Annotated in this window: 112 protein-coding genes, 4 tRNA genes and 1 pseudogene (2 of these 117 cut by a window edge); 72 read left to right on the top strand and 45 right to left on the bottom strand. The window is 66.9% G+C overall.

Annotated features, from left to right (window positions below; genetic code table 11):
• From putA to rocF, 3 genes and pseudogenes are all read right to left on the bottom strand, one after another.
• A pseudogene (gene putA, locus AAFM92_08180) lies at window positions 1–2,339 on the bottom strand (bifunctional proline dehydrogenase/L-glutamate gamma-semialdehyde dehydrogenase PutA) (it extends 954 nt beyond the left edge of the window).
• 35 nt (window positions 2,340–2,374) lie between these two features.
• The gene (locus tag AAFM92_08175) at window positions 2,375–3,421 is read right to left on the bottom strand and encodes an ornithine cyclodeaminase (GenBank protein MEL7300344.1); all 1,047 of its coding nucleotides are present in this window, start codon (window positions 3,419–3,421) and stop codon (window positions 2,375–2,377) included.
• Window positions 3,422–3,536: 115 nt separating this feature from the next.
• Window positions 3,537–4,460, bottom strand: a complete 924-nt coding sequence (rocF, locus tag AAFM92_08170) for an arginase (GenBank protein ID MEL7300343.1) — start codon at window positions 4,458–4,460, stop codon at window positions 3,537–3,539.
• A gap of 110 nt (window positions 4,461–4,570) precedes the next feature.
• Between rocF and AAFM92_08165 the strand changes: the two genes are divergently transcribed.
• The 6 genes from AAFM92_08165 to AAFM92_08140 all read left to right on the top strand — a co-directional run bounded on the left by AAFM92_08165 (window position 4,571) and on the right by AAFM92_08140 (window position 10,181).
• Entirely contained in the window at window positions 4,571–4,990 is a 420-nt protein-coding gene (locus AAFM92_08165) for an Lrp/AsnC family transcriptional regulator (GenBank protein MEL7300342.1), read from the top strand.
• Between the two features lie 164 nt (window positions 4,991–5,154).
• Window positions 5,155–6,135 carry a tripartite tricarboxylate transporter substrate-binding protein gene (locus AAFM92_08160; protein MEL7300341.1) on the top strand — a complete coding sequence of 327 codons (981 nt, stop codon included), beginning with the start codon at window positions 5,155–5,157 and terminating at the stop codon, window positions 6,133–6,135.
• Between the two features lie 79 nt (window positions 6,136–6,214).
• On the top strand, window positions 6,215–6,709 hold the full coding sequence (locus tag AAFM92_08155; protein MEL7300340.1) for a tripartite tricarboxylate transporter TctB family protein: 495 nt from the start codon (window positions 6,215–6,217) through the stop codon (window positions 6,707–6,709).
• 3 nt (window positions 6,710–6,712) lie between these two features.
• Window positions 6,713–8,230 (top strand): tripartite tricarboxylate transporter permease, encoded by a 1,518-nt coding sequence (locus AAFM92_08150; protein ID MEL7300339.1) that lies wholly within the window; start codon window positions 6,713–6,715, stop codon window positions 8,228–8,230.
• Window positions 8,230–9,429 carry a CoA transferase gene (locus tag AAFM92_08145; protein MEL7300338.1) on the top strand — a complete coding sequence of 400 codons (1,200 nt, stop codon included), beginning with the start codon at window positions 8,230–8,232 and terminating at the stop codon, window positions 9,427–9,429. Before AAFM92_08150 ends, AAFM92_08145 begins: the two co-directional genes overlap by 1 nt.
• Complete coding sequence (locus AAFM92_08140; GenBank protein ID MEL7300337.1) at window positions 9,426–10,181, top strand: citryl-CoA lyase; 756 nt, start codon at window positions 9,426–9,428, stop codon at window positions 10,179–10,181. The genes AAFM92_08145 and AAFM92_08140 overlap by 4 nt, the downstream gene beginning before the upstream one ends.
• A gap of 3 nt (window positions 10,182–10,184) precedes the next feature.
• Here the strand turns inward: AAFM92_08140 and AAFM92_08135 are convergent, their stop codons facing one another.
• Window positions 10,185–10,334: a hypothetical protein gene (locus AAFM92_08135; GenBank protein ID MEL7300336.1), complete on the bottom strand. Its 150-nt coding sequence runs from the start codon at window positions 10,332–10,334 to the stop codon at window positions 10,185–10,187.
• 97 nt (window positions 10,335–10,431) lie between these two features.
• A complete protein-coding gene (locus AAFM92_08130) occupies window positions 10,432–10,647 on the bottom strand; it encodes a hypothetical protein (GenBank protein ID MEL7300335.1) in 216 nt (71 codons plus the stop codon).
• A gap of 72 nt (window positions 10,648–10,719) precedes the next feature.
• Between AAFM92_08130 and AAFM92_08125 the strand changes: the two genes are divergently transcribed.
• Window positions 10,720–11,412, top strand: a complete 693-nt coding sequence (locus AAFM92_08125; GenBank protein ID MEL7300334.1) for an alpha/beta hydrolase — start codon at window positions 10,720–10,722, stop codon at window positions 11,410–11,412.
• A 19-nt stretch (window positions 11,413–11,431) separates the two neighbouring features.
• On the opposite strand, the gene AAFM92_08120 is transcribed toward AAFM92_08125, so the two are convergent.
• From AAFM92_08120 to AAFM92_08110, 3 genes are all read right to left on the bottom strand, one after another.
• Entirely contained in the window at window positions 11,432–11,932 is a 501-nt protein-coding gene (locus tag AAFM92_08120) for a ClbS/DfsB family four-helix bundle protein (GenBank protein MEL7300333.1), read from the bottom strand.
• A 216-nt stretch (window positions 11,933–12,148) separates the two neighbouring features.
• Entirely contained in the window at window positions 12,149–14,560 is a 2,412-nt protein-coding gene (locus tag AAFM92_08115) for an FAD-dependent oxidoreductase (protein ID MEL7300332.1), read from the bottom strand.
• A 121-nt stretch (window positions 14,561–14,681) separates the two neighbouring features.
• On the bottom strand, window positions 14,682–15,629 hold the full coding sequence (locus AAFM92_08110) for a formylglycine-generating enzyme family protein (GenBank protein ID MEL7300331.1): 948 nt from the start codon (window positions 15,627–15,629) through the stop codon (window positions 14,682–14,684).
• A gap of 135 nt (window positions 15,630–15,764) precedes the next feature.
• Between AAFM92_08110 and glmM the strand changes: the two genes are divergently transcribed.
• The 6 genes from glmM (at window position 15,765) to AAFM92_08080 (ending at window position 22,864) form a co-directional block, all read left to right on the top strand.
• Window positions 15,765–17,105 carry a phosphoglucosamine mutase gene (gene glmM / locus AAFM92_08105; GenBank protein ID MEL7300330.1) on the top strand — a complete coding sequence of 447 codons (1,341 nt, stop codon included), beginning with the start codon at window positions 15,765–15,767 and terminating at the stop codon, window positions 17,103–17,105.
• A gap of 207 nt (window positions 17,106–17,312) precedes the next feature.
• On the top strand, window positions 17,313–18,203 hold the full coding sequence (locus AAFM92_08100) for a sugar nucleotide-binding protein (GenBank protein ID MEL7300329.1): 891 nt from the start codon (window positions 17,313–17,315) through the stop codon (window positions 18,201–18,203).
• Window positions 18,204–18,207: 4 nt separating this feature from the next.
• Window positions 18,208–19,134, top strand: coding sequence for a hypothetical protein (locus AAFM92_08095; GenBank protein MEL7300328.1), 927 nt, complete (start codon window positions 18,208–18,210; stop codon window positions 19,132–19,134).
• Window positions 19,135–19,181: 47 nt separating this feature from the next.
• Window positions 19,182–20,864 carry a thiamine pyrophosphate-dependent enzyme gene (locus AAFM92_08090; protein ID MEL7300327.1) on the top strand — a complete coding sequence of 561 codons (1,683 nt, stop codon included), beginning with the start codon at window positions 19,182–19,184 and terminating at the stop codon, window positions 20,862–20,864.
• A gap of 75 nt (window positions 20,865–20,939) precedes the next feature.
• Window positions 20,940–21,605 carry an ATP-binding cassette domain-containing protein gene (locus tag AAFM92_08085; GenBank protein ID MEL7300326.1) on the top strand — a complete coding sequence of 222 codons (666 nt, stop codon included), beginning with the start codon at window positions 20,940–20,942 and terminating at the stop codon, window positions 21,603–21,605.
• Complete coding sequence (locus AAFM92_08080; protein ID MEL7300325.1) at window positions 21,602–22,864, top strand: ABC transporter permease; 1,263 nt, start codon at window positions 21,602–21,604, stop codon at window positions 22,862–22,864. The genes AAFM92_08085 and AAFM92_08080 overlap by 4 nt, the downstream gene beginning before the upstream one ends.
• Here AAFM92_08080 and xylA read toward each other — a convergent pair.
• The gene (gene xylA / locus AAFM92_08075) at window positions 22,861–24,150 is read right to left on the bottom strand and encodes a xylose isomerase (protein ID MEL7300324.1); all 1,290 of its coding nucleotides are present in this window, start codon (window positions 24,148–24,150) and stop codon (window positions 22,861–22,863) included. The genes AAFM92_08080 and xylA overlap by 4 nt on opposite strands.
• A gap of 77 nt (window positions 24,151–24,227) precedes the next feature.
• Window positions 24,228–24,301 (bottom strand) — tRNA-Cys (locus AAFM92_08070).
• A gap of 324 nt (window positions 24,302–24,625) precedes the next feature.
• Here AAFM92_08070 and AAFM92_08065 point away from each other — a divergent pair.
• Together AAFM92_08065 and AAFM92_08060 are read left to right on the top strand one after the other, a co-directional pair.
• The gene (locus tag AAFM92_08065; protein ID MEL7300323.1) at window positions 24,626–25,951 is read left to right on the top strand and encodes a TolC family outer membrane protein; all 1,326 of its coding nucleotides are present in this window, start codon (window positions 24,626–24,628) and stop codon (window positions 25,949–25,951) included.
• A gap of 71 nt (window positions 25,952–26,022) precedes the next feature.
• Entirely contained in the window at window positions 26,023–27,195 is a 1,173-nt protein-coding gene (locus AAFM92_08060; GenBank protein MEL7300322.1) for a hypothetical protein, read from the top strand.
• On the opposite strand, the gene AAFM92_08055 is transcribed toward AAFM92_08060, so the two are convergent.
• Complete coding sequence (locus tag AAFM92_08055) at window positions 27,192–28,634, bottom strand: cobyric acid synthase (protein MEL7300321.1); 1,443 nt, start codon at window positions 28,632–28,634, stop codon at window positions 27,192–27,194. The two genes, AAFM92_08060 and AAFM92_08055, sit on opposite strands and share 4 nt — an antisense overlap.
• On the opposite strand from AAFM92_08055, the gene AAFM92_08050 reads away from it, so the two are divergent.
• Window positions 28,633–29,232, top strand: a complete 600-nt coding sequence (locus AAFM92_08050) for a cobalamin biosynthesis protein CobQ (GenBank protein MEL7300320.1) — start codon at window positions 28,633–28,635, stop codon at window positions 29,230–29,232. The two genes, AAFM92_08055 and AAFM92_08050, sit on opposite strands and share 2 nt — an antisense overlap.
• 61 nt (window positions 29,233–29,293) lie before the next feature.
• Here the strand turns inward: AAFM92_08050 and AAFM92_08045 are convergent, their stop codons facing one another.
• The gene (locus tag AAFM92_08045; protein ID MEL7300319.1) at window positions 29,294–29,611 is read right to left on the bottom strand and encodes a DUF6280 family protein; all 318 of its coding nucleotides are present in this window, start codon (window positions 29,609–29,611) and stop codon (window positions 29,294–29,296) included.
• Window positions 29,612–29,824: 213 nt separating this feature from the next.
• Between AAFM92_08045 and efp the strand changes: the two genes are divergently transcribed.
• Complete coding sequence (gene efp, locus AAFM92_08040) at window positions 29,825–30,388, top strand: elongation factor P (protein MEL7300318.1); 564 nt, start codon at window positions 29,825–29,827, stop codon at window positions 30,386–30,388.
• Window positions 30,389–30,486: 98 nt separating this feature from the next.
• Here the strand turns inward: efp and AAFM92_08035 are convergent, their stop codons facing one another.
• From AAFM92_08035 to AAFM92_08025, 3 genes are read right to left on the bottom strand one after another with little or no spacing between them, the layout of a single operon-like run.
• Window positions 30,487–31,212: a folate-binding protein gene (locus AAFM92_08035; GenBank protein MEL7300317.1), complete on the bottom strand. Its 726-nt coding sequence runs from the start codon at window positions 31,210–31,212 to the stop codon at window positions 30,487–30,489.
• Entirely contained in the window at window positions 31,209–32,939 is a 1,731-nt protein-coding gene (locus AAFM92_08030; protein MEL7300316.1) for an ABC transporter ATP-binding protein, read from the bottom strand. Before AAFM92_08030 ends, AAFM92_08035 begins: the two co-directional genes overlap by 4 nt.
• 1 nt (window position 32,940) lies before the next feature.
• Window positions 32,941–33,666, bottom strand: coding sequence for a sulfur transferase domain-containing protein (locus AAFM92_08025; GenBank protein ID MEL7300315.1), 726 nt, complete (start codon window positions 33,664–33,666; stop codon window positions 32,941–32,943).
• A gap of 66 nt (window positions 33,667–33,732) precedes the next feature.
• On the opposite strand from AAFM92_08025, the gene AAFM92_08020 reads away from it, so the two are divergent.
• Entirely contained in the window at window positions 33,733–35,001 is a 1,269-nt protein-coding gene (locus AAFM92_08020; GenBank protein MEL7300314.1) for an aminotransferase class V-fold PLP-dependent enzyme, read from the top strand.
• Here the strand turns inward: AAFM92_08020 and AAFM92_08015 are convergent.
• The 3 genes from AAFM92_08015 to AAFM92_08005 form a co-directional block, all read right to left on the bottom strand.
• On the bottom strand, window positions 34,948–35,133 hold the full coding sequence (locus tag AAFM92_08015) for a hypothetical protein (GenBank protein MEL7300313.1): 186 nt from the start codon (window positions 35,131–35,133) through the stop codon (window positions 34,948–34,950). The two genes, AAFM92_08020 and AAFM92_08015, sit on opposite strands and share 54 nt — an antisense overlap.
• Before the next feature lie 102 nt (window positions 35,134–35,235).
• Entirely contained in the window at window positions 35,236–36,342 is a 1,107-nt protein-coding gene (locus AAFM92_08010) for a pyridoxal phosphate-dependent aminotransferase (GenBank protein ID MEL7300312.1), read from the bottom strand.
• A 3-nt stretch (window positions 36,343–36,345) separates the two neighbouring features.
• Window positions 36,346–39,474, bottom strand: a complete 3,129-nt coding sequence (locus tag AAFM92_08005) for a valine--tRNA ligase (protein MEL7300311.1) — start codon at window positions 39,472–39,474, stop codon at window positions 36,346–36,348.
• 172 nt (window positions 39,475–39,646) lie between these two features.
• On the opposite strand from AAFM92_08005, the gene AAFM92_08000 reads away from it, so the two are divergent.
• Window positions 39,647–40,705 carry a DUF2235 domain-containing protein gene (locus AAFM92_08000; GenBank protein ID MEL7300310.1) on the top strand — a complete coding sequence of 353 codons (1,059 nt, stop codon included), beginning with the start codon at window positions 39,647–39,649 and terminating at the stop codon, window positions 40,703–40,705.
• Here AAFM92_08000 and AAFM92_07995 read toward each other — a convergent pair whose 3' ends face one another.
• Window positions 40,706–41,188: a PaaI family thioesterase gene (locus AAFM92_07995; GenBank protein MEL7300309.1), complete on the bottom strand. Its 483-nt coding sequence runs from the start codon at window positions 41,186–41,188 to the stop codon at window positions 40,706–40,708.
• A 38-nt stretch (window positions 41,189–41,226) separates the two neighbouring features.
• Window positions 41,227–42,084 (bottom strand): methylenetetrahydrofolate reductase, encoded by an 858-nt coding sequence (locus tag AAFM92_07990; protein ID MEL7300308.1) that lies wholly within the window; start codon window positions 42,082–42,084, stop codon window positions 41,227–41,229.
• Window positions 42,085–42,168: 84 nt separating this feature from the next.
• On the opposite strand from AAFM92_07990, the gene AAFM92_07985 reads away from it, so the two are divergent.
• The 3 genes from AAFM92_07985 (at window position 42,169) to AAFM92_07975 (ending at window position 44,737) form a co-directional block, all read left to right on the top strand.
• Complete coding sequence (locus AAFM92_07985) at window positions 42,169–43,074, top strand: LysR family transcriptional regulator (protein ID MEL7300307.1); 906 nt, start codon at window positions 42,169–42,171, stop codon at window positions 43,072–43,074.
• A 64-nt stretch (window positions 43,075–43,138) separates the two neighbouring features.
• On the top strand, window positions 43,139–43,885 hold the full coding sequence (locus tag AAFM92_07980; protein ID MEL7300306.1) for a hypothetical protein: 747 nt from the start codon (window positions 43,139–43,141) through the stop codon (window positions 43,883–43,885).
• A 66-nt stretch (window positions 43,886–43,951) separates the two neighbouring features.
• On the top strand, window positions 43,952–44,737 hold the full coding sequence (locus tag AAFM92_07975) for an inositol monophosphatase family protein (GenBank protein MEL7300305.1): 786 nt from the start codon (window positions 43,952–43,954) through the stop codon (window positions 44,735–44,737).
• Between the two features lie 115 nt (window positions 44,738–44,852).
• Here the strand turns inward: AAFM92_07975 and AAFM92_07970 are convergent, their stop codons facing one another.
• Window positions 44,853–45,644 (bottom strand): rhomboid family intramembrane serine protease, encoded by a 792-nt coding sequence (locus tag AAFM92_07970; GenBank protein MEL7300304.1) that lies wholly within the window; start codon window positions 45,642–45,644, stop codon window positions 44,853–44,855.
• 80 nt (window positions 45,645–45,724) lie between these two features.
• Between AAFM92_07970 and AAFM92_07965 the strand changes: the two genes are divergently transcribed.
• From AAFM92_07965 to AAFM92_07950, 4 genes are all read left to right on the top strand, one after another.
• Entirely contained in the window at window positions 45,725–46,267 is a 543-nt protein-coding gene (locus AAFM92_07965) for a tetratricopeptide repeat protein (protein ID MEL7300303.1), read from the top strand.
• 12 nt (window positions 46,268–46,279) lie between these two features.
• A tRNA-Leu gene (locus tag AAFM92_07960) sits at window positions 46,280–46,363 on the top strand.
• Between the two features lie 258 nt (window positions 46,364–46,621).
• Window positions 46,622–47,806, top strand: coding sequence for a response regulator (locus tag AAFM92_07955; GenBank protein MEL7300302.1), 1,185 nt, complete (start codon window positions 46,622–46,624; stop codon window positions 47,804–47,806).
• Window positions 47,807–48,037: 231 nt separating this feature from the next.
• Window positions 48,038–49,207, top strand: a complete 1,170-nt coding sequence (locus AAFM92_07950; GenBank protein ID MEL7300301.1) for a CaiB/BaiF CoA-transferase family protein — start codon at window positions 48,038–48,040, stop codon at window positions 49,205–49,207.
• Window positions 49,208–49,276: 69 nt separating this feature from the next.
• Here AAFM92_07950 and AAFM92_07945 read toward each other — a convergent pair whose 3' ends face one another.
• The 5 genes from AAFM92_07945 to AAFM92_07925 form a co-directional block, all read right to left on the bottom strand.
• A complete protein-coding gene (locus tag AAFM92_07945; GenBank protein MEL7300300.1) occupies window positions 49,277–50,086 on the bottom strand; it encodes a lytic murein transglycosylase in 810 nt (269 codons plus the stop codon).
• Window positions 50,087–50,208: 122 nt separating this feature from the next.
• Window positions 50,209–51,909 carry a methionine--tRNA ligase gene (metG, locus tag AAFM92_07940; protein ID MEL7300299.1) on the bottom strand — a complete coding sequence of 567 codons (1,701 nt, stop codon included), beginning with the start codon at window positions 51,907–51,909 and terminating at the stop codon, window positions 50,209–50,211.
• 38 nt (window positions 51,910–51,947) lie between these two features.
• Window positions 51,948–53,177, bottom strand: coding sequence for an MFS transporter (locus AAFM92_07935; protein ID MEL7300298.1), 1,230 nt, complete (start codon window positions 53,175–53,177; stop codon window positions 51,948–51,950).
• Window positions 53,178–53,232: 55 nt separating this feature from the next.
• On the bottom strand, window positions 53,233–53,814 hold the full coding sequence (locus AAFM92_07930; protein ID MEL7300297.1) for a YceI family protein: 582 nt from the start codon (window positions 53,812–53,814) through the stop codon (window positions 53,233–53,235).
• A 56-nt stretch (window positions 53,815–53,870) separates the two neighbouring features.
• The gene (locus tag AAFM92_07925; GenBank protein MEL7300296.1) at window positions 53,871–54,485 is read right to left on the bottom strand and encodes a hypothetical protein; all 615 of its coding nucleotides are present in this window, start codon (window positions 54,483–54,485) and stop codon (window positions 53,871–53,873) included.
• 134 nt (window positions 54,486–54,619) lie between these two features.
• Between AAFM92_07925 and AAFM92_07920 the strand changes: the two genes are divergently transcribed.
• The 6 genes from AAFM92_07920 to AAFM92_07895 all read left to right on the top strand — a co-directional run bounded on the left by AAFM92_07920 (window position 54,620) and on the right by AAFM92_07895 (window position 59,820).
• Window positions 54,620–55,666 (top strand): aldo/keto reductase, encoded by a 1,047-nt coding sequence (locus AAFM92_07920; protein ID MEL7300295.1) that lies wholly within the window; start codon window positions 54,620–54,622, stop codon window positions 55,664–55,666.
• Between the two features lie 7 nt (window positions 55,667–55,673).
• Window positions 55,674–56,360, top strand: a complete 687-nt coding sequence (locus tag AAFM92_07915; protein MEL7300294.1) for a hypothetical protein — start codon at window positions 55,674–55,676, stop codon at window positions 56,358–56,360.
• A 46-nt stretch (window positions 56,361–56,406) separates the two neighbouring features.
• Window positions 56,407–57,318 (top strand): 3-keto-5-aminohexanoate cleavage protein, encoded by a 912-nt coding sequence (locus AAFM92_07910; GenBank protein MEL7300293.1) that lies wholly within the window; start codon window positions 56,407–56,409, stop codon window positions 57,316–57,318.
• A 34-nt stretch (window positions 57,319–57,352) separates the two neighbouring features.
• Window positions 57,353–57,478: a hypothetical protein gene (locus tag AAFM92_07905; protein MEL7300292.1), complete on the top strand. Its 126-nt coding sequence runs from the start codon at window positions 57,353–57,355 to the stop codon at window positions 57,476–57,478.
• A gap of 147 nt (window positions 57,479–57,625) precedes the next feature.
• Complete coding sequence (locus tag AAFM92_07900) at window positions 57,626–59,077, top strand: carnitine 3-dehydrogenase (protein MEL7300291.1); 1,452 nt, start codon at window positions 57,626–57,628, stop codon at window positions 59,075–59,077.
• Entirely contained in the window at window positions 59,074–59,820 is a 747-nt protein-coding gene (locus tag AAFM92_07895) for an SDR family oxidoreductase (GenBank protein MEL7300290.1), read from the top strand. Before AAFM92_07900 ends, AAFM92_07895 begins: the two co-directional genes overlap by 4 nt.
• Here AAFM92_07895 and AAFM92_07890 read toward each other — a convergent pair.
• Window positions 59,817–60,674 (bottom strand): helix-turn-helix transcriptional regulator, encoded by an 858-nt coding sequence (locus AAFM92_07890; protein MEL7300289.1) that lies wholly within the window; start codon window positions 60,672–60,674, stop codon window positions 59,817–59,819. The genes AAFM92_07895 and AAFM92_07890 overlap by 4 nt on opposite strands.
• A gap of 83 nt (window positions 60,675–60,757) precedes the next feature.
• Between AAFM92_07890 and AAFM92_07885 the strand changes: the two genes are divergently transcribed.
• The 3 genes from AAFM92_07885 to AAFM92_07875 are packed head-to-tail and all read left to right on the top strand — an operon-like array spanning window position 60,758 to window position 62,738.
• A complete protein-coding gene (locus AAFM92_07885; protein MEL7300288.1) occupies window positions 60,758–60,958 on the top strand; it encodes a DUF2061 domain-containing protein in 201 nt (66 codons plus the stop codon).
• Complete coding sequence (locus AAFM92_07880) at window positions 60,955–61,818, top strand: fatty acid desaturase (GenBank protein ID MEL7300287.1); 864 nt, start codon at window positions 60,955–60,957, stop codon at window positions 61,816–61,818. Before AAFM92_07885 ends, AAFM92_07880 begins: the two co-directional genes overlap by 4 nt.
• 23 nt (window positions 61,819–61,841) lie before the next feature.
• Complete coding sequence (locus AAFM92_07875) at window positions 61,842–62,738, top strand: EamA/RhaT family transporter (GenBank protein MEL7300286.1); 897 nt, start codon at window positions 61,842–61,844, stop codon at window positions 62,736–62,738.
• Here AAFM92_07875 and AAFM92_07870 read toward each other — a convergent pair.
• Both AAFM92_07870 and AAFM92_07865 read right to left on the bottom strand, forming a co-directional pair.
• Entirely contained in the window at window positions 62,735–63,358 is a 624-nt protein-coding gene (locus AAFM92_07870; protein ID MEL7300285.1) for an NUDIX hydrolase, read from the bottom strand. The genes AAFM92_07875 and AAFM92_07870 overlap by 4 nt on opposite strands.
• 21 nt (window positions 63,359–63,379) lie before the next feature.
• Window positions 63,380–63,775 (bottom strand): DUF983 domain-containing protein, encoded by a 396-nt coding sequence (locus AAFM92_07865; GenBank protein MEL7300284.1) that lies wholly within the window; start codon window positions 63,773–63,775, stop codon window positions 63,380–63,382.
• 153 nt (window positions 63,776–63,928) lie between these two features.
• On the opposite strand from AAFM92_07865, the gene AAFM92_07860 reads away from it, so the two are divergent.
• From AAFM92_07860 to AAFM92_07845, 4 genes are all read left to right on the top strand, one after another.
• Entirely contained in the window at window positions 63,929–64,414 is a 486-nt protein-coding gene (locus AAFM92_07860) for an EF-hand domain-containing protein (GenBank protein ID MEL7300283.1), read from the top strand.
• A 63-nt stretch (window positions 64,415–64,477) separates the two neighbouring features.
• Window positions 64,478–65,053, top strand: a complete 576-nt coding sequence (locus tag AAFM92_07855) for an RNA polymerase sigma factor (GenBank protein ID MEL7300282.1) — start codon at window positions 64,478–64,480, stop codon at window positions 65,051–65,053.
• Window positions 65,050–65,403, top strand: a complete 354-nt coding sequence (locus AAFM92_07850; protein MEL7300281.1) for a hypothetical protein — start codon at window positions 65,050–65,052, stop codon at window positions 65,401–65,403. The genes AAFM92_07855 and AAFM92_07850 overlap by 4 nt, the downstream gene beginning before the upstream one ends.
• Window positions 65,396–65,905, top strand: coding sequence for a periplasmic heavy metal sensor (locus AAFM92_07845; GenBank protein ID MEL7300280.1), 510 nt, complete (start codon window positions 65,396–65,398; stop codon window positions 65,903–65,905). The genes AAFM92_07850 and AAFM92_07845 overlap by 8 nt, the downstream gene beginning before the upstream one ends.
• A gap of 4 nt (window positions 65,906–65,909) precedes the next feature.
• On the opposite strand, the gene AAFM92_07840 is transcribed toward AAFM92_07845, so the two are convergent.
• A complete protein-coding gene (locus AAFM92_07840; protein ID MEL7300279.1) occupies window positions 65,910–67,298 on the bottom strand; it encodes a diguanylate cyclase in 1,389 nt (462 codons plus the stop codon).
• A 126-nt stretch (window positions 67,299–67,424) separates the two neighbouring features.
• On the opposite strand from AAFM92_07840, the gene AAFM92_07835 reads away from it, so the two are divergent.
• The 5 genes from AAFM92_07835 (at window position 67,425) to AAFM92_07815 (ending at window position 71,733) form a co-directional block, all read left to right on the top strand.
• Window positions 67,425–67,703: a DUF3572 domain-containing protein gene (locus tag AAFM92_07835; GenBank protein ID MEL7300278.1), complete on the top strand. Its 279-nt coding sequence runs from the start codon at window positions 67,425–67,427 to the stop codon at window positions 67,701–67,703.
• On the top strand, window positions 67,700–68,392 hold the full coding sequence (locus AAFM92_07830) for an HAD family hydrolase (protein ID MEL7300277.1): 693 nt from the start codon (window positions 67,700–67,702) through the stop codon (window positions 68,390–68,392). The genes AAFM92_07835 and AAFM92_07830 overlap by 4 nt, the downstream gene beginning before the upstream one ends.
• A 108-nt stretch (window positions 68,393–68,500) precedes the next feature.
• The gene (locus AAFM92_07825; protein ID MEL7300276.1) at window positions 68,501–70,060 is read left to right on the top strand and encodes a trimethylamine methyltransferase family protein; all 1,560 of its coding nucleotides are present in this window, start codon (window positions 68,501–68,503) and stop codon (window positions 70,058–70,060) included.
• Between the two features lie 103 nt (window positions 70,061–70,163).
• Window positions 70,164–70,751 (top strand): heme NO-binding domain-containing protein, encoded by a 588-nt coding sequence (locus tag AAFM92_07820; protein MEL7300275.1) that lies wholly within the window; start codon window positions 70,164–70,166, stop codon window positions 70,749–70,751.
• Window position 70,752: 1 nt separating this feature from the next.
• Entirely contained in the window at window positions 70,753–71,733 is a 981-nt protein-coding gene (locus tag AAFM92_07815; GenBank protein ID MEL7300274.1) for a diguanylate cyclase, read from the top strand.
• A 132-nt stretch (window positions 71,734–71,865) separates the two neighbouring features.
• Here AAFM92_07815 and AAFM92_07810 read toward each other — a convergent pair.
• The 5 genes from AAFM92_07810 to AAFM92_07790 all read right to left on the bottom strand — a co-directional run bounded on the left by AAFM92_07810 (window position 71,866) and on the right by AAFM92_07790 (window position 76,488).
• Window positions 71,866–71,940 (bottom strand) — tRNA-Glu (locus AAFM92_07810).
• 90 nt (window positions 71,941–72,030) lie between these two features.
• Window positions 72,031–73,782: a single-stranded-DNA-specific exonuclease RecJ gene (gene recJ / locus AAFM92_07805; protein MEL7300273.1), complete on the bottom strand. Its 1,752-nt coding sequence runs from the start codon at window positions 73,780–73,782 to the stop codon at window positions 72,031–72,033.
• Between the two features lie 91 nt (window positions 73,783–73,873).
• A complete protein-coding gene (gene glpX, locus AAFM92_07800) occupies window positions 73,874–74,836 on the bottom strand; it encodes a class II fructose-bisphosphatase (GenBank protein ID MEL7300272.1) in 963 nt (320 codons plus the stop codon).
• A gap of 23 nt (window positions 74,837–74,859) precedes the next feature.
• Window positions 74,860–76,146 carry a homoserine dehydrogenase gene (locus tag AAFM92_07795; protein ID MEL7300271.1) on the bottom strand — a complete coding sequence of 429 codons (1,287 nt, stop codon included), beginning with the start codon at window positions 76,144–76,146 and terminating at the stop codon, window positions 74,860–74,862.
• Window positions 76,147–76,206: 60 nt separating this feature from the next.
• The gene (locus tag AAFM92_07790; GenBank protein MEL7300270.1) at window positions 76,207–76,488 is read right to left on the bottom strand and encodes a hypothetical protein; all 282 of its coding nucleotides are present in this window, start codon (window positions 76,486–76,488) and stop codon (window positions 76,207–76,209) included.
• A 78-nt stretch (window positions 76,489–76,566) separates the two neighbouring features.
• Here AAFM92_07790 and AAFM92_07785 point away from each other — a divergent pair, with 78 nt between their 5' ends.
• From AAFM92_07785 to AAFM92_07775, 3 genes are all read left to right on the top strand, one after another.
• Complete coding sequence (locus tag AAFM92_07785; protein ID MEL7300269.1) at window positions 76,567–77,166, top strand: TetR/AcrR family transcriptional regulator; 600 nt, start codon at window positions 76,567–76,569, stop codon at window positions 77,164–77,166.
• 75 nt (window positions 77,167–77,241) lie between these two features.
• Entirely contained in the window at window positions 77,242–78,195 is a 954-nt protein-coding gene (locus AAFM92_07780) for an NAD(P)-dependent oxidoreductase (GenBank protein ID MEL7300268.1), read from the top strand.
• On the top strand, window positions 78,192–78,665 hold the full coding sequence (locus tag AAFM92_07775; GenBank protein MEL7300267.1) for a hypothetical protein: 474 nt from the start codon (window positions 78,192–78,194) through the stop codon (window positions 78,663–78,665). The genes AAFM92_07780 and AAFM92_07775 overlap by 4 nt, the downstream gene beginning before the upstream one ends.
• Before the next feature lie 6 nt (window positions 78,666–78,671).
• Here the strand turns inward: AAFM92_07775 and AAFM92_07770 are convergent, their stop codons facing one another.
• The 3 genes from AAFM92_07770 to AAFM92_07760 are packed head-to-tail and all read right to left on the bottom strand — an operon-like array spanning window position 78,672 to window position 81,538.
• Window positions 78,672–79,280 (bottom strand): hypothetical protein, encoded by a 609-nt coding sequence (locus AAFM92_07770; GenBank protein ID MEL7300266.1) that lies wholly within the window; start codon window positions 79,278–79,280, stop codon window positions 78,672–78,674.
• 3 nt (window positions 79,281–79,283) lie between these two features.
• The gene (locus AAFM92_07765; GenBank protein MEL7300265.1) at window positions 79,284–79,811 is read right to left on the bottom strand and encodes a TadE/TadG family type IV pilus assembly protein; all 528 of its coding nucleotides are present in this window, start codon (window positions 79,809–79,811) and stop codon (window positions 79,284–79,286) included.
• On the bottom strand, window positions 79,811–81,538 hold the full coding sequence (locus AAFM92_07760; GenBank protein MEL7300264.1) for a pilus assembly protein: 1,728 nt from the start codon (window positions 81,536–81,538) through the stop codon (window positions 79,811–79,813). The genes AAFM92_07765 and AAFM92_07760 overlap by 1 nt, the downstream gene beginning before the upstream one ends.
• 276 nt (window positions 81,539–81,814) lie before the next feature.
• Between AAFM92_07760 and AAFM92_07755 the strand changes: the two genes are divergently transcribed.
• The 9 genes from AAFM92_07755 (at window position 81,815) to AAFM92_07715 (ending at window position 93,326) form a co-directional block, all read left to right on the top strand.
• Window positions 81,815–83,245: a Glu/Leu/Phe/Val dehydrogenase gene (locus AAFM92_07755; protein MEL7300263.1), complete on the top strand. Its 1,431-nt coding sequence runs from the start codon at window positions 81,815–81,817 to the stop codon at window positions 83,243–83,245.
• 118 nt (window positions 83,246–83,363) lie between these two features.
• Entirely contained in the window at window positions 83,364–83,807 is a 444-nt protein-coding gene (locus AAFM92_07750; GenBank protein MEL7300262.1) for a hypothetical protein, read from the top strand.
• Window positions 83,808–83,940: 133 nt separating this feature from the next.
• Entirely contained in the window at window positions 83,941–85,194 is a 1,254-nt protein-coding gene (locus AAFM92_07745) for a sarcosine oxidase subunit beta family protein (GenBank protein MEL7300261.1), read from the top strand.
• 54 nt (window positions 85,195–85,248) lie between these two features.
• Entirely contained in the window at window positions 85,249–85,518 is a 270-nt protein-coding gene (locus AAFM92_07740) for a sarcosine oxidase subunit delta (protein ID MEL7300260.1), read from the top strand.
• A complete protein-coding gene (locus tag AAFM92_07735) occupies window positions 85,508–88,432 on the top strand; it encodes a sarcosine oxidase subunit alpha family protein (GenBank protein ID MEL7300259.1) in 2,925 nt (974 codons plus the stop codon). The genes AAFM92_07740 and AAFM92_07735 overlap by 11 nt, the downstream gene beginning before the upstream one ends.
• On the top strand, window positions 88,425–88,958 hold the full coding sequence (locus AAFM92_07730; protein MEL7300258.1) for a sarcosine oxidase subunit gamma: 534 nt from the start codon (window positions 88,425–88,427) through the stop codon (window positions 88,956–88,958). Before AAFM92_07735 ends, AAFM92_07730 begins: the two co-directional genes overlap by 8 nt.
• Window positions 88,959–88,988: 30 nt before the next feature.
• On the top strand, window positions 88,989–90,929 hold the full coding sequence (dnaG, locus tag AAFM92_07725; GenBank protein ID MEL7300257.1) for a DNA primase: 1,941 nt from the start codon (window positions 88,989–88,991) through the stop codon (window positions 90,927–90,929).
• Between the two features lie 103 nt (window positions 90,930–91,032).
• Window positions 91,033–93,015, top strand: a complete 1,983-nt coding sequence (gene rpoD, locus AAFM92_07720; protein ID MEL7300256.1) for an RNA polymerase sigma factor RpoD — start codon at window positions 91,033–91,035, stop codon at window positions 93,013–93,015.
• Between the two features lie 50 nt (window positions 93,016–93,065).
• Window positions 93,066–93,326 (top strand): HlyU family transcriptional regulator, encoded by a 261-nt coding sequence (locus tag AAFM92_07715; GenBank protein MEL7300255.1) that lies wholly within the window; start codon window positions 93,066–93,068, stop codon window positions 93,324–93,326.
• On the opposite strand, the gene AAFM92_07710 is transcribed toward AAFM92_07715, so the two are convergent.
• Together AAFM92_07710 and AAFM92_07705 are read right to left on the bottom strand one after the other, a co-directional pair.
• On the bottom strand, window positions 93,323–93,505 hold the full coding sequence (locus AAFM92_07710; GenBank protein MEL7300254.1) for a hypothetical protein: 183 nt from the start codon (window positions 93,503–93,505) through the stop codon (window positions 93,323–93,325). The genes AAFM92_07715 and AAFM92_07710 overlap by 4 nt on opposite strands.
• A 71-nt stretch (window positions 93,506–93,576) precedes the next feature.
• Window positions 93,577–94,248, bottom strand: a complete 672-nt coding sequence (locus AAFM92_07705) for an SDR family oxidoreductase (GenBank protein MEL7300253.1) — start codon at window positions 94,246–94,248, stop codon at window positions 93,577–93,579.
• A 197-nt stretch (window positions 94,249–94,445) separates the two neighbouring features.
• On the opposite strand from AAFM92_07705, the gene AAFM92_07700 reads away from it, so the two are divergent.
• The 4 genes from AAFM92_07700 (at window position 94,446) to ribD (ending at window position 96,805) form a co-directional block, all read left to right on the top strand.
• A complete protein-coding gene (locus AAFM92_07700; protein ID MEL7300252.1) occupies window positions 94,446–94,709 on the top strand; it encodes a hypothetical protein in 264 nt (87 codons plus the stop codon).
• A 7-nt stretch (window positions 94,710–94,716) separates the two neighbouring features.
• Window positions 94,717–95,139: a secondary thiamine-phosphate synthase enzyme YjbQ gene (locus tag AAFM92_07695; protein ID MEL7300251.1), complete on the top strand. Its 423-nt coding sequence runs from the start codon at window positions 94,717–94,719 to the stop codon at window positions 95,137–95,139.
• Between the two features lie 110 nt (window positions 95,140–95,249).
• Window positions 95,250–95,717: a transcriptional regulator NrdR gene (gene nrdR, locus AAFM92_07690; protein MEL7300250.1), complete on the top strand. Its 468-nt coding sequence runs from the start codon at window positions 95,250–95,252 to the stop codon at window positions 95,715–95,717.
• 14 nt (window positions 95,718–95,731) lie between these two features.
• Complete coding sequence (ribD, locus tag AAFM92_07685; protein MEL7300249.1) at window positions 95,732–96,805, top strand: bifunctional diaminohydroxyphosphoribosylaminopyrimidine deaminase/5-amino-6-(5-phosphoribosylamino)uracil reductase RibD; 1,074 nt, start codon at window positions 95,732–95,734, stop codon at window positions 96,803–96,805.
• On the opposite strand, the gene AAFM92_07680 is transcribed toward ribD, so the two are convergent.
• From AAFM92_07680 to AAFM92_07670, 3 genes are all read right to left on the bottom strand, one after another.
• A complete protein-coding gene (locus AAFM92_07680) occupies window positions 96,794–98,764 on the bottom strand; it encodes a capsular polysaccharide biosynthesis protein (protein MEL7300248.1) in 1,971 nt (656 codons plus the stop codon). The genes ribD and AAFM92_07680 overlap by 12 nt on opposite strands.
• Before the next feature lie 8 nt (window positions 98,765–98,772).
• Entirely contained in the window at window positions 98,773–99,855 is a 1,083-nt protein-coding gene (locus AAFM92_07675; GenBank protein MEL7300247.1) for a polysaccharide biosynthesis/export family protein, read from the bottom strand.
• 152 nt (window positions 99,856–100,007) lie between these two features.
• Window positions 100,008–101,306 carry a capsule biosynthesis protein CapA gene (locus tag AAFM92_07670; GenBank protein MEL7300246.1) on the bottom strand — a complete coding sequence of 433 codons (1,299 nt, stop codon included), beginning with the start codon at window positions 101,304–101,306 and terminating at the stop codon, window positions 100,008–100,010.
• A 153-nt stretch (window positions 101,307–101,459) separates the two neighbouring features.
• Here AAFM92_07670 and AAFM92_07665 point away from each other — a divergent pair, with 153 nt between their 5' ends.
• The 8 genes from AAFM92_07665 (at window position 101,460) to AAFM92_07630 (ending at window position 106,990) form a co-directional block, all read left to right on the top strand.
• Complete coding sequence (locus AAFM92_07665) at window positions 101,460–102,056, top strand: riboflavin synthase (protein ID MEL7300245.1); 597 nt, start codon at window positions 101,460–101,462, stop codon at window positions 102,054–102,056.
• Window positions 102,053–102,631 carry a hypothetical protein gene (locus AAFM92_07660; protein ID MEL7300244.1) on the top strand — a complete coding sequence of 193 codons (579 nt, stop codon included), beginning with the start codon at window positions 102,053–102,055 and terminating at the stop codon, window positions 102,629–102,631. Before AAFM92_07665 ends, AAFM92_07660 begins: the two co-directional genes overlap by 4 nt.
• Window positions 102,628–103,767 (top strand): 3,4-dihydroxy-2-butanone-4-phosphate synthase, encoded by a 1,140-nt coding sequence (ribB, locus tag AAFM92_07655; GenBank protein MEL7300243.1) that lies wholly within the window; start codon window positions 102,628–102,630, stop codon window positions 103,765–103,767. Before AAFM92_07660 ends, ribB begins: the two co-directional genes overlap by 4 nt.
• Complete coding sequence (locus tag AAFM92_07650) at window positions 103,767–104,285, top strand: 6,7-dimethyl-8-ribityllumazine synthase (protein MEL7300242.1); 519 nt, start codon at window positions 103,767–103,769, stop codon at window positions 104,283–104,285. The genes ribB and AAFM92_07650 overlap by 1 nt, the downstream gene beginning before the upstream one ends.
• The gene (gene nusB / locus AAFM92_07645; GenBank protein ID MEL7300241.1) at window positions 104,282–104,752 is read left to right on the top strand and encodes a transcription antitermination factor NusB; all 471 of its coding nucleotides are present in this window, start codon (window positions 104,282–104,284) and stop codon (window positions 104,750–104,752) included. The genes AAFM92_07650 and nusB overlap by 4 nt, the downstream gene beginning before the upstream one ends.
• Entirely contained in the window at window positions 104,749–105,570 is an 822-nt protein-coding gene (locus AAFM92_07640) for an alpha/beta hydrolase fold domain-containing protein (protein MEL7300240.1), read from the top strand. Before nusB ends, AAFM92_07640 begins: the two co-directional genes overlap by 4 nt.
• Before the next feature lie 435 nt (window positions 105,571–106,005).
• Window positions 106,006–106,476, top strand: a complete 471-nt coding sequence (locus AAFM92_07635) for an autoinducer binding domain-containing protein (GenBank protein MEL7300239.1) — start codon at window positions 106,006–106,008, stop codon at window positions 106,474–106,476.
• A gap of 49 nt (window positions 106,477–106,525) precedes the next feature.
• Window positions 106,526–106,990 (top strand): MmcB family DNA repair protein, encoded by a 465-nt coding sequence (locus tag AAFM92_07630; protein MEL7300238.1) that lies wholly within the window; start codon window positions 106,526–106,528, stop codon window positions 106,988–106,990.
• A gap of 3 nt (window positions 106,991–106,993) precedes the next feature.
• Here AAFM92_07630 and AAFM92_07625 read toward each other — a convergent pair whose 3' ends face one another.
• On the bottom strand, window positions 106,994–107,182 hold the full coding sequence (locus tag AAFM92_07625; protein ID MEL7300237.1) for a DUF6324 family protein: 189 nt from the start codon (window positions 107,180–107,182) through the stop codon (window positions 106,994–106,996).
• 78 nt (window positions 107,183–107,260) lie between these two features.
• Here AAFM92_07625 and AAFM92_07620 point away from each other — a divergent pair, with 78 nt between their 5' ends.
• A complete protein-coding gene (locus AAFM92_07620; protein MEL7300236.1) occupies window positions 107,261–107,743 on the top strand; it encodes a GNAT family N-acetyltransferase in 483 nt (160 codons plus the stop codon).
• A gap of 61 nt (window positions 107,744–107,804) precedes the next feature.
• Window positions 107,805–107,881, top strand: a tRNA-His gene (locus AAFM92_07615).
• Window positions 107,882–107,892: 11 nt separating this feature from the next.
• On the opposite strand, the gene AAFM92_07610 is transcribed toward AAFM92_07615, so the two are convergent.
• The gene (locus AAFM92_07610) at window positions 107,893–108,228 is read right to left on the bottom strand and encodes a DUF6476 family protein (GenBank protein MEL7300235.1); all 336 of its coding nucleotides are present in this window, start codon (window positions 108,226–108,228) and stop codon (window positions 107,893–107,895) included.
• Here AAFM92_07610 and AAFM92_07605 point away from each other — a divergent pair.
• Window positions 108,227–109,267, top strand: a complete 1,041-nt coding sequence (locus tag AAFM92_07605; protein ID MEL7300234.1) for an RluA family pseudouridine synthase — start codon at window positions 108,227–108,229, stop codon at window positions 109,265–109,267. The two genes, AAFM92_07610 and AAFM92_07605, sit on opposite strands and share 2 nt — an antisense overlap.
• A 145-nt stretch (window positions 109,268–109,412) precedes the next feature.
• On the top strand, window positions 109,413–110,073 hold the 5' portion of the coding sequence (gene rpoH / locus AAFM92_07600) for an RNA polymerase sigma factor RpoH (protein MEL7300233.1). 233 nt of this gene lie beyond the right edge of the window; the window shows 661 of its 894 coding nt (coding positions 1–661); it begins with the start codon at window positions 109,413–109,415; the stop codon falls past the right edge of the window.

Here is a 110,073-nt window from a genome sequence, read left to right as displayed (position 1 = left end):
CGAAGTGCAGAGCAGCGCTGCCCGGCGGACTGGAAGGCCGAGGCGACGATATCGGCGACGGCCTGCTCCGGGAGCGCGGTGGAATCCACGATCATCGCGTTGATCCCGCCCGTTTCGGCAATGAGCGGTACCCCGCGGGGGGCCACGCAGCGATTGATGGCCTGCGCCGTGGCGGTGGAGCCCGTGAAGCAGACCCCGTTCACCGAGGGCAGCTTTGTCAGGGCGGGGCCCACCTCGGACCCGTATCCCGGCACGAGTGCGAGGGAGCGCGCGGGGATCCCTGCCTCATGCAGGAGAGAGACCGCGCGCGCGGCAATGAGAGAGGTCGTCTCCGCCGGTTTCGCGATGACGCCGTTGCCCGTGGCAAGCGCGGCGGCGATCTGGCCGGTGAAGATCGCGAGCGGGAAGTTCCAGGGTGAGATGCAGAGCATCGTGCCCAGCGGCTCTTCCTTCATCGGCTCTGCTGCGTCCGCGTAGTAGCGCAGGAAATCAACGGCTTCGCGCACCTCGCCGATGCAATCAAGGAGCGTCTTGCCCGCCTCGTCCTGCAGGAGCCCGTAAAGCTCCGGGGCATGGTCTTCGAAGAGATCGGCCGCCTTGCGCAGAGCCGCTCCGCGTTCTGCGCTGTCGGACCCCCAGGGCGCGACCTGCCCGCCGATCTCTGCGGCCTGCGCGGCGCTCAACATCTCGATATGGCCGACGGTTGCGCCCGTTGCCGGGTTCAGCACCGCTTCGCCTGCGCCGGAGGAGCGTTGAGGACGGGACGCCTCGATCCGGGCGACGAGTTCGCCCATCTCCACCGGGTCGCCGAGGAAATGCCCGCGGGAATTGATACGTGCACCGAAAAGATCGGACGGGGGGACGACCGAGGCATTGCCGCCCATGAGCTGGCTGAACGGATCCTTGGCGACGATCTCGGCGGGCACGTCTTCATCGACGATCTGGTTGACGAAGGACGAGTTCGCACCGTTTTCGAGGAGCCTCCGGACAAGGTAGGCCAGCAAGTCCTTGTGTGCGCCTACCGGCGCGTAGATCCGGCAGCGCGTGCCGTGCTCGGCCATGACATTTGCATGCAGGCTCTCGCCCATCCCGTGGAGCCGCTGGAATTCGTAGGCCACGCCCTCCGGCGCCATCTCGAGGATCGCGGCCACGGTGTGGGCGTTGTGGGTCGCGAATTGCGGATAGATGCGGTCGCCCATCCCCAGAAGCTTCCGCGCGCAGGCGATGTAGCTCACATCGGTGGCGGCCTTCTGTGTGAAGACCGGAAAGCCGGGCCAGGCCTCCACCTGCGCGAGCTTGATCTCGCTGTCCCAGTAGGCGCCCTTCACGAGGCGGACCATGACGCGGCGCCCTAGCGCCTCGGCGCGCGCGTAGAGCCAGTCGATGACCGCCGGCGCGCGCTTGGAATAGGCCTGGATCACCACTCCGAACCCGTCCCAGCCCTTGAGCGCGGGGTCCGATAGCACCCGGTCGATGATCTCGAGCGACAGGTCGAGGCGCTCGGCCTCCTCGGCGTCGATGTTGAGCCCGATCCCGGCGGAGCGGGCGAGGGAGGCGAGCGAGAGAACCCGCGGCGCAAGCTCCTCGAGCACGCGGTCGCGCTGGAGCGGCTCGTAGCGGGGGTGCAAGGCGGAGAGCTTGATCGAGATGCCGGGATTGTCCCGGATGTCACCCGCCGTCGCCGCCTCCGCGATCTCGGCGATCGCGTCGGCATAGGCCATGTGGTAGCGCCGCGCATCGGCCTCCGTGCGCGCGGCCTCGCCCAGCATGTCGTAGGAATAGGTGAAGCCCTTCGCCTCCATCTTCGCGGCGCGGGTCATGGCAGCCTCGATGGTCTCGCCCAGCACGAACTGGTTGCCCATCTCGCGCATGGCGCGGCCCACGGCGGTGCGGATGACAGGCTCGCCCAACCGCTTCACCGCGCCTCGCAGGACGGCGGAGACGCCTTTGCCGCTGTCATCGAGCACGCGGCCCGTGAGCATGAGCGCCCAAGTGGAGGCGTTGATGAGCGGGGAGTGCGAATGGCCCAGATGCTGCCCCCAGGCGGAGGGCACGATCTTGTCCTCGATGAGGTCGTCGATGGTGGGAGCGTCGGGCACGCGGAGCAGTGCCTCGGCCAGGCACATGAGCGCGATGCCCTCATCAGTGGAGAGGCCATATTCTTCGAGGAAGAGCTCCATGAGCGAGGGGTCTGAGCCGTCGCGGATCTCGCGGACGAGGTCCGCGCCCCGTGCGGCGATGCGGGCGCGGTCTATCTCGGAGAGGGCGGCCATCTCGGTGAGGCGGCTCAAGACCTCGGTCTCGTCGGCGAAGGTGGCGGCGCGAATGGCGTCTCTCATCGTCGTCTCTCCCTTGTCGTCGTCTCCGCCTCGGATCAGGCCCTGGCGCGCATGACCATGCCGAACAAATCGCGCGGGTCGTCCGGATCGGCGATCATGTCGAGCTCGGCGTAGTGTCCGGTATCCTGCAAACGCGCATGGACGTAGCGGAGTGCCGAGAAATCTTCGGTGGCAAAGCCAACGGAGTCAAAGAGGGTGATCTGGCGCCCATCTTTGCGCCCCTGTGCCTGCCCGGTGATCACTTGCCAAAGCTCGGTCACCGGGTGGTCAGGGTCGAGTTGCTGGATCTCGCCCTCGATGCGGGTCTGGGGCGGGTATTCGACGAAGATCGACGAGCGCAGGAGGATGTCGCGGTGCAGCTCCGTCTTGCCCGGGCAATCCCCGCCGATGGCGTTTATGTGGACGCCCGCACCCACCATGTTGTCAGTGAGGATGGTGGCGTATTGCTTGTCGGCGGTGCAGGTGGTGATGATCTCGGCGCCTTCGACGGCCTCTTGCGCTGATGCGCATTTGACGATGGTCAGGCCTGATCCGGCGAGGTTTTTCGCTGCTTTGTCAGTGGCTTGTCCGTCGATGTCGAAGAGGCGCACGGTCTCGATCCCAAGGCAGCGCTGGAAGCCCAGCGCCTGGAACTCGCACTGCGCGCCGTTGCCGATGATGGCGAGGGTGCGGGCCTCTTTCGGCGCCAGGTGGCGCGCGGCGACGACGGACATGGCCGCCGTGCGGAGCGCGGTGAGCACGGTCATTTCGCTCAAGAGGATCGGGTAGCCCGTATCCACCCGCGCGAGGAGCCCGAAGGCCGTCACCGTCTGGTAACCGCGGGCCATGTTGGCCGGGTGGCCGTTGACGTATTTGAAGCCGTAGGTGACGCCGTCGGAGGTGGGCATGAGCTCGATCACACCTTCCTCGGAATGGCTGGGGATGCGGGGCGTCTTGTCGAAATCGGGCCAGCGTTTGTAGTCGGCTTCGATCTCCGCGGCGATGCCGTCGATCATCTCGGCCACGCCGATCGTGTTCACGAGCGCCATCATGTCGGCCACGGAGACGAAGGGGACCATGGCGAGGGGGGAGGGCTTGAGCATCGAGGTCTCCTTTTGGTGCATCACGCCCCGGGCCTGACCCGGGGCCTCGTGGTTTGAGGGCGGAGGCCCCAGGTCAGGCCCGGGGCGTGGCGTGCTTTGTGCGGACGCCCGGCCATCAGGCGGCCGTCGGGCGGTCGAGGATGGTGCGGCCGAGGGCAGAGGCGGCGAGGTCCACCATGAGGCGGGCGGTCTTGCCGCGCTCGTCGAGGAAGGGATTGAGTTCCACGAGATCCATGGAGGTGACGAGCCCGCTGTCGTGGAGCATCTCCATCACGAGATGCGCCTCGCGGAAGGTAGCGCCGCCGGGCACCGTGGTGCCCACGGCGGGCGCGATGCCAGGGTCGAGGAAGTCGACATCGAAGCTCACATGGAGCCGCCCGCGGGATGCGGCGACGCGGTCGAGAAAGCGCATGAGCGGCGCGCGGATGCCGTGCTCGTCGATGGCGCGCATGTCGTGGCTGTCGAGGCCGCGGTCGCGGATGAGGGTGCGCTCGGCGGGATCGACGGAGCGCAGGCCCAGCGCGCAAAACTGAGCGTGGGGCACAGGGTGCTGCAGGGGCGGATAGTGGCCCTCGAAGCCGTCCTCTCCGAGAAAGTAGGCCACGGGCGTGCCGTGCAGGTTGCCGCTCGTGGTCGTGTGGAGGCGGTGGAGGTCGGGATGCGCGTCAAGCCAGAGGACGAAGAGCGGCTGCGCCATATCGGCGGCATGGGTCGCAAGCGCGGGGACAGTGCCGGCGGAGAGGGAATGATCCCCGCCGAGGATGACTGGCATGTCAGAGCTGCGGGCCGCGGCGAGAGTCGCGCCGTGGATCGCCTGCGTCCATGCCGCGACCTCGCCCAGCCTCGTGATCGCGCTGTTCTCATGGTTGCGGGGGTGGATCTCCGGCGTGGCGATATTGCCCATGTCGGTCACGATGTGGCCGAGAGCACGAAACGCGTCCGGGAGGCCCGCGCAGCGATAGGCATCCGGGCCCATGAGGCAGCCCTTGGCATGGGTGCCTGCCTGCACAGGCGCGCCGATGAGCGTGATGTGGGTCATGTCGTCCTCCTGGGATCAAAACTAGGCGCAGCGCGGGGATGGGAGGAGTGACCAAAGTGGTCGTTTCGTGATACATGCTTTGCAAAATACTAATTATGGAGTCAAAACGCATGGATCGCACGGATCGCGCACTCCTCACACTCTTGCGCCAGGATGCCCGCGCATCCGTCACGGAGCTGGCCGCACGCGCCGGCCTTTCGCGCGTGACAGTGGCCGCGCGGCTCAAGGCCCTGAAGGAAAGCGGCACCATCCGACGCTTCACGGTCGAGCTGTCGGAGCCCATGGAGGAGGACACGGTCCGCGCCACCTCGCTCCTCGCGCTCGACCTCTCGAAGACCGATCGTGTCCACCGCGCGCTGCGCCGCATGCCGGAGATCACCGGGCTTTTCACGACCAACGGGACCTGGGCGCTCGTTGCCGTGCACGAGACGCGCAGCCTCGAGGCTTTCGACGCGCTCCTCAATGCCATGGGCAAGCTCGACGGGGTCACCAACGTGGAGACCTGCCTGCATCTCACCCGGCTGGTGTGAGCGACGTAGCAAGCGGTGCGGCAAGCTCGGGGCGGTGATCCCGTGCAAATCGAAGCTTGTGCGAATGCGGTGTGCCGGGTTCAATGGAGCGCGGGCCGCACATGCCGCCCGAAGACACGCGCACGGGCGGCGAAGATCGCTCGGCACCATGGGAGGAAAACCGAATGACTTTCGAGATGGGCCGTCGCGCCCTGATGGCTGCCGTGGCAGCCTTCGCTTTCACCGGACCGGCCGCCGCGGGCGGGCACCAGGTGGTCGATGAAATCCACTTTCTCATTCCCGGCGGCGCCGGCGGCGGCTGGGACGGCACCGCGCGGGGCACGGGCGAGGCTCTGACGAATGCCGGCCTCGTGGGCTCGGCCTCCTACGAGAACATGTCGGGCGGCGGCGGTGGCGTGGCCATCGCGCACCTGATCGAGAATGCCGAAAGCATGGACAACACCTTGATGGTGAACTCCACGCCCATCGTCATTCGCTCGCTGACGGGGGTTTTCCCGCAAAGCTTCCGCGATCTCACGCTCGTGGCGGGCACCATCGGGGACTACGCCGCGATCGTGGTGAACGCCGACAGCGACATCGGCTCCATGGACGAGCTTCTCGCGGCCTACCGCGCGGACGGCAACCGTTTTGCCATCGGCGGTGGCTCCGTGCCCGGCGGTATGGACCACCTCGTGGCCGCCATGGCGATGCAGGCGGCGGGCGAGGATCCCACCGCGTTCAACTACATTCCCTATGATGCGGGCGGCGAGGCCATGGCGGGGCTTCTCTCCGGCGAGATCCAGGCGCTCTCCACCGGCTTCTCCGAGGCCGTGGCGCTCGCTGAGCAAGGCGAGGTGCGCATCCTCGGCGTGACCGCCGAGGAGCGGGTCCCGGCCTTCGCCGACGCGCCCACCATGATGGAGCAGGGCCTCGACACGACGTTCGTGAACTGGCGCGGCTTCTTCGCGGCGCCGGGCCTGCCGGAGGAGACGCTGGCGGCCTACCAGGACGCGATCACGAAGATGTACGAGACACCCGAATGGGAAGAAGTCCGGGCCCGGAACGGTTGGGTCAACATCCACAACAACGGTGACGAGTTCCGCGTCTTCCTTGAAGACCAGGAGCAGGTGATCGGCGATCTCATGCGGACGCTGGGCTTCCTGTGATCTGACACCGGCGGTGCGCGGTGCACAGTCTACGGTTCTCCGTGGGCCGCGCCGCGCACCCCTGTTTCGGGAGATATCCATGGCCCTTGACCGCTGGATCGCGCTTCTTTTCGTGGCGTTCTGCTGCGTCTACGGCTACGCGGCGTTCTTCACGATGGACGGCCTCTTGCCGCCCTTCATGCAGCGCAACCCCGTCTGGCCCTCCACCTTTCCCAAGATGCTGGCCGTGGCGGGCTGCCTCATCGGTCTCATCGTGCTGCTCGGGCTGGAGAAGCCGACGGAGGAAAAGACACCGGGCGCCACCGACATCAACATTGCCCGGCTCGGGGAATACAAGGTGGGGCAGGCGGTGCTGCTCCTGTCTCTCATGGTGGCTTATGCGCTCTTTCTCCGTCCGGCCGGGTTCCTGCTCGCCACGACCTCTTTCCTTGTCGCGGGGAGCTTCGTGCTCGGCGAGCGCAAATTCCACGTGATGATCCCCGTGGCGCTGCTCGCGACGGTCGGGGTCTGGTATCTGGTCCAGGAGGTGCTTGGCATCTTCCTGCGGCCCTTTCCGTTCTTCCTGGGGAACTGAGCCATGCTTGAAGGCATCCTGATCGGCCTCGAAGCGGCCTTTTCCATCCAGAATCTCCTGATGGTCATCGCGGGCTGCCTCATCGGCACGTTCATCGGCATGCTGCCGGGGCTTGGGCCGATGTCGATCATCGCGATCATGATCCCTGTGGCCATCGGTATCGGCGATCCCGCGGCGGCGCTGATCCTGCTTGCAGGCGTGTATTACGGCGCCATCTTCGGTGGCTCGACCTCCTCGATCCTGCTCAATGCGCCCGGTGTGGCCGGCACGGTGGCGACCTCCTTTGATGGCTATCCCATGGCGCGCAATGGCCAGGCCGGGAAGGCGCTCACGATTGCCGCGGTGGCGTCCTTCGCCGGCGGCACCATCGGCGCGATTCTCCTGATGATCTTTGCACCGGCCCTGTCGTCCGTGGCGCTGCTCTTCCACTCCGCCGAGTATTTCGCGCTGATGGTCGTGGGGCTTTCGGCGATCGCGGCCTTTGCGGGCACCGGGCAGGTGGCCAAGGCGCTGATGATGACGATCCTCGGGCTCATCCTCGCCACCGTGGGCGAAGGCGCCCTCTTCAACATGCCGCGCTTCACGATGGGGCTCATGGACCTGCAATCGGGCATCTCCTTCATCACGCTGGCGATGGCCATGTTCGCGCTGCCCGAGGCGCTTTTCCTCGTCCTCAATCCCGCGCGGGGCGCCGGGCAGGGCGACAGCGGCAAGATCGAGAACCTGCGCTTCTCTCGCGCGGAGGGAAAGGCGATGGTGCCCGTGATCGGGCGGCAATCGCTGCAGGGCTTCTTCATCGGCGTCCTGCCCGGCGCAGGCGCGACGATCGCGTCCTTTCTCGGCTACGCGGTGGAGCGCAATATCGCGAAGGGCGAAGAGCAGGCGGAATTCGGAAAAGGCTCCGTGAAGGGGCTGGCGGCCCCGGAGACGGCGAACAACGCGGCCTGCACGGGCTCCTTCGTGCCGCTTCTGACGTTGGGCATCCCCGGCTCGGGGACGACGGCGATCCTGCTGGGCGCGCTCATCGCATTGAACGTGACGCCGGGCCCGCGGCTGATGGTGGATACGCCGGAAATCTTCTGGGCGGTGATCATCTCCATGTTCATCGGCAATCTCGTGCTGCTCATCCTGAACCTGCCGCTCATCCCTTACATCGCGAAAATTCTCGCGATCCCGCGGAATTACCTCATTCCCTTCATCCTCTTTTTCACCCTGATGGGCGCCTATATCGGGCAGAACAACGCGACGGAGCTTCTTATCCTCGTCGGGCTCGGGGTGATGGCCACGGTCTTCCGCTTCGCGGACTATCCTCTCGCGCCGCTTCTGATCGGCTTCATCCTCGGCACCATGCTCGAGGACAACTTCGCACGCTCCATGCAGCTCTACCGTGGGCTCGGCTTCGTTCTCGAGCGCCCCATGACGCTGGCGCTTCTCGTGCTGGCGGCGATCCTCGTGCTTTTGCCCAGCTACCGCGCGCGACGGGCGCGGCTCCGGGCGCAGGGCGTGGCGGACGGGGATTGATGCGCGCCGAGCACCCCTTGGCGGGCGTCCGGGTGCTCGATCTGACGAACGTGCTCGCGGGCCCCTTCGCGTGCCACCAGCTCGCGCATCTGGGCGCGGAGGTCATCAAGATCGAAGCGGTGGAGCGCGGTGATCTCGCGCGCGGGTTAGGGGCGTCGGCTGACCTCTCCGCCCGTGGCATGGGGATCAGCTTTCTCGCGCAGAACGCCGGAAAGAAATCGGTGACCCTCAATCTCAAGACGGATGCGGGCAAGGACATCCTGAAGGCCCTCGTGCGCGAGGCCGATGTCCTCGTGGAGAATTTCCGGCCGGGCGTCATGGCCCGGCTGGGACTGAGCCCGGACGCATTGCGCGCCGAGAACCCACGCCTCGTCTATTGCGCGATATCCGGCTTCGGGCAAACCGGCCCCTGGGCCGCACGCCCGGCCTATGACCAGATCATCCAGGGCGCCGCGGGCGTGATGGAGGCCACGGGTGCGCCGGATGGCGACCCCACGCGGGTGGGCTATCCCCTGGCCGACACGGTGGGTGGGCTCACGGCGGCCATGGCGATCAGCGCCGCGCTCAATGCCCGCCCGCGCGGTTGCGTCATCGACGTGGCCATGCTCGATGCCGTGCTCGCCACCATGGGCTGGGTCGTCTCCAACCATCTCATCGGCGGCGCGCATCCGGCACGGCACGGCAACGAAAACCCGACCTCGGCGCCCTCCGGCGCCTTTCAGTGCGCCGACGGGCTTCTCAACATCGCCGCCAACAAGGACGAGCAGTGGAGGCTTCTCGCGCAGCATCTCGGGCGGGAAGATCTGCTCTCCCATCCCGACTTCGCGACGCGGGAAGACAGGAAGGCCCATCGTCTCCGGCTCCGGGCCGAGCTGGAAACCGTCCTGACCACGCGCCCGGCCGCCGCATGGGAGGCCGAGCTCAATGCGCTCGGCGTTCCCGCCGGCGCGGTCCTCGACGTGGCGACGGTGCTCTCGCATCCCCAGATCCGGAACCGCGATTTTCTCGCGCGCTTTGCGGACGTGCCGGGCATCGAGGACGAGATCGAGCTCGTCCGGATCGGCGCGATGATCGACGGGGCGCGCCCGTCGGTCGACGCGCCGCCGCCGGTCCTCGGGCAGGATACCGACGCCGTCCTCGGCGACATTGGCTACGACGCCATCGCCCGGGCCGCGCTGCGCGAGGGCGGGGTGATATGACAAGCGATGTCTCGGACTGGTGGTCCACCGCCATCATCGACATGGAGCCCGGGCGCATCGCTTTGCGCGGAGAACGGATCGAGGGGCTCATCGGGGCCATGGGCTTTGCCGAGATGATCTGGTTTCTCGTGCGCGGTGACAGGCCGTCGGCCCCGCAGCTCAGCCTCTTCGAGGCCGCGCTCGTGGCCGCGGTGGACCACGGCCCCCAGGCCCCTTCCATTGCCGCCGCGCGCATGGCCGTGACCTGCGGCTTGCCGCTGAACAATGCCATGGCGAGCGCCGTCAACATGCTGGGCGATGTCCATGGCGGGGCCGGGGAGCAGGCGGTGGAGCTTTTCCACCATCTGCACGCCGATGGTACCCTCGACGCCTGGATCGAGGCGCACGGCGAGATCATCCCGGGCTATGGGCACCGGTTTCACAAACCCGTCGACCCCCGCGCGCCGCGGCTCATGGCCTTGGTAGACGAGGCGGTACGGGCTGGGGGATGCACCGGACGGTTCGCCGAGATCGCGCAGGCCTTGGAGGCCGAGCTTTCGGCGAGAAAGGGCGTGGCCCTGCCGATGAACATCGATGGGGCCACGGCCGTCATTTACGCTGAGCTTGGATTTGCGCCGCCGCTCGCGCGTGGCCTCTTTTGCCTGTCGCGCTCCGTGGGGATCCTGGCCCATGCCTGGGAGCAAGTGGAGCAGGGGGGCCGTAACAAGGGACCGACCCCACCCGACTACCGATGGACCTACACCGGGCCCTGAGACCTACCTGCGCTTCCGCGCCTCCGTGCGCCGCTCATTCTCGGCTTCGAGCGTTGCGAGGTGCCGACGCTCCTGCCTCAGGAGGAGCGCGACGACGAGCGCCGTGCCCAGAAGGATGTTCGCGAGAAAAAGGACGAAGATGGCTGTTTGCATGATGTGGCTCTCGTCGGCTTGGGGAGGCCACAGCATGTAGGGCGACACGTCAAAATGTCGCACATTCGTCGAAAATCAGCGTCCGAAGCAGGCACTCTCAGGCAGGATGGAGCCGCTGCCAGGCGTCACGGACAAAGAGCGCCCCGGCGACCGGGAAGGCCACGATGAGCGCATCCACGCCCAGCGGCGCCACGGACGTGGACCAAAGGCTGATGACGGCGGAGGTGGTGAAAGCCGTCCACAGGACGGCGAGAAACATGCGGAGCATCGGGCGGTTCCAAACGCGGGTGGTTAACACGGTATACCGTTGCATGTGTTGTGCAGTCGAGAAAGACGGTGATACGTCGCCCGGACAAAATGTCCGGTATTTGAGTGGAGGTGACGCATGACCGCGACGGACGCGCCGCGAATCTATCTCCACGGGGCAGGCCTGAGCGCCGCGAGCTGGGGTGATGTACCGGGCCGGGCGCTTGATCTGCCGGGCCATGGCGGGCGCGAGCGCGCCCCGCGCGCGACGGCGGAGGCCTTTGCCGCCGAGATCGCGGGCGACGTGCCCGAGGGGGCGGTGCTGATCGGCTATTCGCTTGGCGGTATGGTGGGCATGGCCTTCGCGGCGGCGTTTCCCGATCGCCTCCGCGCCCTCGTGCTCGTGGATACACCCATTCGGGCGCCCTTGAAGGTCATCAGTTGGTACACGCCCTTCGTGGCACCCGTCGTAACCCGCGTGCCTGGCCTCAGGGCCATCGGCAAGGCCGTGGGCTCCCGCATCGAGAACCCGGATGGGCAGGCGCGGTTTCGCGCGCATATTGAGGCGGCGTCACCCTCGGGCATGGCTGACGCGCTCTGCGTGGCCGGCAGCTATGACGGAGAGCGGGACCTGCCCGCGCTCACGCTGCCCATGCTCGTCCTGTGCGGGAAACGCTCTCTCCTGACAGGAGAGGCCTACCGGAGGCTCGTGGCTGAAAAGGCGCCCCATGCCAAGATCGTGGAGATGGATACCGGTCACCACATCCCCTTTGATGACCCCGTCGGCACGGAGGCTGAAATCTTCAAGTTTCTCTACGACCTCGGCGCGTGAGCGTTTCGCGTTTCCGGCCTCATCCGGCGCTACGCAACGCCTTTCGAATGTAGGTATTTGCCGATCGGAAATGCGATGGCCCCGATGCTTCCGCGAAGCGGCCAAGCGTCCACTTGCCGGTCCACGCGTGCGCGCCGCCGGTGTAGAGCGATTGCTCGTCTTCTGCTGCGATAAAGCGGCGTAACTTGTCGCAAGCCGCCTCAAAGTCTGAAAGCAAATCTGCCCAAGGCGTCTTGTTGCCTTTCTCATAGAGCGAGGCGTTGTAGTCTTTCAGTTGGTTCCATTTGTAGCCCTTGGCGGGGACATGAACCTCGCGGCCCGCAACACCATCGTCGTACCAACCGTGAAACATGCCCATCCAGTGAGTGCGGTGCGCGATCACGCCCTTGATCGTGGCGGTGTCATCGGGGGGCGATAAGGAGGCCTTTGTGTCGTCGATGCCCTCCAGCGTCTTGCGGAGTTTGGCCAGGTCTCTATCGAAAACGGCGAGGAGCTCGGTTTTGTTGGTTGCTGCAGGCATGCCAGAACCTTCGCAGCTGAGCAGCTTAAATCATTGATTGGGATCAAGATCGTAGCACCGTCTCGCAAAAGATGCGGGTTTTTGGGAGGACGACCAAGAAAGCGATTTGTCCGCGCTCTAGCCTCGGCGAATGCTTCGCGCGCGAAACAATTTACGAAGCTTGGCAGAGGGTTAAGGGCCCCGCGTTATGCGGAGCCCTGTTTTTCCTGGTCGAAGTCAGGCCCGCATCGCCGCGCCGTTCGGGTCATAGGGCGAGGGCGTGAGGACCTTGGCCGCGCGTTCGACGCCCACGACGTGAACGGAGAGCTCGGTCCCGGGCTCGGCATAGGCGCTGTCGACCATGGCCATTGCGATGGAGGTCCCCAGCGTGTGGCCGTAGGCGCCCGAGGTCGTGAAGCCCACGCGCGTGCCGTTCGACCAGACGGGCTCGTAGCCCGAGCAGTCCGCCTCGGGGCTCTCGAGACCGAGCGTCACAAGGCGTTGTGCGGGGCCGGTGCTGCGCTCTTTCTCGGCGGCGTCCTTGCCGATGAAGGCCGGTTTCGACCAGTCGATCCAGCGGTCCATCCCCGTCATCGCTGGGGTGCGGTCCTGCGTGAATTCCGCCGACCAGATGCCGAAGCTCTTTTCGATCCGCGTGGAGAGCAGCGCGTTGAAGCCCACCTCGCGCAGGCCGTGGCCTTCGCCCGCCGCGAGCAGCATCGTGCGGAGCGCGATGTGTTCGTTGGCGTGGCAATGGATTTCGTAGCCCAACTCCCCCGTCACGGAGAGCCGCGCCACGTCGCAGCGCAGCAGCCCGAGGTCGAAGGTCCCGCAGCCCATAAATTTCAGGTCGACATCGGGATTGATCGTGTGGAGGATCTTTTTCGAGTTCGGGCCGCTGAGCGAGAAGCCGCAGATATCGTCAGAAATGTCCGAGACGTTGACCTCTGCCCCCTCACCGCGCCCTTTCAGGTGGTCCTTGAACCAGCGCAGGTGCCATGCGCGCAGGTAGTAGGATCCCATGATCCAGTATTCGCCATTGCCCCAGTTGAAGAGGGTCAGGTCACCCTTGAGGCGCCCTTCCTCCGAGAGCATGACGGCCAGCCGCGCGCGCCCTGGCGCGGGCAGTTTCGTGGCAAAAAGCTGATCGAGCCACGCCTCCGCCCCCGGTCCCGTCACCTCGAAGCGGGAGAAGCCGGTGATGTCGAGAAGGCCCGCGGCCTCCCGGATTGCCTTGTGCTCGGCTTCCACGAAGGGGGTGGCGTCGGTCCGGTCGAGGCTCGGTGTTTCCTCGAAGTCCTTCGGGGCGAAGTAAAGCGGGGTCTCGAGGCCCCAAGAGCAGCCCCAGCGCGCGCCGGCCTCGGTCATGTCGCTATAGGCCGGCGCCATGCGCAGCGGGCGACCGGCGGGAAGCTGTTCGTTGGGATAGCTCATCACGAAGCGGCGGGAGTAGAATTGGCCCGTGGTCTGCTTGATGTATTCCTTGTTGGAATGCTGGGGCCCGTAGCGCGCGATATCCATGGACCACGCATCGGTCTCCGGCTCGCCGTGGATCATCCATTCCGCCAGCGTCTTGCCCACGCCGCCGCCCTGAAGGAAGCCCGCCATCACGCCGCATGCGAGCCAGTAGTTCGGCACGCTCGACACAGGGCCCACGAGCGGGTTGCCATCGGGCGAGAAGGTGAAGGCGCCGTTGACCCAGCTCTGGATGCCCACGTCATTGAGGCAAGGGTAGCGTTCGAAGGCGAGCATCAGCTCCTTTTCAATCCGGTCGGGGTCTTCCTGCAGAAGCTCGATGCCGTAGTTCCACGGCGCGCCGTCCATCATCCAGTGCTGGTGGTCGACCTCGTAGATGCCCACGAGGATGCCCTTCTTGTCCTGGCGCATGTAGGTGAAGCCCTCGAGGTCCACGGTCATGGGCATCTCGAAATCGAGCATCTCGAGCTCGGGGATGGTCTCTGTCAGGAAGTAGTGGTGGGCGAGAGGGGATACCGGCAGGTCGAGCCCCACCATGCGCCCGCATTGCTTGGCCCAGAGCCCACCCGCATTCACGACGTGCTCGGCGCGGATCTTGCCCTTTTCAGTGACGACCTCCCAGTGGTCGCCCTTCCAGTTCAGTTCCTCGACCTTGTTGTGCTCGATGATGTCCGCGCCCCGGTTCTTGGCGGCGCGGGCATAGGCGTGGACGGTGCCGGTGGTGTCCACGTATCCCTCCCGATCCGCCCAGAGGCCGCCGATGACGCCCTCGGTGGACATGATCGGGCAGCGCTCCTTGATCTCCTCGGGGGTCATCAGGTGACAATCCTCGATCCCGATGGTCTGGAAGGTGCGGTAGGCCGATTGCAGCCACTGCCAGCGCTCCGGCGCGCAGGCGACGGTGACGCCGCCCGTGACATGGAAGCCGATATTGATGCCGCTCTCCTCCTCGATCTCGGAGAGCAGGTCGATCGTGTAGGCTTGCAGCGCGGCCATGTTGGGATCGGCATTGAGCGCGTGGACGCCGCCTGCCGCGTGCCAGGACGAGCCCGCGGTAAGCACGTTGCGCTCGACGATGGCGATGTCGGTCCAGCCGTACTTCGTGAGGTGATAGGCGACCGAGGCGCCCACGACGCCGCCGCCGATGACGACCACCCTGTATTGATCTTTCATGACGCTCTCCCTGCGGATCTGCCCGAAGCTTACGGGAGCGCCGCGCCCTCACAAGCCGGGAGGGCCGGGTTCTGGCCTGTTTGCGACACGAGGCCGCTTCCTGCATCCCGAGCGCGGGCGGTCAGCGATCATAAACGATGCGGAAACCCTGGTGCGTCGTCGTGGCGTCAGGCCCGTTCCCGATCCGCGCGGCGATGCGGTATCTGAAGCAGTACGAGGCGTGGCAAAGAAAACTGCCGCCCTTCAGCGTCTTGTATCCCCGCATCTCCCGCTCCCGCGCCTTGGCGGCGCGTTTCAGCGACCGGAGGCGGAAGGGATCGGCCGTCCACTCCCAAACGTTCCCGACCATGTTGTGGAGGCCGTAGCCGTTTGGAGGAAAGCTGTGGGACGGCGCGGTGGCCGCGTGGCCGTCAGCGGCGGTGTTTCGGCCCGGGAACCGGCCTTGCCAGATATTGCAGGGGTAGCGTTCCATCTCGTCCTCCGGGGCAGCCTCGCCCCAGGGGAAGGTCACCGCGCCAAGCCCGCCCCGCGCCGCGTGCTCCCATTCGGCCTCCGTGGGCAGCCGCCCGCCGGCCCACGCGGCGTAGGCCCGTGCATCGGACCAGGCGACTTGGGTGACTGGGTGGTCTGGCTGGCGGGCAGCCTCGGTGCCCGGACCGTTGGGCGCCAGCCACGTGGCACCGGACACGCGCCGCCACCATTCAGCGCCCACGACGCCCTGCGTGGGCGGGTGATCTTCGGGCAGATGCCCTGCGAAGACGAAGGACCAGCCCAGCGTCTCCGCCAGCGTGACGTGGCCTGTTGCGGCGATGAAGGCCGCGAATTGCGCGTTGGTGACCGTCCCGCGCTCCATGGCGAACGGCCTGATCCTGGTCTTTCGCAAGGGGGCTTCGCCATCCTGCGGGAGGATCGGGGCCTTCGTCCCGAGGAGGCCCTCGCCGCCGGGTATCTCCACCGCGTCTTTTGGGGGCGCGCCCGGAGCATATCGGATCGGGGCATATCGTATATCAGCCGGGGCCGATTGCCCCGCGCGGCTCGGTGCGCAGCAAGTCCCGGATCCGTCATCCATGGCGGCGATGTGGCCCGTCGGACCGTGGCCACGCAAGCCCTTCTTCGCTCAAAGCGCCTGCGTGCCCATCGCTTTGCTTGCAACGCAGGAGCCCGCGCGCGATGAAGCCCGCAAGGAAGAAAAGGGCGTGGGACGATGGGCAAATCACTCTTTGGCACCGACGGCATCCGAGGCGAGGCAAACACTTACCCCATGACGCCAGAGGCCGTGCTGCGCCTCGGCGCAGCGGCGGGCCATTATTTCCGCCGGGACGAGCGGGTGCATCAGGTCGTGATCGGCAAGGACACGCGCCGCTCCGGCTACATGCTGGAGACGGCGCTGGCGGCGGGGTTCACCTCTGCGGGCCTCGACGTGATCTTCGTCGGCCCCGTTCCGACGCCGGCCGTGGGGATGTTGACGGTGTCCATGCGGGCCGATGTCGGCGTCATGATCTCGGCCTCGCACAACCCGCACCAAGACAACGGGATCAAGTTCTTCGGACCCGACGGGTTCAAGCTCTCCGACGACGCACAAGCAGAAATCGAGGCGCTCTTCCACGCTGGCGTCCCGCTCTGCCAGCCGGCGAAGATCGGGCGCGCGAACCGGGTCGAAAGCGCCACGGGCCGCTACGTGGAGGTCGTGAAATCCACGCTGCCCCGGGGGCAGCGGCTCGGCGGGCTCAAGATCGTCGTCGATTGCGCAAATGGCGCAGCCTACAAGACCGCGCCGCAGGTGCTCTGGGAACTCGGGGCTGACGTGGTGACGCTCGGCGCGAGCCCCGATGGCTACAACATCAACAAGGGCTGCGGCTCCACGGCACCGCAAGCGCTCGCGGACCGCGTGGTCATCGAAGGGGCGCATATCGGCATCGCGCTCGACGGGGACGCAGACCGCATCATCGTCGTCGATGAGACCGGTGCCATCGTCGATGGGGATCAGCTGATGGCACTCATCGCCGGGCGCTGGGCCAAGGAAGGCAGGCTCAAGCACAACACGCTGGCCGCCACGGTGATGTCCAATCTCGGGCTTGAGCAATGGCTCGCGGGGCAGGGGCTCACGCTGCACCGGACCGCCGTGGGCGACCGCTACGTCGTGGAGGCCATGCGCGAGCACGGCTTCAACCTCGGCGGAGAACAATCCGGTCACATCGTGATGTCCGACTACGCCACGACAGGCGACGGTCTTCTGGCCGGGCTCCAGATCCTGAGCGCGATGGTGGAAACGGGCGATGCGGCGAGCGCACTGACACGGGTCTTCGAGCGCTGCCCGCAAAAGCTTGAAAACGTCCGTTATGCCGCGGGGCGCGAGCCCCTTGAAGCAGACCACGTCAAGGCAACCATCCGTGAGGCCGAAGCCGCGCTCGATGGCAAGGGCAGGCTTCTCATCAGGAAATCCGGCACCGAGCCCCTGATCCGTGTGATGGCCGAGGCCAGCGACGAGGCCCTCCTCGCGCAGGTCGTGCGGGCCGTGGCGGATGCGGTCTCCGAAGCCGCCTGAATTTTTGGCCCGGGCTTAACCCGCGATTCATCCGCCAGGGCATACGGTTCTCGAAATATCGAGGGACGGAGGTCATGCAGGTGGATTTTCGGGGTCGGGAGCGAGCTCCCGGGGTGTTTTCAGATCGGCTTAACCCGTGACGTGCGTTGCGAAAATCGCTCCGGTGCGTCCCGGCGCACGCGCCCGGGCAGGTCGAGGCGGTGTTGAATGACCGCTCCGCACGGCAGATTCCTCGTCTTCGGGGCGACCAGCCAGATCGGGCGCGCCTTGTCCGGGCAGCCGGGGGTCACGGTACTGTCGCGTCAGCAGGCTGATCTCACCGATGCGCGCCGCTGCGTGCAGCGCATGGAGGAGCACGCCCCGACCGCGGTCATCAACGCGGCCTGCCACGGCGACATCGACGGGGCCGAGACATCGCGCGGGCGTGCCTTTCTCGTCAACGGGCGGGCGCCCGGTGTCCTCGCCCGCCATTGCGCATCGCGCGGGATCCCGTTCATCCACATGTCGAGCGAGTTCGTCTTTTCCGGGGACGGGTCCGCGCCATGGACGCCGGAGAGCCCGACGGCACCGTGCCAGGCCTTCGGCAGATCTCGCCTGCGCGGAGAGCAGCAGGTGCGCGCCGCCGCCGGCGTGCATGCCATTCTGCGCACGTCTTGGCTTTTCAGCGCGCAAGGTCGCAACGTGCTGCGGTCCCTTTTGCGCGCCGCCGGTGCGAGAGACCGGCTGGCGGTGCGCGGCGACCTCGTCGCCCAGCCGACACCGGCGGTCGCTGCAGCCGCGGCGGCCGTGCAGATCGCCAAGACACTTGCTGAAAGGCCGGACCTTTCCGGCACCTATCACTTCGCCGGGGACGCGCCCGCTTCGCTCGCCGATGTCGCGCGCGAGGCCGTGGCCGCCGCGGGGCTCGATGTGAAGATCACCTCGCAGCACCATGCGTCGGCGGTCCCTTGGCTTGCACCGCGCCCTTTGAACGGGCGGCTCGACACTCGGAGAACGTCGGAGGTTTTCGGGATCGCCGCGCCAGATTGGCGCGCGGATCTGGCGCGCACCGCGCGACGCTTCCAGGACGCGCGTCGTGCCGCGGGCAAGGCGGCCTAGAGACATGAAAAGAGCGCCCACATTCCAGAGATACATCGCCCGTCGAGGCCTTCTGTGGCTGCCCTCGGAGAAGATGGACCCCCTGCAGCAGGTCCAGAAGCAGAGCCTTCTCGACTACGGGCTCGCCCTGCTGATTTCACTCGGGGCAGAAGATGTATCGGTCGCGGTGCCAGAGGCGCGGCACGCCGCCGTCACGGCCGCCATACGCATGGGGCGGGATCTCGGGATCAATGTGCGTTTGATCGGCTCCGAGCCCGGATTGCCCGAAGCCTTACGCGCTGGAAGACAGGAGCTCCTCGGCAGCCCTCTCATGGCCGCGCCGCTCGGCCTTTTCCTGAGCGCCAAGAACCCGCTGGAGCTCGCATTGCAGGACACGCGGCAACGCGGCGCGACCGTCTTCGTCGCGCCGGCAACCGGGGGAGGGCGCGGGATCCACGTCACCGCGGACGCGCTCGGGCTCGTGAACGATATCTCGCCCTGTGCCGACATGGGCGCCATGTCGCGCGGTGCGGCGGCGCTGGGCCTGACATTCCTAGATCCCCGCGCCCTCGATTTTGCCTCCTGGCTGTCCGTGGCCTCCACCTCGGAGGAGGGGCAGGCCGCGCTGCTGCGCCTTTACGCGAGCGAGCGCGGGCTGCGCGCGGGCACGCTGCCCGCGGTGGCGGCCTGGCACCAGCTACGGCCAGATACCGGTGTGACCGAGGCGCATCGCTTCGTCGTGCGCCAGCGCAAGGCCGGCAGCGGCCTCTTCGGCCTGCCGGAAGTGGCCGCCTTCGAGCGCGGCCTCATCGGCGTGCCCGAGCTTCAGGACGCCGCCATCCATCACGCGGGCTCACGGCTGGGCGAGGCTCTGGAGAGACGGCTCAACGAGGGCGTTCCGGATATCTTCGACCCGCGCATCATCCCGCTGCGGGCGATCTCTTCGGGCTAGGCGCGTGGCGGTGGCGCTTCCCTCGGCTTTGAGCATAGGGTGCGGCCATGGCGCGAGATCAGACACAGAGCGACGAGCGCGACGGCGCGACATCGCAGGGCGCAGCGACGCGGAGCGGCGGCGCCCTCTTGGTGGCTTGCATGGAGGCCCTTGGCGCAAGGCAGGCTTTCGGGGTTCCGGGCGAAAGCTATCTGGCGGTGCTCGATGCCCTGCATGACAGCCCGATCTCGCTGACACTGAGCCGGCACGAGGGCGGCGCGGCCTTCATGGCTTGCGCGTGGGGCCAGCTCACCGGGGAGCCGGGGATCTGCATGGTCACGCGGGGCCCGGGGGCGACGAACGCCTCCATCGGCGTGCATACGGCCATGCAAGGCTCCGTGCCCATGATCCTCTTCGTGGGCCAGGTGGCGCGCTGGATGCGCGGCAGGGAGGCCTTTCAGGAGCTGGATTACCGCGCGGTGTTCGGGCGCATGGCGAAATGGGCAACCGAGATCGACGATCCCGCGCGCATCCCGGAAGTGCTCGCACGCGCCTGGCGGGTGGCGACCACGGGCCGCCCCGGGCCCGTGGTGATCGCGCTCCCCGAGGACATGCTCGTCGAGCTCACGGACGCCGCACCGCTCGCTGCGCCGTCCACCTTGAGCCTCGAGGCGTCGCCCGGCGATCTCTCCGCGGTCAAATCCCGGCTAGAGGGTGCGGAGCGCCCCCTCGTGATAGTCGGCGGTGGCGGCTGGACGGACGTAGGCCGCGCGGCCCTCCATGACTGGCTCTCAGATGCGGGCCTCCCTGCGCTGGCCGCATTCCGCTTTCACGATCTCCTCGATCACCACGCGCCCTACTTTGCAGGGGTCGCGGGCGTGGGCATGACAGCGCAGGTCAAGGCGCTGATCCGCGACGCCGACCTGATCCTCGCGCTCAATATCCGCTTCGGGGAGATGACGACCGATGGCTACACGCTGTTCGATGCGCCGGTGCCGCGGCAGGCGATCATTCACAGCCACGCCGACGCAGGCGAGCTGGGCAAGATATACCAGCCGGACATCGCCATCCATGCAGGCCCGAACGAGATGGCCCGGGCGCTAAAGGGGGTGCGCCATCGGGGCCAGCCTGCCGCGCGCCTCGCCTACGAGGAGAGCCTCGTTGCACCTGCGCAGCCCGGCGCCCTCGACATGCGTGAGGTGGTCGCGCGTCTCGAGGCACGCCTCGACGACGATGCCATTTTGACCAACGGAGCGGGGAACTTTGCTGTCTGGACCAACCGCTTCTTCCGCTTTGGCCAAGGGCAGAGGCTCCTTGCGCCGCAATCGGGGGCCATGGGGTATGGCATTCCGGCCGCCATCGCCGCAAAGATCGCCCATCCCGAGCGGCAGGTCGTCTGCATGGCAGGCGACGGGGATTTCCAGATGACGTGCAACGAGCTAGGCGCGGCGATGCAGGCCGGCGCATGTCCCGTGATCCTCGTGGTCAACAACGGCTCCTACGGGACGATCCGGATGCACCAAGAACGCACGTACCCGGCGCGGGTCTCGGGCACGGAGCTTGAGAACCCTGATTTCCCGGCGCTTGCGGAGGCTTACGGCTTTCTCGGGGTTCGCGTGAGCGAAACAGAGGCCTTCGCCCCAGCGCTCGATGCAGCGCTCGCCGCGCCCGGCGGGGCGGTGATCGAGCTTGTGCTCGGGATCGAGGCGCTGACGCCAAGCGCGACCTTGAGCCAGATCAGGGGACAGTGATCACCTCTCGGTTGGTTTGCCATCTTGGCTGCGTTACCCTCCGCCACCAATCACCTGCCTGAAGGGTCCCCCGAGGTGTCAGCATTTCTGAAAGTCTGCGATCTCAAGGTGTTCGCGCGGTCCGGCCGCTTGATCCTCGATGTGCCGGAGCTCAGCCTCGCCGCGGGCGCGACGCTCGGGATTCAAGGGGCCTCGGGCGCGGGAAAGTCCACCTTGCTCAAGGCGCTGATGGGCCGGGCAGAGCGGACGGAGGGAGATATCCACTGGGGCGACACGGACCTTCTGAGCCGCCGAGCGCCCGCACGCGCGCGCTTTCGCGCGGAACGGATCGGGGTGATCTTCCAGGATTATTTGCTCTTCGATGAGCTCTCGGCTCCATCGAATGCTGGGATCCAGGCGCTCTTTCGTCCGCGCTCGGAACGTCGCGAGATTGCCCGCGCGGCGCAGGGGCTCCTCGAGACGGTCGAGATCACGGAGGAGAAGCGACCGGTGGCGAGCTTTTCGGGCGGTGAACGGCAGCGCGTGGCGCTTGCCCGCGCTCTGGCCCACCGGCCTGACATCATTCTCGCCGATGAGCCGACTGCGAGCCTTCCCGCCGTGGCGGGGGCGGCTCTCATCGACACGCTTCTTGGCGAAGTGCGCGCGCGCGACGCCACCCTCATCGTGGTCAGCCACGACCCGGCCGTGCTGACGCGGATGGAGAGCGTGGTCACCCTCGATCACGGAAGGCTGGCCACGTGAGCAACGCGGCGGTGCTTCTTGCCGTCCTCCTGCCCGGGCTGGCCCTCGGCGTCGTGCTCCTGCGCGGGTTCAGGCCGTGGCCCCTCGTGGGGGCGCTTCTCAAGCGGTACCGCTGGATCAACGTCGTCTTTGTCCTTTTGATTGCGGTCGCCACGTCCATGGGCATCGGAGTGACAGCCGTGGAACGGGCGGTGCGCGAGGGGACGGCGCGGGCCGCTGACAAGTTCGACCTCGTCATCGGCGCGCCCGGTAGCGAGCTGACGCTCCTCTTTGCATCCGTGTTCGCGGAGCCCTCGGATGTGGGGCTTGTGGGCGGGCAGGATTTCGTCGCCGTGGCGGAGAGCGCGGGCGTCGAATTCGCCGCACCGCTCGGATTTGGCGACAGCCATGAGGGCGCGCCCATTATCGGGACGACCATGGAACTCGTGGAGCACATGTCGGGCGGTGTCCTTTTGGAGGGGCGCGGATTTGAGCAGCCCTTCGACGTGATCGCAGGGGCGCTCAATCCCATCGAGATCGGCGCGCGCTTCGAGCCCGCCCACGGATTCGGCGAGAGCGCCGAGGAAGGGCTGCACGGGGACACCCTCACCGTGGTCGGCCGGCTGTCGGTGACGGGCGCACCGTGGGATCACGCGCTCCTGACCCCGATCGAAGGCGTCTGGCTCACCCACGGTCTTGCCGCGGGGCACGCGCCAGGAAATGACTGGCTCGGCCCGCCCTTCGATGCGCGTTTCTTTCCCGGGACACCGGCCATCGTGGTGAAGCCGGAGAGCCTTTCGGCCGCCTATGCGCTCCGCGCGCGTTTCGATGCCGAAGAGGCCCTCATGGCGATCTTTCCCGGGACGGAATTGGCAAATCTTTACAGCATCTTGGGGGACGCGCGCGCCGCCATGGGCGCGCTCGTGACGATCACGCAGGTCATCATCGTCATCGGTGTCCTCACCGCGCTCTTCGTGCTCACGAAGCTCTTTGCCCGCCAGATCGAGCTTCTATCCATCCTCGGGGCACCGGTCCGCTTCCAGCTTGCCGTGATCTGGGCCTATGCGGCCGCGCTCCTCACGGCGGGCACGGTGCTCGGCGTCGCGCTGGGCTACCTTGCCGCGCGGACATTCGCGGCCCTGGCCACCGCACAGACGAATACGCTCATCACCGCCCGCCTTGGCTGGGAGGAAGCCCATGCCGCTGGCATCTTCCTCTCCATTGTCCTGCTGCTTTCACTGGCGTCCAGCGCCATCGGTCTCCGCGCGGCGGCGCGCTAGACGAAGCGGCTGACGTAGTTTTCCAGCCTTTCCTGCCGACCGGATTTCGGCTCAGGGGCGGGCGCTTCGAGCATGCGCGCGTGCAGGTCGCCAAGGCTCTCCTGTGTGGGATCAAAGCGTTCGTAACCCGCGTATCGCGCGGCGCGCATCTCTTCGAGACCGCCATCCTCGAGCATCGCGGCGGCGGCCTTCAGCCCCCGCGCGCAGGTATCCATGGCGCCGACATGGGCGAGCAGCAGATCCTCGGGATCGAGTGACTGGCGCCGCAGCTTTGCATCGAAATTCGTGCCCCCCGTCGTGAAGCCACCCGCTTTCAGGATCTCGTAATAGGCCAGGGCGATCTCGCGCGGATTGTCGGGGAATTGGTCGGTGTCCCAGCCGGATTGATAGTCGTTCCGGTTCATGTCCACCGAGCCGAGGATGCCGAGGGAGGCCGCGAGCGCGAGCTCGTGCTCGAAGGAATGCCCCGCGAGGATCGCGTGACCTTGCTCGATGTTGACCTTCACCTCACTCTCGAGGCCGAACTCCTTGAGGAAGCCGTAAACGGTCGCGACATCGTAGTCGTATTGGTGCTTGGTGGGCTCCTGGGGCTTCGGTTCGATCAGGATCGTCCCGGTGAACCCGATCTTGTGCTTGTACTCGATGACACGGCTCAGGAACGCGCCCGCCTGCGCGCGTTCGCGGGCGAGGTCGGTGTTGAGGAGCGTCTCATACCCCTCGCGCCCACCCCAGAGCACGTAATTCTGCCCACCGAGCGCTTTCGTGGCGTCCATGCAGCTTTTGACGGTGGCCGCCGCGTAGGCGTAGACCTCGGGATCGGGGTTGGTGGCCGCGCCAGCCATGAAGCGGCGGTGCGAAAATAGGTTCGCCGTGCCCCAGAGGAGCCCGACCCCCGTCTCCTCGATCTTGGCCGCGAAGACATCTGTCATCTCCTTCAGGCGCGCCTCGCTCTCCGCGAAGGTCGCGCCCTCGGGGCGCACATCGGCGTCGTGAAAGCAGAAGTACGGAACGCCGAGGCGGGCGAACATGTCAAAGGCCACGTCTGCCTTGAGCTTCGCGTGGTCCATGGTGTCCCCGAACCAGGGGCGTTCGAAGGTCTGTCCGCCGAACGGGTCGCCGCCCGGCCAGGCAAAAGAGTGCCAATAGGCCACCGCGAAGCGCAGGTGCTCGGCCATGGATTTCCCCAAGATGCGGGCCGACGCGTCATAGTGGCGAAAAGCGAACTCGTTCTCGGTGTCCGGCCCTTCGAAAGCGATCGGCGGGCAATGGGCGAAGAAATCTGACATGGCGGTCCTCCCTTGCGCGGACGGGAGCACGGGCAGGGGGCGCCTGTCCAGCGCCGCAGGTTCTTGGAGTTGGAGGATGGAGGCGTCACCCGGAATCGAACCGGGGTGCACGGATTTGCAATCCGCTGCGTAACCACTCCGCCATGACGCCGCGCTGTGCGAGGTAGTGGAATGGCCCCTCGAGCGCAAGCGAAAGCGGCGAGCCTCCGCGTCGGCCTGCCTGTTTCGAGACCATCAAGGAGTGTGGAGGTCACACTGGCACAGAAAGAGCCGCTTTGCGCGTGCAGCGGTGTTGCGGGGCGATGGCCCCTGTGCAACGGTTTCCGCGCTGATGCGTGGCCTCAAAGCGTATCACGTCCGTATTGTTCATCTGGCGAGGAAACCAATGATCTCAATGGCTTTGCAGCGCGCGGCACGCCTGTGCCGACGCCCCACGCACCTTGCGGCATTGGTGGCTGGCCTCTCCGTTGCGGCTGTGGCTCCGGCGAGCGCGGAGACCATCACCCAAAGCCTCGCGGACACCTACCGGAATTCCGGCCTTCTCGAGCGTAACCGGGCGGTGCTGCGCGCCGCCGATGAAGACGTGGCCCAGGCCGTATCGGTGTTGCGGCCGCAGATCGGCTATGCGCTGCAAACGACCTACACCAACCCGACCGTGTTCCAGGACGAGGTCAACTCGACCTTTGCCCTGTCGCTCGATCTGACCCTCTTCGATTTTGGCCGCAACGCTCTCACCGTCGAGACGCAAAAAGAGCTCGTCCTCGCGACGCGCCAATCGCTGCTTCGCGTGGAAAGCCAGGTCTTGTTCAATTCTGTGACTGCCTTCTTCGATGTGCGGGAAGGCTTCGAAACCGTGGCCCTGCGCGAAAACAACGTGCGCCTCATCACGCAGGAATTGCGCGCCGCAGAGGACCGGTTCGAGGTCGGTGAGGTCACTCGGACCGATGTGGCGATTGCCCAAAGCCGCTTGGCCGCCGCCCGCTCAAGTCTTGCGACGGCGCAGGGAGAACTCTCAATCGCGGTCGCCCAGTTTCGCGAGGCCGTGGGGCGCGCTCCCGGCAATCTTACCCAGCCGACACGGCTTCCGGCCATCCCGGCGACAGTCGCGGAGGCGAAGGCGATCGCGCGCCGGACGGCCCCCGATATCCTTCAGGCGCGCAACCAGATCACGGCGAACGAGCTCGGTCTCGAGCGGGCGAAGCGGCTTTTGCAGCCAACGCTCGCGGGTGATCTTTCGCTGTCTTTCGACCTCGATGAGGGCGACAATTTCGATTCCACGACGCAGCTCGGCTTGGCGCTCAGAGGACCCATCTCCCAGGGCGGGCGGATCAATTCCCTGATACGGCAGGCGCAAGCGTCGCTCGATCAGGCCCGCGCTGACCTGCATCAGGCGCACCTCCTGGTCGATCAAAACGTGGAGAGCGCCTATGCGCGTCTCGCGGTGGCGCGGGCGAGCCTCGTGGCCAGCGATGAGCAGATCCGCGCCGCGACCGTGGCATTCCGGGGCGTGCGTGAAGAAGCCACCCTTGGCGCCCGGACGACGCTGGACGTGCTAGACGCCGAGCAGGAGCTTCTTGATGCGCGCGCGGCGCGTGTCACCGCCGCCGCGGCAGAGTTCCGCGCGGCCTACGGGATCATGCAGGCCATCGGTCGGCTGACGGCAAAGGATCTCGGGCTGCCCGTGCAGCTTTACGATCCGGCGGCCTATTACGAGCTGGTGCGGAACGCGCCGCAATATGCCCCGGGCTCCGCCGTGGGCGAACGGCTGGACCGCGTGCTCGAAAGCCTCGGAAAAAACTAAGACTTTTCGTATCTGTTGTGCGGTATGGCGCTTTGGCGTAGCGTCTTGGCGAGGCAAAAAGTGGTGCGACGATGAGCGATCCCGTGACAAACGTGGACATTGAGGACGTGCTTTCGTCCATTCGACGGCTTGTTTCCCAGGACAACGCGCCGCGGCAGGAGACGCCGCCTGCGCCCGATGCGCTCATTCTCACGGAGTCGCAACGCGTGGCCGAGCCCAAGGGGGACGCGGCTGGCGCGGTCGAGCCGGAAGAGGAGGAGACCCCCGAAGCCGAGCCGGACGAGCCCACCGAGACAGTGCTCCTGGATGATCAGGAAGCCGACTCGCATGACGACGCGGTTCAAGTCGAGCCGGTCGAGGACATGGTCGACGATCTGCCCCCAGAGGACGTGCCCGAAATGGATGCCGGGCAGGATGCACTCGTGTTTCGCACCAGCCACGTTGTCCGCACGGAGCTCGAGCGGGCGATCGAGGAGCTCGAGGCGTCGATGAGCGCCGCGCCCGAAGACGGGGACGGGGCGAAGGATGACACCCTCGCCGGACTTCAGGATATCGACTGGGACGCCCGCGTTGTCGGGCGCGCTGCCGACGGCGAGTTTGAGGAGAGCGTCGCGGCAGAGGCCGAACCCGAATTCGCCGACGCCCCCGATGAAGCGCATGCGGCGGGGGAAAACGAGGAGCCGGAGCAAGCGGATGCCGAGCCCACGGCTCCTGCGGCGCCACGCTCATCCCTCGAGGGCCTGCGGCTCGTGACGCGCGCCTCCGATGCAAGCGCCGAAGACTTCGATGGCGACTACGACACGGGTCTCGATACCCTGTCCCCGTCATTTGCACCTCAAGTGGACGAAGAGGTCTCCGACGACGATGAGCAGGGTGACGTCCACGAAGCGGTCGCCGGCGTCCCTTGGGAAGACGTCTCGGACGAGGACGGCACAGACGCGGATGAGCCGGCCAGCGCGCCGATGGACTTCGAGCACGCCGAGGATGAGGACGAGGCGGAGGCCTTCCGCGCCCCGGAGCCGCCTTTCGACAGCGACCAAGACGACCATTTCACGGATTTCGAGGGCGTCGACGCCCCCGCGTCCCCAGCCGCGCAGATCGACGAAGAGCAACTGCGCGAGATGGTGACCGAGATCGTCCGCACCGAGCTTCAGGGCGAGCTGGGCGAACGCATCACCCGCAATGTCCGGAAGCTGGTGCGACGCGAGATCAACCGTGCCCTTGCGGGCCAGGACCTGATCTAGACGTCCGCCGCGAGCGCGAAGAGGGCGTCGAGATCGAGCGCTGCCTCGAGGTGATCCGCGAGCGCATTCAGCGTGTCTTCCACGGTATCCTCGTAGTTCGAAAGCGCTGACTGCCCGCCAATATCGGCCAGCCATTCCGCGCGGAACGCATCGCTCGTGAAAAGACCGTGGATGTAGCAGCCGCGGAGCCGCCCGCCCTTGGCGGAGGCGCCCTCGGGGCGACCGTCCAGCTCCAGCCAGGACTGTGCGCGACCTTCCGTCTTGCCGAGGTGGATTTCGTAGCCCCAGATCGCCGTGCCGTCCCGGGTCGATGCTTGTGAGAGTGCGAGGCGCTTCATGGGCTCCATGACCGTGTCCACATCGAGGAGGCCGAGGCCGGAGACACTTTGCGGCGATCCTTCGAGGCCCGCCGGATCATGGATCGTGTTGCCCATCATCTGGTAGCCGCCACAGATGCCGAGGACATGGCCCCCTCGGCGAATATGGGCGGTGATGTCCACGTCCCACCCTTCGGTGCGGAGCGCCGCGAGGTCCGCGATCGTGGATTTCGAGCCCGGCAGGATGATCGCGGCGGCGTCTCCGGGCAGAGCCCGGCCGGGCTCCACGATGTCCACCTCGACGCCGGGCTCGGCGGAGAGCGGGTCCAGATCGTCGAAATTCGCGATGCGGGGCAGGCGAGGCACCGCGATCTTCACGCCCTCGCCGGAGGAGCTGGCGATATCGAGGATGTCTTCTGCGGGGAGCTTCGAGGCCATGCCGAACCAGGGAATAATGCCGAGCGGGGCCCAGCCCGTGGCCTCGGCGATCATGGTCATGCCGTCATGGAAGAGGGTAGGGTCGCCTCGAAACTTGTTGACCGCAAAGCCCTTGATGCGTGCAGCGTCCGGGCCGGGGAGCACGGCCTGCGTGCCCACGAGCTGGGCAATGACGCCGCCGCGGTCGATGTCTCCGATGAGGATGACGGGCACCTCCGCCGACTCCGCAAAGCCCATGTTCGCGATATCGCCCGGCCGAAGGTTCACCTCGGCCGGCGAGCCCGCTCCTTCGACGATGATCCAGTCAAAACCCGCCGCGAGCCGATGAAAGCTCTCTAGCACCCGGGGCAGGAGCGTCGGCTTCAGCTTCGCGTAATCCCGCGCCTTTGCTGTCGTGAGGCGCTGACCCTGCACGATGACCTGCGCGCCGATCTCGCTCTCGGGTTTCAGGAGGACGGGGTTCATGTCGACGCGGGGGAGAATGCCACCCGCACGCGCCTGGAGCGCCTGCGCGCGCCCGATCTCGCCGCCATCTTCCGTCACGGCCGCATTGTTGGACATGTTCTGGGGCTTGAAGGGGGCCACGCGCTGGCCCCTGCGGTGGAGCACCCGCACCAGCCCGGCCACGAGCACCGACTTGCCGACATTCGATCCGGCTCCCTGGATCATCAGCGCCTTGGCCATGCTCGAACTCTCCCCTAGGCTCCGCGCCATGAACACACCCGCGCATCTCATCATGGGGGCCGCAGCCTTTGGCAAGCCCCTGGAGGCCCAGGTGACATGGGCAGCGCTTCTGGGCGCCACGCTCCCTGATCTCTCGCTCTACCTTTTGGCGGGATGGCACCTCCTCGTGCTCGGGACGTCGCCCGACATCGTCTTCGGGCAGCTCTATTTTTCGGAGGCCTGGCAGCGGGTTTTTGCCGTCGACAATTCGTTCGTGCTCTGGGGGATCGCGCTGGGGCTCGCCCTTTGGCTTCGCTCCGGCTGGGCCATCGCACTCAGTGGCGCGGCGCTCCTTCACATCGCCTTCGACTTCCCGCTCCACAACGAAGATGCGCGGATGCATTTCTGGCCGCTGACGGACTGGAAGTTCTTCTCGCCGATTTCCTACTGGGACAGCGCCAGCGGTGCGCAAGTCGTGGGCGTGATCGAGCTCGGGCTCGTCCTCGTGCTGACCGCGTATCTCCTCTGGCGCTATCACTCCTGGCTGTGGCGGGCAGGCTTCCTCTTGCTTGCAAGCCTGCAGGTGGTGCCATTCTTTGCGTGGTACGTCTTCTTCTGAAATGAAAAACGCGCCCGCGGGGAGCCCGGGGCGCGCTTCTTTAAAACGGTGTGTCGTCGCGTTACGCGGCTTCCGCCTGCGCTGCAGCGCGACGCTCGCTTTCCTCGCGGCTCAGCGCGACGGAGGTGCGCACGCCTTTGGACACGAATTCCATCAGACCATCTACAACACGCTCGTTGGGGTCGATCCCCGCGCAGGAAAGCACTTCGCGACCGTCACGCGAGCGTGCCCAGCGAGCAATTTGCTCGGGGCCATTCCCGTACTTCTTGTCATCTGCGATGGCATCGTCCAAAGCAGCAAGGACCACGGCGGCGAACAGCTTGCGCGCGCGGTTACCTTGTTCGTTATTAAAAGCAGTCCCGTCGACGAAATCGATCATCGTGCGTCCTTCATTATTGCTCTTGCGGTCTGGCAGCGTCCGCCCTGTATGCCGGATTGCTCCCGATTCGGGGGAGAGTTTATTGCATGCCAGCCATGCGATGAGCGCATGACTTCCCGTTTTCGCATACAAATGGGAGCGCTTGTCTCCGGCACTGGCGGGAGATATAGGCACGTTCACACTTCCTTCAACCTTTCGTCGCGGTTTTGACACATGCCGAAAATCAACGGAAACGAGATCCGTCCTGGAAACGTGCTCGAGCACAATGATGGGCTGTGGTCCGCTGTGAAAGTCGATCATGTGAAGCCCGGCAAGGGCGGTGCCTTCGCGCAGGTCGAGCTGCGCAACCTGCGCAACGGCTCGAAGCTCAACGAGCGGTTCAGAAGCGCCGACAAGGTGGAGCGCGTGCGCCTCGAGCAGAAGGACCAGCAATTCCTCTACGAGACCGACGGGATGCTCGTCTTCATGGACATGGAAAGCTACGAGCAGATCGAGCTTCCGTCCGAGATCCTCGGTGATCGTCGTCCGTTCCTGCAGGACGGCATGACAGTGCAGATCGAGTATTACGAAAGCGAGGCGCTCAACGCGACGGTGCCCCAGAAGGTCACCTGCCAGGTGGTGGAGACCGAACCCGTCGTGAAAGGGCAGACCGCCGCCAATTCGTTCAAGCCCGCGATCCTCGACAATGGTGTGAAAGTGATGGTGCCGCCCTTCGTGGGGCAGGACGAGATGATCGTCGTGAACACCGAGACGATGGAATACTCCGAACGCGCCTAAACTTGCTGACCTCCGCGCTCCTTGCGCGAGCGGATGCCTCCGGCGGAGGTACGGGGCACAAAGAAGCCGTGCCTTGCGCTCCTATTTTTGCGGCCCTCTTAGAGGCGCGTGACGCTTGCGTAGCCTGCCGACATCTCATCTGAAACGCGCTTGAACCGCAGAAAGGCGATGGCCTCGTCGCCCACCCGCGTGTGAAGCGTCCCCGCGGGTTTGCCTTGGGAGGTGATCTCCGTGCCCGGCGTGGCGGGGCCCTCGACGCGAACGCGGACGAAGCCCTTCTGCAGCTCGGTCTTGTGCTTCATGCGGGCCGTGACCTCCTGGCCCACATAGCAGCCCTTGCGGAAATCCACGCCGGAGAGGCGTTCGAACCCGGCTTCGAGGATGAAGGTGTCGGCGGTGAGCTCCGCGCCCCATTCGGGAATGCAGGCCGCCACGCGGCGGGCGTCCCAATCCTCGAGCGTTGCAGGCGTCGCGCCGTACTGGCGCCAGCCGAGGGTGGCGTGGCGCGGATCGGGAAAGGCGCCCTCGGGCATCGGGCCCGCCCCCTGCGCGACCTCGCGGGGATCCCAATCGAGGGAGACGTCAGCCCGGAGCTTGTACATGGTGAGCCGCTGTGCCAGCGCCTGCGCGACGCCGCTGTCCACGTCGATGAGGATCGTATCGTCATCAGGTACGAGGAAGAAATCCGCGATGAGCTTCCCCTGGGGCGTGAGCAGGGCGGAATAGACAAGCCCGTCCTCGTGGCCGGTCACGTGGTTCGTCACGAGGTTCTCGAGGAAATCGACCCGGTCGGCCCCGCTGACGCGGATGAGCTTGCGCGTCACGCCCCTTCCTCCCGGAACTGGAGCGCGTGGAGGCGGGCATAGGCCCCGCCCAGGGCGAGCAGCTCTTCATGGGTGCCCTCTTCGACGGCGCGTCCGCGGTCCATCACCACGATGCGGTCGGCATCCCGGATGGTGGAGAGGCGGTGCGCGATGACGAGCGTCGTCCGCCCGGTGCTGAGCCGGGACAGCGCCTCCTGCACCTTGAGCTCGCTCTCGGCGTCGAGGGCGGAGGTGGCCTCGTCGAGGAGGAGGATCGGCGCATCCTTGAGGAGGGCGCGAGCGATCGAGACCCGCTGACGCTGGCCGCCGGAGAGGTTCGAGCCGCGCGGCCCGGCGGGGCTTTCAAGGCCCGCGGGCAGCTTTGGCAGGAAATCTGCCACGTGGGCCGCTTCGAGCGCCTGCTCGAGCTGATCGTCCTCAATCGGCAGGCCGAAGGTGATGTTCTCTCGCAGCGTATCGTCGAAGAGCAACGCGTCCTGGCTGACGACCGAGATGAGCCCGCGGAGGTCCGAGGGCAGAACCTCGGTGATGTCTGTGCCATTGACGCTCACCCGGCCGCTGGTGAGCGGGGAGAGGCGGGTGAGGGCGTTGAAGACCGTGCTCTTGCCCGCGCCCGAGGCCCCGACGAGCGCGGTCACCTTTCCCTCTGCAGCCCTGAGGCTCAAACCGTCGAGCGCATGCGTTTCGCCGTAGGCCACGTGCACGTCCTCGAAGCGGATCTCGCCTGCTTGGGCGGGCTTCGGGTTGGCCGGAATGGTCAGGGTCGGTCTCGTCGAGAAGATCGTTTGGATCCGCTCGAGGCTCGCGGCCAGCGTCTTCGACGCGCCTGAAAGGTTGCCCAAGCGGCGCACCGGTTCGAAGGCGAGAGCGATGGCGGTGAAAAAGGACATGAACTGGCCGACGGTCTTCTCGCCGCTCACGATCTCGCCGCCGCCATAGGCCAGCACCCCGAGGATGCCCACGCCTGTGAGCACGTCGATCAGGCCGGGGATCATGGCGCGCCCGAGCTCGCTCTCGGTCTCGGAGCGGTTGAATGTGTCGGTGGCGCCCTGGTAGCGGTCAGATTGGTATCGCTCGAGCCTGGAAAGCTTGACCGTGTTGATGCCATGAAAGACCTCGTCGAGCCGCAAGGCCATGCGCGCGGCGGCCTCCCGGGCGCGCGTTGAGCGGTCTCGGATGAACTTCTGGATCGCGATTGCGGGGGCAAAGAGCAGGGGAATGCCGATGAGCGCCACGGCCGTCCAAACTGGGTCCACGCTGATGGCGACGCCGAAGAGGACGATGAGCGAGATGATGTCACGCCCGACGCCCGTCACGATGGACTTGCCGTTTGCGACAACGACGCCGGTATCTCCCTTCACGCGCTCGATCATGTAGCCGGGCGGATGCGTCGAGTGAAAATCTCCGTCGAGGCCCATGGTGTGGTTGAGGAGGTCGAGCCGGATGGAGGCCGAAACGCGGAGGCCGATGACCGTCATCAGCACGCGTTGGGCCGAGGATGTGAGCGCGCGCAGCGTAAAGAGCGCGAAAAATCCGCCCCCCACGAAGATGAGCGCGGAGGTGGAACCCTCCACGAAAACGCGATCGAACATGGGCTCCATCAAGAGGCTCACAGCCCCGAGGATCGAGCCCTCGATAGACATGAGAAAGATCGCGAGGAGGAGCAGGGGCAGGTGCCGACGCCCATAGCTGCGCCAAAGCCAGCGCAAGCGGGCAGTGTCGCTCATCTCACTTTCTAGGCCAGGGCTTGCCATGACGGCGTCCTTCTTGGAATTCCTTGGTCAGCCGCGCGCGGTCATACCTCGTCTCTAGCCAGGTCTTGATGTCCATCGGCTCCTCTTCGAGCGTCTCTTCATACTGGTCCAGCAGGACATCAAGGACGCCGGTGAGCGTGCTCTTGAGGTGAACATAGCGCCAGGAGAGCTGCTTGCGCGCTTCTGAAAGCGGCCGCCCGATGGAGAGCAGATAGAGCGCGGAGGCAAGGCCCGCCCGGTCCGCGCCCGATTTGCAGTGCATGAGCCACGGGCCTTCGATCTCCTCGAAGGTCTTAAGGAGCGCGAGGAGGGCGCTTGCGCGATCTGCTTTGCGCGCATGGATGCCGAGGATGTGGAGCTTGATGCCGTGTCGCGCGGCGGCCTCCTGCTCCAACTGAAAGTGGGCCTTCTCACCGCTGCCACGCAGGATAAGGACGCTCTTGATCCCCATGCGGGCGTATTGCGCCATCCGCTGCGGCCCGGGCTGGTTCGAGCGCCACACGCCCGGCGCGATTTCCTCGAGGTTGGTCCACCAGATCCGGAGAAAGCCGTGGTCGAACAGATTGTAGCAGACGTAAGCCCACACGCGCCCTAGCCGCGTCGAGAGGGTCTCGGGCGTGATGCGGGCCAAGCCCTTTATGCTCTGTCGGAGGGAGGTCATGTCGGTCTGCTCGGGTGCCCATGATTTGGGCTGTGCCACCTCTAGGCGCAAGGCCCGGGCCAAGCAAGGTTTGACGGGGCGTGGGCCTCGGCATACCTCGCAAGCATGAACAATCAAACGCGTGCCATTCGACAGTCTCTCGCGGCAGGTCGCCCCATGCTGGCGATCCCAGGGCCTTCCGTGATCCCCGACCGGGTGCTCCAGGCGATGCATCGCCCCGCGCCGAACATCTATGCGGGCCAGCTCGTGGAAATGACGGCGTCCATCATCCCCGATCTCAAGGCCGTGGCGCGATCCACGGGACATGTGGCGATGTACATTGCCAATGGGCACGGGGCTTGGGAGGCGGCGCTCGCGAATACGCTCTCTCCGGGCGACAAGGTCCTCGTGCTGGCAACGGGCTTTTTCGCCCATGGTTGGTCCAACATGGCCGGGTATCTCGGGATCGAGTGCGAGTTCATCGACTTCGGGAAGCGGTCCGCCATGGGCTACACACAGGTCGAAGACGCGCTGCGTGCCGACAAGGACCACCAGATCAAGGCGATCCTGTGTGTTCAGGTGGACACCTCCACCTCCGTGAAGAGCGATATCGGCGCCCTCCGGGCCGCCATGGACGCAGCCGGGCACCCGGCGATGCTCATGGTGGACTGTATCGCCTGCCTCGGCTGCGACGATTTTCGGATGGATGACTGGGGCGTCGATGTCATGGTGGCGGGCTGCCAGAAGGGCCTGATGACCCCGCCGGGCATGGGCTTCGTCTTCTTCTCCGACAAGGCCGATGCGGCGCGCGAGGAGGCCGCCTGCGTCACCCATTACTGGGACTGGCGTCCGCGCGCCAATCCAGGGCAATACTACCAGCTCTTTGACGGGACGGCGCCCACGCACCATCTTTACGGGTTGCGCACAGCGCTCGACATGATCGTTCACGAAGAGGGGCTCGACGCCGTGATCGACCGGCACGCCACGCTGGCGCGCGCCGTCTGGGCGGCATTTGAGGCCTGGGGCGAAGAGGGACCCTTGGAGCTCAACGTCCCCGATCCGTCACACCGCTCCAACGCTGTTACGTCGCTCAGGATCGGCGCCCCGCATGGGACGGCGCTCCGCGAATGGATGGATCAGGTGGCCGGCGTGACGCTCGGCATCGGGCTCGGCATGGCGCCGAGCGACGATCCGGCATGGCACGGCTTCTTCCGCGTCGGGCATATGGGGCATGTGAACGCGCACTCGATCCTGGGCACGCTGGGGTCCATCGAGGCTGGGCTCACCGCGCTGGGCATCCCCCACGGAGAGGGCGGCACACGTGCGGCGGCCTCGGTGATTTCAGGAGCGGCTGCCGGTGAACCGACGATAGGCGACCTCGGCCCCCATGGCTGAGAGGATGACCCAGGCAAACCCGAAGAGACCCGCAATGATCCAGAGCGCGAAGAACGCGATGGGGAGCATGATAGCCAGAAACGCGTTGGTGTAGTTGGGCGCTTCCTTAGGGGTAAAATTCTCGTTGCTCATCTGGCCTCCTGTCGCAACGGTAGCGGCAGATCTGCCCAAGAAAAGCGAAAGTTTCGTTACCGCCTAGCTCGGTGCGCAGGCGCGCAAGAAACGCGCAGCTTTTCAGCCGCTTGCCTCTTCGAGGGCTTCGGGCAAGGCCTTGCTGAAGGCGGCCATGTCCTCCGGGCGCCCGCAGCTCACACGGATGCAGCGGTCGAGCGGTGGCACCATGGGCTTGCGCACGAAGATGCCGCGCTTGAGCAACCCTTCGAGGACGAGCACGGCGAAGGAGCCATCTCGCCCGCAGTCGATGGTGACGAAGTTGGTGGCCGAGGGCAGGGCCGTCAGCTTGTTCTCGCGGGCGATCCGCGTGAGTTCGCTCCGCGAAGCCTGGATGGCGCGCAGAGTCTCGGCGAGGTGCTCCTGGTCGCTCAAAGCCGCGATGGCAGCGGCCTGGCTCACGCGGCTCATGCCGAAGTGATTGCGCACGCGGTCGAACGCGGAAATGAGCGCGGTCGGTCCGATCGCATAGCCCACGCGCGCGCCTGCGAGCCCGTAAGCCTTTGAAAACGTGCGCATCCGGATGACCCGCGCATCCGCCGGGTCGAGCGCAGGGGCAGTGCCCGCAGGGGCTGTGTCGATATAGGCTTCGTCAAGGACGAGGAGCGCGCCCGGGGGTACATGGCTGATCGCGCGAGAGACCACACCCGCGGGGTGCCACGTCCCCATGGGATTGTCCGGGTTGGACCAGTAGATCAGCTTGGCCCTGACCTCGGTTGCCTTGGACAGAAGGGCCGCGGGATCCTCGGCGTCATTGCGGTAGGGGACGCGGACGATCTCCCCACCGAAGCCGGCGACATGGTAGTCGAAGGTCGGGTAGGCACCGGCGGATGTGACGACGCGGTCGCCCGGGCTCACAACGAGGCGCGCCACGAGGCCGAGGAGGCCGTCTATGCCCTCTCCGACGATGATGTGCTTGGCGTCGATTTCATGATGTGCGGCAAGGGCTTGGCGGAGGTCGTTCATCTCCGGATCGCCGTATTTCCATGCCTCTGACGCCGCCTTGGCCATCGCCTCGACTGCCCGCGGCGAGGGGCCGAATACACTCTCGTTGGCCCCGAGCCGGGATTGGAACGCCGCGCCGCGCGCGCGCTCCATGGCCTCCGGACCCACGAACGGGACCGATGCCGGCAGAGATTTTGCGAGCTCTGTCAGTCGCTTATCGGTCATGGCTTATGCCATTTCCTCCAGTCGCTCCACGGCGGCCGACAGCGTGTCCCGCTCTTCCTTGCGGGCGGCGAGATTGGCGCGGGCTTCTTCGACGACGTCGTCAGGGGCGGAGGCAACGAACTTCGGATTGTTCACACGCCCTTCCAAGCCCTTGATTTCCTTGTCGAGTTTGCCAACGCTCTTCGTCAGTCGCGCGCGCTCGGCGTCGACGTCGATGAGATCGGCGACGGGAAGGCCGAGGGTGCATCCGGGCGCGGAGATGACGAGCGCGCCCTTGGGCATTTCGCCAGTGTTTTCAGGGCCTTCGACCCTGGCGAGGCGCTCGATGAGGGGCCATTGCGCGGCGAGCGCGGCGGCCCCGGCTGCGTCCATGTCGACGGCGACGAGGGGGATGCGGGCAGAAGCGGGGACGTTCATCTGGGCCCGCGCGGAGCGGATATTCTCGATAAGCGTGATGACCCAGTTGATCTCCTGATCCGCTGATTTATCAACGATATCAGTGCCATAGGTCGGCCATTCCGTGACCGCGAGCATCCGCTCCCGGGGCGTCTGGGCCCAGAGCTCCTCGGTGATGAAGGGCATGATCGGGTGGAGCAGGATGCAGCATTGCTCCAGTACCCAGGTCATGACCTCGCGGGTCTCCTGCGCGGTTTCCTCGTTTGAAAGCAAGGGCTTGGCAAACTCGACATACCAGTCGCAAACCTTGCCCCAGACGAAGGCGTAGAGCGCGGAGGCGGCGTCGTTGAAGCGGTAGGCGGCGAGGGCCTCGTCGACCGCCTCCCGGACCTTCGCCGTTTCGCCGATAATCCAGCGATTTGTACTGTTTTGTACATTCGCGGAGCCGGTGTTGAGCGTTTTGTACACGGCCCCGCGGGCCGAGAGCGCGCCGTTCATCTCCGCAAAGCGCGCCGCGTTCCAAAGCTTCGTGCCGAAATTCCGGTAGCCTTTGATGCGCTCCATATCGAGCTTGAGCACCCCGCCGAGGGCCGCCATGGCCGCCGACGAGAAGCGCAGCGCGTCGGCGCCGTATTCATCGACGATGTCGAGCGGGTCCACGACGTTGCCGGTCGACTTCGACATCTTCTTGCCCTTGGCGTCGCGGACAAGGCCGTGGAGGTAGACGTTCTTGAAGGGGATGTCGTCGACGACCGCGAGCTGCATCATCATCATCCGCGCCACCCAGAAGAAGAGGATGTCCTGCCCGGTGATCAGGTCGGTGGTGGGGAAGTAGCGTTTGAGCTCCTCGCTGTCCTCGGGCCAGCCGAGGGTGCCGATGGGCCAGAGGCCGGAGGAGAACCAGGTGTCGAGGACGTCGGGGTCGCGATGAAGGTAAAAGGCCGGGACCCCGTCGTCGGTGTCCCAAATGCCAGTGTGACCCGCCAAGGGTTCTCCTTCCAGTATCTCCACCTTCGTTCCACGGTGCACAGAATGATGAAGATTATGTAGGATTTGTGCCTTTGCGTCTTCGAAGCTTGAAGCACAGACATGATTTGCCATGTCCGAGGTTGGCGACCTCGGCTTTCGTCGAACGTACTTTTGAGCAACTTTTTCGTCTTCGTCGGACCATCCGAGTGGGGGATAGTACCACACCGGGATCTGGTGGCCCCACCAGAGCTGGCGGGAGATGCACCAGGGTTCGATGTTCTCTAACCAATGGTAATAGACCTTCTCTCCGCTCTCGGGGAGGATTTTGACGTCGCCGTTCTTCACTGCGTCGAGGGCGGGGCCGACGATCTTGTCGGTGTCCACGAACCACTGGTCGGTGAGCATGGGCTCGATGACCACCTTCGAGCGGTCGCCGAAGGGCTGCATGATGGGTTTGGACTCCACCAAAGGGATCAACTCGTCCCGGGCTTGACCCGGGACCTCTCCCTCAGCAGGCGGAGGCCCCGGATCGGTGTCCGGGGCGTGGGGTGCTTCGACCATCACCGCGAGGCCCTCAGCGGTGATCTGCTCCACCACCCTCTTGCGCGCCTCGAAGCGGTCGAGCCCGCGCAGATCGTCTGGAACGAGGTTGATCGCGTCGGCCTCGTTTTCCGTGAACGCGGCACCCTTCGCGTGGGCCTGCGCTTTTTCAGCCTCCTCGGCGTAGGGGGCGCCGTCGGCGCGCATGGTGCCGTCGAAGGCCATGAGGCGGTACATCGGGATGCCGCCGCGCTTGGCCACGGCGTAGTCGTTGAAGTCGTGCGCGCCGGTGATCTTCACCGCGCCCGAGCCGAAGTCGGGGTCCGGATAGGGATCTGTGATGATCGGGATCAGGCGGCGGTGCTCTTTCGGACCCACCGGGATTTCACAGTATTTTCCGACGATTGGCGCGTAGCGCTCATCTGACGGGTGAACGGCGACCGCGCCGTCGCCCAGCATCGTCTCGGGCCGCGTCGTGGCGATGGAGATGTAGTCTCGCGTCTCCCGCAGCGTGACGTTGCCGTCGTCATCCTTCTCCACGTACTCGTAGGTCGCGCCGCCCGCCAACGGGTACTTGAAGTGCCACATGTGGCCCGGCGTCTCGATATTCTCGACCTCGAGATCGGAGATCGCCGTCTCGAAATGCGGATCCCAGTTCACCAGACGCTTGCCGCGGTAGATGAGGCCCTGCTCGTACATCTTCACGAAGACCTTGATGACGGCGTCGTGGAAATTGCCCTCGTTTGCTTTTGCTAGCTCGGGGGGCACTCCCGGCGCGCCGGACATCGTGAAGGCCTCGCGCGACCAGTCGCAGGAGGCGCCGAGGCGCTTCAATTGATCGCGGATCGTGCCGCCCGATTGCGTCTTCCACTCCCAGACCTTCTCGAGGAATTTCTCGCGGCCGAGCTCCTTGCGGCCCGGTTGCTGGGTCTCCATGAGCTGGCGTTCCACGACCATCTGCGTGGCGATGCCCGCGTGGTCCGTGCCGGGCTGCCAGAGCGTGTGGAAGCCGCGCATCCGGTGCCAGCGCGTGAGGATGTCCTGCAGCGTGTTGTTGAAGGCGTGACCCATGTGAAGGACGCCGGTGACATTGGGCGGCGGGATCATCACGCAGTAGGCGGAGGTCTCGGCGTTCTCTACGTGCTTTCCGGCGCTGAAGCAGCCCGCCTCTTCCCAGGCGGCATAAAGGCGTGCTTCGGCCTCGGCGGCGTTGAAGGTCTTGTCCATGGCGGCGGGTCCCGGCTCTGGGTTGTGCTGGCGTTGTCTAGCGAAGTGACAGCAGGGCTTAAAGGCGTCAAATGCGGCGCGGGGATGCGTCACCTAAAGGTGTGTCTCCCTTCAGGATTTCGGGGTTATGGTCGGGGCATGACGATGTTGGCCATCCTCCCGGGAGCTGCCCATGGGGCTCCTTGACCGACTGAGCGGGCTTTTCGGGCAGCGCTTCCGGCAGGTGGCCGTGGCGCCGCGCGCGCGCAGCTATCGCAAGCTCGTGGTGATCCTCGACGGGACCATGTCGACCCTCGATCCCGGCTGCGAGACGAATGCGGGGCTCGCGGCCAAGCTGATCCGCGGCCATGGCGGCAATGACGTGGCGCTCTACTACGAGGCCGGGCTGCCATGGGGCGATTGGGGCGATGCGCTGGCCATCGCCACGGGAGACGGGATCAACGGCCAGATCAAGCGCGCCTATGGCTGGCTGGCCTCGCAGTACCGGGCGGGGGACAGGATCTACCTCATCGGCTATTCGCGGGGGGCCTACGCGGCGCGCTCGCTGGCGGGCATCGTGGGCCGCGTGGGGCTTCTGCGCCATGACGCGGCCACGGAGCGGCACCTGCGCGAGGTCTACCGGCTCTATTGTGCACCCAAGCGCGTGGCGGCGGCGGAGGCCTTCGCCGGGCGGCACTGCCATGACCACGTGGAGATCGAGGCGGTGGCCGTCTGGGACACGGTGAAGGCGCTCGGCCTGCGCTTGCCGCTGATCTGGATGATCACCGACCGGCTCCATCATTTCCACGATCACACCCTCGGGCCCCATGTGCGCGCGGGCTATCAGGCGCTGGCGCTCAACGAGACGCGGCGGGCCTTCGCGCCCGTGCTCTGGGCGCGGAAGCCACACTGGCGCGGCCGGCTCGAGCAGGTCTGGTTCCGCGGCACCCATGGCGATGTCGGCGGGCAGCTTCGCGGCTTCCACGCCGCGCGGCCGCTGGCGAACATTCCTTTCGTATGGCTCATGGAGCGGCTGCAGGAGAGCGGGCTGAGCTTCTCGCCCGGCTGGCGGGACGGCTTCCCCCGCGATGCCCATGCGCCCTCCATCGGGGCCTGGAGCGGGTGGCAGAAATTCTTCTGGAACCGCTGGCCGCGGCGCGTGGGGCGCGATCCTTCCGAGCGCGTCCACGAGAGCGTGTCGATCGATGTCCTGCCCATGGTGCCGGGCGAAGAAGGCGGCACGGCCTCCTGATCAGCCGGACATGTCCATGATGAGGCAGGTGGTGGAGCCCGAGGCGTAGAGCTTGCCGTCCGCGACGCCCCGGATCGCGCCGGTGGAGACGCCCGTCGAACGGCCCGCGTGGCTCACCTCGCCCCGCGCCTCGATCTCGATGCCGGTGGGCAGGGCGCGGGTGATGTTAATCTTGTATTCCAGCGTCGTGTAGACCGCGCCTTTCGGCACCGTCGTCATCACGGCGCAGGCCATGCAGCTATCGAGAAGCGTGCCGTACCAGCCCCCGTGGACCCCGCCCATGGGATTGGTATGGGCGAACTCGGCGGTGCCGCGAAAGGCCACCATGCCGGGCTCCACGGCGTGCACGCGGTAATTCATCAGTCCCGAGATCGGCGGCCGGCTGATCTCGCCGCGCAGCATCGCCTCCATGAATTCGAGCCCCGAGAGCGAGAGCAGCGTCTCGCGCGAGGGCAGCTCTTCTGGGCGTGTGGCGACGAACATGGGCGACCTCCCGGCGGTTCGGGCGGACGCTAGGCCGCTCAGGCCACGTCGCGCAAGGGCTCCTGGCGGGGAAGACCCAGCGCGCGGAGGACATCGCGGGTGAGGGTGGGGCGGTTGAGCGTGTAGAAATGAAGCTGCTCCACGCCTTCCTCGACGAGCGCCGAGCAGAGCTCCGCGGCATGGGCCAGCGCCAGGAGATCGCTGCGTCCATCGCGCTCGGCGGTCTCGAAGGCCGCGGCGAGCTCGGCGGGGATCTCGGTGCCGCAGCGCTTGGCGAAGCGCGCCACTGACGCCCAATTGTGGATCGGCAGGATGCCCGGCACGATCGGCGCCGAAATCCCAGCATCGGCGCAGGCATCGCGGAAACGGAGGAAGGTCTCGGCCTCGAAGAAGAACTGCGTCACGGCGGTCTTTGCGCCCGCCTGAAACTTGGCGCGGAGCCATTCGAGATCGGCGCGCGCGCTGCGGCTCTCGGGATGGGGCTCGGGATAGGCGCCCACGTGGACGTCAAAGCCGTCAGCGGCCAGCGCGCCCACGAGCTCCACGGAGGAGGTGAAGCCCTCGGCATGAGGGGCAAACGCCCCGCCGCCCGGGGCATCGCCGCGCAGCGCCACGATGTCGGTCACGCCCGCGGCGCGGTAGCCCTCGGCGATGGCCAGCGTCTCGGCGCGCGAGGCCTCGATGCAGGTGAGATGCGCGGCGACCTGCGCCCCCTGCCGCGAGAGCGCTGTTACCGTCTCGTGCGTGAGCTCCCGCGTGGTGCCGCCGGCGCCGTAGGTCACCGACACATGCCGCGGGCCGAAGGGCAAAAGCGCCTGCGCGGCGTCCCAGAGCCCGAAGGAGGCGGGAATGTCTTTCGGCGGGAAGAACTCGAATGAAACGGCGGGGTACGACATGGGGGCCTCCTGTTTGGACGCCTTGATCTAGTCTTCCTCGCCATTATACAAACTCATGATCCTCACTTAGATGATGAGAATAATTTGCATATCGACCTCAAGCATCTGCGCGCCGTGAAAATGATCCACGAGGCGGGCGGCCTCGCGCGGGCCGCGGACCTGCTCCACATCACGCAGTCCGCGCTCTCCCACCAGATCAAGGGTCTCGAGGACCAGGTGGGCGTGGACCTTTTCGTGCGCCGGACGAAGCCGCTGAAGCTCTCCTCGGCGGGGATGCGGATGCTGCGGCTGGCGGAGAAGGTCTTGCCGGAGATTTCCGCCGTGGAAGACGAATTCCGCGGGCTCCAGGCGGGCAAGACCGGGCGGCTCCATATCGCCATCGAATGCCATGCCTGTTTCGAATGGCTCTTCCCTGTGCTTGAGGCCTTCCGCAAGGCCTGGCCCGACGTGGACGTGGACATCAGGCCCGGCCTCGCCTTCGAGGCGATGCCCGCGCTCGCGCGCGAGGAGGTGGACCTCGTCGTCTCCTCGGACCCCGAGGACCTCGACGGGATCACCTTCGCCCCGCTTTTCGACTACGAGGCCGTGTTCGTGGCCTCGTCGGCCCATCCGCTGGCGGAGAAGGCCTTTGTGGAGGCGGAGGATTTCCGGGACGAACAGCTCATCACGTACCCGGTGGAGCGGTCCCGGCTCGATGTCTTCTCCCAGCTCCTGATGCCCGCGAAGGTGGAGCCGCGGGGCATCCGGCAGGTGGAACTCACTGCCGTGATCCTGCTCCTCGTGGCCTCGAACCGCGGGGTCGCCGTGCTGCCGGATTGGGTGGTGCGTGAGGTACGCTACAATTCCGATTACGTGACGCGGCCGCTCACGCGGGACGGGATTACTCGCCGCCTTTACGCGGCGGTCCGCGAGGAGGACGCGACCAAGCCTTTCATGGCGCATCTTCTCAAACTGGCCCGCTCCGAGCCCCTGAAGCTCCAGCGCCGCTAGGGGGCTTGACCCCCGCGCCCCGTTTTCGCACCGTCCGCGAAAAATGGACCCGTGAGGAGCAATCATGTTTTCCGAGTTGAAGTGGATTGCGCTGGCTGCCACGCTTGCGCTCGCCGGCGCCCATGCACCGCAGAAGGTTGCGGCGCAGCAATGGGCGCAGGAGCGCATGAACTGGAAGGTGAGCTGCAGCGTCGATCGCGGGGCCTATCGCAAGTCGGGCGATACGCATCTTTTCACGCCGAGCGCCAACAGGTGCACTGGTGGTACCTACCAGCAACGCACGGAGCTGACGGGCAAGACGATCCGGGTGAACCGGCCCGCGACCTACCTTTTCGAGACCAACATCTCCATCCAAAGCGACGTTGCGCTGCGCAATCAGGACACCGGGCTCTTCGCGGTCTTCCAGGTTCATTCAGACCAGTCCCGTGACGGCTGCGCGCCGCCGATGAGCCTGATCTGGAACGGGCGCAACCAGCTCGAGATCTTCAGCGACTACTCTCGCACCGGCGGGTCGAACTTCTGCGAAGAGAACACCGCGCTCACCCGCGCGCGGCACACCGGGCCCACGTTGCAACGCGGGGGAACGGTGCAGAACCTGCGCGTTCTCCTGGAATTCGACGGGTCGGGCGGGTTCGACATGACCGCGTTCGTCGATGGCAAGCGCGCGATCACGGGAAGTTATACTCCCAACCGCGCCGCGGGATACGTGCCGCTCGAGAGCGTCTACATGAAACACGGCGTCTACTCGCCCGAGCGGTGGCCTTACGAGATGCGCAGCAAGGGCCTAAGAGTGCTGCGCGCGCGCAACTGATCGCGCCTTGCCCCGGCGCGGAGCGGGCGCTAAACGGCGCGCCTGACGCTTTCCCGGAGACGCGACATGCAAGGCTCGGCCAATCTGACCGTCATGATGAACACCGCCCGCAAGGCGGGGCGGTCGCTCGTGAAGGACTTCGCGGAGGTCGAGCAGCTGCAGGTCTCCTCCAAGGGGCCGGGCGACTTCGTGAGCCGCGCCGATATCCGCGCCGAGGAGATCATCCGCGAAGAGCTGACGCGGGCGCGCCCCACCTATGGCTGGCTGGCCGAGGAAAGCGGCGAGACGCCGGGGGAGGATCCCACGCGGCGCTGGATCGTGGACCCACTCGACGGCACGACGAACTACCTCCACGGGCTGCCGCACTGGGCGGTGTCGATCGCGCTCGAGCACAAGGGGCAGATCGTGGCGGGCGTGGTCTATGACCCGGCCAAGGACGAGATGTTTTTCGCCGAAAAGGGCGTGGGTGCCTTCATGAACGACACGCGGCTGCGCGTATCGGGCCGGCGTTCGATGATCGAGGCCGTCTTTGCCACGGGGCTGCCCTTTGGCGGGCGGGGCGATCTGCCCGACACGCTGCAGGACCTCGCGCGGCTCCTGCCCGCGGTGGCGGGTGTACGGCGCTGGGGGACGGCCTCGCTCGATCTCGCTTACGTGGCCGCGGGGCGCTATGACGGCTTCTGGGAACGGCGGCTGAAACCCTGGGACCTCGCGGCGGGGATCATCATCGTCAAGGAGGCGGGCGGCTTCGTGGAGCCGCTCGATCCAGCGGGCGACATCCTCGCCGATGGCGAGATCATCTGCGCCAACGACCCGCTCTTCCCCGGCTTCGCCAAGGTCATCCGCAACTGAGCGGAGCGCCTTCGGCGCGCAGGGTTTTTTCGCGCTCGGGCCGCGCAGGCCTTGGGGCTCTGCCCCAAACCCCGAGGTAAATCGGCACAAAGATGCCTGGGCCCGCGGGCCTGGATCAGCGGCGATGCCACGGGCTCGGGCGCCTGCCGCTCGCGCGCGGGGGCCTTTTGGCCCGGGGCACCTTGGGCACGCCCGGCTGCGCGAAGCGATAGGTGGCGTCGGGATGGGGCGGGTGGCCCTCCGTGCGCTTCCAGTGGCGGCTGCCGCCCATCCTCAGGAAGGCGGGGATGGCGAGGAGGAAGCCTGCCACGAAGCCGCCCGCATGGGCCCAGTAGGCCACGCCTGCGCCGCCCTCATCGGCCACGCCCGCCACGAGCTGGAAGCCGAACCAGAGCCCGAGCATGAGCCAGGCCGGCACCGGGAAGATGCGGATGTAGACGATGAGAAAGAGCAGGATATCCACGCGCGCCCGGGGATAGAGGAGGAGATAGCCCCCCATCACGCCCGCGATCGCGCCCGAGGCCCCCACCACGGGCACGAGGCTCGCCGGGTCCACCGCCACCTGCGCGAGGCCCGCGGCCACGCCCGAGGCGAGGTAGAAGAGCAGGAAGCCCAGATGGCCGAACGCCTTTTCCATGTTGTCGCCGAAGATCCAGAGAAAGAGCATGTTGCCCGCGATGTGCATCCAGCCGCCGTGGAGGAACATCGACGTGAAAAGCGGCCCGAGCCCCTCGCCCGCGAGGAAGGCGCGGGGCACGAGGCCGTATTCCCGGAAGAAGAAAAAGAGGCGCGCCTCGTCGCCGAAGAGCGGCAGGTAGCTCAGGAAGATCGCCAGATTTGCGATCAGAAGCCCGTAGGTGATGTAGGGGATGCGCTCGGAGGGGTTGTGGTCTCGGATTGGGAACATGGGGGATAGGAAGGGGCGCGCGGCGCCCGCGTCAAGGCCGGGGGCTTGACGGGTGCGCTGCGCCGCACATCCTTTTCACCATGAGATGGATTGCCCTTGCCCTCCTCGCGGGCCCCGCCTTTGCCGAGTGTCCCGCCAATCCCGATATCGCGCGCGCCGAAGGCGACCTCTATGCGCGCATCCAGGCGCTGCCCACGGGCGGCGGGGTGGGGCCGCTCAACGCCGAGCTCTGGCAGCTCTGGACCGCCGCGCCCGACGCCGAGGCGCAGGCGCTGCTCGATGCCGGGATGCAGGCGCTCCGCTTCGGTGATTACGGCTCCGCGGCCGAGCGGCTCGACGCGCTCATCGCCTACTGCCCGCACTATGCCGAGGGCTATAATCAGCGCGGCTTCGTCCATTACCTGCAATTCCAGTTCGCCGAGGCGCTCACCATGCTCGAGGCCGCCGAGGCGCGTTCGCCCCGCCACACGGGCGTGCTCACGGGCATGGCGCTCACGTTGATCGGTCTCGGGCGCACGGAGGAGGCGCAAGCGCCGCTGCGCCGCGCGCTCCGGCTCAATCCCTGGCTCTCGGAGCGGGCGCTCCTCACCGAGCCCCTTGAGCCACTGGGGCAGGAGTTATAACGCTCGGGCCGGGCCTGCGTGGTGGAATGGTAGACACAGGGGACTTAAAATCCCTAGGCGTAAGCCGTGCGAGTTCGAGTCTCGCCGCGGGCACCACTTCCCACCGATCGTGACACGCGCCATGCACTGCGCGCCGCCGGCTGGCGCCCTGATATCGTGGCTGGAGCCTGTCGCCCGGGGCAAATTCAGGCCGGGAATGCGGCCCGGGGCCAAAAACTGACCGAAACTTGGTCTAAAGGAAACACAGCTACGACATAATTTCGCTGCTTCCTCGGTGCACACGCTAACCAAGAAAACAGTTGTGGACGCTCGCGTACTGCAACGCGGCGTACCTTGCTGACGGAGTGCACAGACATGAAGATTCTGGCAGTCGATGACGATCAAACCGCGCTCGATATCATTCGTGCCACGCTGACCGCGGGCGGCTATGATCGCGTGGAGACCGTCCTGTCCGCGCGCGCGGCGCGCGAGAAGATCTCCGCCGCCGACACGCCTTTCGACTGCATCCTCCTCGACGTGGAAATGCCGGAGACCGACGGGATCGAGCTCTGCGCCGAGATCCGCGAGATGCCGGAATACGAACATCTCCCGATCATCATGGTGACGGCCGTCGCCGCCAAGGAAAAGCTCCATGACGCCATGGCATCGGGCGCGACCGACTACGTGAACAAGCCCTTCGACGGGCTCGAGCTCGGCGCGCGCATGCGCGCGGCATCCATCCTCAGCAGCGCGCTCAAGACGCAAGGCGGGCAGGCGGCGGAGGCCGCAAAGGTCGCGCCCGCGCCCATCAAGGGCAATGATTTCCGGCTCAGCGATCCCATCGCGCTCGACAGCGCGCCGGGCATGATGAGCATGGTGGAGCTGTCGCGCGAGCTTCTCGAGCCGCGCTCGAACCTGCGCAACGCCCGGGCTTTCGTGCTGCGCATGGCCGGGGCCGCCGATCTCTACCCGCGCCTGACGAATGCTCAATTCCGCAGCTTCCTCGAAAAGGCGGGGGCCAACCTGACGCGCGCGCTCATGCCCTGGAAGGGGCGCGTGGCCTATGTGGGCAACGGCCTTTTCCAGGTGATCCTCTTCAAGGGGCGCGGGCTCAAATCCGAAAGCGTGAAGGACCTGGTGATCTCCCGGGTGACCTCGGTCAGCTATACCGAGCTGGCCGATACGCGCGTCGAGCTCGGCCTCGAGTTTAAGCACGTGCCGGTGAAGCGGCTGGCCACGGGGAGCGACGTGCTCCTCTCGCTGGCGCAAACGACGGAATGGTGCCGCCTGACGGGCGCGGGGGCGAACCCGGAGGAATCCCTCGCGCTCCTGCGCAGCCATTTCCGCGGTGAGAAAACCGGCGGCGAGGAGCCCGATTGGGTTGCCCCGTTCTTCCGGCACCGCGTCCAGTCCGGCCCCCGGATCTTCCCGCGGCGCATCGTGCCTTCGATCCGCGCGGCCGCCCTTGCCGATCACGGCCCCCTCGGCGGCAATGTGGAGTCGGTGGCGAACCGCTGCTTCGACAAGCTGTCGGAATCGGTCGAGCAGCGCGCGAGCTGACGCGCCCCTGGCCCGCGTCTTGCGGGCCGCCTTCTCTATTAGGTCCCCGGTGAGCGCGCGTGCGCTCTTTTTGCGTGCCCGTATCTCTGTCGAGCGACATGGATTATGACTGGCGGCGCAGGGGATAGCGGGGAGCAGATGCGTGCCTTCACATGAGACGGCCAGGAGAGGCGGATGGGAGGCGGGCGCGGTGCCTTGGCCGCGGGCCCGGCCCCGCGGATGCGGGGCCTGATGCTGTCCGGAGCGCTCGAAGGGATCACCGTCGTCTCCCTCGAACACGCCATCGCCGCGCCGTTCTGCACGCGCCAGCTCGCGGATCTCGGCGCGCGGGTCATCAAGGTGGAGCGACCGGGCGTCGGCGATTTCGCGCGCGGCTATGACGAGCGTGCGCGGGGGATGAGCTCGCATTTCGTGTGGGTGAACCGGGGCAAGGAAAGCCTGACGCTCGACGTCAAGGCCGCGCCGGAGGTGCTCTCGGAGCTGGTGGCGCGGGCCGATGTCGTCGTTCAGAACCTTGCGCCGGGGGCCGCGGCGCGGCTCGGGCTCTCCTGGCCCGCGCTGCGGGAGGCGCATCCGGGCCTGATCTTCGCGGAGATCTCGGGCTACGGCCAGGACGGACCCTATGCGCAGCGGAAGGCCTACGACCTCCTCATCGAGGCGGAGGCCGGGTTTCTGTCGCTGACGGGGACGCAGGAGCACCCCTCCAAGGCGGGCATCGCCATCGCCGATATCGCGGCGGGCATGTACGCCTATTCGGGGATCCTCGCGGCCCTCATACAACGGGGCCGGACCGGGCAGGGGGCGCATCTCGATATCTCAATGCTCGAGGCTCTGGCGGAATGGACGGGCCACCCGCTCTACTACGCCATGGACGGCGCGGCCCCGCCGCCGCGGACGGCGGCCTCCCACGCCTACATCCTGCCCTACGGGCCGTTTGCCGCCTCCGACGGCGAGGTGATCCTTCTCGGCGTGCAGAACGCGCGGGAATGGGAGAGCTTCGCGCGCGTCGTGCTGGAGCGCCCGGACATGGCCGAAGATCCGGCGCTCGCCTCCATCACCGAGCGGAGCGCGCGGCGGGAGACGGTGCTGCCCGAGATCGAGGGCATTCTCGGCCGCCTCACCGGGTCCGAGCTCGAGGCGCGTCTTGAGCGGGCGAAGATCGGCTATGCCAAGCTCCGAGACATGGCCGATCTCTGGGCCCATCCCCAACTCGCCGCGCGCGGGCGCTGGGGCACCGGAGAGAGCGAGGTCGGGCCGCTACCTGCGCTGGCCGCGCCATTCCAGGGCGCCGAGGAGATCGCGCCCGTGCCCGCGCTCGGGGCACAGACGGGCGCGATCCTCGCGGAGTTGGGATACGCGCCGGGCGATATCGCGGGCATGCGGGCGCGCGGCGAGATTTGAGCTTTCCCTGCGTCGGGGACCGAATGGGCCGCGGCAGAGGTCCCGGCGCGGGGGCCGGGACGTGGGGGCCTACCCGTCGACGAGGCTCGCGGAATAGGCGATGGCGCGCTGGTAGTTGCCGCTGTCGTTCCACACGCTCAACACCTCGAAATTGGCGCTTCCGGGCGTGTAGGGCGCGCCCGGCTGCCACCCGTTGGAGGCCAGCATGCGGGCCGCCGTGGCCAGCGCGTCCGGGGCGTTCATGGGGTCCGCGGTCCCGTCGCCGTTGGCATCGACGGCGTAGCGCTCCCAATTGCCGGCGAGAAACTGCATGTGCCCGAGCTCCCCCGAGGGGCCACCCCGCGACGCGCCCGAGAGCACGCCGCGGTCCACGAGGCGCAGCGCCGCCAGGGCGTGCGGTTCGAAGCGCGGGTGACGGCGGCAATAGGAGGCCAGCGTCACCGACGCGCCCACGATGGGGGAGGACCCGGTATACCCGCCCCAAGAGGTCTCGAGCCCCCAGATCGTGGCGAGGATCGAGGCGGGGACGCCATAGGCCCGTTCAATGGCGGCGAACGTATTCGGGTTTCGCGCGATGCGCTGCTCGACGAGGTTCACAAAGGTCTGCGCCGTGGCGCCGGACCGCTTGGCGAGGAATTCGGCCGGGTCCCCCTGGAGCGTGCCGGTCTGCGTCGAGGGGCGGCTCTCGAAGCGCCAGGTGATATCGGACATCCGCGCCCCTTGCAGGGCCTCGAGCCCGCGCGCCCCGATCCCCGCGGCCCGCGCCTCCTCGGCGAAGCGGGCCTTGTAGGCGCCGAAGCTGCCCTTGTCGGTGATGCAGGTGGCCGCGGCGGCGCAGAGCGGTGCGAGGCCGAGGATGGCGGCGAGAACGAGGCGCATGGGCAATCTCCAAAACGATCCCGCCACCCTAGGCAGGATGCCTCGGCGGCCACCACGATTTTTTGCAAAAAATCGTGGTGTTCCCGGGGGTGCCGGGGGCGTCTCGCGCGATTGTGAGCCGCTCAGTCGCGCGTGCCGGAGAAGCGCTCCGCCCATTCCGTGCGCTGGTCGTCGGTGATCTTGGCGAAGAGCACGTCGGGCACGGTGAAGGCGTGGCCCGCCGGAAGGGCTTGGAGAGCCTCCGCCACGTCGTCGGGCCAGGACATATCGAGCGTGTTCATGCCCGAGAGCATGGAGGCCGCGGCATTGGGGATGAAGGGGGCCGAGAGCACCGCGTAGACGCGGATGAGATTGAGCGCGAGGCGGATCTGGGCGGCGGCTTGGTCGGGGTCTTCCTTGAAGGTGGACCACGGCGCCACCTCCTGCAGGTACTCGTTGCCCAGCACCCAAGCGCCGCGCAGCTCGGCGGCGGCCTTCCTCACCTCGATGGCATCCATGGCCGCCTCGTAGGCGCGGATGCGCTTGGTGAGGTCTTGGGTGAGCTGCTCCTCGCGCGGCCCGTATGCGCCGCCCTCGGGGATCGCCTCGGAGAACTTGGAGCGGCAGAACTTCGTCACGCGGCTCACGAAATTGCCGAGCACATCGGCGAGGTCCTTGTTCACGCCCTCCTGGAAGCGTTCCCAGGTGAATTCGCTGTCCGAGGTCTCCGGCGCGTTGGAGAGGAGCCACCAGCGCCAGTAATCCGCGGGCAGTATCTCGAGCGCCTGGTCCTGGAAGACGCCGCGGCCCTGAGACGTGGAGAACTGACCGCCGTCATAGTTCAGGTAATTGAACGACTTGATGTAATCGACGAGCTTCCACGGCTCGCCCGAGCCGAGGATGGTGGCCGGGAAAGAGAGTGTGTGGAAGGGCACGTTATCCTTGCCCATGAACTGGTAGTAGGTGACGTCGCCGGCGCCCTTGTCGGTGCGCCACCACCGCTCCCAGTCGCCCGGGTCGCGTTCCTGCGCGGCGGCGATGTATTCGATCGGGGCATCGAACCAGACGTAGAAGACCTTGCCCTCCATGCCGGGCCAGTCCTCGGCGCCCTTCTTGACGGGCACGCCCCAGTCGAGATCCCGCGTGATGCCGCGATCCTGGAGGCCGTCGCCGTCATTGAGCCATTTCTTGGCGATGGAGGTCGTCAGCACCGGCCAGTCGGTCTTCGAGGCGATCCAGTCGGAGAGCTCTTCGCGCATGGCCGACTGGCGCAGGTAGAGGTGCTTGGTCTTGCGCACCTCGAGGTCTGTCGAGCCCGAGATGGCCGAGCGCGGGTCGATGAGGTCGGTGGGGTCGAGCTGCTTCGTGCAGTTCTCGCACTGGTCGCCGCGGGCCTTGTCGTAGCCGCAATTGGGGCAGGTGCCTTCAATGTAGCGGTCGGGCAGGTAGCGGCCGTCGGCGTTGGAATAGATCTGCTCCTCCTCCACCTCGCGGATGAGGCCCCGCTCGGCGAGGACGCCGGCGAAGTGCTGCGTGAGCGCCTTGTTTTCATCCGACGACGAGCGCCCGAAATGATCGAAGCTCAGCCCGAAGCGCTTCCCGATATCGGCCTGGACGGCATGCATCTCGGCGCAGAACTCGGCCACGGGCTTGCCGGCCTTGGCGGCGGCGAGCTCGGCGGGGGTGCCGTGCTCATCGGTGGCGCACAGAAACATGACCTCGTGACCGCGGGCGCGCTTGTAGCGCGCGAAGAGATCGGCGGGGAGCTGCGAGCCCACGAGGTTGCCGAGGTGCTTGATCCCGTTGATGTAGGGGATCGCGGAGGTGATCAGAATGCGTGCCATGGATGCTCCGGTGCGTCGTCGCGCCCTGATATGGCGCTTTATTCGGCGCTGCCACCCCCATCCCGGTCCCGGCCCAGAAGCTTGCCCACGAGGAAGGACGTGCGCGGCGCGTAGACGTAGCTCGTCCGGGTCTGCGCGGGGCGCTTGAGCATGCGAAAGAGCGAGTAGATCACGAGCGCGATATGGCCCGCGGCGATGAAGTAGAAGAACGAGGCGGGCCCGTAGGCATCGATGAGCCGCGCGACGGTGATAGGCGCCACGATGGCGCCCACCGCATAGTAGAAGAGGAGCGCGGCGGAGAGCTCCGCGCGCTCGGAGCTCGCCGCGAAGTCGTGGGCGTGGGCCGACGAGATCGAGTAGATCGGCGTGATGAGCACCCCGAAGAGGAAGGAGGCGGCGATGGCAGCCTCCGCGCCCGAGACCGAGGCCGAGATCGCGCAGCCCGCCACGGAGGCGAGCGAGAAGCCGATGAGGACGCGGCGCCGGTCGTAACGGTCGGCGAGCCAGCCCGCGGGGAACTGGGCCACGGCGCCGCCCACGATGAGCGCGGCGAGAAACAGGCCGACCTCGTCGGCGGTGAGGCCGATCTCTGCCGCGTAGATCGGGCCCACCATGCGGTAGGCCGCCGAGGTGAGGCCGCCCACGATGACGCCGCCCACCGCCAGGGGAGAGCGGCTGATCGCGAGGAGCGGCTTCAGGCTGGGGGCCGTATCCGCCGTGGGTGGGCTCGCGCGGGTCATGGCCAGGGGCAGGATCGAGGCGCAGCAGAAGATCGTCAGGATCGTGTAGGCGATGTAGACCTCGACGCTCACGAGCGCGCCGATCATGAGCTGGGCGCCGAGCTGCCCGCCGAGATCGACGAGGCGGTACGCGCCGGTGGAGCGGCCGCGCGTCGCGTTGGTCACCTTGGCGTTGAGCCAGGCTTCGATGACGGTGTAGCAGCCCGCGACGCAGAGGCCGGAGGCGATGCGCAGCAGCGCCCATGTCTGGGGTGTGTCAGTGAGGACGTGGCCGAGGAGGCCGAGGGCCCCGAGCGCGGTAAAGACAGCGAAGCTGCGGCTGTAGCCCACCGCGCCCATCAGGCGCGGCGCCCACCAGCAGCCGATGAAGAAGCCTACGAAATGCGCCGAGCCGAGGAGGCCGATCTGGCCCGGGGTGAAGCCGAGCGAGAGCCCCGTGAGCGCGTCGAGCGTGCCCACGCCCCCCGAGGAAAGCTGGAGCAGGACGACCGACAGGAACAGCGCGGCGAAAGAGACGAAGAGGCCCATGGGACGTTCATGCGCCCGCGATCCCGCGGCTGCAAACCTTTCCGCCCGGAAGCGGCTAGCTGCGCGTGAGGCGGGTGAGGATCTCGATGCGGATTTCGGGGCCCACGAATTGCGGGAAGCCATCGGCGCCGAAGTCCCGCCGGTCCACGCGGCCGGTCATGAAGACCGAGAGGCGCGAGAGGTCGCCCGCCTCGGTGCCGCGCTGGCGAAAGACCTGCGCGTCGAGCGTGATGGGCCGCGTGATGCCCTTGATGGTGACGCGGCCCTCCACGCGGGCTGCGTTGACGTTGCCCGTGATGCGCGTGGCTTCGAACCGGATTGTGGGGAAGTCCTCCGCCGCGAGCACGTTGGGGCCGAGCATGGCGTCGGTGGCGAAGGCCTGTTCGGTGATGGCGCGGCGGGTGTCGAGCGTGACGACGGCGCGGCTCTGCTCGAGCGTGTCCACGTCGAGGGCGATCTCGGCGGCCGCGACGGGCATGTTGCCCTTGATTTCGGACCCGCCCGTCAGGTCGAACGCGAAGCCCACGAGGGAGGTCTCGCGATCGAGCGCGTAGCTGACCGCCTGGGCGAGGGCCGCCGGCGCCGTGAGCGGCGCTATGAGGAGGAGGGCGAGGAGGAGAGCCGGGAGCCTGTGCATGGCAGGGAGGTAGATCGTTCGCGCGCGACGTGCGGTCGCTTTTGCGTGATCGGGCGCTACCCCTGGGGCGAGAGCGGTGTGAGCGCGCGTGCCGGGCTCACCGACCAGTGCCGGGGCGGTGCCGCGCGGGCCCGCAGGCGGGTGAGGTGCCAGGGCGCGGCGGCCTCCGCCGTGGGGGCCATGTGCCAGCGCGTCTCCACCCCCGCCGCGCCGCCCTCGCCGGGCGTGAGCAGGAGCCCGAGCGGTGCGTGCCCGCGGGCGGCCCCCGTTTCCGCCGCGAGATGCAAGCGCCGGATCGGTGTGAGCGCCGGCGGGCCGGGCAGATCGCCCACGAGGAGCGGCACCGCGCCGGTGCGGAGCACTTCCTCGCAGCACCACAGCAGATCCGGCGCGCGCGACGGTTCCACGAAGGTGAGCCGCCCCGGATTGATGAAATCCGAGATGCCATCGGGATTGAGCCGGTCTGCATGCCAGGCGGGCGCGACCCAGAAGACCGGCCCCTCCATGGCCGCCGCGATCATGAGCGCGAGCGTGCGCCGCGCGGACCCGCAGAGCTCATGGACCCGCGCCGTTTCCAGCGCCAGCTCCCCCAGAAAGGGCGGCGTGCGCCCCCGGGCGCTGTCGGAGCGGGGCCGTTCACGGGTCAGAAGATGCGCGGCGGTGGCAGACATGGCAGACAGGGGAGCAGGGCAGGGAGCGGGATGACGGGCGGTTTGTTCTCTCTATGTTCTATTTTTCGGATGCCCCGCGTCAAGTGCTTGCCACGCCGCCTCCCGGGCGTAATGTCGCGCCAAAGGAGACAGCCATGAAGATGAACCCGCTCGGGCGGACGGGGATGACCGTCAGCGCCTACTGTCTCGGCACGATGACCTGGGGCACACAGACCGACGAGGCCGATGCCCATCGGCAGATGGACACCTCGCTCGCCGCTGGCATCAACTTCGTCGACACCGCCGAGATGTACCCCGTGAACCCGATCCGCGCCGAGACGGTGGGCCTCACCGAGACCTATATCGGCAACTGGAACGCGGCGAACAAATCCCGCCGGGGCGACTACATCCTCGCCACGAAGCACTCGGGCGAGGGCATGTCCTACGTGCGGGATGGCGCGCCCATCAGCTCCAAGACGATCCGCGAGACGCTCGAGGGGAACCTCAAGCGCCTCCAGACCGATTACATCGACCTCTACCAGTTCCACTGGCCCAATCGCGGCTCCTACCAGTTTCGCAAGAACTGGACCTACGACCCGACCGGCATCCGGGCCGAGGAGGTGCGCGCGGACATGCTCGACTGCCTCGAGGCGCTGCAGAAAGAGGTGGAGCGCGGCACGATCCGCGCCTTCGGCCTCTCGAACGAGAGCGCCTGGGGCACGTCGCAGTGGCTGCGCCTGAGCGAGGATCACGGGATGCCGCGCGTGGCTTCTGTGCAGAACGAGTATTCGCTCATGCACCGGCTCTATGACACGGACATGGCGGAGATGTCGGTGGCCGAGGACGTGGGTCTTTTCAGCTTTTCACCGCTCGCGACGGGCTTTCTCACCGGAAAGTATGCGGGCGGGGTGAAGCCCAAGGGCAGCCGCGCGGATATCAATGGCTCCCTCGGGGGGCGCTGGACGGAGCGGGGCCTCGCGGCTGCGGAGGCCTATACCGCGCTCGCCGCCGCCCACGGCGTCGATCCCGTCCACATGGCGATGGAATGGTCTGTCTCGCGGCCCTTCCTCGTCTCCGCCATTTTCGGCGCCACCTCCCACGATCAGCTCGAGCGGATCCTCGCGGGCGTCGAGACTGGGATCAGCCCCGAGCTCATGGAGGGGATCGACAAGACCCACCGCGCGCATCCCATGCCGTACTGAGCCCGCGATGCGGCGCGTTCTTCTGCTCCTCGTCGGACTGGCCTGGGCGTGCCCCGCGGCCGCCTTCACGCCGACGGAGGCCTATGAAGAGCGCGGGCGCAACGGCTGGATGCTCCGGGTCGCGCCCGAGATCGCGGAGCGCCCGGAGGTCTATCGCGGGATGCTCGCATTCCTCGCCGACCGGCTCGACGCGGTCGAGCGCGCGGTGCCGTCGGAGGCTGCCGCGACCCTGAAGGACACGGTGATCTGGCTCGAATGGGCGCCGCCGGGCAGCAGCGGGCGCTCGGTCTACCATGTCTCGGCCGGGTGGCTCTCGCGCAATGGCTTCAATCCCGAAAAGGCAGGGGGCATCGAGATCACGCAGCGCCTGGCGGAGCGGGCAGAGGCCGCGCCTTGGGCGCTTTTTCACGAGCTGGCGCACGCCTACCAATACGCCGTCCATGGCCGCGACGCGCCGGAGCTGATCGCCGCCCACGCGCGGGCGGAGGCGTCCGGGCTCTACGACGATGTAGCGCGGACCTTCGGGAGCCGGGCCCGCGCCTATGCCCTCGAGAACCCGAGAGAGTTCTTCGCCGAGATGAGCGAGGCGTTCTTCGGTCGCAACGACCACGCGCCGTTTGACCGCGCCGCCCTGCGCGCGCTCGATCCCGAGACGCATGACCTCATCGCGCGGCTGTGGGGCGTGGACCCGTGAGGAAGACCGGCGAGAGGCGCAGGAAGACTGAAGAGGGAGGGCCGAGATGCCAATGGAGATGAACAGGGAGGTGTTTATCACCTGCGCGGTGACGGGGTCGGGGAGCACGCAGGACCGCTCGCCCCATGTGCCGCGGTCGCCCAAGGAGATCGCCGAAAGCGCGATCGCGGCGGCGGAGGCCGGGGCGGCGATCGTCCATTGCCACGTGCGCGACCCGGAGACCGGCGCCCCCGCGCGGGACCTCAAGCTCTACCGCGAGCTGACCGACCGCGTGCGCGACGCCGACGTGGATGTCGTGCTCAATCTCACGGCGGGGATGGGCGGCGACATCGTTTTCGGCGGCACCGACGCGCCGCTTCCCGTGGCCGCGGGCACCGACATGATCGGCGCAGAGGAGCGCGTGGCCCACATCGCCGAATGCCTGCCCGAGATCTGCACCCTCGATTGCGGGACGATGAACTTCGCCGAGGCCGACTACGTCATGACCAACACGCCCGGCATGCTGCAGGCCATGGGCCGGATGATGACCGAGCTCGGCGTGAAGCCCGAGATCGAGGCCTTCGACACCGGGCACCTGTGGTATGCCAAGCAGCTGGTGAAGGAAGGCGTGCTCGAGGCGCCCGCGCTCGTCCAGCTCTGCATGGGCGTGCCCTGGGGCGCGCCCGATGACCTCAACACCTTCCTGGCCATGGTCAACAACGTCCCCGAGGACTGGACGTTCTCGGCCTTTGCCCTCGGCCGGCACCAGATGCCCTATGTTGCGGCCTCGGTCCTCGCGGGCGGCAACGTGCGGGTGGGGCTTGAAGACAACCTCATGCTCGACCGCGGGGTGCTGGCGACGAACGCGCAGCTCGTGACGCGCGCGCGGGAGATCATCGAGCGCATGGGAGCCAGCATTAGCGATCCGGTAACCGTGAGAGCGAAATTGGGGCTGACAAAGCGCGCCCCGGGCGAATAGATGTAGCGGTATTGAGGAATGCAGGAGCTATATCATGACGAAGACACTCATTTTGCTCGCCGTGACGGCCTTTGCGCTCGCGGCTTGCTCGGAGATCGCGGAGCATGGCGGTCTGCAGGGCCTGACCTGGGTCGAGACCGAAGAGGCCGTGCTGGCCTAAAGACGGGCTGGGGGGCTCTGCCCCCCGGCTTCGCCTCCCCCCGAGGTACAGGCACAAAGAAACCGGGCACAAAGAAACCGGGGCGCAAGTGTGCCCGAGCGACCGGATGCCGGACCGAGAGGTCTCAGGACGCGGGGAGGGGGCACCATGCCTAGAGCTGCGATTGTTGGCGGGGGCGTGATCGGCGGCGGCTGGGCCGCGCGATTTCTCTTGAATGGATGGGACGTGTCGGTGTTCGACCCGGACCCGGAGGCCGAGCGGAAGCTCGGAGACGTGCTGCAGAATGCGCGGCGCGCCCTGCCCGGGCTCTACGACCGGGCGCTACCGCGCGAAGGGCGGCTCTCGATGGAGACCGATCTCGCCGCGGCGGTGGCTGGCGCCGACTGGGTGCAGGAAAGCGTGCCCGAGCGGCTCGAGCTCAAGCATCACGTCTACACGGCCCTGCAAGAGGTCTGTCCGCCGGAGGCGGTGATCGGATCCTCCACCTCGGGCTTCAAACCCTCCGAGCTGCAGGTGGGCGCGCTCCGGCCAGGACAGATCGTCGTCGCCCATCCGTTCAACCCGGTCTACCTCCTGCCGCTGGTGGAGCTCGTGCCGAGCGCGGCGAACGACGCGGCGCTGATCGAGCGGGCCGCGGAGACGCTGCGCGCGATCGGCATGTATCCTCTCCGGGTGCGGCAGGAGATCGACGCCCATATCGCGGACCGCTTCCTCGAGGCCGTGTGGCGCGAGGCCCTCTGGCTCGTGAAGGACGGGGTCGCGACGACCGAGGAGATCGACGACGCCATCCGCTACGGCTTTGGCCTGCGCTGGGCGCAGATGGGCCTCTTCGAGACCTACCGTATCGCGGGCGGCGAGGCGGGGATGAAGCACTTCATCGCGCAATTCGGGCCGGCCTTGGAGTGGCCCTGGACGAAGCTCATGGATGTCCCGGAGCTGACCGACGATCTCATCGAGACGATCGCGGCGCAGTCTGACGCGCAGTCCGGCGGCCGCTCGATCCGCGACCTCGAGCGGATCCGGGACGGCAATCTCGTGGCCATGATGCGGGCGCTGAAGGCGCAGGGCTGGGGCGCGGGCGCGCTGATCTCCGGGCACGAAGCAAGCTTCGCGCCCGTGGAGCCGAGCGACGGGACAGAGGCGGCGGCGGTGGAGACAGTGCGCCGGGCCGTGCCGCTCGACTGGACCGACTACAACGGGCACATGAACGAAGCCCGCTACTTGCAGGCCTTCGGCGACGCCACGGACCGGTTCATGGAGATGATCGGCTGCGACGCGGCCTACATCGCCTCGGGCGGCAGCTACTTCACGGCCGAAACCCATATCCGGCATCTCGACGAGGTCCATGCCGGGGCGGTGATCACCATCACGACGCAGGTCCTCGAGGGGGCGGGCAAGAAGATGCATCTCTGGCACGAGATGCGCGCGGGCGAACGACTGCTCGCCACGGGGGAGCACATGCTGATCCACGTGAGCCTCGAGACGCGGCGCGCCTCGCCCCCGTCCGAGGCGGTGGCCGCACGGCTCGGCGCCTACGCGGAGGCCCATGCGCGGCTCGGCAGGCCAGACGGGGCAGGCCGCGCGGTGGGCGCGAAGTGAAGCGGGTGCTGATCACGGCGGGGGCCTCGGGCATCGGGCGGGCCATGGCCGAACGCTTCGCGGCGGCGGATTACGAGGTCTGGGTGACCGATGTGGATGCGGCGGCGCTCGCTGCGTGCCCGCCGGACTGGCAGGCACGCGCGGTGGATGCCGCCGACGAGAGGGCCATGGCGGGCCTCCTCGCCGAGACCGGGCCGCTCGACACGCTCTGTGCCAATGCGGGTATCGCCGGGCCCACGGCGGCGCTGGAAGACGTGGCGCTCGAGGACTGGCGGCGCTGCGTGTCGGTGAACCTCGAGGGCGCGTTCCTCGCTGCCAAGCACGCGGCCCCCGCCATGAAGGCGCGAGGGCAGGGGGCTATAATCTTCACGAGTTCCACGGCGGGGCTCTACGGCTATCCCTATCGCGCGCCCTACGCGGCGGCCAAATGGGCCGTGATCGGGCTCATGAAGACGGTGGCCATGGAGCTGGGCCCGCACGGGATCCGTGCCAACGCCATCTGCCCGGGCGCTGTGGAAGGGCCGCGCATGGAGGGCGTGTTGGAGCGCGAGGCCAAGGCCAAGGGCATGACGCGGGACGAGGTCTATGCGGGCTATGCCTCGGGCGTCTCGCTCAGGCGCCTCGTGACGGCAGAGGACATCGCCGAGATGGCGGTCTTCCTCGCCTCTGACGCGGCGCGGATGGTGTCGGGGCAGGTCATCGCGGTGGACGGGCATACGGAGACCCCGGACCCAAAGGTCTAGAGCCCGCGCCGCAGGAGCGCGATGTAGGCGGGGAATTCGCGGTCCCCGATCTCGGCGGCGCGCACGAGGCGGTCGAAATGGCGGGTGATGGTCTCCACCCGGTCACTGTCGCGGAAGGCGAGGTAGTTCGAGCCCAGATAAATGACCGCGAGGAGCGAGCCGAAGATCGTCACCGGCGCGGAGAAGAGCCTGCGCGCGTCGAAGAGATGCAGGCGCAGGCGGGGGTAGAGCTCCTCGTGGAGCGCCTCGAGTCGCTCGAGCTGGGCCGCGCGGATCGTGGCGGGGAGGTGCTGATAATAGCCTTCCGCCTGGGCCATGGCGCGCAGATCGTGGACGGGGACGGCGATCTCGTAATCGGACCGGGAGGCCTGCATCCAGTCGAGCTTGTCCTGGCTCGCGCCGATGGCCTGGTCGGTGGTACGCCCGAGGGACGGCTCGTATTCCCAGCGCAGCATCTCCGTCGTCTTGAGCATGTCGGGCAGGCCCGCAGGCACGTGGCGGATCTTGTAGCCCTGCGCCTCCTGGTGCCAGGCGAAGATCTGTTCGTCGACGAGGGCGCGCGGCGCCTCCGTGACGGTCATGGCGGCGGCGACGAGGTCGGAGGCCTGCTCGGGCCGGTCCGAGAGGCCGAGGAGCCAGTCCGCGCTCACGCCGAGCGCGGCGGCGCATTCGGCGACGAGCTGTGCGTTGGGCAGGCGCGGCCCTGCGTCCCTGAGAAGCTGGCTGATGGTCGAGCGGTCGACCCCGGTGGCGCGGGCCAGGGCGCTTTGGGAGGTGCCCGTGGTGGCGAGGACCTGATGGAGGCGCTCGCGGAGCAGGGTGGCGCGGTCCCGTTTGTCGGTAATTCTCTGCATTGGTGATAATTATCACGATTGTCGACCGATGTGAACTATTCGCCGGATGGCCCACAGCCTTCGAAAGCGGCAAGGCATGGGGCATGGACAGCCGCCTGCGCACCTTCGTCAAAGCCGCGCTTTGGACACTCATCGGTCTCCTCGTCATGACGGGGGTGGGCTTCGCCGTCACGGGGTCCCTCACCGTCAGCGGGGGCATGGCCGCCACCAACAGCCTGCTCGGCCTCCTGATCTACGTGGCCTACGAGCGGATCTGGGCGCGCATCCCTTGGGGGCGGACATGAGGCGGCCCGTCGAATGGCCCACGCTCGCGCTCTTCGCCCTGGTCTATGGCGGGATCGCCGCGGCGCTTCACGCGCCCGTGGGTCTCGCGATCCCCGCGCTCGCGGTGCTCATCGCGCTGCACTGCTCGCTCCAGCACGAGGCGATCCATGGGCACCCCTTTCGCAACCGCTGGCTCAATGCGGCGCTGGCGTGGCCGCCGCTGACGCTCGCCATCCCCTACTTGCGCTTCTACGACACTCACCTCGCGCATCATCGTGATGCGCGGCTCACCGATCCGCTGGACGATCCGGAAGCCAACTACCTCGACGCGGGAGCGTGGGAGCGGCTCCCGGCCTCGGCGCGCGCTATTCTGAGCTTCAACAACACGTTGGCGGGCCGGATGCTCATCGGGCCTGTGGTGGGGCAGGTGCTTTTCATGGCGGGGGACCTGCGCGCGCTCACGCCGCGGGTGATCCTGGGCTGGGCGCTTCATGTCCCGGCCGTGGCGGCGGTGCTCTGGGTGGTGACGCTCGCGCCGCTACCGCTCTGGGCCTATCTGGTCGCCGCCTATGGCGGGCTTTCCCTGCTCAAGATCCGCACGTTCTGCGAGCACCAAGCCCACGAGCAGGCGGGCGGGCGGTCGGTGATCATCGAGGACCGGGGTCCGCTCTCGCTCCTCTTCCTCAACAACAACCTGCACGTCGTCCACCACCTTCACCCCGGCGTCCCGTGGTACGATCTGCCGGGCCAGTTCGCGCGCAACCGCGCCACTTATCTCGAGACGAATGCGCATTATCGCTTCGCCTCCTACGGCGAGGTCTTCCGGCGACACTTCCTGCGCGCCAAGGACCCGGTGCCGCACCCGCTCTGGCGCCGGTAGGGCCCGGGGCGTAGGGGGATCCCATGTGGATCCCCGTCACGCTTTTCGCGGCCTTCATCCAGTCGCTCCGCTTCGTGCTGCAGAAGCGGCTCCGGTCCACGTCTCTCTCGACCGCCGGCGCGACCTTCGCGCGCTTCCTCTTCGCGTGGCCCCTGCTTCTTGCGCTGTCGCTCGGGTACGGGGCAGCGGTGGGGCTCGCCATGCCCGCGACGCCGGCCTCCTTCTGGGCGTACGGGCTCACCGGCGCGGTGGCACAGATCCTGGCCACGATGTGCACCGTGGCGATCTTCCAGCATCGCAACTTCGCCGTGGGGGTGACCTTCAAGAAGACGGAAGTCCTGCAGACCGCGCTCATCGGCTTCATCCTCTTGGGCGAGACCATCAGCTTCGGCGTGTTCCTCGCGCTGATGATCGGGCTCGGCGGGGTGATCGCGCTTTCAGATTCCCCGGAGATCAGCGGCAACTGGCGCGCGCGGGTGCTCAACCGCGCGACGGCGTTGGGGCTGGCCTCGGGGCTGCTCTTCGGCGTTTCGGGAGCGACCTACCGGGGGGCCGCACTCGCGCTCGAGGGGGGCGATGTCTTCCTGCGCGCGGCCTTCGGCCTTGCACTTCTGACGCTCGCGCAGACCGCCATGATGCTCGTTTATCTCAGGGTGTGGGAGCGCGGCGAGATCGAGCGCGTCTTCCGGGCGTGGCGTGCGGTGAGTCTCGTCGGCGTCACGTCGATGCTGGGCTCTCTCGGCTGGTTCACGGCCTTTGGCCTGCAGAAGGCCGCGCTCGTGAAGGCGCTCGGTCAGACGGAGCTGATCTTTTCCTTTCTCTTCTCGATCTTCCTCTTCGGCGAGCGCACCACGCTGCGTGAGCTCGGCGGGATCGCCGCTCTCGCGCTCAGTGTGGTGCTGGTGGTTTTGTTCTCCTAGCCGCGGAGGCGGAGAAAGAGGCTTTCCTCATCGTCGTTCTTGAAGAACGGCACAGAGGGCGGCGCGACGCTCGGATCGAGGGCGGCAAGCTCGGCCAGAACGACCTCGGTGATGAAAGGCAGATCAAGGCTGCGGGCCTCCTCCAGGGGGACCCAGCGCAGATGCGAGAGCTCGTCGGAGGCGCGCGAGAAGTCATCGAGATCGCCCGAGAGCGCATCGGCGGCCACCGCGAAAAACCGCGCGTCGAAGCGGCGCGGACGCCCCGGCGGGGTGATCGCGCGGAAGACGAACCTGAGGGGCGCGGCATCGGGCAGAAAGGGCATCCCCGCCGCGGACCCGCTTTGCCCGAGCATCAGGCCCGTCTCCTCCCAAAGCTCGCGAATGGCGGCGACGGCGAGGGCATGGGCCATGCCCGCGAGCCGCGTGGCGCAAGGCTCCGCCACGTGCCGCGCGAGCGGCGTGTCAGCGTCGGCGGCATCGACCGCGCCACCGGGAAAGACGAACTTCGACGGCATGAAGGCCGCCTGCGCGCCGCGCTGGCCCATGAGGACGTGCCTCTGCCCCTGCATGTCCCGGAGGGCGACGATCGTGGCGGCGTCTCGGATCGGCGGTTCTGTCATGGCGTCCTTCGGCTCAAGGGATCAGGGCCGCGAAAAGCCGTGCATCCGCCGCGACCACTGGAAGGCGACCATCATCCCCTTGAGCCGCGGCAGCAGGACGAGAGACAGCACGAGGCACGCCGATGAGAGCACGGCGAAGAGCACCAGCGGCTCCGGCTCGTAGCGGACGTAGCCGATATGGAGCGCCGGTGCCATGAGGTGCCCCACGATGAGAAGCGTGAGCCAGGCCGGCCCGTCATCGGCGCGCTGGTGGTGAAAGGCCTCGCCGCAGGACGGGCAGGCATCCCGCACCTTCAGGTAGCGGTGAAGCAGCTTCCCCTCGCCGCATTTCGGGCACCGGCAGAGGAGCCCGCGGCGCACCGCACGCCCGAGGGGGCGGTCCGCATCGTCTTCGCTGAGAGGTCTGGTGGCGTGCATGATGCCTCCCGCCTACGCCCCCGGCACCGCGTGGGAAAGAAAAATCGCCGCGCCGCGCGACGGAAAGGGCGGCGTGGGCCGTGTAGGGCATGTCCGAGGCTGGAGTGAGGCGGCGCCGGGCGATCCTGACCTACCCTCACCGAGGACGACACGATGACCACGACGACGAAGCTTCTCGCAGGCACCCTTGCCTTGTCCATCGGGCTCACGGGCCTGAGCGCGATTTCAGCAGAGGCCGAGGGCCGCGCCGGCGATGGCGCGCGCTTTTCGGAGCTCGACGCCGACGGCAACGGGGAGGTCAGCCTCGCCGAGATGCGCGCCTTCGGCGATGCCCGCTTCGAGGCGACCGACATCGATGGCGACGGTGCGCTTTCCATGGCCGAAATACTCGCCGCGCGCGAAGCCCAGAGCGCCGACCAGCGCGAGGCCCGCATCTCCCGCTTCATCGAGCGCGCGGACGCCAACGGCAACGGGACGCTCGAGCGCGACGAGTTCGGGGCGGGCGCCGACCGCATGGAGGCCCGCTTCGAGCGGCTCGATGCCGATGGCTCCGGCGGCCTCTCGCCGGAAGAGATGCGAAAGGCGCGCGAGGCGCGGGGCTTCCGCTTTGGCCGGGGGGACGGTCGCGACCGCGGGTGAGGCCGCTGAACTGGACGGGTCCGGCGCCAGCCGCTAGGCCCGTCGGCAGGCGGGGATGGAGTGATGGCGCTGGATGCGATGTCGGAGGTGAGCGATGACGCCCTCTTGGTGCTCTATGCCAATGGAGACAAGGACGCAGCGCGTTCGCTCACGCTGCGCCTCGCCCCGCGGATCCTCGCCCATGCCCACAGGCTGCTCAATGATCGCGCGGAGGCCGAAGACGTCACGCAGGAGGCGCTGCTGCGTCTCTGGAAGGTGGCGCCCGACTGGCGCCCGGGGGAGGCGAAGGTGACCACATGGCTCTATCGGGTGACGGCCAATCTCTGCACCGACCGGCTCAGGAAGGCCCGCCCGGCGGCGCTAGAGGAGCCGGCGGACATCGCCGATGCTGCGCCCGGCGCGGAGCAGGGCATCATGGCCAAGACCCGCGCGGCCGCGCTGCAGCATGCGCTGGCGGAATTGCCCGAGCGGCAGCGGGAGGCCGTTGTCCTCCGCCACATCGAGAACCTGCCCAACCCGCAGATCGCCGAGATCATGGACATCTCCGTGGAAGCGGTCGAGAGTTTGACGGCGCGGGGCAAGCGGGCGCTGGCGAAAGCCTTGGCCGCGCGTCGCGCAGAATTAGGATTTGAACGATGACGCGGCCCCCCGAAAAAGAGCTAAACGCCGAGGAGCTTGACGCGGTCTTCGCGGCTTCCGACGGCGAAGGCCCTCTGCCCTCCGCGGACCTCGTGGCGCGCATCCTCGCGGATGCGGAGCGGGAGCAGGCGGTCGAGCAGGCAGAGCAACGCCCCTGGCACGCGCGCCTGCAGGACATGCTCGGCGGCTGGCGGGGGATGTCCGGCCTTGCCGGTGCCGTTGCCACGGGGCTCGTCATCGGGATGTTCCCGCCGGACATGCTCCTCCTCTTCACGGAAGCGCTGATCGGCGTGGAGTTGAGCGCGGCCGATTACGTGCCGCGCCTGGGCGAGGTGGCGTTCGATGGCTGACGCAGAGCCCCCCCGGGCCGGGCTCGGGCGCGGCGGGCGCGTGGTGCTTTACCTCTCGCTCGCCTTCAATCTCGTCATCGTGGGCATCGTCGTCGGGGCGATCGCCACGCAGGGGCAGCGCGGCCACGACAGGCGACCTCCCGCCGCCGAGGAGATCGGCATGGGGGCCGTGATCGCCGCGCTCGAGCCGCGCGAGCGGCGGGCGCTGGCGCTCGAGATGCGCCGCGCCCTCCGGCAGGACGGGCGCTCCCGCGGTGCGCTCAAGGCGCAGCTCGAAGGGGTGGTCGCCGCGCTGCGGGCGGAGCCTTTCCAGCCCGAGGAGGTCTCACGACTTCTCGGCGCCCAGCTCTCGGAGGCCGAATTCAGACTGGGGCTGGCGCGGGATATCTTCGTCGCTCGGCTCGTCGCGATGGATGAGACAGAGCGCGCGGCCTTCGCAGACGGGCTAGAGGAGGAGCTCGCCCGCCCGAGGGGGCCACGCGGGCCCCGCGCAGGCGACTAGGGCCTCACGCAGCGGGCCGGCAGACCCGCACCATGTCCCGCCCGCCGGCCTTGGCGGCATAGAGCGCGAGATCGGCCTGTTCGAGCAGGTGATGGATCTGGGTGCGCTCGCGCAGCAGATCGTGTTCGTCCGGGTCACCGCCGATCACGAGCCCGACCGAGACGGACAGGGGGACGCCGCCGATGATCTCGTCCCGCGCGAAGCTCTCGCTGCGGGTGAGCGCGCAGAGCCGCACGGCCACGGCCTTGGCCTGCTCAAGCGACGTGTCCGGCATGGCCACGAGGAACTCCTCCCCGCCGAGACGGGCGAGAAGGTCCATCGAGCGCAGGTTGGCGCGCAGCCGCTGGGCGAACTCGGTGAGCACGCGGTCGCCCACGGCATGCCCGTGGGTGTCGTTCACGCGTTTGAAGAAATCGAGGTCGAGCACCATGAGCGCGAAGCAGCGCCCCGAGAGCTCCGCCGATTGGGACATGCGCTCCAGATAGGGCATCGCGTAGCGGCGATTGTAGAGCCCGGTGAGCGGATCGGTCACCGCGGCCTCGAGGCCCGCTTTCACCGAGCGGCGCAGCGCCTCTTCCACATGGCGACGGCGCAGCAGGCGCGAGAGCCGTTCGGCGGCCTCTCCGGGCTCGAAGCCCGTGGCCATGACATCGCCCGCTCCGGTATCGAGCGCTGTGACCGCGAGATCGGCGTGCTCGTGCGGGCTCACCACGAGGATCGCGGTGTGCCGGCCCTCGGTCCGCGCCCGAAGCGAGGAGACGAAATCGAGCCTCTGCCGCGCGTCCGGGCCGCTCACGCCCACGAGGAGCGCGTCGAAGGGCCCCTGCGCGGCCTCGCGCTTCACCAGTTCGGCAGGGTCGAGGATGTCGATATCATGGGGCATCCGGGCCGCGAGCGCGGACTGCCAGCTCGCACCTTGCCCCCGCGTTTCGGCCACGATGCCGATCCGGCTCCGCCCGAGGAACGACGCGCAGTCCTCCGCGAAACCGAGCGCCGCGGAGGTATCGGTCCGCAGGGCAAGTTCTTCATGGGTGCTGCGCGCGCGCAGGAGGTTGCGGATGCGGGCGAAGAGATCCCTGTCATCGTAGGGCCGCGAGACGACGTCGCCCACGCCCGCGGCCAGAGCATGGGTGCGGGCCTCCTTCGCCTCTTCCGGCAAAAGTGCCATGACAGGGATCCGCAATGGGCGAAGCCGGGCCTGAAGGAGCGCGGCACCGCCCCCCTCGAGCTCGTATTCGCACAGGATGACATCCGGGGCCTCGCGCTCGGCCTTCTCCAGCGCTTCCTTGATCGTGGCGGCATGGGTCACATTGAAGTAGGCGGCTGCCAGCTTCACCTTTAACACGATCCGCGTGGTCACCACGGGATCGACGATGAGCACGCGCGCTGTCATGCAGGAGCCTCAATCTGATACGGACGCTGCATGGTTGCTACCGAAGTGTTAACAAACTCTTTCCGATTTTAGATCATTTCATGGCTTTGGCGGGTTTTCGCCAGTCGAGAGGCAGAGGACGAGACCATGCGGCGCGATGCGGCAGAGACGATGGCCCTGGGGGCGCTGGGCTGGTTGGTGGGCCATGACGAGCTCAGGCCGGTCTTCCTCGGCTCCACCGGCGCCAACGAAGCGGACCTGCGAGCGCGGGCCGGGGAGCCCGAGTTTCTCGGCTCCGTGCTCGATTTCATCCTGATGGATGATGCCTGGGTGGTGGCCCTTTGCGACGCGCAGGGCTGGGCCTATACGGACCTTGCCGAGGCGCGCATGGCACTGCCGGGGGGTGGTCAGGTGGACTGGACATGACCGCCATAAAAGCCGTTCTTTTCGACAAGGATGGCACCTTATTCGACTTCGAGGCGACTTGGTCCGCTTGGGCGGGGCGTGCGCTGCGCGAAGTGTCGGGGGGAGACGACGCCCTCGCGGAGGTGCTCGCCGGAGCGCTGGGCTACGATCTCGCGCGGGAGACGTTCCACCCCGACAGCCTCGTCATCGCGGGCACCATGCAGGAGCAGGCCGCGGCCCTCGCCCCGCATCTCGAGATGACCGAGGCGGAGGTCTCGACCCGGCTCATCGCGCTTTCCGAGGGTGTCCCGCAGCAGGAGGTCGTACCTCTCGGGCCGTTCCTCCGGGGCCTGAAGACTGCTGGCTATGCGCTCGGCGTGGCCACCAACGATGCGGAGGCCTCCGCGATCTTGCATCTGAGGCGCGCGGGCGCGTTGCCGCATTTCGATTTCATCGCGGGCTACGATTCCGGGCATGGCGGGAAGCCCGCGCCCGGGCAGCTTATCGCCTTTGCCGAGCGGCTGGGCCTCGCGCCCCCCGAGATCGCGATGGTGGGCGATTCCACCCATGATCTGCACGCTGCCCGGGAGGCCGGCTGCGTGGGCGTAGGGGTGCTGACGGGGCTGGCGCCTGAGGCCGTGCTCGCGCCGCTGGCGGAGGTGGTCCTGCCTTCCATTGCCGTCCTGCCGGACTGGCTCGCCGAGCGCTGATCGCGCGGCCAGACGTGGCACCAGACGTGGGAAACGACACGATCCGTCGCCTTCTGACAGGTGCCAGGACCCGGGCGCGCGCACCCTGAGGGCAGGAGGATCCGCCCAATGCCCGATGACGCCGCCCCCCCGAGACGCCGCCGCTCCGGCGGTCGCGCTGGCAACACGCGAGGACGTGGCGCGGTCATCCAGCAGATGCCCTGGCGTGTCATCGAAAACACGGACCGCCCCACCGAGCCCCTGAGCGAGGCGGGCGTCGCCGCCATCCACGACGGTGCCATGCGCATCCTCGAGGAGATCGGGATCGAATTCTACAATGTCGAAGGCCGCGAGATCCTGCGCAAGGCGGGCTGCCTTGTGGAAGGAGATACCGTCCGCATGGGGCGCGATTTCGTGATGGAGATGGTGGCGCGCGCGCCGGCCTCCTTCACCATGACCCCGCGCAATCCCGCGCGGCAGATCACGATCGGGGGCCGATCCCTCGTCTTCGGCAACGTCTCCTCGCCGCCCAATTATTGGGACCTCGAGACGGGCAAGGTCACGGGCACGCTCGCGCAGTGCCAGGACCTCCTCAAACTCGTGCAATACTTCAATTGCATCCACTTCGCGGGCGGCTACCCCGTGGAGGCCTGCGATATCCACGCAAGCGTCCGCCATCTCGACGTGCTCTTCGACAAGCTCACGCTGACCGACAAGGTAATGCATGCCTACTCGCTCGGCCCCGAGCGCGTCGAGGACGTCATGGAGATGGTGCGCATCGCGGGCGGGCACTCCCATGAGGAATTCCGCGCGACGCCCAAGATGTACACCAACATCAATTCCACCTCGCCGCTCAAGCACGACATCCCCATGATCGACGGATGCCTGCGCATGGCGCGGGCGGGGCAGGCCATCGTCGTCACGCCCTTTACGCTGGCCGGGGCCATGGCGCCCGTGACGATGGCGGGGGCGGTGGCGCAATCCATCGCGGAGGCGCTATCGGCCATCGCACTCTTCCAATACGACACGCCCGGCTGCCCCTGCGTGATCGGCACGTTCACCTCCAACGTGGACATGAAGAGCGGCGCGCCCGCCTTCGGCACGCCGGAATACATGCGCGCCACGCAGATGACCGGGCAGATGGGGCGGTTTTACGGGCTTCCGATCCGGTCCTCCGGGGTATGCGCGGCCAACGTGCCCGACGGGCAATCCATGTGGGAGACGTCCAATTCGCTCTGGGCGGCGGTGCAGTCGGGCACGCACATGGTCTACCACGCGGCGGGCTGGCTCGAGGGCGGGCTTATCGCCAGCCCCGAGAAGTTCATCATGGATTGCGAGATGCTCCAGATGATCGAGCGCTACTTCGAGCCCGAAACCTGGGCGACGGGCGAGGACGATATTGCCATCGACGCCATCAAGGACGTGGGATCGACCGGGCATTTCTTCGGCGTCGCGCATACGCAAGAGCGCTACGAGACGGCCTTCTACCAGCCGTTCCTGAGCGACTGGCGCAATTTCGAGGGTTGGGACATCGCCGGCGGCGTGTGGACCGCGGAGCGCGCGCACAAGATGTTCAAGGAGATCGTGGCGAGCTTCGAGGCGCCGCCCATGGACGCGGCCATACGCGATGAGCTCGCCGATTTCGTGGCGCGCCGCAAGGCCGAGGGCGGGGCACCCACCGACTTCTGATCGGGGCTTCTCTTTTCCTCCCGGGCGGCGCGCTGCGCCGGGCGCTGTTGGACATTTCTTAACCTCGCCATGCGATCTCCGGCAAAAGCGTCGGAGAAGCGGCATGCACGGTCTCATCAATCGGGGTCTTCAGTGTTTTTTGCGGGATACCTACGGGCCGGAGACCTGGGCAGAGGTCATGCAGGAGGCCGATCTGGGCTTCACCTCCTTCGAGGCGATGCTGACCTACGAAGACGAGGTGACGCAGGCCGTGCTGGAGCTTGCGACGGTGAAGCTCGGCAAGGCCCCCCATGACCTCCTGGAGGATCTGGGCACCTACCTCGTGAGCCATCCGAACACGCAGGCCCTGCGCCGCCTGCTGCGCTTCGGCGGGGTGGACTTCATCGATTTCCTCCACTCGCTCGACGACCTGCCCGGGCGCGCCCGGCTCGCGGTGCCCGATCTGCATCTTCCGTGGTTGGAACTCAGGGAGATGGAGGACGGCTCCTTCACGCTGCGCTGCGGGGCAGGGCTGCCGGGATACGGCCATGTCATGACGGGCATCCTGCGCGCCATGGCCGACGATTACGGTGCGCTCGCCTTTCTCGAGCTCGACGAAAGCCGCAAGACCTACGACGTGCTCCGTATCGTGCTTTTGGACGAGGCATTCACCGAGGGGCGCAGCTTCGAGCTGGCGCGGGAGGCCTCCTGACATGCTCGATCACATGCCCGATGCGCAGGCCTTCGATGCGCTCTGCCCGATGCACGTTGCCGTCAATTCCGAGGGCAAGATCGCCCATCTCGGCCCCACCTTGGCCAAGCTCATGGATGATGACGCCGTGGGCCGGCCGTTCCTCGACCTCTTCGAGCTCGTGCGCCCCCGTGGCGCGCGGAGCGTGGCCGACCTTCAGGCGCATAGCGGCGCGCCTTTGCATCTGAGGCTCAGGGATGCCCATCGCACGCCGGTGAAGGCGGTGGCCGCTCCCCATATGGGCGGGCTCATCGTGAACATGTCCTTCGGGATTTCGGTGGTCGAGGCTGTGGGGAATTACAGCCTCACGAGCCGCGATTTCGCGCCCACGGATCTGACGATCGAGATGCTCTACCTCGTGGAGGCGAAATCCGCGGCGATGGAGCAGAGCCGGGACCTCAACGCGCGGCTCCAGGGCGCCAAGATCGCGGCGGAGGAGCAGGCCTTCACCGATACGCTCACCGGCCTCAAAAACCGCCGCGCCATGGATCACATCATGGGCCGCTACATCGCGCTCGGCGTGGGCTTTTCGTGCATGCATCTCGATCTCGATTTTTTCAAATCCGTGAATGACACGCTCGGGCATGCGGCGGGGGATCACGTCTTGCAGGAGGTGGCGCGCATCCTCGTCGCCGAGACGCGGCGCGAGGATACCGTGGCGCGGGTCGGGGGCGACGAATTCGTGCTGATCATCCACGAGCTGCAGCACCCCGACCGGCTCGCCGCCATCGCCGCTCGGATCATCGCGCGCCTCGAGCATCCCATCCCGTGGAACGGGGAGACGTGCCGGATTTCGGGCTCCGCCGGCACGAGCCGCTCGGGACAGTACGAGACCCCCACGGTCGAGCAGATGCTCCACCATGCCGATCTCGCGCTCTATGCCTCCAAGCGCGCGGGCCGCGGGAAGCACACGCATTTCAGCACTGATTTGCTGGGGCTTTAGGCGCGCGGCGGCCGTGATCTGCAGGTGGCGACCGCGCGCGTCATGGGAGAGGGGACAGCCGACGCGCGCCATGAGCTGCGTGCTGGCGGCTTATCCACCACTTGGAACCCGTCAACTTGGGGGGAACAACGATGGCACTCCCTAGGGGAATCGAACCCCTCTTTCCAGGTTGAAAACCTGGCGTCCTAACCGATAGACGAAGGGAGCACTCATCGGTGTGAGGCGGGTGATAGAAAAACTCCGCGGTGGGGGCAAGCCGATTCTTGGCGAAAATTCACGCTGCTTAGCCGCGCCCATTCAGGCCAAGGCCGCGTCTTCCAGCCGGAATTGCGGGCTGGTGCGGCCGCCCCAGCTGTTCACTTCGAGACGACCGGCAACATGGACGCGTGCGGCGTTTTTCTGCGCCAGTGCAGGCCCGAGCGGGCCGTCGAAAGCCCCGAACGCGATGGCGGAGAGGCGGCCCCCAAGCCCATCGGTGAGATCGAGCTTCAGGTGACCGGCGCCGACCTCCTTGGCATGGGCCACGCGGAGATCGGCCAGCGCGAAGCGGGGAGCGGATGCGGCGGCGCCGAAGGGCCCCGCACGCTCCAAGAGCTCGATCAGCTCCACCGTGGCCGCGCCCGGCATCAGGACAGCATCGCACCGCAGTTCTGCCGCCGCCCCCTCCGCCGCGCCTTGCCGCGCGAGGAGCTCCTCCAGCCGCGCCATGGCAGGCTCCAGCTGCGCGCGCGTGAGCGAGAGGCCCGCGGCCATCTTGTGCCCACCGCCCTTCTCGATGAGGCCCTCGGCGGCGAGCCGCTGGATCGACGCGCCCAGATCGACGCCGGGGATGGAGCGGGCCGAGCCCTTGCCGGCGTCTCCTTCGAAGCCGATGACGACGGAGGGGCGGCCGGAGGTCTCCTTCATCCGCGAGGCGACGATGCCCACGACGCCCGGGTGCCAGCCATCACCGGCGGCCCAGGCGAGGCCACGGTCAAACCCGCGCGTCTCGGCCTGCAGGAGGGCCGCGTCGCGCACTGCGGCCTCCACCTCCCGGCGCTCGGTGTTCAGCGCATCGAGGCGTTCGGCGAGGGCGGCCGCCTCGTGCGGATCAGCCGTTGACAGGAGGCGCGCGCCGAGATCGGCGGCCCCGATGCGCCCGCCGGCATTGATGCGCGGGCCCAGGACATAGCCCAGATGATAGGAGCGGGGCTCCGTATCGAGGCGGGCAATGTCGGCGAGCGCGGTGAGCCCGATCCTGCGGCGCGCGGCCATGACCTTGAGACCCTGGCGGACGAAGGCCCGATTGACGCCGACGAGGGGCGCGACGTCGGCCACCGTGGCGAGCGCCACGAGATCGAGCATCGCCATGAGATCAGGGCGTTTCTCGCCCGCCTCCCGCAGCTGGCGGCCCGCCTCCACGAGCATCAGAAAAACGACGGCCGCGGCACAAAGATGCGCGAGGTCGCCCGTTTCGTCCTGCCGGTTGGGGTTCACCACCGCGAGGGCCGGCGGCAGTGTTTCACCCCCGAGGTGGTGATCGAGGACGATCACGTCGGCGGCCGTGGCGGCGGCCAACGCTTCGTGGGAGAGCGTCCCGCAATCGACGCAGATGATGAGGTCGTGGTCGCGCGCCAGCTCCGCCATGGCGGGCGCGTTGGGCCCGTAGCCTTCGTCGATCCGGTCGGGGATGTAGAGCGTCGCGGCGCAGCCCATCTCCCGCAGCCAGGTGAGAAGGAGGGCCGCCGATGCGCCTCCATCGACGTCGTAGTCCGCAAAGACCGCCACGCGCTCGCGCCCGCGCATGGCGGCGAGAAAGCGGGTCGCCGCCGCCTCCATGTCGCGCAGGGCGCGCGGGTCCGGGAGGAGGTCGCGGAGCGTGGGCTCGAGGAAGGCATCCGCCTCCTCCGCCGTCACCCGCCGGCGCGCGAGGATCGCGGCGAGCGCATGGGGCAGGCCTGTCTCCTGCACCAGCGCCTCGGCATGGCGCGAGAGGGCGTCGGACGGGCCGATCCAGCGCCGCCCGGTGAGCGAATGCGAGACGTTCAGAAAGGCGGGCCGGTCGAGCATTTGGTCAGCATGTTGTGGCTTAGCTTCAACAGGCTACCAAATCATGGGCGCTCCCGTCCAGCGCCCGGGGCGCGAAAGCTGTGGATAGGCGCTATTGAACCGGGTTTCGATAGGTCATGCGGCGCACCGACCCGGTTTTCGAGCGCATGAGGATGGTCTCGGCGGTGAGATAGCCCACCTCGCGCTTGATGCCGGGGAGGAGCGAGCCGTCGGTCACGCCAGTGGCCGCAAAGATGACATCGCCGGAGACGAGCTCGTCGCGGGTATAGATGCGGTCGAGATCCTCGATGCCGGCCTTCTCCGCGCGGCCCTTCTCGTCGTCGTCGCGGAAGGTGAGGCGGCCCCAGAACTGGCCCCCCATGCATTTCAGCGCCGCGGCGGCGAGGACGCCCTCGGGCGCGCCGCCGAGGCCCATATACATGTCGATGCCCGTGAGGTCGGGCTCCGCGCAGTGCATGACGCCTGCCACGTCGCCATCGGTGATCAGGCGGATCGCAGCGCCCGTGGAGCGCACCTCGTCGATCATGTCCTGATGGCGCTCCCGGTCGAGAATGCAGACGGTGATGTCCTCGGTGGAGCAGGCCTTGGCGCGGGCCATGCGCTTGACGCGCTCGCCATAGGCCATGTCCAGCGTCACCACGTTGGGCATGAAGCCCGGACCGATTGCGAGCTTTTCCATGTAGACATCGGGCGCATGCAGCAGCGCGCCGCGGGGACCCATGGCGATGACGGTGAGCGCGTTGGGCATGTCCTTAGCGGTGAGCGTCGTGCCCTCCAGCGGGTCGAGCGCGATGTCGACCTCCGGGCCTTTGCCCGCGCCCACTTCCTCGCCGATATAGAGCATGGGCGCTTCATCCCGCTCGCCCTCGCCGATGACGACCCGGCCGCGGATGTCGAGCTTGTTGAGCTGCTCGCGCATGGCGTTGACGGCGGCCTGGTCGGCGGCTTTTTCGTCCCCGCGACCGATCCAATTGGCAGAGGCCAAAGCGGCGGCCTCCGAGACCCGGGCGAGGCCGAGGGAGAGCATGCGGTCGTTGAAGTCTTTGGGGGCCATGGGCTCCTCCTTCTTCTTCTGGATCAGACGGCTTCGATGCGAAGTGTCACCGGGCTGCCGGCGATGACGTCGGTGGCGGCAAAGGCGTCGAGGGCGGCATCGATATCGGCGCGGGTGGTCTTGTGGGTGACGATGAGGACGGGCGCCGTTTCGTCGGTGTGGCCGTACTGGCGCATGCGGTCGATGGAAATGCCCGCCTCGCCGAGAATGGCGGCGACCTTGGCGAGCGCGCCGGGGCGATCCTCGAGCGCCATGCGCAGGTAGTAGGGCGCCGCGGTGACGGCGCGCGCCGGCGAGGATTTCACGAGGCCCTCGGCAGGCTGGCCGAAGGTCGACAGACGCGTGCCGCGGGCGATGTCGAGGATGTCGGAGAGAACGGCAGACGCGGTGGGGCCTTCGCCCGCGCCCGCGCCGCGCAGCACGATCTGGCCCACGTCCGAGCCTTCGAGGACCACCATGTTGGTGCCGCCGTCGAGCTGGCCCAGGGGCGAGGTGTCGGGCACGAGACAGGGGGACATGCGCTGTTCGAGCCCGCGCCCTGTGAACTGGGCCACGCCGAGGAGCTTGATCTTGTAGCCCATGTCGGCGGCCTGGCGGATGTCCTCGATGGTGATCCGGTCGATGCCCTCGAGCTCCACGCCGTCGAAATCGACCTGCGTGCCGAAGGCGATGGAAGACAGGAGGCAGAGCTTGTGGCCTGCATCGATCCCGCCCACGTCGAGCGTGGGATCGGCCTCGAGATAGCCCAGGGCGTCAGCTTCCGCGAAGACCTCGTCATAGGGCAGGCCGGCGCTTTCCATCCGCGTGAGGATGTAGTTGCAGGTGCCGTTCATGACGCCCATGACGCGGGTGATCTCGTTGCCGGCGAGGCCTTCCGTGAGCGCCTTGATGACCGGGATGCCTCCGGCCACCGCCGCCTCGAAGCGGAGCACGTGGCCAGCCGCCTCGGCCTGCTCTGCCAAGGTCTGGCCGTGGATGGCGAGCATGGCCTTGTTGGCGGTGACGACATCCTTCCCGGAGGCGAGTGCCGCCTCCGTGGCGGCCTTGGCCGGGCCGTCTTCGCCGCCCATGAGCTCCACGTAGACATCCACGTCGTCCCGCCGCGCCATGGCGACAGGATCGTCCTCCCAGGCATAATCCTTGATCGGGACACCGCGGTCCTTGTCGCGGGAGCGGGCGGAGACGGCCACGATCTCGATGGCGCGGCCGGTGCGCGCGGTCATGAGTGCCTGCTGGCGGCGGATCATCTTGATCACGCCGACGCCCACGGTGCCCAAACCTGCGATTGCGATGCGTAGCGGTGCCGCCATGCCCTGTGCCTCCCGGAATTTTGTTTCCTTTAGGCCGCTGGCTGGCGAGGTGCAACGCGACTAGCCGGGGGCGCCCGTGAGCCGGGCCCGGTCACTGCCGGAAAAGACCGGGCCGCGTAGGGCCGCCGCGCGCGCGCGTAGCCGCTCGAGCCGCGCGTCGAGAGACGTGTCGTCCTCCGGGGCGGTCTCCGCCGCGCCGAGACCAGCCATCTCCACGGTGTCGAGAAAAGGCAGCGGCTCCGCATCCGCAGCGCTCTGGCGCGCGGCAACATCGAGCTCGGGGATCTGGGCACAAGCGGTCATCAGCGCGAGCGCGGCGAGGGCCATGGCGGAGCGAAACATAGCCCGACCCTAGGGCGCGTGGCCGCAGGACGGCAAGATTGTATTGTACTGCGTGGGGTTAGCGGTAACGATCCGCCCATGGCCCGCAAACAAGGCTCTCATTCGGATATCACCGGCCCACGGATCCAGACCGTGGCCCTGCGCCTCTTTGCCGAACACGGCTACGCGGCGGTTTCCATGCGCCAGATCGCGGCGGAGGTCGGTGTGCAGGCGGGCGCCATCTACAATTACGTGCCCCACAAGCAAGCGCTGCTCTTCGAGCTGATGCGCGGGCACATGGAAGACCTGCTTTCGGCCAGCGCCAAGCTCAAGGGCGGAAACCCGGGCGAGGCACTCGACGAGTTCGTCCGGTTTCACATCCTCTACCATCTCGAGCGCGTGGATCTCGTCTTCATCTCCTACATGGAGCTGCGATCGCTCGAGCCTGCGAACTTCACGCAGATCGAGGCCTTGCGCCGCGCCTACGAGGACAAGCTCGAGACGATCCTGAGGGCCGGCAAGGGCAAGCTCTTCGACGTGGCCGACACCAAGGTCGCCACGTTTGCGCTGATCGCCATGCTGACGGGACCCACGAACTGGTTTCGCCCGGGCGGGCGCCTCGGCCCCGAAGATGTGGCGCAGCACTATGTCGAGATGGCCCGCCGCCTCGTTGGTGCGCCGCTTCGCGTCCGCGCCTGAACACCTCAACCTGATCTGTGCTGGACGCGTGCCGGGCTTGGTGCGAGCGTCGCGTGCAAAGCGTGGGAGGGCGCCGTGAGAGTCGGATTCATCGGGCTGGGGAATGTGGGCGGCAAGCTCGCGCGGAGTTTGGTGCGCAACGGGGTGGACGTCGCGGTCCATGATCTCGATGCCGATCTGGTGGCGGGCCTCTTGGCGGAAGCGCCGGGTCGCGTGGGCCGGGTGAGCGGGCCGCCGGAGCTGATGGGGACCTGCGATGCCGTGATCACCTGCCTGCCCAATCCGGCCGCCTCGGACGCGGTGATGGGCGAGATGCTCGCAGAAATCGGGCACGGGAAGCTCTGGATGGAGATGTCGACCACCGACGAGGCGGAGGTCAAACGGCTCGGGGCCATGGTCATCGAGCGGGGCGGGGAGGCGGTGGATTGCCCGGTGTCCGGCGGCTGCCATCGCGCGGCAACGGGCAACATCTCGATCTTTGCGGGCTGTGCGCGGGCGACCTTCGAGCGTGTGCTGCCGCTCCTGACCGTCATGGGGCGGCGGGTGCTGCATACGGGCCCGCTGGGATCCGCGAGCGTCCTGAAGGTAATCACGAATTATCTCGCCACGGCAAATCTCGTGAGTTGCGCGGAAGCGCTCGCGGTGGCGAAGGGGGCGGGCATGGACATGGGCACGGCCTACGAGGCGATCCGCATCTCCTCCGGCACGTCCTTCGTGCACGAGACCGAAAGCCAGGTGATCCTGAACGGCTCCCGCGACATCTCCTTCACCATGGATCTCGTCGCCAAGGATATCGGCCTTTTCCAGGATATCGCCGACCGCGCGGGCGTGCCGGTGGAACTCAACCCGGAGCTCATCCGCATCTTCCAGGACGGTATCTCGCGCTTCGGCCCGCGAGAATTCAGCCCCAATGTCATCAAGCGCTTGGAAGAAGCCACGGGCCTTGATATCCGCGCGCCGGGTTTTCCGGCTGAGATGCTGGATGAGGAACCGGAAGAAGCGGGAAGCGAGGTCATCGTCGCAAGATGAGCGCAGAGGTCTTGGTCGAACTGCACCCGTCGCCGGGGCGGCGCATCTTTTCAGCGATGACCATGGGGATGCTGGCGGCGATCCTGATTTATCTCTCACTGCTGATCGCGCCGGACTTCTTGCTGAGCGCGCTCTTCCTCTTGGCGGGGCTTGCGACGGGCTGGCTCGCCTGGTGGCAGTTTCAGAGTTCGGCGACGGTGATCGAGCTCACGCGCGAGGTCCTTGCGACACGCGAGGGCGATGTTCTCGCCCGGGTGCAGGATATCGAGCGCGTGGAGCGCGGGGTTTTTGCCATGAAGCCGTCGCAGGGTTTCCTGCTCCGCCTCGTCGATCCGCAGCCACGCGCCTACGTGCCCGGCGTCTACTGGCGGATTGGGCGTCGTCTGGGGATCGGGGGCATCACCAATTCGGGCCAAGCCAAGGCCATGGCTCAGACCTTGGAGGCGCTCATAGCCGAGCGGGAGGCCTAGCCGCGGTTAGGCGGCCGGGCAGACCCACTCGTCTTCGTTCTCGTATTTCACCTGATTGGTGAAGCGCGGCCGCGTGAACGTCCAGTAATCGAACATCTTCTGCGTGATCGACAGGTTGAGCAGCGGCGCGTAGTGCACGAAGGTCTCCACGAGGATGACCTGGTCACCGACAACGATTTCGGGGAGGCGGTGATCGCTCTGGTTCAGCGTCGCATTTGTATGCGGCGGGAGCTCTTCGACGTAGCCGCCGGACGTCTTCGACCATGCCACGTGGTATTCCGTGTTTTCCGCGGAATAGCACACGATCGTCACACGCTGCGTCACGGGTGAGGGCGAGTTGGTCATGTAATCGGCGAGCGTGATCATCGAGTCGAGATATTGCTGGTCGATGGCATTCTCCTCGCGGGAAATCGCGTCGGCCACGGCATAGGACACCCGGAGACCGTCCGTCTGCTTCCGGTAGGCGTCGAACACGCCATAAATCATCATGTAGGCCCAGAAGAGCATCGGCACGAGGATGATCGCCTCGATGGAGACGTTGCCGCGCGTGTCGCTCCTGAGGGCCTCAGCGAGAAGGCGCATGCGGATGCGCAGGGAAGTGATCAGCGTCGCCATGGGTTACGGCTCCGTCACGTACATGTTTGTCGCCACGAGCCCGTATTCACCGAACTCGTCGACGATGGTTTCGCCCAGGCGGGCCGTCGGGAAGAACGGCATGTACTTCACGCAGGCCGTCACGACCATGATCTCGTTGGGGCCACCGGTCTCGTAGATCGAGGCGGGCTGAACGGGCAGGGACCTGTCGATGCAGTCCGGCTCCGGCTTCAGGAACAACGTGCCGCGGGGATCCTCGCGATACATCTCGAGCTTGAGCGCGTTGTCGCAATTCGGGATCAGGCCCGCGCCCTCGCAGATCATCCGCTTGAGCTCGTCATATTCGGGCGGATTGAACGAGTTCAGGCGCACCTCGCGGACGGCCATTTCCACGCCGCGGTCCAGCAGGACCTGACGCATCATCACGAAGCTCAGCTCGAACGACGCAAACAGGAACATGAAGAAGATCGGGAAGGTGATCACGAAATCGACCGTGATCGCCCCGTCCTCGTCGCGCCTCCCCCGGCGAAGTTTTGAGATCAGCCTGCGCATCACTGGATCAGCTTCAGATGGTTGATCTGGCTAGCGATGGAGGTGAAGGCCGCTTCGAGGTCGGTCCCGTTCACGTTGTAGTAGTGTCCAGTGGACGAGGCGCAGTACTTCATGACGTCCTCGCCGGCCTGGGGGGCCTCGAAGGCGATGGAGAAGATGATGATTTCCTCGTCTTTGATCGCGTCGCAGATGTTCTCGAGGCGTTCGTCGGTTTCCTCGTAGATGTCGTGGTCATCCCAGGGGTAGGCGACCTTGTTGAACTGCGGCGGGATGACGCCGGCCCACATGTACCGCTCGTAGTAGCTGGACCAGTACCAGTAGCCGCCCGGATCCGAGTAGCGATAGAGGTAGTTGGCGGCATCGGTCGTCGTGAAGCGCAGATAGAGCTGCTGGTAGGTCAACCGGATGAGGTCGTCGGGGATATCGTCGTCGTGGTAGTGCACGTCGTCCCCGGTCGTCCACCAGCTGCGCGGGCGGTACCATTCCTCGTCATCGTCGTTGTCGGGGAACCGGACGAGGAAGCCGTCGCGGGCTTCGGATGCACCCCACTCGTCGGAGTAGTAGACGTCCGACAGCGCGGCGGACCAGCCATCGAGTGTCTTCACGTCCTGCTTGAGGTCGTACTGGGTCGTGTTTTCACCATCGGTCATGAGCACGACGACCTTCATCGTGTCCTCTTCGCCGTACTCGCGCGGCCAGTTCTGAATTATCCCGTCGACGGACTCGTTGGCGATCATGCCATTCACGATGTCGCGGGCGTCGGGATCGAGGAGCGCCGCGGCCCACTTGACGCCGTTGTCGATCGCCGTGCCGCCGCCATCGTCGAGCGCGTTCACGAAGTTCACAAGCGTCTGTTTGTCGGTCTGGAACGGCAGGATCTCATGCGCCGGCTTCACCGGGCACCATGCATTGGCGGGCGCGGGCTGGTTATAGCTGTTGCCATAGGCATGGAAGTAGCCCAGGCGCTCCACGAGCAGCGTGCGGCTCAGCTGGCGCTGGAGAAAGTCGTCATCGTAGAAGCGCAGGCAGCTCGTCTCTTCATGCCAGTCGGTGGTGTTGAAGTAGGACAGCAGCTCTTCGCCAGCGATCACCTTGTCGTTGTAGGGGATGACGGAAACGGCCGTGATGCCGGTCTCGTCCGTCTGCTCGGCAATCACTTCGTCGAAGAAGATCTCCGCCGCGCTTTTCAGCGTGTCGAGCTTCGACTCCGTGCCGTCGGCATTGTCCCAGCCCATGGAGCCAGAGATGTCGACCACGAGGGAAATTTCCACGTCGGTCACGCGCTCCTGCGCGCCGCCATCGCTGTCTGCCGCGAGGCTCTCGATCCCGACCATGTGCATGAACATGGTGGCGATCTCGCTGTCGCCCTGCGCGTAGACGGTCTTGCCGTTGAGCGAGTTCTGGACGGTCACGCCGCCGAGCTTGCCCTTGAGGCCCGAGGCCTCGAAGTAGCTTTCCACCACTTCCTTGGGATCCTGCGTGCTGTTGAGGTTGGCGGCGGCGAGCACGGCCCGGTCGACGGTCTGCTGCACCTTGGTGCGCTCGAATTCCATCCGGGCGATATCGATCGCCACACCGCCCATGATCACCATGAGCAGGAACGTGAGAAGCGCGATGACCACGATCGTACCGTCTTCGTCCCGGCGATACCGGCGCACAAAGCGATGTGCCAACGCGTAAGCGCGGCCCATACGACCGCGTTTCGTTGTGGCTTTTGTCTTGCCCATCTTACACCCTTTAACACTGGGGCACGGAATGTCCCGGTTGCGTGGTTGCCTGTGATAGGGGGCTGAAATTGGGCGGAAATGAGGTTTTTGGCCAGAATTGGGATTTGAGCGCCTCTATCGGTTCTGACTGCTCACCAATGATGAAGCGCGTTAAGGATTGTTGCTTCCGCTGGACGGCTCGAAGGCGGCGGAGAGGAGGGCTAGCGCGGTGAATAGAATCGCCTAAGCTCCCCGGAAGGCGCCGCAGAGGCGCCGGCTTTTCTGGGAGGAGTTGCCATGGACCGTGCAGGTGAACCGACATTTCGCGAGAGCGTGGACATCATGTTTTCGAGGGCCGTGGCGCTGATGGATCTGCCCCCCGGGCTCGAGGAAAAGATCCGCGTGTGCAACTCCACCTACACTGTCCGCTTCGGCGTGAAACTCCGCGGTCAGATCCACACCTTCACCGGATACCGGTCGGTCCATTCCGAGCACATGGAGCCGGTGAAGGGCGGGATCCGCTATGCGCTCGCCGTGAACCAGGACGAGGTGGAGGCCCTGGCGGCCCTCATGACCTACAAATGCGCACTTGTAGACGCGCCCTATGGTGGCTCGAAGGGCGGGCTCTGCATTGATCCCCGCGCGTGGGACGCCGATGAGCTCGAGCGGATCACGCGCCGCTTTGCCTACGAGCTCATCAAGCGCGATCTCATCGATCCCGCCCAGAACGTGCCCGCGCCCGACATGGGAACGGGCGAGCGCGAGATGGCGTGGATGTCCGACCAATACCAGCGGATGAACACCACCGACATCAACGGCCGCGCCTGCGTAACGGGCAAGCCGGTGAACGCGGGCGGTATTCAGGGCCGGACAGAGGCCACGGGACGCGGCATCCAGTACGCGCTCCAGGAGTTCTTCCGGCACCCCGAGGACGTGCGCGCCGCCGGGCTGTCGGGCGGTCTGTCCGACAAGGCAGTCATCGTGCAGGGCCTCGGCAATGTAGGCTACCACGCGGCCAAGTTCCTGAGCGAGGAGGATGGCTGCCGCGTCATCGCCGTCATCGAGCGGGACGGCGCGGTGACGAATGCCGACGGGCTCGATGTGGATGCGCTGCAGGCGTGGATCCGCGAGACCGGGGGCGTCAAAGGCTTCCCAGGCGGGACCTACGAGGCCGACGGCGCGAGCGTGCTGGAGCTGGCCTGCGATATTCTCGTGCCCGCCGCGCTCGAGGGTGTGATCCACCGGGACAACGCCTCCCGCGTGAAGGCGCCGCTCATCATCGAGGCCGCGAACGGCCCCGTCACCGCCGGTGCCGACGAGATCCTGCGCGCCAAGGGCACGGTGATCATCCCGGACATGTACGCCAATGCGGGGGGCGTGACGGTGTCCTACTTCGAATGGGTGAAGAACCTCTCCCACATCCGCTTCGGCCGGATGCAGCGACGCCAGGAAGAGCAGCGCCACCAGCTCATCGTCGACGAGCTCGAGCGCATCAGCCGCGACAGCTCCATCAACTGGACGCTGTCTCCGAACTTCAAGGAAAAGTACCTGCGCGGGGCCGGGGAGCTCGAGCTCGTCCGCTCGGGTCTCGATGACACGATGCGCGCGGCCTATCAGTCCATGGCGGAGGTGTGGCGCGCGCGGGCTGATGTGCCGGACCTGCGCACGGCCGCCTATCTCGTCTCCATCGGGAAGGTCGCGAAGGCCTATGAGGCCAAGGGGCTTTAGACCGGCCTGAGTCCTCCCCGCCACGGCGTGGCGGTAATTTGCCGGAGCGCGGCTGCCGGGCCTTTTGCGTCCACGGCTTCATGGGGTATGACGCTGGCAACAATGCAGGGAGACCTCCATGACGCCGATGAAGACCACCAAGCTCGCCACCAGCACGATCGCCATCGCCACGGTGCAGGCCACCATCCTTGCCCCGGCGCTTCCGGCGTTCGCGGCCGAGACGGTGCAAGCGCCGCTCGCGGGAGAGGCCATCGCTGGGCAGGAGGGGCGGTTCCTGATGCCGGTGGCGCAGGATGACGGTAGCGATCTCTACGAGGTCACCGGCTATCTGCATCTGGTGAAGGTGTCTGCCGAGATCAGCGAATTCATCCTCGTCTCCGACATGGGCGTGTGCCCGTGGTGCGGCGGCGCGGATCACGGCACGGCGCTCGAGGTGCAGCTTGCCGACCCTGCCGCCCGCCTCGAGCACGGGCAGCGCATCACCGTCCGCGGGCAGCTCGAGGACATTCGCGGCCTCGACGCGCATATGACCACCCGCATGGTGTCTGCCACCATTCTCTGACCTCACCCGCTGACCTCACCCGCTGACCGCACTCTCTGACCCCGGCGCCGCGCAAAAACGACGCGGCGTGTCGCGGCGGGCCTTGGCGCGGCGCGGGCGATGGGGTTTCCTCCCAGCGAGGACGGGGAGGACAATGCGCTTTTCAGCTTGGGAGATCCTGAAACAGGGCGTCACCGGCAATCGCGGCTGGACGCCCCATTGGCGCAGCCCCGAGCCGAAGGCGGCCTATGACGTCGTCATCGTGGGCGGCGGGGGGCACGGCCTCTCCACAGCGTTCTACCTCGCCAAGGAATTCGGCATCACCAACGTCGCGGTGCTCGAGAAGGGCTATATCGGCGGCGGCAATGTCGGGCGCAACACGACGATCGTGCGCGCCAATTACATGCTGCCGGGAAATTCGGAGTTCTACTCGCATTCCCTCAAGCTCTGGGAGCGGCTGGAAGAGGACACGAACTTCAACGCGATGCATTCCCAGCGGGGCATCATCAACCTCTTCCACTCCGACGGGCAGCGCGACGGCTTCGTGCGCCGAGGCAACCAGATGCTCTCGCAGGGCGACGACGCGGTGCTCCTCGACCGCGAGGGCGTGCGCGCCAAGCTGCCCTACCTCGATTTCGAGCAGACCCGTTTTCCCATCTACGGAGGCCTCTATCACGCAAGGGGCGGCACGGCCCGGCACGACGCCGTGGCCTGGGGCTATGCCCGCGGGGCCGACATGCGCGGCGTCGACATCATCCAGAATTGCGAAGTGACGGGCATCGACGTCGAAGGCGGGGTCGTGACGGGCGTGCAGACGACCCGCGGGGCGATCAAGGCCAAGCAGGTGGCGCTCATCACCGCGGGCCGTTCCAGCCAGACGGCGGCCATGGCGGGCATGCGGCTGCCGATCGAGAGCCACATCCTGCAGGCCTTCGTCTCCGAGGGCCTCAAGCCCTGCATCGACCACGTCATCACCTACGGGATGGGGCACTTCTATATCAGCCAGTCCGACAAGGGCGGGCTCGTCTTCGGCGGCGATCTCGATTTCTACGCCAGCTATGCCTCTCGCGGGAACCTGCCCATGGCCGAGCATGTGCTGGAAGCGGGCATGACGCTGATGCCCATGATCGGGAAGGCCAAGGTGCTGAGGAGCTGGGGCGGGATCATGGACATGACGCCGGACGGCTCGCCCGTGATCGACAAGACGCCGACCGAGGGCCTCATCCTTAATTGCGGCTGGTGCTACGGCGGCTTCAAGGCGGTGCCGGGCTCCGGCTTTTCGACGGCGCATCTCTTGGCGACGGGCAACCACCACGCCCCGGCGGCGGGCTTCCGGCTCGACCGCTTCCGCAGCGGGGTGGGCCTCATGGACGAGGAGGGGACCGGTGCCCAGCACAACCTCCACTGACGGTGTCACGAATTCTTGCAAAAATTCGTGGCGCGTGCGGCGCGCGGTGACGCCATGAGGATCGACTGTCCGATCTGCGGAGAGCGGGACCTGCGGGAGTTCACCTATCGCGGCCACGCCTCTCTCCTCCACCGACCGGATCCCGACGCGGGCGCGGAGGCGTGGGATGACTATCTCCACAACCGCGAGAACCTCGCCGGCGTGGTCGAAGAGCTCTGGCAGCACACGGCGGGCTGCGGTGCCTGGCTGATCGTGGAGCGCGACACGCGCACCCACGAGATACGGGGCGTGAGACTCGCCCGGGAGGTCGCCCATGCGCGTTGAAGGCAAGGGCCGCATCGACCGGAGCGCGCCGCTCGATTTCCACTTCGACGGCGTGAAGTATGCCGGGTTTCGGGGGGACACGCTCGCCTCCGCGCTCCTGGCCAATGGCGTGCGGCTCATGGGGCGGTCCTTCAAGTACCACCGCCCGCGCGGCGTGCTGACGGCGGGCTCGGAGGAGCCCAATGCCCTCGTGACGCTCGGCGACGGGGCAGGCCGCGAGCCCAATCTCCGTGCGCCCATGGTGGAGCTGTCGGAGGGCCTCGTCGCCCGGTCGCAGAACGCATGGCCGTCGCTCAAGTACGATCTTCTGAGCGTCAATGACGCGCTCGCGCCGTTCCTGAGTGCGGGCTTCTACTACAAGACTTTCATGTGGCCGCGCACCTTCTGGGAGGGGCTTTACGAGCCGTTCATCCGGCGCGCGGCGGGTCTCGGCGCGCTGAGCGGCGCGGCCAACGAGGGCCACTACCTCCGTGCCTTTGTCCATTGCGACATCCTCGTGATCGGCGGCGGGCCCGCCGGGCTCCGCGCGGCGCGGGCGTCGGCGGAGGCCGGGGCCGATGTCATCCTCGCCGATGAAAGCTGGGAGCTCGGGGGGCGGCTCCTCTCCGAGACGGAGACGATCGACGGCAAGCCCGCCGCGGACTGGATCCAGAGCGAGATCGCCGCGCTCGAAGACCTCGGGGTCAGGATCATGACCCGGACGACGGTCACGGGGGCCTATGACGGCGGCACCTTCGGCGCGCTGGAGCGTCGCCCGGATGGAGGCGTCGCAGAGTGCTTCTGGCGTATTTCCGCCCGCCGCGCGGTGCTCTGCGCTGGCGCGCTGGAGCGCTCCGTCGCTTTCGCGGACAATGATCGCCCCGGGGTCATGATGGCCTCGGCGGTGCGCAGCTATCTCAATCGCTTCGGCGTCTCACCCGGGCGGCGGGTCGCCGTTTTCTGCAACAATGACGGTGCCTACCGGACGGCCAAAGACCTCGCGGCGGCCGGTGTCACCGTCGCCGCTCTCATCGACAGCCGCGAGGGGGTGGCGCTCGACGTCGACGGTCTCCCCCACCACGGGGGCGCACGGGTCGTCGGCACGCGGGGCCGCCGCGGTCTCGAGCAGATCACCGTGGCCAAGGGCGGGCGCGTGTTCAGGATCGAGGCGGATTGCCTCGCTGTTTCCGGCGGCTGGAACCCGAGCGTGCACCTCACCTGCCACATGAACGGGCGCCCGACATGGCACGAGGGCATCTCGAGCTTCGTGCCCACCGAAGGCGCTGTCCCCGGGCTCACGGCGGCAGGCAGTGCGGCGGGCGTGATGGACACGTTCGGCTGTCTGAAATCGGGGGCTGAGGCGGGACTGGCCGCCGCCACCGAGCTCGGGCTGAAAGGGCCCAAGCTCAAGACCCCGAAGGCCGAGGCGGAGCCCTACAGGATCGAAGCGCTCTGGGAGGTGAAAGCGCCGCGGGGCGCCGCGCGCCGCGCCTGGCTCGATTTCCAGAACGACGTGACCACGAAGGATATCCGGCAGGCGGCGCAGGAGAACTACCAGAGCGTCGAGCACATGAAGCGGTACACGACGCAGGGCATGGCCACCGACCAGGGCAAGAATTCCAACGTGGCCGCCCTCGCGCTCCTCGCGGACGCCACGGGCCGCGGCATTCCCGAAACCGGGACGACGACCTTCCGCCCGCCCTACGTGCCGGTCACGATCGCGGCCATGGGCGCGGGCGCGCAAGGAAAGGGCTTCGCGCCCGAGCGGCTCACCACCTCTCACGCGGCCACCGTCGCGCGCGGCGCCCCCATGATCGAGGCGGGCCTCTGGTACCGCCCGTCGTATTTTCACGAAGCGGGCGAGACGCATTGGCGCGAAAGCTGCGACCGGGAAGTGCGCATGGTTCGCGAGCGCGTGGGCGTCTGCGACGTGTCCACGCTGGGCAAGATCGACATTCAGGGCAAGGATGCCGCCGCCTTCCTCGATTTCGTCTACACCAATACGTTCTCCACGCTCAAAGAGGGGCGCGTGCGCTACGGGCTCATGCTGCGCGAGGATGGGCACGTCATGGATGACGGTACCTGCGCGCGGCTCGGGCCCACGCATTACGTGATGACCACGACCACCGCCGCGGCCGGCCAGGTGATGCAGCATCTGGCCTTCGTGGCGCAGTGCCTGCGCCCCGAACTAGACGTGAGCTTCATCTCCGTGACCGAGCAATGGGCGCAGTTCGCCGTGGCCGGGCCACGATCCCGGGAGCTTCTGAACACGGTCCTCGACGCGCCCATCGACGATGAAGGCTGGCCTTTCATGTCCTGCGGGGCGGTCCATGTGGCCGGTGTCGCCGGGCGGCTCTTCCGCATCTCCTTTTCCGGCGAGCATGCCTACGAGGTGGCCGTTCCCGCGCGTTATGGCGACAGCCTCTTCCGGCTTCTCGTCGCGCAGGCGGAGGCGCTGGGCGGCGGGGCCTACGGGATGGAGGCCTTGAACGTCCTGCGCATCGAGAAGGGGCATATCACGCATGCCGAGATCCACGGGCGCACCACGGCCTTCGACATCGGCATGGCGCGCATGGTCTCGGCCAAGAAGGATTGCGTCGGAAAGACCATGGCCGCGCGGCCCGGGCTGGTGGACGATGCGCGCCAGCAGCTTGTCGGGCTGAAGCCCGTCGAGCCGGGTGCCGAGCTGAGCGCGGGCGCCCATCTCTTCAATGAGGGCGCGGCACCGGTGGCCGACAATCATCAGGGCTACGTCACCTCGGTCGCGTATTCGCCGAGCCTCGGGCACCAGATCGCGCTGGGCTTTCTCGCGGGCGGGCAGGACAGGGTCGGGGAGGTCATCCGCTTCTGGGATGGTCTCCGCGGTCTCGACGCGGCGGTGGAGGTTGTCTCGCCGTGCTTCATCGACCCAGAGGGAGGACGCCTCCGTGGTTAGGCTCATCGCGCGCATGGCCGGGGAGGGTCTCTTTCCCGTGGAGGGGCCCGGCGTGAAAGCCGCAGAAGTCATGGAGATGCCGAAGTCCTCGCTCGCGCGGCGCGAGGGGCTCGACGCGGCCCTGCGAGAGGCGCACGGGCTTGCGCTGCCCGCGCCCGGTGAGGTGACCCGCAGCGGGGCTGCGTTTTGTGCGTGGTTCGATCTCGACCACGTCCTGCTCGTGGGGGCGGAGCCCACGCCCGCCCTAGAGGCGGTCACCTCCTTGACGGATCAATCGGATGCGTGGTGCCACGTCGCGCTGAGCGGGCCCCGGGCCGTCGAGGCGCTCGCCTACCTGACGCCGATCGATCTGCGCGAGTTCGCGTTCGGGCCGGGGCGCTGCGCGCGTTCGCTCGTCGGGCACATGCCCGCACACATTATCCGGACCGAGCTCGAGCACTTCGACGTGCTCGTTTTCCGGTCGATGGCGGGCACGTTGGCCCGCGAGCTCCGCGAGGTCTTCGAGGGATTGCCCCCGTCGCATTGAACCCGCGGTTCTCTGCGGTAAGTTCAAAGCATGAGCCTGCCTCCCGGATTCCTGGACGAATTGCGCGCCCGCACCTCGCTGGGTTCGGTCGTCGGGCGCAAGGTCATCTGGGATCAGCGAAAATCCAACCAGGGCAAGGGCGACCTCTGGAGCCCGTGCCCGTTCCACCAGGAAAAGACGGCCTCTTTCCACGTCGACGACCGCAAGGGCTATTACTACTGCTTCGGGTGCCACGCGAAGGGGGATGCGATCTCCTTCGTGCGCGAGACAGAGAATGTCGGCTTCATGGAAGCGGTGGAAATCCTCGCGGGCGAAGCGGGGATGCAAATGCCCGCGCGCGATCCCAAAGCGCAGGAAAAGGCCGACGAACGCACCGAGCTCGCGGGCGTGATGGAGGAGGCGGTGAAGTATTTCCGCCTTCAACTCAGCCGCGGCGCCGGGGCCGCAGCGCGCGATTACCTCGCCGGGCGTGGTCTCGCGGGGCAGGCGCTCGAGCGGTGGGAGATCGGCTTTGCGCCCGAGGGGTGGCAGAACCTGCGCGATCACCTGAAGGGCAAGGGCACCCCCGACGATAAGCTTCTGGCCTGCGGATTGGTGAAGGCCTCTGACAAGGGCCGCGATCCCTACGACACTTTCCGCAATCGGATCATGTTCCCGATCCGTGACCCGCGCGGGCGCGCCATCGCGTTCGGCGGACGGGCCATGGATCCGGGCGACAATGCGAAATATCTGAACTCACCGGAGACGCTCCTTTTCGACAAGGGGCGCACGCTCTTCAACCACGGCCCCGCGCGGGAGGCGGCGGGCAAGGGGCACCCGCTCCTCGTGGCCGAGGGCTACATGGATGTCATCGCGCTGGCCGAGGCGGGCTTCCCCGCCACCGTGGCCCCGCTCGGCACAGCCGTGACCGAGAACCAGTTGCAGCTTCTCTGGCGCATGGCGGACGAGCCCGTCATCGCGCTCGATGGCGACACGGCGGGCCTGCGCGCGGCGATCCGGGTGATCGATCTGGCGCTGCCCCTGCTCGAGGCACCGAAATCGCTGCGCTTCGCGCTCATGCCCGAGGGGCAGGATCCGGACGACCTGCTGAAATCGGCGGGCGCAGAGGCCATGACGGAGCGCCTCGAGGCTGCGATGCCTCTCGTGCAGCTTCTTTGGCGGCGGGAGACGGACGGCAAGATCTTCGACAGCCCGGAACGCAAGGCCGCGCTCGACAAGTCTCTGCGCGACGCCCTGAAACAGATCAAGGACCCGTCACTCCGCGGCCATTACGGCGAGGAGGTGAAGCGCCTCAGGATGGAGCTCTTCGGCTACGGGCAGGCCACGGGGTCGCGGCAGGCCTTCGTCCCTGGCCGTCGCCGCCCGGCCCAGCCCCAGAGCAGCACGAAACGCTCGGCGCTGGCCGCGGGCCTGAGCCAGGATGAACTGCGTGAGGCCGCGATCCTCGCCACGCTCATCGCCACGCCCGCCGCGCTTCCGGATTTCTATGCCGAGCTCGAGGACATGCCCTGCGAAGGGAGCCATGCCGAGCTTCAGGCGCTGCTCCTGTCGCTCCCCGAGGAGGCGCAACAGCGCGACGAGATCGCGCAGCGCGCCGGGCGCGAGGCCATTGAAAAGCTCTTTCGCCTGCCCCACATCGCGATCAACCCCGCTGTGCGCGCAGCCGGGGACCTGGAGCTTGCGCGCCTCTGCCTCGCGGAGGAATTCGCCAAGCTGAGCGCCCAACGGGGCCACGCGCGCGAAGTGGCGGAAGCCATCGAAGATCTGGAGGGCCCTGCCGACGAGGGGCTGACCTGGCGCTTGGGCCAGGCGGCGGAAGCCGTGAACCGCGCCGGGCGACAGGATGACGACGATGTTGCCGAATACGACACGGCACCGAACGGTGCCAAATTGAACCGAGACGAACGCAGTAAGTTCACGGATTTGCTGGAAAATCTGAACTACACCAAGGGCGGGCCAAGGGGCTCGTAGTTTGGTGAAGAATCATAGAGAGAATCACGGTAAACACGTGCTCGAATCACCACTGGAACTGATTCGCGCAAGCTAGCCGCTGATTCGTGGAGGGACGCCCGACATGGCCGCCAAAGATACGAACGACGACCGAAAGCCAGACGACGACGCCAACGAGCCGCTCGTGGACATGAGCCAGGCCGCGGTCAAGAAGATGATCGCGGAAGCGCGCGAAAAGGGCTTCATCACCTACGACCAGCTCAATCAGGTGCTGCCGCCCGACCAAGTGAATTCCGAACAGATCGAAGACGTCATGTCGATGCTCTCGGAGATGGGCATCAACATCATCGAGGACGAAGAGGCCGAGGAGGAGGAGCAGAAGGGCTCCACCGAGGTCGCCACGACAGCGCAGAACCGAGAGGTCGCGCTGGGCGGGGCGGAGGCCGAAAAGCTCGACCGCACCGATGACCCCGTGCGCATGTACCTGCGCGAGATGGGCAGCGTAGAATTGCTGAGCCGCGAGGGCGAGATCGCCATCGCCAAGCGCATCGAGGCCGGCCGCAACACGATGATCGCGGGGCTCTGCGAGAGCCCGCTCACCTTCCAGGCCATCACGATCTGGCGCGACGAACTTCTCGGCGAAGACATTCTTCTGCGCGACGTCATCGACCTCGAGACGACCTTTGGCCGTCAGATGGGCGACGATGTCGACGAGCCCGTGGTGCCCGCGCCGGGGGCCGAGGCGGCCGCGCCGAAGAAAGAAGCAGGGCCCGAGCTCGACGCAGACGGAAATCCCATCGCCAACGATGATGACGACGACGAGGATGACGTCGCGAACATGTCGCTCGCGGCCATGGAAGCCGCGCTCAAGCCCCGCGTGCTCGAGACCCTCGACCTGATCGCGCGGGACTACGCCAAGCTCTCGGACATGCAGGACGTGCGGATCTCCGCGACGCTCAACGAGGACGGCTCCTTCTCCGACAAGGATGAGAAGAAGTACCAGAAGCTGCGCGCCGAGATCGTGGAGCTCGTCAACGAGCTGCACCTCCACAACAACCGGATCGAAGCGCTCATCGACCAGCTCTACGGCATCAACCGCCGCGTGATGACGATTGACAGCGCGATGGTGAAGCTCGCCGATCAGGCGCGCATCAACCGCCGCGAGTTCATCGAGGCCTATCGCGGCCGCGAACTCGACCCGACCTGGCTCGACGAGATGTCGGGCCGCACGGGGCGCGGCTGGCAGATGTTCATGGATCGCTCGCGCGAGAAGGCCGAAGAGCTGCGTGCCGACATGGCCCAGGTGGGCACCTATGTGGGCCTCGATATCAGCGAATTCCGCCGCATCGTTCAGCAGGTCCAGAAGGGTGAAAAGGAAGCCCGGCAGGCCAAGAAGGAGATGGTGGAGGCGAACCTGCGCCTCGTCATCTCCATCGCGAAAAAGTACACGAACCGCGGCCTGCAATTCCTTGATCTCATTCAGGAAGGCAATATCGGCCTCATGAAGGCGGTCGACAAGTTCGAGTACCGCCGCGGCTACAAGTTCTCCACTTACGCCACGTGGTGGATCCGCCAGGCGATCACTCGCTCCATCGCCGACCAGGCGCGCACGATCCGCATCCCGGTGCACATGATCGAGACGATCAACAAGCTCGTCCGCACGGGCCGCCAGATGCTCCACGAGATCGGCCGCGAGCCGACGCCGGAAGAGCTGGCCGAGAAGCTGCAGATGCCGCTCGAGAAGGTGCGCAAGGTGATGAAGATCGCCAAGGAGCCCATCAGCCTCGAGACGCCCATTGGCGACGAGGAAGACAGCCAGCTCGGCGATTTCATCGAGGACAAGAACGCTGTCCTGCCACTGGACTCTGCAATCCAGGAGAACCTGAAGGAGACGACAACGCGTGTCCTCTCCTCGCTCACCCCGCGTGAAGAACGCGTTCTCCGCATGCGCTTCGGCATCGGGATGAACACGGACCACACGCTCGAAGAGGTGGGTCAGCAGTTCAGCGTGACCCGCGAGCGTATTCGTCAGATCGAGGCGAAGGCGCTCCGCAAGCTCAAGCACCCGAGCCGCAGCCGCAAACTCCGCTCCTTCCTCGACCAGTGAGCCACGCGCCCCGGGCCTGACCCGGGGCCTCTGACCGAAGCGAGGTGCCCATGTCGTTTCTCAACAAACTCTTCGGTGGCGGCGAGGCTTCAGCGCCGAAGACCGCGGGTGAAGAGCACAATGGCTTCACGATCTATCCGCAGCCGGTGAAATCCGCGGGCGGGTTCCGCGTCGGCGCGCGGATCGAGAAGGACGGGCAGGTCCACGAGATGGTGCGCGCCGACGTCGTCGCCACGGAGGAGGAGGCCAGGACGACCTCGCTCCTGAAGGCCAAGATGCTGGTGGATCAGCAGGGCGACACGATCTTTTAGGTCCGGTTGGCCTGGTTCGGGTCGGTGGTCGTCCCCGGGATGCCGCCGTTTGCCTTGGCCTTCTTCTCGGCTTCGGGATCGCGGTCGGTTTTTTGATCGATCCCGGTCAGATCGGCCTGGTTGGGATCCTGCGTGGTGCCGGGCTTGCCGGTTTCGCCGGGATTGAGCTTGTCGGTCATGGTCTCTCCTCTCAGTGCTGACAAAATCCTTGGGAAGGATTTTGCAAAATCCTTCCCAAGGATTTTTGCGCTCAGTTGGTGGGCATCATAAAAATTTCCTGAACGTTGGCGCGCGGGTCGGCCTCGAGCGCATGCAGGACGGCGTATGCGACGTCTTCCGCCTGAAGCTTGTCGGGCTTCGGGCTCGAGAAGAAAGGCGTGTCGACCATGCCGGGCGCCACCACCGTACAGCGGCCGCCCCAGTCGCGCATCTCCTCCGCGAGATTGCCGCCGAAGCCGTGCACGAACCATTTCGACGCGCCGTAGATGGAGCCCTTGATGTGCCGGCGTCCGGCGGCGGAGCCTGTCAGCACCATGTGCCCCTTCGTCTCCTTCAGGTGCGGCAGCGCGGCCTTGGCCGTGTAGAGCAGCCCCATGATGTTGATCTGCACGAGCTTCTCCCATTCCGTGGGATCGCCCGCCTCGGTGCCCGGCGTATCGAGCCCTGTGCCGGCATTCGCAAAGGCCGCGTGGAGCGGGCCGAAGGCGCCGACGAGCTTGTCGATCGCATCCTTTTGCGCCTCGAGGGAGGTGGCGTCGCCCGGCAGCGCGAGGGCGGCGTCACCGAGGTCGGCCTGGAGGTCCGTCAGCTTCTCCTCTGACCGCGCCATGAGGCCCACCTTCCACCCGGCGGCGACGCAGGCGCGGGCGGTCGCCGCGCCGATGCCGCTCGATGCGCCGGTGATGAATATCGATCTTGTCATGGAAAGCCTCCGTCGGTCGTTGGTGGGCTAACGCGCCGCGCTCGGAAAGGGTCCCCCGTCGAGGACGGCGATCGCCGCGTCTGGCCCGGTGGCATCACGCTTCGCGCACAATGGAACACCTCAATGTGCATCGGTGTTAATTGCCGGGGTGCCGCCTGCCGCCCATTTATGAAGCATCGTTATAACAGAGGTGTCCCATGAAAGCGCTGCTCCCGACCCTAGCCGCCGCTCTCCTCGTCCCTACGCTCGCGCTCGCGACGAAGGCTCCCATCGAGGAGTTTGAAGAGCGTGTCGCGTTCACGCCCGCCCAAACCGAGCTCGCAGCCGCGCCGGCCTTGCCCTTTGCGACGCCCACCGAGGCGGATGTCTGTGCGATTTCCCTTCAGCCCTTGCCGGACGTCATCGCCCTCCACCTGGGCGACGAGAGCGAGGCGATGCTCGCCTTCTGCTTCACCCAGTGACACGGACTTGCCGACGCACATCCTCACGATCGAGACGCGCGGGGCAGGGCTGATCGACATCACGCGCGATGTCGTCCGCGCCGCGGACCTCTCGGGTGACGGGCTTCTGACCCTCTTCGTGCGTCATACCTCGTGCTCCCTGCTCATACAGGAAAACGCCGATCCGGATGTGCGCAGGGATCTCGACGCGTTCTTCGAGCGCTTCGTGCCCCCGGCGGACGATCCTTCCATGGCATATCTCAGGCACACGCTGGAGGGCCCTGACGATATGCCCGCGCACATCAAGGCCGCTGTTCTTCCCGTCTCGCTGGCCGTGCCCGTGCGGGCGGGCCACCTGATGCTGGGCACGTGGCAAGGCCTCTATCTCTGGGAGCATCGCAGCAGGCCGCACCGTCGCGAGATCGCCCTCCATTGGCAGCCGGATCGCTAAACCACCACATCAAGTGGCTGCATTTGCCTACTACCCAAAGCTTTGACCGTGTCCTATAGTACCTGTGGATAAGGGGGGCTAACCCCCAAGAGGCAGAGAGTGAGGGACGAATGCGCTGCCCATTTTGCGGAAACGTGGACACCCAGGTGAAGGATAGCCGCCCGGCGGAAGATCACGCCGCCATCCGACGCCGCCGGTTCTGTCCGGCCTGCGGGGGGCGCTTCACGACCTACGAGAGGGTCCAGCTGCGCGATCTCACCGTCATCAAGACGAATGGCCGTCGAGAGGATTTCGACCGCGACAAGCTTGAGCGGTCGATCCGGATTGCCCTGCAGAAGCGGCCCATCGAGCCCGAGCGCATCGACCAGATGATCTCCGGCCTCGTGCGCCGCCTGGAAAGCCTCGGGGAGACGGATATCCCGTCGAACACGATCGGCGAGATCGTCATGGAGGCGCTGCACCGGATCGATGCGGTGGCCTATGTGCGCTTCGCCAGCGTCTACAAGAATTTCCAGGCCGCGGATGACTTCGAGGAGTTCATCGAAGAGCTGCGCCCGTCCCCCATCAAGGAAGAGTGAGCGACGCGCGGTTCATGTCGCTGGCCCTTGCGCTCGGCGCGCGAGGGCAGGGGCGGACATGGCCGAACCCGGCGGTGGGCTGTGTCATCGTCCGAGAGGGCCGCGTGATCGGGCGGGGCTGGACGCAGGATGGTGGGCGCCCCCATGCGGAAGTCGTGGCGCTCGGCCAAGCCGGCGATGCGCGGGGGGCCACGGTCTACGTCACTTTGGAACCCTGTGCCCATCATGGGAAGACCCCGCCCTGTGCAGAGGCGCTCGTGGATGCGGGCGTCTCGCGGGTCGTCATTGCGGCGGGAGATCCTGACCCCCGCGTCGCGGGGCGGGGGAGCGAAATGCTCCGCGCGGCCGGGATCGAAGTGACCGAGGGCGTGCTTGAGGCCGAGGCCAGACGGGACCTCGCGGGCTTCCTGTCGCGGATCGAGCAAGGGCGGCCGCTCTTCACCTTGAAACTGGCCAGTTCCTTCGACGGCCGGATCGCCACGGCCACGGGAGAGAGCCAATGGATCACGGGGCCCGAAGCGCGCCGCGCCGTCCACGGGGCCCGGTCGCGCCATGATGCCGTCCTGATCGGCGCTGGAACAGCCCGCGCGGATGACCCATCGCTCACGGTCCGCGGGCTCGGGGCCTCGATGCAGCCTGTGCGGATCGTCGCCTCGCGGCGGCTCGATCTGCCCCTCGACAGCACCCTGGCGCGAACGGCCAGGGAGGTGCCGCTCTGGATCTGCCACGGGCCCGACGCGGACCGTGAACTCATCGCCGCCTGGACCGGGCTCGGCGCGCGGACGCTGCTTGTGCCCTTGGCCGGTCGGCAGGTCGACGTCTCCGCCATGGCGCAAGTTCTGGGAGAGGCGGGGCTGACGCGGGTCTTCTGCGAGGGCGGTGGAGCGCTGGCGGCGTCGCTCCTCGATGCCGGTCTCGTGGACCGGCTCGTGGGATACACCGCCGGCATGGCGCTGGGGGCCGAGGGGCAGCCCTCGGTCGGAGCGCTGGGGCTCGATCGTCTGGGCGAAGCGCGGCGGTTCAGCCTGGAGAGCACACGCCGCATCGGCGCGGATATCGAGCACGTCTGGGTGCGCTCAGCGCCATAGATGCGCGTAGGAGGCCAGCGCGCCCTGCGCCTTGGCCAGAAGCCTGAGCGGCAAGCCGGCGCGGGGGATCGCGCCCGCCGCGAGCCGCGCCACCGCCACTTCCACGGGGCAGGGGAGGCCGGTCCGCGGATCGAAGTATCGCGGGTATTCGATCAGGGCGGCGTGGACGAGGCCGTCGAGGGTCACTTCTCCCTGGCGGCGCGCAGGGACGGGGCCGAGATCCCGGGTCAGGCCCCATCCCGCGTAGAATGGCGTGCCGAGGCAGGTCACCGGCTTATGCCTGAGGAGCGCCTCGAACCCGAGGAGGGATGTCATCGTCCAGACCGCGTCACAGGCGTCGATGAGCGCGACGGGATCGGCCCCGCTTGCGACCACGTCGGCCAGCCCCTCGGCATCGACCGCGCCGGGGCGCAGCCCTGCCTCCACGTCGGGGTGGGGCTTGTAGACGATGACCGCCTCGGAATGGGCATCGCGCACAGTTTGGAGAAGCCCGGCATTGGTGGCGATGTCCCCGGCGCCCAGGCGAATGGATGCGTCGTCCTCGACTTGCCCCGGCACGAGGATGCGATGGCCTTCGGGGAGTGTGGCCTGCGCCCCGCCGAGATTGTACTTACTCAAGCCCGCGGCGACGAGGCTCTCGCGCAGCGCGCGGGCCCGGACGAGGCAGCCCTTCGGCACGTCGGCAGAGCCTGAGATGAGACGTTCGAGCCTGCTCTCCCGGCTGGGATCGTAGTAGATCCCGAGGTCATCGAGAACGAGAGAGAGCGGCGGCACGAGTTCCGCGCCAAGCCCGCGGGAGCGCAGGAACCCGTCTTCGCAGCGCACGGCCCCTGCCGCGCCCTTTGAGGCCCAGGCCATGTGCGGGCGGCCGGTGGCCGTCGCCTTCGCGGGATCGTCCTCGAAGATGGGCGCGCGATGGGCGCCATAGAACCGGGCGAGCGTGCGCCGCTTCCACAGACGCATGCCGGACATGACCCAGCCCTCGTTGTCCTCCCGCCAGGCGCGGGCCTGGGCCTCGAGGGCGCTGACTACGTCCTCGATCTCGCAAAGCGCATCGCGATAGGGATCGTACCAGGTGGGATAGAGCACCATGGCCCCCGCGAAGAGCTGCGCGCGGGTCAACGTCCGCTCGCGCCGTGGCACGGGATGCTCGTCCTGCGTGAGGCCCCAGCCGCTGTAGAAGGGCTGACCGAAGACACGGGGCTTCAGCCCCGCGAAGATAGCCTCGAACCCCAAGCCGGAGCTGACGGTGTAGACCGCCCGCGCGCCTTCAAAGAGCCGCCACGGCGAGACGGGCGCGTCGTAGTGCGTGATGAGATTTGTTTCGTCCGCAGGGCCGAAATGCCCGGACCGGTGCCCCGCCGCCGTCTCCGGGTGGGTCTTAAGGAGGATGCGCGCCCCGGGATGCTCCGTCTGCGCGAAGACGAGCATCTCCTGAAAGGCCTCGCGCCCGGCGCCCAAGAGGGAGGCATCGCCCATGGTCTGGTCGATGACCACGACATAGCCGGGAGCCGGGGGCTCGAGCTCTGGGTGCGTGGCGTTGTACTTGGAGAGATGCGCGCGCTTGATCCGATCGAGCGCGTTGCGCCCGCGGTCGAGGAGGGCGGTGTCGTCCAGCGGATGCGTGGCGAGGAGCATCTCGAGGTCCGACGGCTCGGACGCGTCGAAATGCACGCCCGTGCGGTCGAGGAGGAGGCCGAGCGGCGGCTCACCATCGCGCCCGGGCTTCACGGATCGCAGGAAGGCGTCTTCCACCCGCAGGATCGGTGCGTCGTGCCGTGCGGCCATCGCCTCACCGCGATGTGCCGTGGGAGACCGGCCCCAGACGCCCACGCGCGCGCCGCCCCTTGGGCGGCCCAGCTTTAGGTCATAGCCTGCGAGGGAGAGGATGCGGCGCAACCGCCGCTGAAAGAGAAAGCCGCCATTATAGACGTAGAGCGGCTCTCTCTCCGCTGGCATGGGGGCGCTTAGTTGCCGGCCAGCGAGCTGATCGCGTTGGCGGAGCCGAGCGAGCCCGTCAGTGCCGAAATGGTTTTGTTCCACGTCACGAAAGGGGCCTCCGTGACATAGACGGTATCCCCGTCGCGGATGGCGAAGTCCCGCGCCTGGAACATCCCGTTGGGTTTCGTGAGGTCGAGCACATAGGCCATGCGCTGCGTGCCCACGAGATCCGCCCGACCCACGACCGCGGCTGCGATCTCCTGCGGCTCGTTTCGAAGAACGAAGACACCCGTGGGGTCAGCGATGGAGGAATTGAGCCCGCCCACACTCGCGATGGCCTCCAGCGCGCTGATGGTCTGACTGTCGAAGGGCACGCGGGTCTGGCCGCCGGTGGCGCCGAGTGCCGTGAACGTGCGGCTGTCGGCTTCCACGAGGATGCGATCCCCGCCGCGGAGCGCGATGTCGCTTTCCGGATTTTCGTAAAGATCGTTGAACCATACGGTGCCGCGATGGCTGCCGCGGATGATCGTGATCTGCGCGATCTCGGGCTCGACGGTCACGCCGCCGGCGCGCGCCAGCATGGAAGAGAGGCGCCGCGTGGGGCGCTCGATGGCGAAGACGCCTTGCCCTCCCACGGCCCCGACGACGGAGACGGTCGCACCGTCACCGGCCACGCGACGCACCTGTACCTGCGGATCGGGTGTTTGTTCATCGAGACGGCTCGCGATTAGGCGCCGGATCGCCTCGGGCGTGTTGCCGGCGGCGCGAAGCCGTCCTGCATAGGGGACGAAGATGAAGCCCGCACCGTCCACCTGAACCTCTTCGAGCACGGTGGCATTCTGACCCGCGGAGGCCAGGAGGCCATCCTCCACGTTTTCCCAGATCGTGAGGCCCAGAACATCGCCCGGCCGGATCGTATCGGAGCCGAGGTCCGTCGCGTTCAGGAAGTCCTCGGTAAAGCCCAGGGCTGGGGTGACGGCCGTCGCCCGCGTGACGCGGTCATTGACGACGACGACGAATGCATCGCCCTGCCGCTGCACCGAGCCTTCGAAGATCTCTGCCTTGGTGGGGCCCGAGCGGGGCAAGCCGCAGGACGCGACGAGGGCCACGGCGCAGCATGCGATCGTGGCACGCACCCATGCGTTGGGGCGCTTTGATGTGAGAGAAGTCACTGCTTCGACTCCCTTTTTTGAAATGCTGCCTCAGCTTTTTTTCGTAAGCTACAGGAATCCCGCAAAAAAGGAAGCTCGATGGTGCGCGGCTAGTCCTGCACGAGGCGCAACTGTTGCCTTGGCGCGGCACTCCCGTTCAGGAAGGCGTCGTAGGGATCTTCGCTCGCGAGCATCATGTCGACGACCTGCCGCATGAGCTCGCGCCGGCCACGGGCTGAATAGAAGCCGCCCGGCATTTGCGAGGTTTCGAGCAGGAAGCGGCGGTAATCCTTGTAGGCGCGGTTGTCCGGGCGCTCCGGGGCCGCGAAGAATTCGGCGAGGGGCTGGCTGCTCACGAATTCGGGTTTTGCGTAGACGGCGTCGCCGAAGACCTTGAGCGGGATGCCGCGCCAGAGGACCTGCTGCGCCGCCGTCGAGTTCACGGTCACCGCCGTGCGCGCATGGTTCAGAAGCCGCGCGAGCTTGCCGCCAGGCACGTAGTGCACGCGGCCGGCCACGCCGTGCGCCCGTGCCATCCGCCGCAGGAGCCGCCGCATGGGGAGCCGCCCGCTCTCCATGGGATGCGCCTTGAAGACGATGTGATGATGGCGCGGCGCGCCTTCCGCAAAGCCCTTGATCGCGACCTCGAGAAACTCCGTCATCGTCTGAAAGGGGGAATGCATCACGAAGGAGCTGTCATGCTCCAACTGCATGAGCACGAGGTGGAACGGATGCCCGCCATGGGTGATCCGTAGCGTCGAAAGCCCGCGATCCATGCGCGAGAAGGGCTGCAGGACCACGCGACGCAGGTAGATCATGAATTCCCTCGCCACCGGGAGGGACCGGTGGGTGCGGATGTTTCGATACTGCCCGTTCCGGGTCAGGACGAAGAAATGGTAGAGAAAGCCGTAGAAGACGTGCTGGAGCATGTCGCCCCAGTGGGTCGGCGCTTCGGGCACGTCGAGATCGGACCGCTCCAGCGCGGACTGCATGTCGGCCACGCTCATGCCCATGAGCCTCGAATGCCCGTTCGAGCCGCCGCGCTCGTAGGTGACCCAGTAGGGGCGCATGTAGCCTTCTTCGAAGACATGGATTGTGAGCCCGAGCGCCTTGGCGCGTGCGACGGCCGTGGCATGGAGCGGGCGGGTGTCGCCGTAGAGCACCACATCGGTGATGCCCTTTTGCCGGGTGAGCTCCTCGAAATGGTCGGGCCAGTCCTCGAGCGCGCCGGTATAGGGCAGGTAGCTTGACGGCGAGAACCAGAATGCCCGGTCTCCCGCGTTGAAACCCACGCGCCAGACCTCGCCCCCGGCTTTCACGAGCATCTTGCCCAGCCGGTGGAAGAACGGCCCATGGGGGCCCTGTAGAAAGAGGAATCTGCGCGTCTTTGTGCCCACGAACTCTCTCACGTCACTTGCCTGCCCAGTGTTTTGCCCGTTCTTTATGTCACTCTTGGGGCGTCCGGAAAGAATTTGCTGCATCTGCTGCACAAGGACGCTGCGTTGCCGCTCCCTTGCCGGGCTCCCCCCGGCGGGTTACCTGCTTTCCCGAAAGGAGCCCCCATGTTTACTGGCATCATCACCGATATCGGACGCATCAAGAGCGTCGAGCAGCGTGGCGACATGCGCGCGCGCATCGAGACGACGTACGACATGGAGAGCGTGGACATGGGCGCCTCCATCGCGTGCGACGGGTGCTGCCTCACGGTCGTGGACAAGGGGCAGGGCTGGTTCGACGTGGATGTGAGCGCGGAGAGCCTCTCGAAAACCAATCTCGGTGGCAACAAGCCCTGGGCCGAGGGGCGCCGGGTCAATCTCGAGCGCGCGCTCAAGGTGGGCGATGAGCTCGGCGGGCACATCGTCTCGGGCCATGTGGACGGCATCGCGCGCATCGCCGCGATCCGCGACGAGGGCGACAGCACGCGCGTCACCTTCGAGGCGCCGGAAGGGCTGGCGAAATTCATCGCGCCGAAAGGCTCCATCGCGCTCAACGGCACATCGCTCACCGTCAACGAGGTGAATGGCGCGACCTTCGGGGTCAACATGATCCCGCACACGAAGGACGTCACCACTTGGGGCGACATGGAGGAGGGCGATCAGGTCAACCTCGAGATCGACACGCTCGCCCGCTACGTCGCGCGCCTGGCCGAAGTCTCATGAGCGAGGCACCCCGCAGCATCGGGCACAATCACGGCCCCGCGATGGATCGCGGTGTCCGGCTGCGGTCTTACCAGTGGAAGAAAGCGCGGGAGGCCCTTTTGCCGACGCTGCCGCTCGTCGTGCTGAAGATGAGGGTGAGGCGCGCCAAGGAGCTCGGGCTCGATTATTCGACCTATGCTGGCGTGCGCGCCTCCACGGGGCGCGACGTGATCGGGTTTCTCTTCTCGTCGAACGCATTGGACCTGAAGCCCGCCGCGGTGCGTGTGCCCGATGCGACGGCGATGAAGCTCGACGAGATCCGCGCAGCGGGCAAGCTCGCCATGGTGCATCCACCCCTCGATCCGAAGGCTGTCGCGCAGGCCAATCCGGCGCTCGATGACGTGGCCACCGCGCCGCTTTTCACCGACACCTTCCCCGTGACCCGCGACAAGCTGCGCCGCGTCATCGCGGCCAAACGCTTGCCCGCGGACGGCGTTCTCGTCATAGGCTCCACGACGCTCGAGCGGAACTGGTGCGCCACCATGCGCGCCGCGGGCTACCTGAGTGCCGAGCGCTACTTTGGAGATGCGAGATGAGCACCGAAAGCACCCTCTACGAGACCCCGGGCCCGGTGGAGGAAGCCTGGGGCGACGCGATCTCGTCGATCGAGGAGATCATCGACGACGCGCGCAACGGCAAGATGTTCATCCTCGTGGATCACGAGGACCGGGAGAACGAGGGCGACCTCGTCATCCCCGCGCAGATGGCCACGCCCGACGCGATCAATTTCATGGCCACCCATGGCCGCGGGCTGATCTGCCTCTCGCTGCCGGGCGAGCGGATCGACGCGCTGGGCCTGCCGCTCATGGCCTCTCAGAACTCCTCGCGCCACGAGACAGCCTTCACGGTGTCCATCGAGGCCCGCGAGGGGGTGACGACGGGGATCAGCGCGGCGGACCGTGCTCGCACGGTCTCTGTGGCCATCGATGCGGCCAAGGGTGCAACCGACATCGCAACGCCCGGCCATGTCTTTCCCCTGCGTGCGCGCGACGGAGGCGTGCTCGTCCGGGCCGGTCATACGGAGGCCGCTGTTGATATCTCACGCCTTGCGGGGCTGAACCCGGCGGGCGTCATTTGCGAGATCATGAAGGAAGACGGGGAGATGGCGCGGCTGCCGGACCTCATCGCCTTCGCTCAGCTCCATGGGCTGAAGATCGGGACGATCTCTGATCTCATCGCCTACCGCCGCCGTCACGACAACCTCGTGAAGGTGCGCACGCAGGAGATCATCCAATCCGAGTTCGGCGGTGAGTGGCGGCTCAAGATCTACACCGACGAGACACAGGGCGCCGAGCACATCGCGCTCATCAAGGGCGATATCGACGATGGCACGCCGGTGCTCGTGCGGATGCACTCGCTCGATCCCATGCTCGATCTGATCGGGACCGGCCCCAAGGGCCGCGCGGCGGAGTTCTCGGACGCGATGAAGATGATCGCCGATGAAGGCCGCGGCGTCGTCGTGCTCCTGCGGGACGTGCATATGAAGCTCGTGGCGGGGGAGGAGGTCTCTCCCCAGACGCTGCGCCAATACGGGCTCGGCGCGCAGATCCTGTCGTCCCTCGGCATCCATGACATCATACTGGCCACGAATTCGCCCACGCCGAAGATCGTGGGGCTCGAGGCCTACGGGCTCTCCATCGTGGGCACGCGCAAGATCTCGGAGCTGGGCTAATGGCGGGACATTCCGATAACGACATGGGTCTGCCGTCCTTCGATGACCCTGTGAAGGGTCTCATCGCCATCGCGCCCTACTACACCAAGATCGCCGAGCAGCAGGTGGCCGCGGTGACGTCGATCTTCGAAGAGGTGGGGGCAACGCTCGAGACGGTGGAGGTGCCGGGATCGCTCGAACTGCCTGCGGCAATTGCGATGGCGCACCGCATGTCGAGCTTCGATTGCTACGTGGCGCTCGGTTGCGTGATCCGGGGCCGCACCTCGCATTATGACGTCGTGGTCGAGCAATCCTCGAACGGCCTGATGCTCCTCGGGCTCCAGGGCCTCTGCATCGGCAACGGCATCATCACGGTGGAGAATACGGAGCAGGCGGAGGAGCGCGCGGACGCAAATCGCCTCAACACCGCCGGCGCTGCCGCAGAAGCGGCCTTGCACCTCCTCGCACTCCAGCGCAAATGGGGCGGCCCGAAGGGCGGTATCGGATTCAAGGCCTCGGACGCCACGCGCATCGCATGACCCTCTCCAACAACCAGAAACGCAAGATGAAGAGCGCGGCCCGGCTCTATGCCGTGCAGGCGCTCTTTCAGATGGAGGCCTCGGGCCAGTCAGCCGATGCCGTGGAGCGGGAATTCGAGGATCATCGCTTCGGCGCGGTCTATGACGAGGGCGAGATGCAGGAGGGCGATGTCGATCTCTTCCGCGCCCTCGTGGACCGCGCGGTCAACGAGCAGGCCAAGATCGACCAGCTGACGCATCGCGCGCTGGTGGCGAAATGGCCCATCGCGCGCATCGATCCCACGCTGCGCGCTCTCTTCCGCGCGGCGGGCTCTGAGATGCTGGAGGGCGGGACGCCCCCCAAGGTCGTCATCGTGGAGTTCATGGAGATCGCGTCGGCCTTTTCGCCCGAGGGGAAAGAGGCGCGCTTCGTCAACGCCGTCCTTGATCACATGGCCCGGGAGGTCCGGCCCGAGGCGTTTGCGTGACCGGTCTCGACTGGGTCCATGGCGATCCGGCCGAGCTTCGCGCCGCTTACTCTGCTGAACGTGCCGTCCTCGATGCCTCCGCGCCGCCGGAGGTGGATATCGCGGAGGACACCCGTCCGGGGCTGGGCGGGCTCCGCTTCACGCCGCCGGAGCCCAAGGGCGCCCCGATCCTCTACTTCCATGGCGGCAGCTGGATGCTCGGTGGTCCGGAGACGCATCGCGCGCTGTGCGCCTGGCTCGCGAAGCTCAGCGGGCGTCGCTTGCTATCTGTCCGCTACCCACTTGCGCCGGAACATCGCTACCCCGCGCAGAGAGACGCGGCGCGCGCCGCGCTCGCGGCCGCTTTGGACGCGGAGGCGGGCGGCGTCTTCGTGGCAGGGGATAGCGCGGGGGGTGCCATGGCGCTCTGGGCCGCAGAGGACGACTGCGTGCACGTGCGGGGCGTGGTCGCATTCTATCCCGCCTTCGGTGTGACGGCCTCCCCCTCCATCGAGCGGTTCGGACCCGGCCACGACGCGCTCCATGCGGAGGCGATCGCCGCGATGTATGAAAGGCTCGGTGTCGCCCCGGAGCAGGTGCAGGCGGATGTGCCGACGTCCGGCGCGCCCGTCCTCGTGATCGCGGCCTCCCACGATCCGCTCTTCGATGACAGCACCGCCGTCTTCGACCGCCTTGAGGACCGCGAGGTGACGCTCTGGGTGGCAGAGGGGGAGGAGCACGCGTTCCTGCACCATGGCGGCTCAAGCCCTAACGTCCGGGATTGGCTCACGCGCACGGGTGCCTGGATGGATGAACGAGAGGGTGCGGCACGCTCTTGAGAAGCGGGTGCGTTTCGCCGGGAAGCCGGCTGTGAATTGGGCGCGGCGCGCCGCGCGTCAGCCAAGGTCTAATTGGTAGAAATGCCTGCGGCCGTAAACGCCGCGCTGGGCAGTGTAAAAGTGGCGGGCCCGCATCGCAGCCGTGCGGCGCGCAAAATTCCCGAGGACCTGTAAATACAGGTGGGCGCCAGGTAACATAGCCAGGGCTATGACAGAGCCAGCTCCCTCGGAGTTGCTTAAGGCCACCGGAATTTAGCCGTCACGAGAAGGGCAGCACCCGCCGACGCCTGACATAGGACCCAGTCGCCCCCCCGACAAGGTGGCGCAGCACTGACGCGAATATCGTGCGCATCACGTCTCGACAGCATGGGGGTACTTGGATACTGCACGAGAAGGGCACGCATCTGCGGTGTGCCTGTAAGAAAGGCCAAGAGCATGAAAAGCCGCATCGCAGAGATCCTAGATACGGTCGCTGGGCTCGCTTCAGCGGGCTACGCGATTGGGCTCCATGTACGATTTGCCGCACCGACGTATCTTTTCCGGACGTATTCTCCCGAGTGGAATGAGCATTACAGCGCCTCCGGTCTGGTGATGCAGGATCCCGTCGTCGCCTGGGGCATGACGGAGACGGGGGCTGTCCGCTGGTCCGCCCTCAAGGACAGTGACCCCGCCGGCGTGCTCACCGATGCCGAGGAGTTCGGGCTGGCCTATGGCGCAACGGTAGGGCGTCTCGAGGACGGCTCCCGCACGGTCGCAGGTTTTGCGCGCCCGGATCGGGAATTCAGCGACCTCGAGCTGGGGCAGCTTCAATCCGCGGTGGCCGAGCTTCACGAGCTGACAAAAGAAGGCGTGCGCCTCTCGCCCGCGGACGAAAGAACGATACGGACCCGCTCCGTCACCGCGTGACGTGAATTCCGTCTTGCGCGTGTTCACAAATTGTTCGCATACTTCGATCATGTCGACCCATGCCCTCGATCCTCCCTTGCTCAAGCCGGGACAGCTCCTTGCGCGGGGCGTGTGCCGGCATCTCTTGAGCTACGATTTCGTCTCTGTCGAGGAACTGACCCCCACATCGGGCCTGCGTGTCGATGTCATGGCGCTCGGTCCGAAGGGCGAGGTCTGGGTGGTGGAATGCAAGTCGTCGCGGGCCGACTACCAATCCGACGGCAAGTGGCAAGGCTATCTCGACTGGTGCGATCGGTATTTCTGGGCGGTGGACGAGGCTTTTCCGACAGAGCTTTTGCCCGAGGATACGGGGCTCATGATCGCGGATGCCTACGACGCGGAGATCGTGCGCATGGGACCGGAGACAAAGCTCGCGCCCGCGCGGCGCAAGGTCGTCGTGCAGAAATTCGCGCGGCACGCCGCGCTGCGCCACCATGCGGTGCGCGACCCTGAGCTGTCACTCTCCTGGGGGTAGGGCCTAACGGCCCTTCAGCTCTGCCGCTTTTGCCGCAGCGAGGATTTCCTCTGCGATCTCGCGGGCCTCGTCTGGTTCGAAATCCATCGGGATCTCCGTGCGTCCCGCCTCGATGAACAGGCGCACCATGCCCTGGTCGGTGGGGCCGATCTGCAGGTTGGCTTCGATGTCACGTTCGTCGTTGATGCCCATGGTGCCTCTCCTCGGGGACGGAGGCTTGTATCCCCGGGCGCGCTTGACCCGCAAGCCCTCTCCGGGGACGGTGGCGCCATGGGCGTCAGGCTACGATCCTACCGCGCTGATGATGCGGCCTGGCTCACGGTCGAGCACGCAACGTCCTATGCGCGCGATGAGGGGTTCGACGACACGTTCGGGCCACTCGTAGCGTCAATCCTCGCGGCGTTCGATGCGCATGATCCGGCGCAGGAGCGGGGCTGGATCGCGGAGGACGGGGAGGGCGCTCGGTTAGGCTCCATTTTCTGCGTCAAAGGGCCGGCACAAGGGGTGGCAAAGCTGCGCCTTTTCTACCTGACGGAGGCGGCGCGCGGGCAGGGGCTTGGGCGACGCTTGCTCACCGCCTGCACCGATTTCGCGCGTGAGGCGGGCTACAGCCGGCTTACGCTCTGGACCCACGCGTCCCACCGGGCGGCCTGTGCGCTCTATGCTCGGAGCGGATTTCAGTGCGAGAGCAGCGTGCCAGTCCGCTCTTTTGGGGTGGATCTCGAGGAACAGGTCTGGACGCTCGATTTGTGAGGCGCGTGCGTGGCTCCGGGCTTGCAATGGGCGGGTGCTCTCAGTATGCCACGCGCCACGTGCCGACATAGCTCAGTAGGTTAGAGCGCTTGATTGTGGATCAAGAGGTCCCCCGTTCGAGCCGGGGTGTCGGTACCATTCTCCCTTTCTCAGGATCCTTCGCCCGGCGGCGCCAGCTGGATGGCGCGGATGAGCTCCGTTCCGGACGCGTCGAAGATCAGGAGGTTCTGCGCTTCGGTCACGACGAGGATGTTCTCTGCCGTTTGCGTGATCGCGATGACGCGAGTGCCCTCGGGCAGGGCAAGCTGCGCCGGTGCGGGAATGGAGCGAGGCGCATCCGTCAGGCGGATGACAAGCAGCGTGATGATAATTATGACGCCGAGGATCATCGTCGCCGTCAGAATGGTCACCAGGCGCCTTAGAAAGCGCAGGTTGGCCGCGTCGCCGGGCGACAAGTTCGGGTCTTCTTGGGGATCGTCGGCCATGGCCTCTGCGCCGCTTGTCTTTGAAATCAGGGCAGAACCGCCCCGACGTCTTGATAAGGCGCTTGCGCGAGATGTGCCAGCGGAAGCGGCACTCTCGCGGTCCCGGCTGGCAAAGCTTTTGGCGGAGGGATCCGTTCGCGTGGACGGGACCGTGGCCACCGATGCGAAGGCCCGGGTGGAGGAGGGGGCCGTGATCGAGATCGTCGTGCCTGATCCTGCCGCGCTCGATGTGGCCGCCGAAGACATCCCCCTCGAGATCGTCTTCGAGGACGCGCATTTACTCGTGGTCAACAAGCCTGTGGGCATGGCTGTCCACCCCGCGCCAGGCACGCCGTCCGGGACCCTCGTCAACGCGCTCCTGCACCATGCAGGCGATAGCCTGAGCGGGATCGGCGGCGTGGCGCGCCCGGGGATCGTGCACCGGATCGATAAGGACACGTCAGGCCTCCTCGTGGTCGCCAAGACGGATGCCGCGCATCACGGGCTCGCGGCGCAGTTTGAAGCGCATAGTGCGGAGCGACGCTATCTGGCGCTGGCCCATGGCGTGCCGGAGGCTGCGGATCCGCGCCTCAGGGGCTTGCGCGGTGTGAGCTTCGAGCCGGGCAATGTGATGAAGATCACGAGCGGCCTCGCACGGCACCGCACCGATCGTCAGCGGCAGGCCGTCTATTTCGACGGTCAGGGTCGCCACGCTGTGACACGCGCGCGGGTGCTCGAGGCATACGGTCAGCCGCCGGTTCTGTCATTGTTACAGTGCCAGCTGGAAACCGGGCGGACGCATCAGATCCGCGTCCACCTCGCCCATGTCGGCCACGGGCTGGTGGGCGATCCCGTCTATGGGGGGCAGCGCAAGATGAAATCGGGGGCGTTGAGCGCGCAAGGCCTTGAAGCCGTGAAGAATTTCAGCCGGCAGGCCCTCCATGCGGCTTCGCTCGGCTTCGTCCATCCCGTTACGGCGGACCGGCTAGCCTTCGAGGCCGAGCTTCCCGCCGACATGGCCGCGCTGATTGCGGCTGTAACGCACAGCACGGGTGCGTGAGGGACGTTTTCTCGCAGAAACGCACAGTCTAACTTTGCGTTAATGGAATAACAGCACGCGCGTGGTCTTGAACACTGAATGGACACGCAACATCTATGTTAAAAGCCGTCACATTTCGGCGGACACAACACACGGAGGACCGACCATGGCCAATTACGCAAACCTCCCCGCGCCGACACCCGAAGGCGGGCTGAACCGCTACCTTCAGGAAATTCGCCAGTTCCCCATGCTGGAGCCGGAAGAGGAGTACATGCTCGCCAAGCGGTGGGTCGAAGAGGAAGACACGGGCGCGGCGCACAAGATGGTGACCTCCCACCTGCGCCTCGCGGCCAAGATCGCCATGGGCTACCGCGGCTACGGGCTGCCGCAGGCCGAGGTCATCTCCGAGGCCAATGTCGGCCTGATGCAGGCGGTGAAGCGCTTTGACCCGGAAAAAGGCTTCCGGCTGGCCACCTACGCCATGTGGTGGATCCGGGCGTCCATCCAGGAGTACATCCTGCGCTCGTGGTCGCTTGTGAAGCTCGGGACGACGTCGGCGCAGAAGAAGCTCTTCTTCAACCTCCGCAAGGCCAAGAACCGCATCGGCGCATTGGAGGATGGTGACCTCCGCCCGGAAAACGTGAAGCGCATCGCCAACGATCTCGGCGTGACCGAAGACGAGGTGATCTCAATGAACCGCCGCCTGTCCGGCGGGGATGCGTCGCTCAACGCCATGGTGGGGTCCGAGGATGACAGCGCCACGCAGTGGCAGGATTGGCTCGAGGACGAGGACGCCGATCAGGCGACCGACTACGAGGAGCGCGACG

It is taken from the genome of Pseudomonadota bacterium, assembly GCA_038533575.1.
GTDB lineage: Bacteria > Pseudomonadota > Alphaproteobacteria > Rhodobacterales > Rhodobacteraceae > Shimia_B.
This window is presented reverse-complemented; position numbering and strand designations above follow the sequence as displayed.

Excerpts from the sequence above, each read along its gene's own strand:
- AAFM92_08175 (MEL7300344.1), bottom strand. The coding sequence starts at position 3,421 with ATGCTCAAGCCCTCCCCCCTCGCCATGGTCCCCTTCGTCTCCGTGGCC.
- rocF (MEL7300343.1), bottom strand. The coding sequence starts at position 4,460 with ATGACCCACATCACGCTCATCGGCGCGCCTGTGCAGGCAGGCACCCAT.
- AAFM92_08165 (MEL7300342.1), top strand. The coding sequence starts at position 4,571 with ATGGATCGCACGGATCGCGCACTCCTCACACTCTTGCGCCAGGATGCC.
- AAFM92_08160 (MEL7300341.1), top strand. The coding sequence starts at position 5,155 with ATGACTTTCGAGATGGGCCGTCGCGCCCTGATGGCTGCCGTGGCAGCC.
- AAFM92_08155 (MEL7300340.1), top strand. The coding sequence starts at position 6,215 with ATGGCCCTTGACCGCTGGATCGCGCTTCTTTTCGTGGCGTTCTGCTGC.
- AAFM92_08150 (MEL7300339.1), top strand. The coding sequence starts at position 6,713 with ATGCTTGAAGGCATCCTGATCGGCCTCGAAGCGGCCTTTTCCATCCAG.
- AAFM92_08145 (MEL7300338.1), top strand. The coding sequence starts at position 8,230 with ATGCGCGCCGAGCACCCCTTGGCGGGCGTCCGGGTGCTCGATCTGACG.
- AAFM92_08140 (MEL7300337.1), top strand. The coding sequence starts at position 9,426 with ATGACAAGCGATGTCTCGGACTGGTGGTCCACCGCCATCATCGACATG.
- AAFM92_08135 (MEL7300336.1), bottom strand. The coding sequence starts at position 10,334 with ATGCAAACAGCCATCTTCGTCCTTTTTCTCGCGAACATCCTTCTGGGC.
- AAFM92_08130 (MEL7300335.1), bottom strand. The coding sequence starts at position 10,647 with ATGCAACGGTATACCGTGTTAACCACCCGCGTTTGGAACCGCCCGATG.
- AAFM92_08125 (MEL7300334.1), top strand. The coding sequence starts at position 10,720 with ATGACCGCGACGGACGCGCCGCGAATCTATCTCCACGGGGCAGGCCTG.
- AAFM92_08120 (MEL7300333.1), bottom strand. The coding sequence starts at position 11,932 with ATGCCTGCAGCAACCAACAAAACCGAGCTCCTCGCCGTTTTCGATAGA.
- AAFM92_08115 (MEL7300332.1), bottom strand. The coding sequence starts at position 14,560 with ATGAAAGATCAATACAGGGTGGTCGTCATCGGCGGCGGCGTCGTGGGC.
- AAFM92_08110 (MEL7300331.1), bottom strand. The coding sequence starts at position 15,629 with ATGGATGACGGATCCGGGACTTGCTGCGCACCGAGCCGCGCGGGGCAA.
- glmM (MEL7300330.1), top strand. The coding sequence starts at position 15,765 with ATGGGCAAATCACTCTTTGGCACCGACGGCATCCGAGGCGAGGCAAAC.
- AAFM92_08100 (MEL7300329.1), top strand. The coding sequence starts at position 17,313 with ATGACCGCTCCGCACGGCAGATTCCTCGTCTTCGGGGCGACCAGCCAG.
- AAFM92_08095 (MEL7300328.1), top strand. The coding sequence starts at position 18,208 with ATGAAAAGAGCGCCCACATTCCAGAGATACATCGCCCGTCGAGGCCTT.
- AAFM92_08090 (MEL7300327.1), top strand. The coding sequence starts at position 19,182 with ATGGCGCGAGATCAGACACAGAGCGACGAGCGCGACGGCGCGACATCG.
- xylA (MEL7300324.1), bottom strand. The coding sequence starts at position 24,150 with ATGTCAGATTTCTTCGCCCATTGCCCGCCGATCGCTTTCGAAGGGCCG.
- AAFM92_08060 (MEL7300322.1), top strand. The coding sequence starts at position 26,023 with ATGAGCGATCCCGTGACAAACGTGGACATTGAGGACGTGCTTTCGTCC.
- AAFM92_08050 (MEL7300320.1), top strand. The coding sequence starts at position 28,633 with ATGCTCGAACTCTCCCCTAGGCTCCGCGCCATGAACACACCCGCGCAT.
- AAFM92_08055 (MEL7300321.1), bottom strand. The coding sequence starts at position 28,634 with ATGGCCAAGGCGCTGATGATCCAGGGAGCCGGATCGAATGTCGGCAAG.
- AAFM92_08045 (MEL7300319.1), bottom strand. The coding sequence starts at position 29,611 with ATGATCGATTTCGTCGACGGGACTGCTTTTAATAACGAACAAGGTAAC.
- efp (MEL7300318.1), top strand. The coding sequence starts at position 29,825 with ATGCCGAAAATCAACGGAAACGAGATCCGTCCTGGAAACGTGCTCGAG.
- AAFM92_08030 (MEL7300316.1), bottom strand. The coding sequence starts at position 32,939 with ATGAGCGACACTGCCCGCTTGCGCTGGCTTTGGCGCAGCTATGGGCGT.
- AAFM92_08020 (MEL7300314.1), top strand. The coding sequence starts at position 33,733 with ATGAACAATCAAACGCGTGCCATTCGACAGTCTCTCGCGGCAGGTCGC.
- AAFM92_08015 (MEL7300313.1), bottom strand. The coding sequence starts at position 35,133 with ATGAGCAACGAGAATTTTACCCCTAAGGAAGCGCCCAACTACACCAAC.
- AAFM92_08010 (MEL7300312.1), bottom strand. The coding sequence starts at position 36,342 with ATGACCGATAAGCGACTGACAGAGCTCGCAAAATCTCTGCCGGCATCG.
- AAFM92_08005 (MEL7300311.1), bottom strand. The coding sequence starts at position 39,474 with ATGGACAAGACCTTCAACGCCGCCGAGGCCGAAGCACGCCTTTATGCC.
- AAFM92_08000 (MEL7300310.1), top strand. The coding sequence starts at position 39,647 with ATGGGGCTCCTTGACCGACTGAGCGGGCTTTTCGGGCAGCGCTTCCGG.
- AAFM92_07995 (MEL7300309.1), bottom strand. The coding sequence starts at position 41,188 with ATGTTCGTCGCCACACGCCCAGAAGAGCTGCCCTCGCGCGAGACGCTG.
- AAFM92_07990 (MEL7300308.1), bottom strand. The coding sequence starts at position 42,084 with ATGTCGTACCCCGCCGTTTCATTCGAGTTCTTCCCGCCGAAAGACATT.
- AAFM92_07980 (MEL7300306.1), top strand. The coding sequence starts at position 43,139 with ATGTTTTCCGAGTTGAAGTGGATTGCGCTGGCTGCCACGCTTGCGCTC.
- AAFM92_07975 (MEL7300305.1), top strand. The coding sequence starts at position 43,952 with ATGCAAGGCTCGGCCAATCTGACCGTCATGATGAACACCGCCCGCAAG.
- AAFM92_07970 (MEL7300304.1), bottom strand. The coding sequence starts at position 45,644 with ATGTTCCCAATCCGAGACCACAACCCCTCCGAGCGCATCCCCTACATC.
- AAFM92_07965 (MEL7300303.1), top strand. The coding sequence starts at position 45,725 with ATGAGATGGATTGCCCTTGCCCTCCTCGCGGGCCCCGCCTTTGCCGAG.
- AAFM92_07955 (MEL7300302.1), top strand. The coding sequence starts at position 46,622 with ATGAAGATTCTGGCAGTCGATGACGATCAAACCGCGCTCGATATCATT.
- AAFM92_07950 (MEL7300301.1), top strand. The coding sequence starts at position 48,038 with ATGCTGTCCGGAGCGCTCGAAGGGATCACCGTCGTCTCCCTCGAACAC.
- AAFM92_07945 (MEL7300300.1), bottom strand. The coding sequence starts at position 50,086 with ATGCGCCTCGTTCTCGCCGCCATCCTCGGCCTCGCACCGCTCTGCGCC.
- metG (MEL7300299.1), bottom strand. The coding sequence starts at position 51,909 with ATGGCACGCATTCTGATCACCTCCGCGATCCCCTACATCAACGGGATC.
- AAFM92_07935 (MEL7300298.1), bottom strand. The coding sequence starts at position 53,177 with ATGGGCCTCTTCGTCTCTTTCGCCGCGCTGTTCCTGTCGGTCGTCCTG.
- AAFM92_07930 (MEL7300297.1), bottom strand. The coding sequence starts at position 53,814 with ATGCACAGGCTCCCGGCTCTCCTCCTCGCCCTCCTCCTCATAGCGCCG.
- AAFM92_07925 (MEL7300296.1), bottom strand. The coding sequence starts at position 54,485 with ATGTCTGCCACCGCCGCGCATCTTCTGACCCGTGAACGGCCCCGCTCC.
- AAFM92_07920 (MEL7300295.1), top strand. The coding sequence starts at position 54,620 with ATGAAGATGAACCCGCTCGGGCGGACGGGGATGACCGTCAGCGCCTAC.
- AAFM92_07915 (MEL7300294.1), top strand. The coding sequence starts at position 55,674 with ATGCGGCGCGTTCTTCTGCTCCTCGTCGGACTGGCCTGGGCGTGCCCC.
- AAFM92_07910 (MEL7300293.1), top strand. The coding sequence starts at position 56,407 with ATGCCAATGGAGATGAACAGGGAGGTGTTTATCACCTGCGCGGTGACG.
- AAFM92_07905 (MEL7300292.1), top strand. The coding sequence starts at position 57,353 with ATGACGAAGACACTCATTTTGCTCGCCGTGACGGCCTTTGCGCTCGCG.
- AAFM92_07900 (MEL7300291.1), top strand. The coding sequence starts at position 57,626 with ATGCCTAGAGCTGCGATTGTTGGCGGGGGCGTGATCGGCGGCGGCTGG.
- AAFM92_07890 (MEL7300289.1), bottom strand. The coding sequence starts at position 60,674 with ATGCAGAGAATTACCGACAAACGGGACCGCGCCACCCTGCTCCGCGAG.
- AAFM92_07885 (MEL7300288.1), top strand. The coding sequence starts at position 60,758 with ATGGACAGCCGCCTGCGCACCTTCGTCAAAGCCGCGCTTTGGACACTC.
- AAFM92_07880 (MEL7300287.1), top strand. The coding sequence starts at position 60,955 with ATGAGGCGGCCCGTCGAATGGCCCACGCTCGCGCTCTTCGCCCTGGTC.
- AAFM92_07875 (MEL7300286.1), top strand. The coding sequence starts at position 61,842 with ATGTGGATCCCCGTCACGCTTTTCGCGGCCTTCATCCAGTCGCTCCGC.
- AAFM92_07870 (MEL7300285.1), bottom strand. The coding sequence starts at position 63,358 with ATGACAGAACCGCCGATCCGAGACGCCGCCACGATCGTCGCCCTCCGG.
- AAFM92_07865 (MEL7300284.1), bottom strand. The coding sequence starts at position 63,775 with ATGCACGCCACCAGACCTCTCAGCGAAGACGATGCGGACCGCCCCCTC.
- AAFM92_07860 (MEL7300283.1), top strand. The coding sequence starts at position 63,929 with ATGACCACGACGACGAAGCTTCTCGCAGGCACCCTTGCCTTGTCCATC.
- AAFM92_07855 (MEL7300282.1), top strand. The coding sequence starts at position 64,478 with ATGGCGCTGGATGCGATGTCGGAGGTGAGCGATGACGCCCTCTTGGTG.
- AAFM92_07850 (MEL7300281.1), top strand. The coding sequence starts at position 65,050 with ATGACGCGGCCCCCCGAAAAAGAGCTAAACGCCGAGGAGCTTGACGCG.
- AAFM92_07845 (MEL7300280.1), top strand. The coding sequence starts at position 65,396 with ATGGCTGACGCAGAGCCCCCCCGGGCCGGGCTCGGGCGCGGCGGGCGC.
- AAFM92_07840 (MEL7300279.1), bottom strand. The coding sequence starts at position 67,298 with ATGACAGCGCGCGTGCTCATCGTCGATCCCGTGGTGACCACGCGGATC.
- AAFM92_07835 (MEL7300278.1), top strand. The coding sequence starts at position 67,425 with ATGCGGCGCGATGCGGCAGAGACGATGGCCCTGGGGGCGCTGGGCTGG.
- AAFM92_07830 (MEL7300277.1), top strand. The coding sequence starts at position 67,700 with ATGACCGCCATAAAAGCCGTTCTTTTCGACAAGGATGGCACCTTATTC.
- AAFM92_07825 (MEL7300276.1), top strand. The coding sequence starts at position 68,501 with ATGCCCGATGACGCCGCCCCCCCGAGACGCCGCCGCTCCGGCGGTCGC.
- AAFM92_07820 (MEL7300275.1), top strand. The coding sequence starts at position 70,164 with ATGCACGGTCTCATCAATCGGGGTCTTCAGTGTTTTTTGCGGGATACC.
- AAFM92_07815 (MEL7300274.1), top strand. The coding sequence starts at position 70,753 with ATGCTCGATCACATGCCCGATGCGCAGGCCTTCGATGCGCTCTGCCCG.
- recJ (MEL7300273.1), bottom strand. The coding sequence starts at position 73,782 with ATGCTCGACCGGCCCGCCTTTCTGAACGTCTCGCATTCGCTCACCGGG.
- glpX (MEL7300272.1), bottom strand. The coding sequence starts at position 74,836 with ATGGCCCCCAAAGACTTCAACGACCGCATGCTCTCCCTCGGCCTCGCC.
- AAFM92_07795 (MEL7300271.1), bottom strand. The coding sequence starts at position 76,146 with ATGGCGGCACCGCTACGCATCGCAATCGCAGGTTTGGGCACCGTGGGC.
- AAFM92_07790 (MEL7300270.1), bottom strand. The coding sequence starts at position 76,488 with ATGTTTCGCTCCGCCATGGCCCTCGCCGCGCTCGCGCTGATGACCGCT.
- AAFM92_07785 (MEL7300269.1), top strand. The coding sequence starts at position 76,567 with ATGGCCCGCAAACAAGGCTCTCATTCGGATATCACCGGCCCACGGATC.
- AAFM92_07775 (MEL7300267.1), top strand. The coding sequence starts at position 78,192 with ATGAGCGCAGAGGTCTTGGTCGAACTGCACCCGTCGCCGGGGCGGCGC.
- AAFM92_07770 (MEL7300266.1), bottom strand. The coding sequence starts at position 79,280 with ATGGCGACGCTGATCACTTCCCTGCGCATCCGCATGCGCCTTCTCGCT.
- AAFM92_07765 (MEL7300265.1), bottom strand. The coding sequence starts at position 79,811 with ATGCGCAGGCTGATCTCAAAACTTCGCCGGGGGAGGCGCGACGAGGAC.
- AAFM92_07760 (MEL7300264.1), bottom strand. The coding sequence starts at position 81,538 with ATGGGCAAGACAAAAGCCACAACGAAACGCGGTCGTATGGGCCGCGCT.
- AAFM92_07755 (MEL7300263.1), top strand. The coding sequence starts at position 81,815 with ATGGACCGTGCAGGTGAACCGACATTTCGCGAGAGCGTGGACATCATG.
- AAFM92_07750 (MEL7300262.1), top strand. The coding sequence starts at position 83,364 with ATGACGCCGATGAAGACCACCAAGCTCGCCACCAGCACGATCGCCATC.
- AAFM92_07745 (MEL7300261.1), top strand. The coding sequence starts at position 83,941 with ATGCGCTTTTCAGCTTGGGAGATCCTGAAACAGGGCGTCACCGGCAAT.
- AAFM92_07740 (MEL7300260.1), top strand. The coding sequence starts at position 85,249 with ATGAGGATCGACTGTCCGATCTGCGGAGAGCGGGACCTGCGGGAGTTC.
- AAFM92_07735 (MEL7300259.1), top strand. The coding sequence starts at position 85,508 with ATGCGCGTTGAAGGCAAGGGCCGCATCGACCGGAGCGCGCCGCTCGAT.
- dnaG (MEL7300257.1), top strand. The coding sequence starts at position 88,989 with ATGAGCCTGCCTCCCGGATTCCTGGACGAATTGCGCGCCCGCACCTCG.
- rpoD (MEL7300256.1), top strand. The coding sequence starts at position 91,033 with ATGGCCGCCAAAGATACGAACGACGACCGAAAGCCAGACGACGACGCC.
- AAFM92_07715 (MEL7300255.1), top strand. The coding sequence starts at position 93,066 with ATGTCGTTTCTCAACAAACTCTTCGGTGGCGGCGAGGCTTCAGCGCCG.
- AAFM92_07710 (MEL7300254.1), bottom strand. The coding sequence starts at position 93,505 with ATGACCGACAAGCTCAATCCCGGCGAAACCGGCAAGCCCGGCACCACG.
- AAFM92_07705 (MEL7300253.1), bottom strand. The coding sequence starts at position 94,248 with ATGACAAGATCGATATTCATCACCGGCGCATCGAGCGGCATCGGCGCG.
- AAFM92_07700 (MEL7300252.1), top strand. The coding sequence starts at position 94,446 with ATGAAAGCGCTGCTCCCGACCCTAGCCGCCGCTCTCCTCGTCCCTACG.
- nrdR (MEL7300250.1), top strand. The coding sequence starts at position 95,250 with ATGCGCTGCCCATTTTGCGGAAACGTGGACACCCAGGTGAAGGATAGC.
- ribD (MEL7300249.1), top strand. The coding sequence starts at position 95,732 with ATGTCGCTGGCCCTTGCGCTCGGCGCGCGAGGGCAGGGGCGGACATGG.
- AAFM92_07680 (MEL7300248.1), bottom strand. The coding sequence starts at position 98,764 with ATGCCAGCGGAGAGAGAGCCGCTCTACGTCTATAATGGCGGCTTTCTC.
- AAFM92_07665 (MEL7300245.1), top strand. The coding sequence starts at position 101,460 with ATGTTTACTGGCATCATCACCGATATCGGACGCATCAAGAGCGTCGAG.
- AAFM92_07660 (MEL7300244.1), top strand. The coding sequence starts at position 102,053 with ATGAGCGAGGCACCCCGCAGCATCGGGCACAATCACGGCCCCGCGATG.
- ribB (MEL7300243.1), top strand. The coding sequence starts at position 102,628 with ATGAGCACCGAAAGCACCCTCTACGAGACCCCGGGCCCGGTGGAGGAA.
- AAFM92_07650 (MEL7300242.1), top strand. The coding sequence starts at position 103,767 with ATGGCGGGACATTCCGATAACGACATGGGTCTGCCGTCCTTCGATGAC.
- nusB (MEL7300241.1), top strand. The coding sequence starts at position 104,282 with ATGACCCTCTCCAACAACCAGAAACGCAAGATGAAGAGCGCGGCCCGG.
- AAFM92_07635 (MEL7300239.1), top strand. The coding sequence starts at position 106,006 with ATGAAAAGCCGCATCGCAGAGATCCTAGATACGGTCGCTGGGCTCGCT.
- AAFM92_07630 (MEL7300238.1), top strand. The coding sequence starts at position 106,526 with ATGTCGACCCATGCCCTCGATCCTCCCTTGCTCAAGCCGGGACAGCTC.
- AAFM92_07625 (MEL7300237.1), bottom strand. The coding sequence starts at position 107,182 with ATGGGCATCAACGACGAACGTGACATCGAAGCCAACCTGCAGATCGGC.
- AAFM92_07620 (MEL7300236.1), top strand. The coding sequence starts at position 107,261 with ATGGGCGTCAGGCTACGATCCTACCGCGCTGATGATGCGGCCTGGCTC.
- AAFM92_07605 (MEL7300234.1), top strand. The coding sequence starts at position 108,227 with ATGGCCTCTGCGCCGCTTGTCTTTGAAATCAGGGCAGAACCGCCCCGA.
- AAFM92_07610 (MEL7300235.1), bottom strand. The coding sequence starts at position 108,228 with ATGGCCGACGATCCCCAAGAAGACCCGAACTTGTCGCCCGGCGACGCG.